This window comes from Pseudomonas sp. SHLD1, assembly GCF_028640935.1.
GTDB classification, from domain to species: Bacteria; Pseudomonadota; Gammaproteobacteria; order Pseudomonadales; family Pseudomonadaceae; genus Chryseomonas; species Chryseomonas aestiva.
The window spans coordinates 685,173-793,947 of the sequence record NZ_JAQZAD010000013.1 but is presented as its reverse complement, the minus strand read 5'-3'; the positions used below and the strand labels follow the sequence as shown (position 1 = coordinate 793,947).

General features: G+C 65.5%; 116 protein-coding genes, 1 pseudogene and 2 riboswitches (2 of these 119 only partly in view). Of the genes and pseudogenes, 66 read left to right on the top strand and 51 right to left on the bottom strand.

The genetic code is table 11. The features are described 5' to 3' along the window. Together PVZ77_RS09120 and PVZ77_RS09115 are read right to left on the bottom strand one after the other, a co-directional pair. Positions 1-308, bottom strand: partial view of a hypothetical protein gene (locus tag PVZ77_RS09120; RefSeq protein ID WP_273807263.1) — the 5' portion only. Its footprint begins 19 nt before the window's first position; 308 of the gene's 327 nt are visible here — the first part of the coding sequence; the start codon lies at positions 306-308; its stop codon lies beyond the left edge, outside the window. Further along, a complete protein-coding gene (locus PVZ77_RS09115; RefSeq protein WP_077172953.1) occupies positions 280-660 on the bottom strand; it encodes a hypothetical protein in 381 nt (126 codons plus the stop codon). Before PVZ77_RS09115 ends, PVZ77_RS09120 begins: the two co-directional genes overlap by 29 nt. Positions 661-818: 158 nt before the next feature. On the opposite strand from PVZ77_RS09115, the gene PVZ77_RS09110 reads away from it, so the two are divergent. Beyond that, positions 819-1,016 (top strand): hypothetical protein, encoded by a 198-nt coding sequence (locus PVZ77_RS09110; RefSeq protein WP_443218040.1) that lies wholly within the window; start codon positions 819-821, stop codon positions 1,014-1,016. A 44-nt stretch (positions 1,017-1,060) separates the two neighbouring features. Next, positions 1,061-1,348 (top strand): XRE family transcriptional regulator, encoded by a 288-nt coding sequence (locus tag PVZ77_RS09105; RefSeq protein ID WP_273807262.1) that lies wholly within the window; start codon positions 1,061-1,063, stop codon positions 1,346-1,348. A 34-nt stretch (positions 1,349-1,382) separates the two neighbouring features. Here PVZ77_RS09105 and PVZ77_RS09100 read toward each other — a convergent pair whose 3' ends face one another. The 10 genes from PVZ77_RS09100 to PVZ77_RS09055 form a co-directional block, all read right to left on the bottom strand. After that, a complete protein-coding gene (locus tag PVZ77_RS09100; protein WP_273807261.1) occupies positions 1,383-1,613 on the bottom strand; it encodes a hypothetical protein in 231 nt (76 codons plus the stop codon). A 332-nt stretch (positions 1,614-1,945) separates the two neighbouring features. Then, a complete protein-coding gene (locus PVZ77_RS09095) occupies positions 1,946-2,653 on the bottom strand; it encodes a hypothetical protein (protein ID WP_273807260.1) in 708 nt (235 codons plus the stop codon). Next, the gene (locus tag PVZ77_RS09090; protein WP_273807259.1) at positions 2,616-2,774 is read right to left on the bottom strand and encodes a hypothetical protein; all 159 of its coding nucleotides are present in this window, start codon (positions 2,772-2,774) and stop codon (positions 2,616-2,618) included. The genes PVZ77_RS09095 and PVZ77_RS09090 overlap by 38 nt, the downstream gene beginning before the upstream one ends. Then, positions 2,771-3,217, bottom strand: coding sequence for a recombination protein NinB (locus tag PVZ77_RS09085; protein ID WP_273807258.1), 447 nt, complete (start codon positions 3,215-3,217; stop codon positions 2,771-2,773). The genes PVZ77_RS09090 and PVZ77_RS09085 overlap by 4 nt, the downstream gene beginning before the upstream one ends. After that, positions 3,210-3,338 (bottom strand): hypothetical protein, encoded by a 129-nt coding sequence (locus PVZ77_RS09080; RefSeq protein WP_273807257.1) that lies wholly within the window; start codon positions 3,336-3,338, stop codon positions 3,210-3,212. The genes PVZ77_RS09085 and PVZ77_RS09080 overlap by 8 nt, the downstream gene beginning before the upstream one ends. Next, on the bottom strand, positions 3,335-3,781 hold the full coding sequence (locus PVZ77_RS09075; RefSeq protein ID WP_273807256.1) for a RusA family crossover junction endodeoxyribonuclease: 447 nt from the start codon (positions 3,779-3,781) through the stop codon (positions 3,335-3,337). Before PVZ77_RS09075 ends, PVZ77_RS09080 begins: the two co-directional genes overlap by 4 nt. Beyond that, positions 3,774-4,301: a hypothetical protein gene (locus tag PVZ77_RS09070; protein ID WP_273807255.1), complete on the bottom strand. Its 528-nt coding sequence runs from the start codon at positions 4,299-4,301 to the stop codon at positions 3,774-3,776. Before PVZ77_RS09070 ends, PVZ77_RS09075 begins: the two co-directional genes overlap by 8 nt. Further along, the gene (locus tag PVZ77_RS09065; protein ID WP_273807254.1) at positions 4,285-5,271 is read right to left on the bottom strand and encodes a DnaT-like ssDNA-binding domain-containing protein; all 987 of its coding nucleotides are present in this window, start codon (positions 5,269-5,271) and stop codon (positions 4,285-4,287) included. Before PVZ77_RS09065 ends, PVZ77_RS09070 begins: the two co-directional genes overlap by 17 nt. A 3-nt stretch (positions 5,272-5,274) precedes the next feature. Continuing rightward, a complete protein-coding gene (locus tag PVZ77_RS09060; protein ID WP_273807253.1) occupies positions 5,275-5,586 on the bottom strand; it encodes a CII family transcriptional regulator in 312 nt (103 codons plus the stop codon). Between the two features lie 2 nt (positions 5,587-5,588). Then, positions 5,589-5,822 (bottom strand): hypothetical protein, encoded by a 234-nt coding sequence (locus PVZ77_RS09055; protein ID WP_273807252.1) that lies wholly within the window; start codon positions 5,820-5,822, stop codon positions 5,589-5,591. A 104-nt stretch (positions 5,823-5,926) separates the two neighbouring features. Between PVZ77_RS09055 and PVZ77_RS09050 the strand changes: the two genes are divergently transcribed. Next, the gene (locus PVZ77_RS09050) at positions 5,927-6,598 is read left to right on the top strand and encodes a S24 family peptidase (RefSeq protein WP_273807251.1); all 672 of its coding nucleotides are present in this window, start codon (positions 5,927-5,929) and stop codon (positions 6,596-6,598) included. Positions 6,599-6,631: 33 nt separating this feature from the next. On the opposite strand, the gene PVZ77_RS09045 is transcribed toward PVZ77_RS09050, so the two are convergent. Both PVZ77_RS09045 and PVZ77_RS09040 read right to left on the bottom strand, forming a co-directional pair. After that, complete coding sequence (locus tag PVZ77_RS09045; protein WP_273807250.1) at positions 6,632-7,495, bottom strand: Kiwa anti-phage protein KwaB-like domain-containing protein; 864 nt, start codon at positions 7,493-7,495, stop codon at positions 6,632-6,634. A 2-nt stretch (positions 7,496-7,497) separates the two neighbouring features. Beyond that, entirely contained in the window at positions 7,498-8,022 is a 525-nt protein-coding gene (locus PVZ77_RS09040) for a hypothetical protein (protein ID WP_273807249.1), read from the bottom strand. Between the two features lie 215 nt (positions 8,023-8,237). On the opposite strand from PVZ77_RS09040, the gene PVZ77_RS09035 reads away from it, so the two are divergent. The 12 genes from PVZ77_RS09035 (at position 8,238) to PVZ77_RS08980 (ending at position 18,172) form a co-directional block, all read left to right on the top strand. Next, complete coding sequence (locus PVZ77_RS09035; protein ID WP_273807248.1) at positions 8,238-8,498, top strand: DUF1654 domain-containing protein; 261 nt, start codon at positions 8,238-8,240, stop codon at positions 8,496-8,498. Positions 8,499-9,079: 581 nt separating this feature from the next. After that, positions 9,080-9,409 carry a hypothetical protein gene (locus PVZ77_RS09030; protein ID WP_273807247.1) on the top strand — a complete coding sequence of 110 codons (330 nt, stop codon included), beginning with the start codon at positions 9,080-9,082 and terminating at the stop codon, positions 9,407-9,409. After that, positions 9,406-9,612, top strand: a complete 207-nt coding sequence (locus PVZ77_RS09025) for a hypothetical protein (protein ID WP_273807246.1) — start codon at positions 9,406-9,408, stop codon at positions 9,610-9,612. Before PVZ77_RS09030 ends, PVZ77_RS09025 begins: the two co-directional genes overlap by 4 nt. Then, positions 9,609-9,809: a hypothetical protein gene (locus PVZ77_RS09020; protein WP_273807245.1), complete on the top strand. Its 201-nt coding sequence runs from the start codon at positions 9,609-9,611 to the stop codon at positions 9,807-9,809. The genes PVZ77_RS09025 and PVZ77_RS09020 overlap by 4 nt, the downstream gene beginning before the upstream one ends. Continuing rightward, a complete protein-coding gene (locus PVZ77_RS09015; protein ID WP_273807244.1) occupies positions 9,806-10,591 on the top strand; it encodes a RecB family exonuclease in 786 nt (261 codons plus the stop codon). Before PVZ77_RS09020 ends, PVZ77_RS09015 begins: the two co-directional genes overlap by 4 nt. Positions 10,592-10,595: 4 nt before the next feature. Then, a complete protein-coding gene (locus PVZ77_RS09010) occupies positions 10,596-11,450 on the top strand; it encodes a hypothetical protein (protein WP_273807243.1) in 855 nt (284 codons plus the stop codon). 5 nt (positions 11,451-11,455) lie between these two features. After that, complete coding sequence (locus PVZ77_RS09005) at positions 11,456-11,656, top strand: hypothetical protein (RefSeq protein ID WP_273807242.1); 201 nt, start codon at positions 11,456-11,458, stop codon at positions 11,654-11,656. Between the two features lie 17 nt (positions 11,657-11,673). Beyond that, positions 11,674-12,699 (top strand): DNA translocase FtsK, encoded by a 1,026-nt coding sequence (locus PVZ77_RS09000; RefSeq protein ID WP_273807241.1) that lies wholly within the window; start codon positions 11,674-11,676, stop codon positions 12,697-12,699. Positions 12,700-12,704: 5 nt separating this feature from the next. After that, complete coding sequence (locus tag PVZ77_RS08995; protein ID WP_273807240.1) at positions 12,705-14,444, top strand: AAA family ATPase; 1,740 nt, start codon at positions 12,705-12,707, stop codon at positions 14,442-14,444. A 28-nt stretch (positions 14,445-14,472) separates the two neighbouring features. After that, a complete protein-coding gene (locus PVZ77_RS08990) occupies positions 14,473-15,189 on the top strand; it encodes a putative quorum-sensing-regulated virulence factor (protein WP_273807239.1) in 717 nt (238 codons plus the stop codon). A 20-nt stretch (positions 15,190-15,209) separates the two neighbouring features. After that, complete coding sequence (locus tag PVZ77_RS08985; RefSeq protein ID WP_273807238.1) at positions 15,210-15,974, top strand: hypothetical protein; 765 nt, start codon at positions 15,210-15,212, stop codon at positions 15,972-15,974. Between the two features lie 26 nt (positions 15,975-16,000). Next, positions 16,001-18,172 (top strand): DNA cytosine methyltransferase, encoded by a 2,172-nt coding sequence (locus tag PVZ77_RS08980; RefSeq protein ID WP_273807237.1) that lies wholly within the window; start codon positions 16,001-16,003, stop codon positions 18,170-18,172. Positions 18,173-18,176: 4 nt separating this feature from the next. On the opposite strand, the gene PVZ77_RS08975 is transcribed toward PVZ77_RS08980, so the two are convergent. Further along, positions 18,177-18,995 (bottom strand): hypothetical protein, encoded by an 819-nt coding sequence (locus tag PVZ77_RS08975; RefSeq protein ID WP_273807236.1) that lies wholly within the window; start codon positions 18,993-18,995, stop codon positions 18,177-18,179. Between the two features lie 106 nt (positions 18,996-19,101). On the opposite strand from PVZ77_RS08975, the gene PVZ77_RS08970 reads away from it, so the two are divergent. The 4 genes from PVZ77_RS08970 (at position 19,102) to mqo (ending at position 24,421) form a co-directional block, all read left to right on the top strand. Further along, on the top strand, positions 19,102-19,380 hold the full coding sequence (locus tag PVZ77_RS08970) for a hypothetical protein (RefSeq protein WP_273807235.1): 279 nt from the start codon (positions 19,102-19,104) through the stop codon (positions 19,378-19,380). Positions 19,381-19,664: 284 nt separating this feature from the next. Next, positions 19,665-20,858, top strand: coding sequence for a tyrosine-type recombinase/integrase (locus PVZ77_RS08965; protein WP_273807234.1), 1,194 nt, complete (start codon positions 19,665-19,667; stop codon positions 20,856-20,858). 21 nt (positions 20,859-20,879) lie between these two features. Then, the gene (locus PVZ77_RS08960) at positions 20,880-22,469 is read left to right on the top strand and encodes an ABC-F family ATPase (RefSeq protein WP_187979340.1); all 1,590 of its coding nucleotides are present in this window, start codon (positions 20,880-20,882) and stop codon (positions 22,467-22,469) included. Positions 22,470-22,924: 455 nt separating this feature from the next. Beyond that, on the top strand, positions 22,925-24,421 hold the full coding sequence (mqo, locus tag PVZ77_RS08955; protein ID WP_273807233.1) for a malate dehydrogenase (quinone): 1,497 nt from the start codon (positions 22,925-22,927) through the stop codon (positions 24,419-24,421). Between the two features lie 142 nt (positions 24,422-24,563). On the opposite strand, the gene PVZ77_RS08950 is transcribed toward mqo, so the two are convergent. From PVZ77_RS08950 to PVZ77_RS08940, 3 genes are all read right to left on the bottom strand, one after another. After that, positions 24,564-26,357 (bottom strand): gamma-glutamyltransferase family protein, encoded by a 1,794-nt coding sequence (locus PVZ77_RS08950; RefSeq protein WP_443218039.1) that lies wholly within the window; start codon positions 26,355-26,357, stop codon positions 24,564-24,566. A 77-nt stretch (positions 26,358-26,434) separates the two neighbouring features. Then, entirely contained in the window at positions 26,435-26,935 is a 501-nt protein-coding gene (locus tag PVZ77_RS08945; protein ID WP_273807232.1) for a DUF1294 domain-containing protein, read from the bottom strand. Continuing rightward, complete coding sequence (locus PVZ77_RS08940; protein ID WP_158896727.1) at positions 26,932-27,768, bottom strand: undecaprenyl-diphosphate phosphatase; 837 nt, start codon at positions 27,766-27,768, stop codon at positions 26,932-26,934. Before PVZ77_RS08940 ends, PVZ77_RS08945 begins: the two co-directional genes overlap by 4 nt. A gap of 266 nt (positions 27,769-28,034) precedes the next feature. Here PVZ77_RS08940 and pnuC point away from each other — a divergent pair, with 266 nt between their 5' ends. The 5 genes from pnuC (at position 28,035) to PVZ77_RS08915 (ending at position 30,696) form a co-directional block, all read left to right on the top strand. Further along, positions 28,035-28,598 (top strand): nicotinamide riboside transporter PnuC, encoded by a 564-nt coding sequence (gene pnuC, locus PVZ77_RS08935; RefSeq protein WP_273807515.1) that lies wholly within the window; start codon positions 28,035-28,037, stop codon positions 28,596-28,598. After that, positions 28,595-29,122, top strand: coding sequence for an AAA family ATPase (locus PVZ77_RS08930; protein ID WP_273807231.1), 528 nt, complete (start codon positions 28,595-28,597; stop codon positions 29,120-29,122). Before pnuC ends, PVZ77_RS08930 begins: the two co-directional genes overlap by 4 nt. Positions 29,123-29,159: 37 nt before the next feature. Further along, positions 29,160-29,714, top strand: coding sequence for a Smr/MutS family protein (locus tag PVZ77_RS08925; protein WP_273807230.1), 555 nt, complete (start codon positions 29,160-29,162; stop codon positions 29,712-29,714). Positions 29,715-29,777: 63 nt separating this feature from the next. Then, the gene (folE, locus tag PVZ77_RS08920; RefSeq protein WP_133863117.1) at positions 29,778-30,326 is read left to right on the top strand and encodes a GTP cyclohydrolase I FolE; all 549 of its coding nucleotides are present in this window, start codon (positions 29,778-29,780) and stop codon (positions 30,324-30,326) included. Positions 30,327-30,390: 64 nt separating this feature from the next. Next, the gene (locus tag PVZ77_RS08915) at positions 30,391-30,696 is read left to right on the top strand and encodes a putative quinol monooxygenase (RefSeq protein WP_273807229.1); all 306 of its coding nucleotides are present in this window, start codon (positions 30,391-30,393) and stop codon (positions 30,694-30,696) included. A gap of 403 nt (positions 30,697-31,099) precedes the next feature. On the opposite strand, the gene PVZ77_RS08910 is transcribed toward PVZ77_RS08915, so the two are convergent. Then, on the bottom strand, positions 31,100-31,648 hold the full coding sequence (locus PVZ77_RS08910; RefSeq protein ID WP_273807228.1) for an adenine phosphoribosyltransferase: 549 nt from the start codon (positions 31,646-31,648) through the stop codon (positions 31,100-31,102). A 208-nt stretch (positions 31,649-31,856) separates the two neighbouring features. On the opposite strand from PVZ77_RS08910, the gene PVZ77_RS08905 reads away from it, so the two are divergent. Genes PVZ77_RS08905 through rbsD form a run of 6 tightly spaced genes read left to right on the top strand, consistent with a single transcriptional unit; the run spans position 31,857 to position 37,677 of the window. Beyond that, entirely contained in the window at positions 31,857-32,813 is a 957-nt protein-coding gene (locus PVZ77_RS08905; protein WP_273807227.1) for a sugar ABC transporter substrate-binding protein, read from the top strand. A 15-nt stretch (positions 32,814-32,828) separates the two neighbouring features. Then, positions 32,829-34,385: a sugar ABC transporter ATP-binding protein gene (locus tag PVZ77_RS08900; protein WP_273807226.1), complete on the top strand. Its 1,557-nt coding sequence runs from the start codon at positions 32,829-32,831 to the stop codon at positions 34,383-34,385. Continuing rightward, positions 34,382-35,359: an ABC transporter permease gene (locus PVZ77_RS08895; protein WP_208691311.1), complete on the top strand. Its 978-nt coding sequence runs from the start codon at positions 34,382-34,384 to the stop codon at positions 35,357-35,359. The genes PVZ77_RS08900 and PVZ77_RS08895 overlap by 4 nt, the downstream gene beginning before the upstream one ends. After that, positions 35,359-36,378, top strand: a complete 1,020-nt coding sequence (locus tag PVZ77_RS08890) for a LacI family DNA-binding transcriptional regulator (protein WP_273807225.1) — start codon at positions 35,359-35,361, stop codon at positions 36,376-36,378. The genes PVZ77_RS08895 and PVZ77_RS08890 overlap by 1 nt, the downstream gene beginning before the upstream one ends. Next, a complete protein-coding gene (gene rbsK / locus PVZ77_RS08885; RefSeq protein ID WP_273807224.1) occupies positions 36,368-37,276 on the top strand; it encodes a ribokinase in 909 nt (302 codons plus the stop codon). The genes PVZ77_RS08890 and rbsK overlap by 11 nt, the downstream gene beginning before the upstream one ends. Then, positions 37,273-37,677: a D-ribose pyranase gene (rbsD, locus tag PVZ77_RS08880; protein WP_273807223.1), complete on the top strand. Its 405-nt coding sequence runs from the start codon at positions 37,273-37,275 to the stop codon at positions 37,675-37,677. Before rbsK ends, rbsD begins: the two co-directional genes overlap by 4 nt. Here the strand turns inward: rbsD and PVZ77_RS08875 are convergent. Next, positions 37,674-40,454 carry a bifunctional diguanylate cyclase/phosphodiesterase gene (locus tag PVZ77_RS08875; protein WP_405046289.1) on the bottom strand — a complete coding sequence of 927 codons (2,781 nt, stop codon included), beginning with the start codon at positions 40,452-40,454 and terminating at the stop codon, positions 37,674-37,676. The genes rbsD and PVZ77_RS08875 overlap by 4 nt on opposite strands. A gap of 436 nt (positions 40,455-40,890) precedes the next feature. Here PVZ77_RS08875 and PVZ77_RS08870 point away from each other — a divergent pair, with 436 nt between their 5' ends. The 3 genes from PVZ77_RS08870 to PVZ77_RS08860 all read left to right on the top strand — a co-directional run bounded on the left by PVZ77_RS08870 (position 40,891) and on the right by PVZ77_RS08860 (position 43,105). After that, positions 40,891-41,403, top strand: coding sequence for a ferritin-like domain-containing protein (locus tag PVZ77_RS08870; RefSeq protein ID WP_273807221.1), 513 nt, complete (start codon positions 40,891-40,893; stop codon positions 41,401-41,403). 39 nt (positions 41,404-41,442) lie between these two features. Continuing rightward, positions 41,443-42,342 carry a manganese catalase family protein gene (locus tag PVZ77_RS08865; protein ID WP_133860620.1) on the top strand — a complete coding sequence of 300 codons (900 nt, stop codon included), beginning with the start codon at positions 41,443-41,445 and terminating at the stop codon, positions 42,340-42,342. Between the two features lie 340 nt (positions 42,343-42,682). Next, on the top strand, positions 42,683-43,105 hold the full coding sequence (locus tag PVZ77_RS08860; protein WP_273807220.1) for a hypothetical protein: 423 nt from the start codon (positions 42,683-42,685) through the stop codon (positions 43,103-43,105). 46 nt (positions 43,106-43,151) lie between these two features. Here PVZ77_RS08860 and PVZ77_RS08855 read toward each other — a convergent pair whose 3' ends face one another. Together PVZ77_RS08855 and PVZ77_RS08850 are read right to left on the bottom strand one after the other, a co-directional pair. Next, positions 43,152-43,751, bottom strand: coding sequence for a glutathione S-transferase family protein (locus tag PVZ77_RS08855; RefSeq protein ID WP_273807219.1), 600 nt, complete (start codon positions 43,749-43,751; stop codon positions 43,152-43,154). A gap of 1 nt (position 43,752) precedes the next feature. Then, positions 43,753-44,922: an aminotransferase-like domain-containing protein gene (locus PVZ77_RS08850; protein WP_273807218.1), complete on the bottom strand. Its 1,170-nt coding sequence runs from the start codon at positions 44,920-44,922 to the stop codon at positions 43,753-43,755. Between the two features lie 80 nt (positions 44,923-45,002). On the opposite strand from PVZ77_RS08850, the gene PVZ77_RS08845 reads away from it, so the two are divergent. The 5 genes from PVZ77_RS08845 (at position 45,003) to PVZ77_RS08825 (ending at position 49,527) form a co-directional block, all read left to right on the top strand. Further along, complete coding sequence (locus PVZ77_RS08845; protein ID WP_273807217.1) at positions 45,003-45,482, top strand: MarR family winged helix-turn-helix transcriptional regulator; 480 nt, start codon at positions 45,003-45,005, stop codon at positions 45,480-45,482. Between the two features lie 88 nt (positions 45,483-45,570). Beyond that, positions 45,571-46,176 (top strand): LysE family translocator, encoded by a 606-nt coding sequence (locus PVZ77_RS08840; protein WP_273807216.1) that lies wholly within the window; start codon positions 45,571-45,573, stop codon positions 46,174-46,176. 9 nt (positions 46,177-46,185) lie between these two features. Beyond that, positions 46,186-47,373, top strand: coding sequence for a benzoate/H(+) symporter BenE family transporter (locus tag PVZ77_RS08835; RefSeq protein WP_273807215.1), 1,188 nt, complete (start codon positions 46,186-46,188; stop codon positions 47,371-47,373). A gap of 55 nt (positions 47,374-47,428) precedes the next feature. Further along, positions 47,429-48,430: an NADP-dependent oxidoreductase gene (locus PVZ77_RS08830; RefSeq protein ID WP_273807214.1), complete on the top strand. Its 1,002-nt coding sequence runs from the start codon at positions 47,429-47,431 to the stop codon at positions 48,428-48,430. A 173-nt stretch (positions 48,431-48,603) separates the two neighbouring features. After that, positions 48,604-49,527: a GGDEF domain-containing protein gene (locus PVZ77_RS08825; RefSeq protein WP_273807213.1), complete on the top strand. Its 924-nt coding sequence runs from the start codon at positions 48,604-48,606 to the stop codon at positions 49,525-49,527. A gap of 30 nt (positions 49,528-49,557) precedes the next feature. Here PVZ77_RS08825 and rluB read toward each other — a convergent pair whose 3' ends face one another. The 4 genes from rluB to zwf all read right to left on the bottom strand — a co-directional run bounded on the left by rluB (position 49,558) and on the right by zwf (position 53,752). Next, the gene (gene rluB / locus PVZ77_RS08820; RefSeq protein WP_273807212.1) at positions 49,558-50,619 is read right to left on the bottom strand and encodes a 23S rRNA pseudouridine(2605) synthase RluB; all 1,062 of its coding nucleotides are present in this window, start codon (positions 50,617-50,619) and stop codon (positions 49,558-49,560) included. Between the two features lie 307 nt (positions 50,620-50,926). Beyond that, entirely contained in the window at positions 50,927-51,565 is a 639-nt protein-coding gene (locus PVZ77_RS08815) for a bifunctional 4-hydroxy-2-oxoglutarate aldolase/2-dehydro-3-deoxy-phosphogluconate aldolase (protein WP_058791468.1), read from the bottom strand. Positions 51,566-51,585: 20 nt separating this feature from the next. Then, positions 51,586-52,296, bottom strand: coding sequence for a 6-phosphogluconolactonase (gene pgl / locus PVZ77_RS08810; RefSeq protein WP_273807211.1), 711 nt, complete (start codon positions 52,294-52,296; stop codon positions 51,586-51,588). After that, complete coding sequence (gene zwf / locus PVZ77_RS08805; RefSeq protein WP_273807210.1) at positions 52,283-53,752, bottom strand: glucose-6-phosphate dehydrogenase; 1,470 nt, start codon at positions 53,750-53,752, stop codon at positions 52,283-52,285. Before zwf ends, pgl begins: the two co-directional genes overlap by 14 nt. A gap of 164 nt (positions 53,753-53,916) precedes the next feature. Here zwf and PVZ77_RS08800 point away from each other — a divergent pair, with 164 nt between their 5' ends. Beyond that, positions 53,917-54,786, top strand: a complete 870-nt coding sequence (locus tag PVZ77_RS08800) for a MurR/RpiR family transcriptional regulator (RefSeq protein WP_133860632.1) — start codon at positions 53,917-53,919, stop codon at positions 54,784-54,786. A gap of 188 nt (positions 54,787-54,974) precedes the next feature. Here PVZ77_RS08800 and PVZ77_RS08795 read toward each other — a convergent pair whose 3' ends face one another. From PVZ77_RS08795 to PVZ77_RS08765, 7 genes are all read right to left on the bottom strand, one after another. Further along, positions 54,975-56,024: an AI-2E family transporter gene (locus PVZ77_RS08795; protein ID WP_273807209.1), complete on the bottom strand. Its 1,050-nt coding sequence runs from the start codon at positions 56,022-56,024 to the stop codon at positions 54,975-54,977. Positions 56,025-56,147: 123 nt separating this feature from the next. Further along, entirely contained in the window at positions 56,148-57,824 is a 1,677-nt protein-coding gene (locus PVZ77_RS08790; protein WP_273807208.1) for a methyl-accepting chemotaxis protein, read from the bottom strand. A 67-nt stretch (positions 57,825-57,891) separates the two neighbouring features. After that, positions 57,892-59,229 (bottom strand): ATP-binding protein, encoded by a 1,338-nt coding sequence (locus PVZ77_RS08785; RefSeq protein WP_273807207.1) that lies wholly within the window; start codon positions 59,227-59,229, stop codon positions 57,892-57,894. Continuing rightward, positions 59,226-59,891, bottom strand: coding sequence for a response regulator transcription factor (locus PVZ77_RS08780; RefSeq protein ID WP_273807206.1), 666 nt, complete (start codon positions 59,889-59,891; stop codon positions 59,226-59,228). Before PVZ77_RS08780 ends, PVZ77_RS08785 begins: the two co-directional genes overlap by 4 nt. Next, a complete protein-coding gene (locus tag PVZ77_RS08775; protein ID WP_273807205.1) occupies positions 59,892-60,167 on the bottom strand; it encodes a PepSY domain-containing protein in 276 nt (91 codons plus the stop codon). A gap of 20 nt (positions 60,168-60,187) precedes the next feature. After that, positions 60,188-60,496 (bottom strand): PepSY domain-containing protein, encoded by a 309-nt coding sequence (locus PVZ77_RS08770; protein WP_273807204.1) that lies wholly within the window; start codon positions 60,494-60,496, stop codon positions 60,188-60,190. A 74-nt stretch (positions 60,497-60,570) separates the two neighbouring features. Further along, positions 60,571-60,828, bottom strand: a complete 258-nt coding sequence (locus PVZ77_RS08765) for a DUF3253 domain-containing protein (RefSeq protein ID WP_273807203.1) — start codon at positions 60,826-60,828, stop codon at positions 60,571-60,573. Between the two features lie 90 nt (positions 60,829-60,918). Between PVZ77_RS08765 and PVZ77_RS08760 the strand changes: the two genes are divergently transcribed. The 4 genes from PVZ77_RS08760 (at position 60,919) to PVZ77_RS08745 (ending at position 64,815) form a co-directional block, all read left to right on the top strand. After that, complete coding sequence (locus tag PVZ77_RS08760; RefSeq protein ID WP_273807202.1) at positions 60,919-62,016, top strand: DNA topoisomerase IB; 1,098 nt, start codon at positions 60,919-60,921, stop codon at positions 62,014-62,016. Between the two features lie 266 nt (positions 62,017-62,282). Further along, entirely contained in the window at positions 62,283-63,017 is a 735-nt protein-coding gene (aztA, locus tag PVZ77_RS08755; protein WP_273807201.1) for a zinc ABC transporter ATP-binding protein AztA, read from the top strand. After that, positions 63,014-63,883, top strand: coding sequence for a metal ABC transporter permease (locus PVZ77_RS08750; RefSeq protein ID WP_273807200.1), 870 nt, complete (start codon positions 63,014-63,016; stop codon positions 63,881-63,883). Before aztA ends, PVZ77_RS08750 begins: the two co-directional genes overlap by 4 nt. Before the next feature lie 11 nt (positions 63,884-63,894). Next, positions 63,895-64,815 carry a metal ABC transporter substrate-binding protein gene (locus PVZ77_RS08745; protein WP_273807199.1) on the top strand — a complete coding sequence of 307 codons (921 nt, stop codon included), beginning with the start codon at positions 63,895-63,897 and terminating at the stop codon, positions 64,813-64,815. Between the two features lie 128 nt (positions 64,816-64,943). Here the strand turns inward: PVZ77_RS08745 and PVZ77_RS08740 are convergent, their stop codons facing one another. The 4 genes from PVZ77_RS08740 to cobW are packed head-to-tail and all read right to left on the bottom strand — an operon-like array spanning position 64,944 to position 71,462. Beyond that, the gene (locus tag PVZ77_RS08740; protein WP_443218049.1) at positions 64,944-65,552 is read right to left on the bottom strand and encodes a vWA domain-containing protein; all 609 of its coding nucleotides are present in this window, start codon (positions 65,550-65,552) and stop codon (positions 64,944-64,946) included. A gap of 56 nt (positions 65,553-65,608) precedes the next feature. After that, positions 65,609-66,652 carry an ATP-binding protein gene (locus PVZ77_RS08735; RefSeq protein WP_273807197.1) on the bottom strand — a complete coding sequence of 348 codons (1,044 nt, stop codon included), beginning with the start codon at positions 66,650-66,652 and terminating at the stop codon, positions 65,609-65,611. 1 nt (position 66,653) lies between these two features. Next, positions 66,654-70,403: a cobaltochelatase subunit CobN gene (gene cobN / locus PVZ77_RS08730; RefSeq protein WP_273807196.1), complete on the bottom strand. Its 3,750-nt coding sequence runs from the start codon at positions 70,401-70,403 to the stop codon at positions 66,654-66,656. 6 nt (positions 70,404-70,409) lie between these two features. After that, positions 70,410-71,462, bottom strand: coding sequence for a cobalamin biosynthesis protein CobW (gene cobW / locus PVZ77_RS08725; RefSeq protein ID WP_273807195.1), 1,053 nt, complete (start codon positions 71,460-71,462; stop codon positions 70,410-70,412). A 103-nt stretch (positions 71,463-71,565) separates the two neighbouring features. Beyond that, positions 71,566-71,885, bottom strand: a riboswitch (cobalamin riboswitch). A gap of 203 nt (positions 71,886-72,088) precedes the next feature. Further along, a riboswitch (cobalamin riboswitch) is annotated at positions 72,089-72,426 on the top strand. 100 nt (positions 72,427-72,526) lie between these two features. Here cobW and PVZ77_RS08720 point away from each other — a divergent pair. The 3 genes from PVZ77_RS08720 to PVZ77_RS08710 are packed head-to-tail and all read left to right on the top strand — an operon-like array spanning position 72,527 to position 73,770. Beyond that, positions 72,527-72,709, top strand: a complete 183-nt coding sequence (locus PVZ77_RS08720) for a CbtB domain-containing protein (RefSeq protein WP_273807194.1) — start codon at positions 72,527-72,529, stop codon at positions 72,707-72,709. Between the two features lie 12 nt (positions 72,710-72,721). Further along, on the top strand, positions 72,722-73,396 hold the full coding sequence (locus PVZ77_RS08715; protein WP_273807193.1) for a CbtA family protein: 675 nt from the start codon (positions 72,722-72,724) through the stop codon (positions 73,394-73,396). Further along, positions 73,396-73,770 (top strand): cobalamin biosynthesis protein, encoded by a 375-nt coding sequence (locus PVZ77_RS08710; protein ID WP_273807192.1) that lies wholly within the window; start codon positions 73,396-73,398, stop codon positions 73,768-73,770. The genes PVZ77_RS08715 and PVZ77_RS08710 overlap by 1 nt, the downstream gene beginning before the upstream one ends. Here the strand turns inward: PVZ77_RS08710 and PVZ77_RS08705 are convergent. The 3 genes from PVZ77_RS08705 to PVZ77_RS08695 all read right to left on the bottom strand — a co-directional run bounded on the left by PVZ77_RS08705 (position 73,761) and on the right by PVZ77_RS08695 (position 76,098). Continuing rightward, positions 73,761-74,489 (bottom strand): segregation and condensation protein A, encoded by a 729-nt coding sequence (locus PVZ77_RS08705; protein WP_273807514.1) that lies wholly within the window; start codon positions 74,487-74,489, stop codon positions 73,761-73,763. The genes PVZ77_RS08710 and PVZ77_RS08705 overlap by 10 nt on opposite strands. Positions 74,490-74,599: 110 nt before the next feature. Further along, entirely contained in the window at positions 74,600-75,229 is a 630-nt protein-coding gene (locus PVZ77_RS08700; protein WP_273807191.1) for an L-threonylcarbamoyladenylate synthase, read from the bottom strand. Next, positions 75,226-76,098, bottom strand: a complete 873-nt coding sequence (locus PVZ77_RS08695; RefSeq protein ID WP_273807190.1) for a PHP domain-containing protein — start codon at positions 76,096-76,098, stop codon at positions 75,226-75,228. The genes PVZ77_RS08700 and PVZ77_RS08695 overlap by 4 nt, the downstream gene beginning before the upstream one ends. A gap of 60 nt (positions 76,099-76,158) precedes the next feature. Here PVZ77_RS08695 and PVZ77_RS08690 point away from each other — a divergent pair, with 60 nt between their 5' ends. The 4 genes from PVZ77_RS08690 (at position 76,159) to PVZ77_RS08675 (ending at position 79,572) form a co-directional block, all read left to right on the top strand. After that, complete coding sequence (locus PVZ77_RS08690; protein WP_273807189.1) at positions 76,159-76,743, top strand: septation protein A; 585 nt, start codon at positions 76,159-76,161, stop codon at positions 76,741-76,743. A 4-nt stretch (positions 76,744-76,747) separates the two neighbouring features. Further along, positions 76,748-77,425 (top strand): response regulator transcription factor, encoded by a 678-nt coding sequence (locus PVZ77_RS08685; protein WP_133860652.1) that lies wholly within the window; start codon positions 76,748-76,750, stop codon positions 77,423-77,425. A gap of 111 nt (positions 77,426-77,536) precedes the next feature. Beyond that, entirely contained in the window at positions 77,537-77,971 is a 435-nt protein-coding gene (locus PVZ77_RS08680) for a Spy/CpxP family protein refolding chaperone (RefSeq protein ID WP_273807188.1), read from the top strand. Between the two features lie 227 nt (positions 77,972-78,198). Beyond that, complete coding sequence (locus PVZ77_RS08675) at positions 78,199-79,572, top strand: sensor histidine kinase (protein WP_273807187.1); 1,374 nt, start codon at positions 78,199-78,201, stop codon at positions 79,570-79,572. Here PVZ77_RS08675 and PVZ77_RS08670 read toward each other — a convergent pair. Further along, positions 79,547-80,113 (bottom strand): nitroreductase family protein, encoded by a 567-nt coding sequence (locus tag PVZ77_RS08670; protein ID WP_273807186.1) that lies wholly within the window; start codon positions 80,111-80,113, stop codon positions 79,547-79,549. The two genes, PVZ77_RS08675 and PVZ77_RS08670, sit on opposite strands and share 26 nt — an antisense overlap. Positions 80,114-80,313: 200 nt before the next feature. Here PVZ77_RS08670 and PVZ77_RS08665 point away from each other — a divergent pair, with 200 nt between their 5' ends. Continuing rightward, positions 80,314-81,696: an adenylate/guanylate cyclase domain-containing protein gene (locus PVZ77_RS08665; protein WP_273807185.1), complete on the top strand. Its 1,383-nt coding sequence runs from the start codon at positions 80,314-80,316 to the stop codon at positions 81,694-81,696. 67 nt (positions 81,697-81,763) lie between these two features. On the opposite strand, the gene PVZ77_RS08660 is transcribed toward PVZ77_RS08665, so the two are convergent. Next, entirely contained in the window at positions 81,764-83,458 is a 1,695-nt protein-coding gene (locus PVZ77_RS08660; RefSeq protein ID WP_273807184.1) for a DEAD/DEAH box helicase, read from the bottom strand. Positions 83,459-83,739: 281 nt separating this feature from the next. Continuing rightward, positions 83,740-84,489, bottom strand: a complete 750-nt coding sequence (locus PVZ77_RS08655; protein ID WP_273807183.1) for a spermidine synthase — start codon at positions 84,487-84,489, stop codon at positions 83,740-83,742. 112 nt (positions 84,490-84,601) lie between these two features. Between PVZ77_RS08655 and PVZ77_RS08650 the strand changes: the two genes are divergently transcribed. Next, positions 84,602-85,948, top strand: a complete 1,347-nt coding sequence (locus PVZ77_RS08650) for a class II 3-deoxy-7-phosphoheptulonate synthase (protein WP_273807182.1) — start codon at positions 84,602-84,604, stop codon at positions 85,946-85,948. Here the strand turns inward: PVZ77_RS08650 and PVZ77_RS08645 are convergent. Both PVZ77_RS08645 and PVZ77_RS08640 read right to left on the bottom strand, forming a co-directional pair. Then, positions 85,945-87,168 (bottom strand): winged helix-turn-helix domain-containing protein, encoded by a 1,224-nt coding sequence (locus tag PVZ77_RS08645; protein WP_273807181.1) that lies wholly within the window; start codon positions 87,166-87,168, stop codon positions 85,945-85,947. The two genes, PVZ77_RS08650 and PVZ77_RS08645, sit on opposite strands and share 4 nt — an antisense overlap. A gap of 34 nt (positions 87,169-87,202) precedes the next feature. Then, a complete protein-coding gene (locus PVZ77_RS08640) occupies positions 87,203-87,454 on the bottom strand; it encodes a DUF1127 domain-containing protein (protein ID WP_443218038.1) in 252 nt (83 codons plus the stop codon). 101 nt (positions 87,455-87,555) lie between these two features. Between PVZ77_RS08640 and PVZ77_RS08635 the strand changes: the two genes are divergently transcribed. Beyond that, positions 87,556-88,407: a LysR substrate-binding domain-containing protein gene (locus PVZ77_RS08635; RefSeq protein ID WP_273807180.1), complete on the top strand. Its 852-nt coding sequence runs from the start codon at positions 87,556-87,558 to the stop codon at positions 88,405-88,407. Here PVZ77_RS08635 and PVZ77_RS08630 read toward each other — a convergent pair whose 3' ends face one another. The 3 genes and pseudogenes from PVZ77_RS08630 to earP all read right to left on the bottom strand — a co-directional run. Then, on the bottom strand, positions 88,408-89,148 hold the full coding sequence (locus PVZ77_RS08630) for a sulfite exporter TauE/SafE family protein (RefSeq protein WP_273807512.1): 741 nt from the start codon (positions 89,146-89,148) through the stop codon (positions 88,408-88,410). Between the two features lie 121 nt (positions 89,149-89,269). Next, positions 89,270-89,836, bottom strand: coding sequence for an elongation factor P (gene efp / locus PVZ77_RS08625; protein WP_166655901.1), 567 nt, complete (start codon positions 89,834-89,836; stop codon positions 89,270-89,272). Positions 89,837-89,884: 48 nt separating this feature from the next. Further along, a pseudogene (gene earP / locus PVZ77_RS08620) lies at positions 89,885-91,012 on the bottom strand (elongation factor P maturation arginine rhamnosyltransferase EarP); the annotation flags it as partial. Between the two features lie 138 nt (positions 91,013-91,150). Here earP and PVZ77_RS08615 point away from each other — a divergent pair. Next, entirely contained in the window at positions 91,151-91,852 is a 702-nt protein-coding gene (locus PVZ77_RS08615) for an endonuclease I family protein (protein ID WP_273807179.1), read from the top strand. Positions 91,853-91,879: 27 nt separating this feature from the next. Here the strand turns inward: PVZ77_RS08615 and PVZ77_RS08610 are convergent, their stop codons facing one another. The 3 genes from PVZ77_RS08610 to PVZ77_RS08600 all read right to left on the bottom strand — a co-directional run bounded on the left by PVZ77_RS08610 (position 91,880) and on the right by PVZ77_RS08600 (position 94,596). Further along, positions 91,880-92,491 carry a tRNA-(ms[2]io[6]A)-hydroxylase gene (locus tag PVZ77_RS08610; RefSeq protein ID WP_273807511.1) on the bottom strand — a complete coding sequence of 204 codons (612 nt, stop codon included), beginning with the start codon at positions 92,489-92,491 and terminating at the stop codon, positions 91,880-91,882. Positions 92,492-92,564: 73 nt separating this feature from the next. Further along, complete coding sequence (locus PVZ77_RS08605) at positions 92,565-93,041, bottom strand: DUF1289 domain-containing protein (RefSeq protein ID WP_273807178.1); 477 nt, start codon at positions 93,039-93,041, stop codon at positions 92,565-92,567. A 109-nt stretch (positions 93,042-93,150) separates the two neighbouring features. After that, positions 93,151-94,596 carry an NCS1 family nucleobase:cation symporter-1 gene (locus PVZ77_RS08600; RefSeq protein ID WP_273807177.1) on the bottom strand — a complete coding sequence of 482 codons (1,446 nt, stop codon included), beginning with the start codon at positions 94,594-94,596 and terminating at the stop codon, positions 93,151-93,153. 298 nt (positions 94,597-94,894) lie between these two features. Between PVZ77_RS08600 and PVZ77_RS08595 the strand changes: the two genes are divergently transcribed. The 12 genes from PVZ77_RS08595 to PVZ77_RS08540 form a co-directional block, all read left to right on the top strand. Beyond that, positions 94,895-95,599, top strand: a complete 705-nt coding sequence (locus tag PVZ77_RS08595) for a GntR family transcriptional regulator (protein ID WP_273807176.1) — start codon at positions 94,895-94,897, stop codon at positions 95,597-95,599. 8 nt (positions 95,600-95,607) lie between these two features. Beyond that, positions 95,608-96,339, top strand: a complete 732-nt coding sequence (locus PVZ77_RS08590; RefSeq protein WP_273807175.1) for an aspartate/glutamate racemase family protein — start codon at positions 95,608-95,610, stop codon at positions 96,337-96,339. 353 nt (positions 96,340-96,692) lie between these two features. After that, a complete protein-coding gene (gene acnB / locus PVZ77_RS08585) occupies positions 96,693-99,293 on the top strand; it encodes a bifunctional aconitate hydratase 2/2-methylisocitrate dehydratase (protein WP_273807174.1) in 2,601 nt (866 codons plus the stop codon). A 334-nt stretch (positions 99,294-99,627) separates the two neighbouring features. After that, the gene (locus PVZ77_RS08580) at positions 99,628-102,333 is read left to right on the top strand and encodes an AAA domain-containing protein (protein WP_273807173.1); all 2,706 of its coding nucleotides are present in this window, start codon (positions 99,628-99,630) and stop codon (positions 102,331-102,333) included. 108 nt (positions 102,334-102,441) lie between these two features. Then, complete coding sequence (locus tag PVZ77_RS08575) at positions 102,442-102,597, top strand: hypothetical protein (RefSeq protein WP_273807172.1); 156 nt, start codon at positions 102,442-102,444, stop codon at positions 102,595-102,597. A gap of 100 nt (positions 102,598-102,697) precedes the next feature. Continuing rightward, complete coding sequence (locus PVZ77_RS08570; protein WP_273807171.1) at positions 102,698-103,774, top strand: endo-1,4-beta-xylanase; 1,077 nt, start codon at positions 102,698-102,700, stop codon at positions 103,772-103,774. 128 nt (positions 103,775-103,902) lie between these two features. Further along, positions 103,903-104,121, top strand: coding sequence for a hypothetical protein (locus PVZ77_RS08565; RefSeq protein ID WP_158897040.1), 219 nt, complete (start codon positions 103,903-103,905; stop codon positions 104,119-104,121). 142 nt (positions 104,122-104,263) lie between these two features. Further along, entirely contained in the window at positions 104,264-104,353 is a 90-nt protein-coding gene (locus PVZ77_RS08560; protein ID WP_017640468.1) for a potassium-transporting ATPase subunit F, read from the top strand. A gap of 9 nt (positions 104,354-104,362) precedes the next feature. Next, positions 104,363-106,060 (top strand): potassium-transporting ATPase subunit KdpA, encoded by a 1,698-nt coding sequence (kdpA, locus tag PVZ77_RS08555; protein ID WP_273807170.1) that lies wholly within the window; start codon positions 104,363-104,365, stop codon positions 106,058-106,060. 1 nt (position 106,061) lies between these two features. Beyond that, on the top strand, positions 106,062-108,092 hold the full coding sequence (kdpB, locus tag PVZ77_RS08550; RefSeq protein ID WP_273807169.1) for a potassium-transporting ATPase subunit KdpB: 2,031 nt from the start codon (positions 106,062-106,064) through the stop codon (positions 108,090-108,092). A 10-nt stretch (positions 108,093-108,102) separates the two neighbouring features. Then, positions 108,103-108,654 (top strand): potassium-transporting ATPase subunit KdpC, encoded by a 552-nt coding sequence (gene kdpC, locus PVZ77_RS08545; RefSeq protein WP_273807168.1) that lies wholly within the window; start codon positions 108,103-108,105, stop codon positions 108,652-108,654. Beyond that, positions 108,651-108,775 carry the 5' end (the start) of a sensor histidine kinase gene (locus tag PVZ77_RS08540; RefSeq protein ID WP_273807167.1) on the top strand. Its footprint extends 2,500 nt past the window's final position, so the window shows 125 of its 2,625 coding nt (coding positions 1-125); it begins with the start codon at positions 108,651-108,653; its stop codon lies off the right edge, out of view. The genes kdpC and PVZ77_RS08540 overlap by 4 nt, the downstream gene beginning before the upstream one ends.

Sequence of the window (108,775 nt, the reverse complement as noted above, 5' to 3'; positions counted from 1 at the left end):
TGCTTACCATGAGCTGCACCCGCCGCTTTAGCTGCCGCCTCACTGGCCTGCTGCGCTGCGCCGGCGGCAACCTCAGCAGCCTTCCCGGTCTGGCTCGCGAGGGTTTCGAGCCGCTGATCCTTCTTGCCCAGCGCCTTATCGTAGGCGTCACGGATCGCAGCGAGCTCTACGAGCATGATCCGGTGAGCGCTGTACATGGCGGCCTGGTACCCGAAGATGCCACCGCTCAGCACCAGCAGTGCCCCCAGCGCCCACAGTTCGTACCGTCGCCACCATGCTTTAGCGCGCTTCAGGGTTTCGCCGTTCATAACCGGTCCTCTGCAAGGCCTGCCGTAGCTGCGAGACCTCGCTCGTCAATTGGCTGATCTGGGCTTCCTGCAGGTCGAGCTGCGACTTCATTGCCTTCATGGTCCCGGTGAGTTCGCCCACCGTTCGGTACATCTCGTTGCGTTCTTTCGTCACCGTCTCCAGTGTCGTCCGAAGGTCTTTGTTCTCTTCGGTCAAGCGCTCCAGCATGTCCTTCTCGGCGCGATCATTCGCGACGGAGGCGTTCGTGCTGGAGTAGAACTTGCGAAGCCAGGTCAGGCCCCAGGCGAGGCCGATACCGCCCGCGGTGAACCACCCGGTCGGGTTGCCGCCGCCCAGATCGGATGGGTCCATTTCGATGCTCCAGAAATGCGAAAGGCCCGCCGAGGCGAGCCTGATAAATAACGATGAAAGGCGAATTTGCCCTGTTGCAAAATAGGCCCAATGGGCCTAATATATTTCACATGGGAAGCGCATACCGCGCGGCCCGACAGCCCCAAAGGGACGAACCAATGAGCCTCGAAATGACCCACGCCGAACTCGAAAAGATCCACTCCGAGATCGCCAAGCTGATGGCCGAAACCAGCAAGCTCAACGCTGAGACCAACAAGCTGCGAGTAGACATCTTCTGGTACCCCGTTGCAGTTGCCACTGGCCTGGTCAGTGCCGTGGCCGGCGTGACGGCGATAGTCATCAAGCTCTTCAACTGAATACCCAGGCCCCGCGAAAGCGGGGTCTCTCTTTGGGGTCCACCATGCAGCGCATCAAGCACTACCAGCCGCCTACCACCGAAGACCTGGCCCAGCTCAAGGCGCTATTGAAAGCAGCTGGCATGAAGGCGACCGGCGATGAGCTTGCCGACTTGGCCGGCCTGTCGGATGGCAGGCAGTGGCGAAAGTACACTGGCGGCGCCCAGCCCCGCGAGCTGAGCGCGCAGATGCTCTTCTTCATCGCTGCGAGGCTGACTCTGCCGGAGGAGCAGCTGGAGACGATCTACAGCAAGATGCGGGAGATTGGCGCCACCCTGGATTTCGAAGGCTGAAGCAAAAACCCCTGCACATCGGCCGGGGCGTTGCTTACTTTCTGAGGCAGCCCGGAAAACGCCGGTCCGCGTCCGACACGTACTGCTTGCCATCCTTCCCCATGCACCAGGTGCTGCCGTACTGACGGAAGCTGGTGAACTGGCTGCCTTCGACATCCATTCTCGCCGCACGCCGGAACTTGCGATGCCATTTGGCCTTGTCGGCCTTCTCGCTTTCGCAGGTCGTCATTCCGAAGATAGGTGTCTTTCTGCGGCTTCGGCTCATACGGGCCATCCTGCGGCATCAGCACGCCGCTCCTGCATGGTCAGCATGTGGAAGTAGCGGCGAGGGTTGCCGCACATGAAGCAAGAGCAGACCTTACCGTGATTGGCGAATATACCTGCCATCCTGGCGTCATTCGTCCACGCCTCATGGGCACTCTGCTTTCGGTAGAACTTGGCCTTCACGCGTTGCGCGTGATGCCTTCTCTCGGATCGATCCATGGTCATCTCCAATGGCCAGATCCAAGAAAGCCCCGGGAGACGAATCTGCCGAGGCTTCTGATGGGGTGCTGCTTCACACGATGAATAAATCATGCCGCCAGCCGCACATTTGTGTCAAGCCGCACACTTCATCGCCCGAAGAAGGTTCGCGACGGGCGCCAGAGCCATCTTGTCCAGGTCGTTGCAGGCGGTGAAACAGGCTTGGACGAACTCCTCCCATTCCCGGTCCCAGTTCCGGGCATCCAGCTCCACGCCGTAGGTGTAATCGAGAAAGGTGCGAAAGGCCTCCGGCGTCGGAAGCGGGTCCGGCGCGGCGCTCTGCCCGCCCTGGTGCTGGCGCCGGTACCGGTATAGCACCGCCATGGCGACGAACTCGGCCTTGGCGTGCTTCTTCGCGTACATCTTAGGCCCGCGCAGGTAGGCCAGCTGGAACACCGACCATTCGGCTACCTCGCGCCACAGGTCGTTGCTGTCCGGGTGATACAGGTGGTTGCCGAAGGCGAACAGGTCCGCCGGCAAGCGCTCCACCACGCTGCGGACGTGGGCGCCGATGGTCTCGTTCACCAACCCGGTCACGCCGCGCACGCGCTCGGTGCTCTGGTAGGGGCCGACCAACGCCAGCGACTCGCAATGGCGGTTGGTGCCGTCCCCTGGGCGGTAGTAGGCGTTGAACCACTCGTCTCGGGCTGAACTCAGGCGCATCTGGGATACCTCGGAAATCTGGATTGCGACTTGCGCGGCCACCTGGCGGCGCAGACAACTGCAGGCGTCCTTGCCGGGTGGATCACAGGCGGCGCTTTGCCTGGCGCTCGATTTGGTCATGGCGGTCACGGAGCAGCCTGCGTAGCTCTCGGGCCTCCCGCTCGCGCTTCAGCTGGAGCAGGCCATGACCGACGATGCCGACTCCTGCCAGCGGGACCAGGTAAGACAGGAAGGTCATCATGCCGTCCGCCTCTGGCCGTAGATGGCCAACATCAGGTCCTCGGGGTGAGGCAGCAGCAGTTCGAGATGCTCGGCGCAGTAGCGGTCGAGCAGGTCGAGGTATTCGGTCATCTGGGCCTGAGTGAAGCCGCTGGTCTTGGCTCGGCCGATCTTGAACTCGCCGCCGGCGGGCCCAGGCATGGCCACCTTCCGGACCTCGCACGGCCACAGGCGCGCCACCAGGATCTCGTGCCACTCCTGGGCGCTGGCGAACTGGCCAAAGCTGTCGGCCAGGTGTCTCTGGATCGCGTTGTTCCACATCCAGAGCAGGCGGTTCTGGGCGTCGCTGCGCTGGCTGCGGATCTCGGTAATGGCGATCTTCCGCGGCTTCGAGAGATCCAGGTCGGCGAGGAAGGACATCAGGCGCTCGCGGTCGGCGGGCGTGCGGATCACGAGATCAGTCATGGCCCTGCCCCTCTACATCGCCCAGCCAGTCACAGGAAAGCCGGGCAGAGCGTTGAGAGCGCAGACCATGCAGGTCGTGCAGGTGCGCCAGCAGGATCAGTAGCCAGTAGATGCCCATCACGCCGCCTCCTCCGTCATCAGCGGCACGATCCGCACGCGCACGCACGGCGTCTCGGCGTAGCGCTTGCGCACGATGGCGTCGACCACCTGGACGTCGTCCCGCCACACCACGCCATTGAGGCCGTCGTAGATCGCCTTGATCACGTTGTCCATGTCGGGCTTCGTGGTCGGGAATACCTGGCCGGCGACAGCCTGGGCCTTCCACTTTTTTGACTTCGACTGAGGGATCGGCAGCAGGATCTGTAGCTCGACCATGACTGGGTGCGGGATCAGGTTCCGCCCGCCCATGGCAATCTGGGCCGCATGGGCGATCAGGCCCTCATAGGCCACCGTCTCCTTTGGTGTGAACATGCGGGCATGGGCGCCCACCTTGCCGATACGGGGCCGGCCCTTGCCGATGGGCTTGCCGGGTACCACGAACTCCACCGCGGCGAATTCACGCATGGTTGTCTCTCCGGATGCGCATCTTGGCCAGCAGCATGGCGCGGGCTTGCGCGGGGTCGCTGGGAATGCCCTGGGCTTGCATGAGGTCCCGCGCCTGCTGGTGGCTATGGGCGAACTGCACCTGCATCGGCGACTTGTGCTCGTGCTCAATGCCGAGGGGGATCGTGTCCTCAAGCGGCTTACCCATGACGGCGCGAGCCCGGACCACGGCGTAGTTGCGCGCAAAGGTCTTGCGCAGAACCTTGTTGTCCGGCCGTGCGGTGCGCAAGTCGTAGGTGCCAGTCAACTTCGCGGCGACGCGCACGGCATCGTGGCCGTACTCACCGCGCAGCGCCTGGTCCCATGCCTCCTCCTCAGTGGGCAGCCCGGGGACGTTGAGGCACATGGCACGGAACTGCGGCGCCGAGGGCGGCCAGCCATCGTTCTCCAGGCTGGACAGCGCAGCCAGGCCGTTGGCTAGCTGGCGACCGGAGATGCCCGTCAGGTGCTTGGCCCAGGCGTGGTCAGGCTTCGGAGTCACGCCAAAATTCGCCGTCCAGCGGTGGCCGTAGGTCTCCACCATCGTGATCCACAGTTGCTCCAGCAGCTCCATGCGCAGCGGGTCCACACGCTTGGGCTCGCTCGAAGCGTCCGCGCTCGATGGCTTCGCGGACCTGTTCTGTAGCTGAGAGGTTGCGACCGCGGCCAGGTTGACCACGCGCGGGGCGGTTCTGAGCGGCTTCTGCTGAGGAAAGGCGTCCGGGGTTGGCTTGTGCATGGCGGTGCTCCCGTTTCAGATGCTGGGCGAGCGCGTGCTCCCAGCGGGCTTGGGTTCGGTGTTCATCAGGGTTGGCGATCCAGAACGACCGGAACTCAAGAAGTTGGTCAGGCTGGATCTGGACGCCGGCCATGGCGTTCATCGTGAGCGTGGCCTTGAAGGTCTGCGGGTTCGGCTCCCAATCCGCCGTCATGGCGAACCTGGTGCGGGAGTCGGTTGCGCACGCACGCGGTGATGGTGGTGGTGTATTACCGGACTCCGGAAGTAGGTTGCTGCTAGCGGGTTGCTCAAAAAATAACCCGGTTGCAGCTCCACCCTCCTCCTGGCTAGAACCCTCGTCGTTGCTGAGTTCTGGCTGGTTGCTGCTCGGTTGCTGCCCTGGTTGTAGCTCGGTTGTAGCTCGGTTGTAGCTCTTTTGGGCGGACTGATGCGTGCGAGCGTGGGGAAACTCGAAAACGAGGGGGCCGACCACCTTGAGAGCACCGATCTTTTCCAGTCTTCGGACGGCCGATCGGTACTGCTCTCGCGTGACGGGCTTAGGCGTAGGACGCCCAGGGATAGGGTCCACGGTGAAGCCTTCGCGTAGCACTATCTCATTGATGAGCGTCTGCTTTCCAGCGATGCCGGTGGCGAAGTCCATACGGCGCTTCAGGGCCACGTAGAGCTTCAGCAGCTCCGCCGGCTCGCCAGCGAACAGGGCCCATTCATCATCGTTGACCAGAACTGCGGTCATGACTCAATCCCAGCCCAGGGGTCCTGGGCGCTTCTTCTCAGCCTTCAGCCCCAGCTCCGCCAGGGTTTCGAGTGAGCGCAGGTATTCGGCGTTGACCACCACCGCAGAAACCGGAACGACTTGCAGTCCCAGGAGCGCAAACAGCTTTGCCCAGCGCTCAATCTCGCCTTCCTTCCAGCGCGACACGGTCGATTCGGACAAGCCGATTGCGTCCGCGACGGTCTTCTGGCCCACCGACACGAGTCGCTGCAAGACCAGGGCTTCGATCTCCCGTGCTCTTGCAGATGGGTCTTGGCTAAATGCGGGTGTGCTCATGATCAGGACGCCAGCGCGAGTTCCGGCCAGATCAGGTTCCAGTCATTGGGGCGCAAGGCTTTGCGCGTAACCGCGCCAGCCGTTGCCCGCTCAATGCCTGCTGCCATCTCTGCGGAAGCTGTCTTGTGGCCGTAGCCGATCATCCGCAGATAGCCGCGGGTGGTCTGGGTGGTCGCCACCGCGTCGTCATCGGCGGTCTTGAGCCACTCCAGCAATGCTGGATGCTTGGTGCGCATGGGATTTCTCCTTGAGGGATAGGCGAAATATAACCTCAAGGTAATACCCATTCAATACCTATAGGAAATTTACCTAGAGATAATGTTTAGGGATCATTGCTCGCATGGACATTTACGAGGCCCGGCGCACCAACCTACGCGCCATCATGAACGCTCGATTCGACGGGAAGATGGTCGCGCTTGCGGCTGCGGTCGATCGTGCCCAGAGCTACCTATCGCGCTGCCTGACGCCCAATGAGACGCACCGCAAGCGGATCGGCGAGGAGCTGGCGCGAGACATTGAAGCGAAGCTCGGCCTCGAGCCGCTCAGCCTGGACCGGCCGAAGACGAGCGACCAGTCAAACGTTGGCCAGCCGATCCCGATCACCTCCCCCTTCCGGCAGATCCCTATAGTCGGCATCGCGCAGCTGGGCGCCGAGGGCTACTGGACGGCTTTGAGCCCGAGCGAGGGCCATATCAACTTCCCCACCCAGGACAAGGATGCCTATGCCTTGCGGCTGCGCGGCGACTCGATGTCCCCTGCCATCCGCTCTGGCTGGGTTGCGATCATCGAGCCCAATGGCGATTTGGTGCCAGGCGAGTACGTCTACATCAAGCTCCATGGTGTCCACGATGAGGGCGAGAGCATGGTCAAGGAGCTGCTGCGGGCCGACGACTATGAGGTAAGCCTGATGTCCGTCAATGACGCCTTCGGCCGCCGATCAATTCCATGGGAGCAGATCCAGCATTGCTACCCGGTCGGCGCCATTGTGCCGCCGAGCAAGATCGTGCAGTAACAAAAAGGCCGACATAGTCGGCCTCACGCTCTATTAGGTTACTTTCCGCTTGGAACTTGAAAGATAGAGCGTTCGCGAAAGTGGAGACTCGTAATAATCTTCATCTAAAAATCTTAGCAGACTACGAAGACCCGCACTGTCATTTGGAACAACTATTCTTCCTTCCTGCGTAACTTGCAAAGGAAATCTTACCGACTCTGCAACTATAGCTATTTGCTCGACCGAATTCTCTTCGAGTACTGCCGATTGACGAATGAAGGAAATTTTCCTTCTAATCAGCGAACCAGCAACCTCCAAAAATCGCTCGGGGTCCTCTACTTTAAGTTTCTCGTGGCTAGTGAAGGAAACCACCTCTTCATTAGTTGCCTCTCTATAATAGTCACTAAGATCGAAGATCCGCTTTGCGAAGTGGAAGCTATGAAACTTTAGAACACCTGCCTCAACTACAGCCACGATCTTACTATCAAGCGAAAGACCTGTATCTGTTATTTTTTGAAATTGATTGTTCGCATAGAACATTGTAAGAGCATTTCTGGCCAGCACCCTGCGTCGTTCAAATACTTGGAAGAGTACTTGAGGGCCATTAGGTCCATCGACCGAGCAGAAAATACTCTTAACGTTATCAAGACTGTGGACCTGGGGATCGTACTGGTCAATTGCTAACGGATTCCCCACCGCATGAAGGACGCCATCAACGTCCACGAAATTCTGGATTACCAGAATCTCATAGTCCAGCGGAGTGTATTGGCCGTCAAAAATGACCTCATCGATGACGCTTTCAAAAAAGAAATCCCTCTGATCAACGAATGTGCTCTCTATATCTCTCTGCAAGTCGGCGGAGAGAGGAAAGCGAATAATTCTAGAGCCAGCAATATCAGTCAAAGCAAATAGATTCATTTCTATCCCTCATTACACTCAATTATTCCATATTCCGTGAGCTGAACCACTTTCTTGATCTTGCTAACGTCGTTTATAGCCCTCTTACTTATCATCAAGTACGTTATTCCCTCTTGGGTTTCGACCTCATAATAATGATAGCCGAGCAGCCCGAGAACTGGATTAACTTGAATCGCGTGAGTCGTCCAAAGCACAAAAAGCAGCATTCCTCCTGCAAGCATCCAAGCCCCCATTTCAGGAGGCTCCTGCCCTTTAAATATAAGGGGCAAGGCATATGCAATAAAGAAACCTAAAACCTCCTTATCAGCACTCTTGGCTTTCTTAATAACGACAGGAAGAACTTCAAAATTTTTAGACGAATATTTAATTATGACCCGACATAGGGCGCCCAGCAGAATGCAGGATGCCAACGCAATTAAGGCCAGCACCCAGTCACGATTGTTTTTGATAAGCACATAACTCAGAGATATTGAGATAGGTGCAACTGCAGTCAATGCAAACACCACTCTCGCTGGCTTTCCCAACATAAAGTCGTCCTCCCTGGTGAACGAAATGGTAGCTCAAAAATCCTGGCATGCCAGAATGCGATCACTGTACATAAAAACAGTATCACTATTCGAGGTATCTGTGGGTGCTCGCCGTCAGGCGGCATGTAGCGCCGCGCCAGAGCATCTGAACCTTGCCGCTTCGTCGCCTGTCGCATACTGTATATTTGAACAGTATCACAGAAAGGAGGTGGCTCATGCCCCGCAGCAATACCCAGGTCGTCAAGAAACAGGTTCAGGTTTCCAGCTACGAGCGGCTATGCCGCCGAATCAATGCCTACATCGCAGAGCCGCATGCCCAGCTCGAGCAGAGATGTCGCGTTGAGCGCCTGGAGACGGACCATGACGATGACTGGGAGCGGGTCGTGGACGAGATGCGCGAGGTCGATGGCCTTTCTGTAGAGCAAAGCGGTACCGGGTATGAGTTCAGCTGGAGGGAAATGCCTCAAGCTGAATGATTGATCGCCATAACGGAAGCCCGCCTCGCGCGGGCTTTTTGCTGTCCGGGTAAAATTATTACCCGGAGGTATTGACCGTGAAAATAACCCACGGGTAATATCACTGCATCGCCAGCAACCACTGGCCGGGCAGCTCCACCGCCCCTGCTCTTTCACAATCCGAAGCAACAAAGAAACCACAGACCGCATTGCCTCTACGGCGACCGGCAATCAGACAGGCCCGAAAGCCTGCCCACGCGAAGGCGACCCCGAGGGGCGACCGGGACGGCTGATTGAGGGCATCTAGCCCGCTCCGCGCGAGAGACCCGCACGCGATGCGCCGTTTTCACTGGCTGGCCCTGGCAACAGGGCCAGACGGGAAGACAACCGAGGAAAGCACCATGCGCACCTACCTGATCGTGCTCGCCATGACCTGCGCCGCTTTCTTCGGCGCCGTCGAGTACACCAAGCCCGTTAAGGACCAGCCGATGGTGATCATCGGCTACCAGGACGAGTAGCCCCGTTCGCCGGGCTGCACACCGCCCCACCGGTTGCAGCCCGGCTTTTTACCGCGCGCCCCGGCGCCCATCGAGACCCACACCATGACCCTCGCTATCCAGCATGAGCGGGCGCTCGAAGGCGCCCACGAACAGGTGCTGCAACTGCAGCACGACATCGATACCCACCAGCCCGACACGATGCTGGCCTTCGCCATCCACTGCGATATGCAGATCGATCCCCAGCGCCAGGTGGTGCTGCTGGAGACGCTAGCCAGCATGCGCGATCGCCAGTTCAACGAGGCCTACATGACCCTCGCCAGTATCAGCCTGCCGCTGGCCAAGGAACTCATGGAGTGGCGCCGGGTGCAGCTCGCCGAGCACGACAACTTCTTCACCGACGAACTGGCCAAGCGCCGCAAGGAGGCTGCATGAGCACCGAACGAGAAGTCGCACAACGGATGGTCGAGATGTGGATCGCTCGCATCCCTGCCTTCGGTGACGGTATCGCCGAGGGCATGAACGAGATGGCCTATGCCCTGGGCGCCATTGACGACCGCGCCCACGATCACAACCGAGTGCGCATCTCCCAGGAAGTGGCCAAGGTTTGGGCCAAAACGCGGGGGGCTGCGGCATGACCGCCTCCCCCGCTCCCAGTACAACCGCCAGCCAGGCGGCTAACGCCGAAGCGCGCCACACCCTGCTGCTGCGCGCCAGGCAGTCGCTACCCGAGGCCCTGGGCCTTCCGCCGGAGACCCGGCTGATCGACACCCCCATCCGCTCCCCGATGATGCGCCGGCCTGGTCGGCGCTGGTCGGTGGAGGTGGCGTCGTGAACATCGTCACCATCCGTGCCAGCTCGCTGGCCGAACTGTTCGACTGCCCGGCACGCTGGGAGGCTAAGCACCTCCTCGGCATGCGCAGCCGCTCCAGCGGCGCCGCGCACCTGGGCACGTCAATCCACGCATCCACCGCCCTGTTCGACCAGGCCACCATGGACGGCGCACCGATCAGCGCGGATGACGCGGCCGGCCTGTTCGTCGACACCCTCTACAACCCCGAGCACGACGTCGACTGGGAGGACAGCGGCCCGAAGCAGGTCGAGCGCATCGGCCTGACGCTGCACAGCCGCTACTGCGCCGACATCGCGCCCACCCAGGACTATGTCGGCATCGAGGTGACGTGCGAGCGGCTGGAGATCAGCGACCTGGGCCTGGCGCTCACCGGTACCACCGACCGCATCCGGCGGGTGGACGGTGAGCTGGGCATCAGCGACCTGAAAAGCGGCGCCCGCGCCGTGGGATCCACCGGTGTCGCGGTCACCGCCGGCCACCGGCCGCAGCTCGGCGTCTACGAGCTGCTCGCCGAGTTCGCCATCGGCCAGCCGCTGACGGCCCCCGCCGAGATCATCGGCCTGAAGACCGGCGCCGGCCCCTGCGTAGGCCGCGGCGAAGTCACCGGCGCCCGCCAGGCCCTGGTCGGCGATGAAGACAACCCCGGCCTGCTCCAGATGGCCTCACGCCTGATCCATGGCGGCCTGTTCTACGGCAACCCCAAATCGGTGCTGTGCTCCGCACGGTACTGCCCGCGCTATCCCACCTGTCCCTACAAGGGGTGACCCCATGAGCAACACCCAGACGCTGCAGTCCCTGCAGCAACGCCCGGCGCGCGAGCAGATGCCGGTGTCCATGAGCTTCTTCAACCTGGAAGGCTTCGAGCTGATGCAGCGCATCGCCAAGGCCTTCGTCCAGTCCGACCTGGTGCCCAAGCAGTACCAGGGCAACCTACCGAACTGCCTGATCGCCCTGGACATGGCCCAGCGCATCGGCGCGAACCCGCTGATGGTGATGCAGAACCTCTACGTGGTCCACGGCACCCCGAGCTGGTCGAGCAAATTCCTGATCGCCACGGTGAATACCTGTGGCCGCTTCAGCGCGCTGCGCTACGAGTGGAAAGGCGAAGCGGGCAAGCCGGACTTCGGCTGCCGCGCCTGGGCCATCGAGAAGGAGACCGGCGAGCGCCTCGACGGCATTTGGGTGACCTGGCAGATGGTCAACGCCGAGGGCTGGGCCAGCAAGAGCGGCAGCAAGTGGAAGACGATGCCCGACCAGATGTTCGTCTACCGCGCCGCGGCGTTCTGGCAGCGCGCCTACGCGCCGGACCTGGGCATGGGCCTGCAGACCGAGGAAGAGGTCCGCGACGTCTTCGACGCCAAGCCGGATGCCGGCGGGAACTACGCGGTGGACATCGACGCCCTGCGCCAGGCTGAGGCCGCGCCGCGGAACGTTGATACCGCGACCGGCGAGATCCTGGACGCCGAGCCGGAGAAGCGTGACGAAAAGGCCGAATCGGGTAATGCCAGTGCCGAAAAACGCGACACACCGGCGGAAAAGCGTGACACCCAAGCGGAAAAGGCTGACACCAGCACCGCCCAGGCCGCCAGCCAGCTCGTCGACGACGAAATCAGCATGGAGTGATGGCCATGGCCAGCCGGACCGTAGCTGAGCTGTTCGACCGCGTCGAGCAGTTCACCGCCCTGCTGGCCGCCGCTGAGGACGGCGCGGATACCGACTGGGAGATCCAGTTCACCAACGACATCCGCGACCAGTTCAAGCGCTACGGCGCCCACACCTACCTCAGCGACGCCCAGCTGCAGTCGCTCAACAAGATCGCCCACCAGTAGGAAACCGCCCCATGAAAATGGAACACCGCGCCATCATCGAAAGCGCAGAGCGTCACGGCTGCCGCCCTTCCGAACTCGCCCACCAGCTGCTGGTGCACGACCTGATCGAGACGTGCCGCTTCGAGCTGCACAACCTCAAGGCGCCCTATCACAAACTGAACGAGGGCCAGCAGCAGGAGGTGATTGACCGCCTCACCGAGAAGGTCGAGCAAGCCGTAGAGCTGGCCGTCCGGATCATCGCCGCGCGCGATGTCGTGTCGGTACCGATGGACATCCGGTCCATCAAGGTGGAAGCGAAAGCCCTGACCGTGACGGCCAAGGTCGATGCCAACGAGCCGTCGAACACCGAGCTGACGAAGTCCGCCGGCAAGCTCTGCCTGCTGGTGCTGGCGCCGAACGATTACAACGATGGCCTAGACGACATCAAGCCCGACCGCGACCAGTCGGACCTGCCGCTGGCGGCTGCCGACCTGCTGGGCAGCCCGGAGGAGCTGGAGAAGCGCCTGGGCGGTGGCGGGGAACGCGACGACCTGGAAGATGACGCCCTGCTGGAGGAGGCCACCCGCTTCGTCATCAGCAGCCGCCGGGCATCAATCTCTGCCATCCAGCGCGCGCTCAAGATTGGCTACAACCGCGCCGCCCGCCTGGTCGAGGCGCTGGAGGCTGCTGGCACTGTCTCGGCCATGGACAGCACCGGCGGCCGCGAGGTGATCGCGCCGGCGCCTTTGGGTGGCCAGGCAGAAGACCAGGCCGGTGATGACGAAGCCGGCGACAACGCGCCGGAGGACGCCGCCGCGCCGCACCCCACGGCCTACGGCGTCGTGCCCTACTCCGACGTCTGCGCTGTCCTGGCCCGGGTGAGCCCGTCGGTCACCATCGACTACCTGCAGAGCCGGTTCGCTATAGGCAGCGATGCCGCCCGCGCCCTGGTGGTCCGCCTGCTCGATGACAAGGTCATCGCCGTGCAGAGCGAAGCGGAGAACCCGCTGCACAACACCTACCGCGTCACCAAGGACCTCGACGACGTCGTCACGATGGAGTAATCAGCATGCGCATCACGAACATCACCGTTACCAACGTCCAGGGGCTGCGCAATGCAGCCCTTGCCGTATCTGAGCCCCTGCTGCTGGTGTCCGGTGACAACGGCGCCGGGAAGTCCAGCCTGCTGGACGCGATCAGCATGGCCTTCAGCGGCCAGCCGCGCCGGGTATCCCTGAAGAAGGAGCTGGATCGCCTGGTCACCGAGGGCGCCAAGAAGGGCGAGGCCCACGTCGCCTACGTCGACGGCACCGGCGAAGAGCAGACCGCATGGATGATGCTACCGGGTGGTAAATCGGTGGTAATTCCTGATGCGCCGTTCCTTCCGTTCGTGCTGGAGGCTGCGAAATTCGCGGCCCTGGATGGTAAGGAGCGCCGGAAAGTCCTGTTCGACCTGACCGGTGCGGGCGCTGGCGCCGCCGAGGTGGCCCGCCGCCTCGAGGCCAAGGGCGCCGACCTGGCGAAGTTCGAGAAGGTGAAGCCGCTGCTGCGCGGTGGCTTCCCAGCCGCCGAGGCCCAGGCCAAGGAATACGCCGCCGAGTCGCGCGGCGCCTGGAAGGCCATCACTGGCGAAAATTATGGCAGCCAGAAGGCCGAGACCTGGGAACCGGAGCTGCCGCCCACCACCGTCACCCAGGAGCAGATCGCCGAGGCCGCCAAGGCTCTTGCCGATCTCGACGGCGACCTGGCAGAGGCGCAGCAGACCCTGGGCGGCCACAAGGCCAACGCTCAGGCCGCGGCGCAGCGCCAGGCCCACATGGCCCAGCTGCGCGACACCGCTGACCTGCTGCAGCGCCGCCAGGAGAAGCTCGGCGCCGACCAGGCCCGGGTGGACGAATGGACCCCGAAGGTAGCCGAGGCCCAGCGCGCCGCCGCCGGCAAGCCAGCACATGACCCGCTGGCCTGCCCGCACTGCCAGGGCCTGGTGCTGATGGAGCGCGGCCAGCTGGTGGCCTATGTGGCGCCGGAGAAGGTCGCCGACCCCGATGCCGCCCGCCGCTTGACCGAGTACCAGGGCTATCTGCAGAGCGCGCAGCGCGCCGTAGCTAACAGCCAGCGCGACGTGGACCAAAGCCGCGCCGCGGCCGAGCAGCTGGCCACCCTGGAACAGCAGGCCGCCGCGGTACCGGACGCCAAGGCCATGGAGAACGCCGAGCAGGCCATCACCGAGATCCGCCAGGAGCGCGACAAGGCCCGGGCCAAGCACCAGGCGCTGGTGGAGGCTCACGGCGCCATCGCCGGTCGCGACGCTGTGATCGCCACCGCCGCCCAGCACCACGCCGATGTCGTGGCCTGGTCACTGATCGCCGAGGCCCTGGCGCCCACCGGCATCCCAGCCGAGATCCTCGCCGGCGCGCTTGACCCGTTCAACGAACTGCTGGCGGCCCAGGCCGCGGTGGCAACCTGGCAGCCGGTGGTCATCACCCCCGAGATCGACATCACCTACGGCGGCCGCCTCTACGGACTGCTCTCGGAATCGGAGAAGTGGCGCGCCGACACCCTGTTGGCCATCGCCATCGCGCGGCTATCCGGCATCCGCCTTGTGCTGCTGGATCGCTTCGACGTGCTGCAGCCCACCGCCCGTCCACAGGCGCTGAAGCTGCTGCTGGCCCTGACCCGCTCCGGCGACCTCGACAGCGCGGTCATGGCCGGGACGATGAAGGAGCCCATGGCAAAGGTGCCGGCGGGGATCCAGCAGGTGTGGATCCAGGGTGGCGTGATCACCGAGACCGAAGCCAAGGCCGCATGAGCGGCCTTTCACCATTGAAGGAGCAGACATGAACCCCATCATTTTCGACACCGAGACCACCGGCACGGACCACCAGAGCGACCAGATCATCGAGGCCGCATGGCTGGTGCTACCCGAGACGCCCGATGCCTTCATCGCCACCCGCTCGCCACGAGAATTCGAGCACTACCACGAGCGCTTCAAGCCCACCGTACCGATCAGTCTCGGTGCCCAGGCCACCCATCACATCATCTGTACCGACCTAGTCGATTGCCGCGAGCACACCCAATTCGCGCTGCCAGCTGGTGACGTCCTGATGATCGGCCACAACGTCGACTTTGACTGGCGCATGGCTGGCGAGCCTAAGCAGGTACGACGCATCTGCACCCTGGCGCTCAGCCGGTTCCTGTTCCCCGACAAGGACAGTCATACCCAGTCCGCGATGCTCTACATGATCGGGCGCCGGCATGGGAAAGAGGACTGGGCCAGGGACCTGCTGAAGAATGCCCACGCGGCGCTGGATGACGTCCGGAACTGCGCAATCCTGCTGCGCTTCCTGCTGATCAACGCCGCGAAAGACGGCCACGAGATCGACACCTGGGATCAGGTCTATGCCCTCGCCGAGGGCGCCCGCATACCCACGGTGATGCCCTACGGCAAGCACAAGGGCACGAAGATCAGCCAGATCCCCAGCGATTACAAGGCGTGGCTACTGCGCCAGGCCGACGTCGACCCCTACCTGGTCCAGGCCCTGCGGGCTGGCTGACCGTCCCCTGGAGCACCCAAATGGCCCGCCCTGCCTTCCCTGGTTCCGAGCGCGAGCTCTGCGCCGCCTTCATCGACGAGTTCAACCAGCAGGCCGGGTGGGTCTGCTACCCAGAGACCGGTGGCTTCGACGTGCTGGTCGTCCATCAGGACGGCTGGCAGATCGGCGTGGAAGCCAAGGTCAAGCTGAACGCCAAGGTGGCGGACCAGATCCTCCCGGACCCTTGGGCCTACCGCTACGGCTCGCCCGGCCCCGATTACCGGATGGTCATCGTCGGATCGATCACCGAGGCAAACCAGGGTATCGGCCGGATGCTGGAGGCCCTGGGGGTTTCGGTGCTGGCGCCCCGGGTCAGCAGCCACTGGCGCCGTGGCCAGGTGGAAGAGACCTGGACCTTCAACCTCGACGAGTGGACCGGCAACTACCTGTACCGGGTGGCGCCCTTCGACTGGAACCCGGCGGAGCGCTGCGAGGTGCCTTGCGTGGTCCCGGATGTTCCCGCCGGGGTGCCCGCGCCGCTGCGCCTGACGCCCTGGAAGGAACGCGCCCTCAAGGTGCTGTTCACCCTGCGGCGCCAGGGCTTCGTCACCGCGAAGCAGATCGCCGAGCACGGCATCAGCACCAGCGTGTGGATCAGCGGCGGCCGGCCCTGGCTGGTTCGCGGCGAGATCCGCGGCCAGTGGCTGCCGGGCCCGTACCTCCCCACCTTCGACCTCCAGCATCCCGAGGCCTACGCCAAGATCGTGGAGATGCTGGAGAAGGCTGCCACCACGCCAGCCGCCTGATCACCTACCCCACAAGGAAACCGAACATGACCGCATTCCCGCGGCGGGCCTCGCTCGACTTTAAAACGCAGTACGGCCTGGGCTTCAGCAGCCAGGACGACGAGATCATCGTGGACTTCTTCTGCGGGGGCGGTGGCGCTGGCACCGGCCTGGAAATGGGCCTTGGCCGCCCGGTGGCCGTGGCCAAGAACCACAGCGCCGCGGCGATCAGCATGCACACCGCCAACCACCCCACCGCCCGACACTTCACCACCGACGTGTTCGATGGCGATCCCGATGCCGAGTGCGCGGGCCGCCCGGTCGGCTGGTTCCACATGAGCCCCGACTGCACCCACCACAGCCAGGCCGCCGGCGGCCAGCCGCGGAAGCGCGAGATCCGGAACCTGTCCTGGATCGGGCTGAAGTGGGCCGGCAAGAAGCGCCCCCGCGTGATCAGCCTTGAGAACGTGAAGCAGATCCTGCAGTGGGGCCCGCTGATCGCCAAGCGCTGCAAGGCGACCGGTCGGGTGATGAAGGTCGACGGCACCGTGGCGGCTCTGGGTGAGCGAGTGCCGGTGCACCAGCAGTTCCTAGTGCCGGACCCGAAGCGCAAGGGCCAGACCTGGCGCCGCTTCGTGCAGCTGCTGCAGGGCATGGGCTACCAGGTGGAATGGCAAGTCGGCCGGGCCTGCGACTATGGCGCGCCCACCAGCCGCGAGCGCCTGTTCATGATCGCCCGCTGCGATGGCCAGCCCATCGTCTGGCCGGCACCGACCCATGCCAAGGCCCCGGCAAAGGGCCAGAAGAAGTGGCGGAGCGCCTCGGAGTGCATCGACTGGTCGATCCCCTGCCCCTCGATCTTCGAGCGGAAGAAGCCACTGGCCGCCGCCACGCTGCGGCGGGTAGCCAAGGGCATGCGCAAGTTCGTGCTCGACGCTGCTGACCCCTTCATAGTGCCAATCGCCAACTGGTCGCGGGAGGCGGCGCTTTCGGCGGCCGACCCGCTGCGCACCGTCACCGCCTGGCCGCGGGGTGGCTCGTTCGCGGTGGCCAGCCCGGTCTTCGCGCCAGCCACCCACCAGGGCGGCGACCGAGTGAACGACCCGCGCCAGCCCCTGCCCACCGTCACCTGCGCCAACCGCGGCGAGCAGATGCTGGTAAGCCCCACCCTGGTCGGCCTCGGCGGCCCAGCCTATGCCGGAAAGCCTGCCGATGCCGGCGCGCCACTGGGCAGCATCCTGACCGAGAACCACCGGGCCATCGTGGCTCCGACCCTGGTGTCGGTCGGCTACGGCGAGCGGGACCGCCAGGAGCCTCGGGTGCCCGGCCTGGACAAGCCGCTGGGCACGGTCATGGCGGGCGGCATCAAGCATGCGGTGGCGGCTGCCCACCTGGTGAAATTCCGCTTCGACTCTGCCGGTACCGCAGCGGACGAGCCGATGCCGACAATCACCAGCGGCGGCAACTGCCAACGCCCGGCCGGCGCGGCCCATGCCATGGGCGTCTGCACTGCATTCCTGGAGCAGGCGAACGGCGGCTTCAATACCACGCCAGCGCACAGCGTAGAGCGGCCGATGACCACCGTGACCAACTCGGGCAGCCAGCAGCGCCTGGCAGTGGCCACCCTCGCCCACCTCCGCGGCAACTGCGACGCCCGGGCGCCACAGGATCCGCTGCACACCATCAGCGCGGCGGGTCAGCACCATGGCGCGGTCACCGCGTTCCTGTCCCGCCAGTTCGGCGCCTCCATCGGGCAAGCCGTCGACGAGCCGGCACCCACCGTCACCGCGGGCGGCGGCGGCAAGACCTCAGTGGTCGAGCTGCAGCTGGCGCCAGAGGTCGAAGCCGGCGCCCTTCGCGTGGCAGCGTTCCTGATGAGCTACTACGGCACCGACAACACCAGCCGGCCGGACGAGCCTGCGCCGACCGTAACCACCAAGGATCGCCTGGCCCTGGTCACCGTCACCATTCAGGGCACCCCCTATGTGGTGGTGGACATCGGCCTGCGCATGCTGCAACCGCGCGAGCTGTACCGCGCCCAGGGCTTCCCGGACGACTACCAGATCGACCGCGGCGCCGACGGCAAGGCCTTCACCAAGAGCCAGCAGGTGCACATGTGCGGGAACAGCGTCAGCCCTCCCCAAATGGCCGCGATTGCCCGGGCTAATGACCCCTGGCGATCCGCATTGATGCGCGGTTGCGCAAACAGGGTGGCGTAACAGGCTAACGAATAGGAACTTGCGCACGTAGGTTGCCGGACCTAGCAAGCTTCCCACGAGGAGTCGCCCCTTTGGCCCAGCCCACCATCCTCGTGAAGTCCGGCTGTTTTTCAAAATCCGCACTGGTAAAGACAATATCTGAACTCATCGCACCACACGCCGCCTGTATCTCGGCAGGAAACTTTCCACCTACGAAAGTATTGAACCGTATTCCAAGAACTTGGAAAGAGTGCAAGTGAGCTCCATTTTTGCGAGAGAAGACGGGGGTAGAAAACATGCTGTTTGTGCCACAACCGTCATTGACGGACACAAAAATGCGAGCACTAACATCAGTGGATTGACCCAGGAGAAACAGCCGGAACTGTTCTTCGTATTTATCCCCAAGCGCATTATGATAGCTATTCTCCGCTATCTTCCAATCTCCCACGCTAGCTCGCCATAAAATACTAATCACGAAATAGCGTATAGCCTCTACCACGCCATCAGGAAGGGCAGCGGCATCAAACACACTCAGGCTTCCATCAGACTCTAGCGCGCCCGCACTTTGCATTTGATCACGCAACGGGAAGGCTGTTGAAGTTGCCCAGAGACGCCCTATAACGTCTTCCCCGTATCGAGAAAATCGATGCTCACAGTCCGAACAGAGCAAGTGCACTTTGATTTGCCTGTTAGTTTGAAATGCGGTGTTCTGTCCAGGAATAAGCATCACAGGCTGGCCATTTGTTCCTGGATTCCCCTGGGTATGTCTGTACGCAGCCTTTGGGATTAAGTGGCTATCTTGCAAATCACGGAACTGGTGACAGAGAGCGCATTTACCTTCCATGGGTATCTCCAACGGGTCATTCGAAACGTCTAAGCGCAGCATTCGCACTGATAACTGAGCCTGCAATTCAGCACCTTACCACCTCACAAACGCGGAGGGCCCTGACATGGCTCGGCAACCCATCAAAACCCTAGTGCGCGGCAAGCGGCTCACGCTGCGCGAGGTGTCCGACCGCTACGGCATCGCCTACGAGGCGGTGCGCGAGCGGTACTACCGAGGCAAGAAGCGCGGCGAGGACCTGATCAAGCCGTCCCAGAAGTCCAGACAGACGAAGCGCATGGTGCTGGCTCTGCTTGAGCAGGAGCTACCGGGGGTTCAGGTCGCCCGGGCACTGGGCTGCACGCCGCAAGTCGTCAGCTATTACAAGACTACCTACATTCCTTGATCCGGAATCGCCTCACCACCTGAGCCGAATGCGTCGGCCATTCGACTCACCCTCCCCCTATCACCCCGCACCGCTGGCCGCCGGCCGGCGAGGAGCCCTATTGCCATGAGCGCAGCCCTGAAAGAGACCCCCTCCCTCGACAAGGTGAGCGAGGAGCAGATGGCCGAGCTGCTCGGAACCACCGTCAAGTCCCTGCAGCACCGTCGATACCGCGGCCAATTGCCCGAAGGCGTCTGGATGAAGCGTGGAAAGACCATCTATTACAGCATCAGGAGGTACGAGGAATGGCTCGAAAGCCAATGGACATGCCCGCCGGCGTCGAGATTCACAGTGGAGCAGTCCGCATCCGCTTCACCTGGAACGGAACGCGGCACCGTGAAAACCTCGCCTTTCCCGCGACGCAAAAAGGGATCTCGGCTGCCTCAAGGCTGCGGGATCAGGTAGTTCAGCTGATCAAGCTTGATCTCCTGGATGATGCCAAGTACGCCGAGCTTTTCCCGGGATCGATCAACGTCGCCGGGGGCGGCCAGACTTTCGAGCAGTACGCCCAGCTTTGGCTGGACAGCCGAGACATCACACCGGGCACCTATCAGAACTACAAGAGCGCTCTGAACCTGTATTGGATGCCCCACCTGATGAGGACTCGGGTCGACCTGATAACCACGACGATGATCAGGCGCATCCTCACCGATACCGAGTGGGCATCGCCAGGCGTGAAGCGCAATGCTCTGGTCCGGCTCTCGACCATCCTCAAGGCTGCGGTGCACGACGGGGTGATCACCAAGAACCCAGCCGCGGTGCTGGAGCTGCCGAAGAGGTCCCGCAAGGAGGTGGACCCCTTCACCCTTGACGAGGCAAACCAGATCATCGCTCAGCTCTACCGGCACGAGCACTGGCCCAGCACGATATACGCCGCCCTGTTCGAGTTTCTGTTCTTCACAGGGCTCCGCATCTCCGAGGCGCTGGCCCTGCGCTGGGACGCCATTGACCTGCCGGCGCGCCAGATGCACGTCTGTCGGACAGTGGCCCAGGGCGAGGTGGTGGAGCGGACCAAGACTGGAGCCGGCCGCTTCGTGCTGCTGAACGACCGGGCGCTCCATGCGCTCCAGTTCGCCAGGCAGTACGCAGAGCGCCGCAAGGCCGGGGTGGGCAAGATCAAGGAGACCCCCTATGTCTTCCCGCCGTCCAAGAACAACGAGCACGTCAAGCAGACATCGGACGTCCACCACCAATGGAAACCGGCGCTGAAGGCCCTGGGTATCCGACGTCGGCCGCCATACAACTGCAGGCACACCTATGCCACAATATGCCTCATGTCGGGCATGAACCCCGCCTTCATTGCAGGCCAGCTAGGCCACAGCGTGCAGATGCTGCTATCGACCTATGCCCGCTGGATCTCCTCCCAATCGGACTGGAACGAAATCGCAAAGCTGCAGATTGGCCCCAAATTGGCCCCGGCAGCAATCGAACCAGCCTGAAACCCTTTACAGGTAAGCCCTTTGATCTCCACCGCTAACATCACCATGCAGTTTGGCGCCAAGCCGCTGTTCGAGAACGTGTCCGTCAAATTCGGCAACGGCCATCGCTATGGCCTGATCGGCGCCAACGGCTGCGGCAAGTCCACCTTCATGAAGATTCTCGGGGGCGATCTCGAGCCCACCGGCGGGCAGGTGATGCTCGAACCCAACGTGCGCCTGGGCAAGCTGCGCCAGGACCAGTTCGCCTATGAGGACTGCACGGTCATCGATACCGTGATCATGGGCCACGCCGAGCTGGCCAAGGTCAAGGCCGAGCGCGACCGCATCTACTCGCTGCCGGAAATGAGCGAAGACGACGGCATGGCCGTGGCCGAGCTTGAGGTGCAGTTCGCCGAATACGACGGCTACACCGCCGAAGCGCGGGCGGGCGAGCTGCTGCTCGGCCTGGGCATCCCCCAGGACCAGCACTTCGGTCCCATGAGCGCCGTCGCCCCCGGCTGGAAGCTGCGGGTGTTGCTGGCCCAGGCACTGTTTTCCGATCCGGAACTGCTGCTGCTCGACGAACCGACCAACCACCTGGACATCAACACCATCCGCTGGCTGGAAGGCATCCTGGTCGCGCGCAACAGCACCATGATCATCATCTCCCACGACCGCCACTTCCTGAACAGCGTCTGCACCCACATGGCCGACCTGGACTACGGTGAGCTACGCCTGTTCCCGGGCAACTACGACGAGTACATGACCGCCGCCACCCAGGCGCGCGAGCGCCTGCTGTCGGACAACGCCAAGAAGAAGGCCCAGATCGCCGAACTGCAGCAATTCGTCAGCCGCTTCTCGGCCAACGCCTCCAAGGCCAAGCAGGCCACCAGCCGGGCGCGCCAGATCGACAAGATCCAGCTGGACGAGGTCAAGCCGTCCAGCCGCGTCAGCCCCTTCATCCGCTTCGAGCAGAACAAGAAGCTGCACCGCCAGGCGGTGACCCTGGAAAACGTCACCCAGGGCTTTGACGGTACCCCGCTGTTCAAGCGGCTGGGTCTGCAGATCGAAGCCGGCGAGCGAGTCGCCATCATCGGCCCCAACGGCATTGGCAAGACCACCCTGCTGCGCACCCTGGTGGGCGAGATGGCCCCCCAGAGCGGTGAAGTGAAGTGGACCGACAGCGCCGACGTGGGCTACTTCGCTCAGGACCATGCCGAAGACTTTGCCGACGATGCCACCCTGTTCGAGTGGATGGGCCAATGGACTCAGGGCGGCGAGCAGATGGTACGCGGTACCCTGGGCCGCATGCTGTTTTCCAGCGACGACATCCAGAAGTCGATCAAGGTCATCTCCGGTGGTGAACAGGGGCGCATGCTGTTCGGCAAGCTGATCCTGAAGAAGCCCAACGTGCTGGTGATGGACGAGCCCACCAACCACCTGGACATGGAATCCATCGAGGCGCTGAACCTGGCGCTGGAAAACTATCCGGGCACCCTGATCTTCGTCAGCCACGACCGCGAATTCGTCTCGTCCCTGGCGACCCGCATCCTCGACATGAGCGAGACCGGTGTGGTCGATTTCAGCGGCAGCTACGACGACTACCTGCGCAGCCAGGGCATCAACGGCTGACCCCGGGGTTCGTGTAGTGGGTCGCGCCACCCACTACACGAGCAAAATAGATGGTGCCCTAAGCAGTTACCCTAGGTATCATTTCGCACCGAAACGGGTACTCGACCAGGATCGCCGCGATCATCACCTATCGTTTGCGCCGGGAGACCAGGAGTCTCCTGCCACGTCTCGTAACACGTAGCGCCCCCTTCCGGCACGCTCGACGGGTTCCCTGTCGCATCCTGATCGCCCCGCCTGGCACCGGCCTCCCCCGGCTCGCCAGGACGCTTGGCCCCCACTCAATAAATCAGAACATTGCCGGACGGCCGCTGTCGCAACTGACTGCCATGCCCTACCGGTTGCCCACCCCTGCCCGTCCGTTCGCGGCCAGCCGGGGGTTGCCCAACTCGAGGTCGGGCTCCGACGCCCGCTCTCCCTCAGGTGTAAAGCGAGACACTGTCTCAGGAGTACGATGAATGCACAGTGGTAACGAAGAGTCGGATTTCGTTTTCGTCGGCGCGGGAATCATGAGCGCGACCCTGGCGGTCATGCTAAAGGAGCTGGAGCCCACGAGTACCGTAGAGGTCCTCGAACTGCTCGACGTAGGCGCGGCGGAGAGTTCCAACCCCTGGAACAACGCTGGAACCGGCCATGCGGCCCTCTGCGAGTTGAACTACACGCCCGAAAAGGCGGACGGCAGCATCGACGTCACCAAGGCCCTCAGCATCAACGGCATGTTCGAGGCCTCCAGGCAGTTCTGGTCCTACCTGGTCGAGGAAGGCCACTTCGGTTCGCCGCGCGCCTTCATCAGCCCGGTGCCACACATGTCCTTCGTGCATGGCGCCAAGGACATCGCCTTCCTGCGCAAGCGCTATGAAGCCCTCAAGGACCACGCCTGCTTCGATGGCATGGAGTATTCCGAGGATCACGCCAAGCTGCGCGAGTGGATGCCGCTGGTGATGGAAGGCCGTCCGGCTACCGAAGCCGTGGCGGCGACCCATGTGGCCGGTGGCACCGACGTCAATTTCGGCGCCCTGACCATGAGCCTGCTGGGTCACCTGCAGACCCGCCCCGGCACCCAGGTCCGCTACAACCAGAAGGTGGTGGACCTGACCCGCGAAGCGGATCAGCGTTGGCGCCTGACCATCGAGGACAGTCGTTCCGGTGCCACCCGCACGCTGATCGCCAAGTTCGTCTTCCTCGGCGCCGGTGGCGCGGCCCTGCCCCTGCTGCAGAAGTCCGGCATCCCCGAAGGCGCCGGCTACGGTGGCTTCCCGGTGAGCGGCCAATGGCTGCGCTGCGACGATCCGCACATCGTCGAGCGCCACCAGGCCAAGGTCTACGGCCTGGCCGGGGTCAACTCGCCGCCGATGTCGGTGCCGCACCTGGACACCCGGGTGGTGGATGGCAAGAAGTCGTTGTTGTTCGGGCCCTTCGCCGGCTTCACCACCAAGTTCCTCAAGCGCGGTTCCTTCCTCGACCTGCCCAAGTCGATCAAGTCGGGCAACATCGGCCCCATGCTCGCCGTGGCGCGAGACAACATGCCGCTGACCCGCTACCTGGTCGGCCAGGTGCTGCAGTCCTTCGACCAGCGCGTCGAGGAATTGCGCGCCTTCTACCCGGCCGTGCGCAAGCAGGACTGGCGCCTGGAGGTGGCGGGCCAGCGGGTGCAGATCATCAAGAAGGATCCGCAGAAAGGCGGTGTCCTGCAGTTCGGTACCGAGATCGTCGCCTCCGGCGACGGCACCATCGCCGCCCTGCTGGGCGCATCCCCTGGCGCTTCCACCTCGGTGTCCATCATGCTGACCCTGGTCGAACGCTGCTTCCCCAGCCGTTATCAGAGCGAAGAGTGGCAGGCCAAGCTGCGCACCATGTTCCCGGCCTTCGGCCACAAGCTGGCGGAAGAACCGGAGCTGCTACGCGAAGTGCGCGAGCGCACCACCCGCGTGCTGCAACTCGACCAGCCGGCGTGATGGCGCAGACGCCGGCCCGTTCATCCGGTCCGGCGTCTTCTTCCCTGCAAACCTCCTCCGAAACGCCCAACCCCGTCCAATCGCCTCCTCCCCGCCTGGGAGCAGGCTGGGGTGAGAACGTCTTTACCGTCTAGGCCTCCGCCTAGTCCCCCAGCGCCGCGCCCTCCCGCCGCGGATCGGCACCTCCCTGCCAGCCAGATCCGACCCGGCGAATGACCTGGATGCCACTGGTCATCTCGTCCTCGCGCACCTGATGTCCGCGCTGCTCCAGCGCCTGGCGCAAGGCCGGGGTGGTCTCGCCACGTTCCAGCTCGGTAGGGCCATTGCGGCTACCGAAATTCGGCAGACCCGCCGCCGCCTGAGGATCCAGCTGCCAGTCCAGCAAGCCGACCAGGGTCTTGACCACATAGCCGGCGATCTGGGAGCCACCCGGCGACCCCAGAGCCGCTAACAGGTCGCCGCTCTGGCGATCGAATACCAGGGTGGGCGACATGGTCGAGCGCGGACGCTTGCCCGGTTCGACCCGATTGGCCACCGGCAAGCCCTTCTCGCGGGGCACGAAGGAAAAGTCCGTCAGCTGGTTGTTGAGCATGAAGCCCTTCACCATCAGGTGGGAGCCGAAGTAGCTCTCCACCGTGGTGGTCATGGACAGGGCGCCGCCCCACGCGTCCGCGGCCACGACCTGCGAGGTAGAGACGCGCAGGGGCGAGCGATCCGGCGCCCAGGCCAGGGTGGGTCCGGGCGGAACACCCGGCGCGGCCTTGCCCAGGCTGCGCTCACCGACCTGCTGGGCGCGACTGGCCAGATAGCCCGGATCGAGCAGGCCCTTGACGTTGACCGGCACCAGCTCCGGATCTGCCACGTACTGGGCGAGATCGGCGTAGGCCAGGCGCTCGGCCTCGGCGATCAGATGCACGGCTTCGGGACGCGGCTCCTGGCCCGCCGGCAGAGCGGTCGGCACCGGCCGCAGCGGCGCCAGGGCCCAGGCCGGATCTCGGGCTTCCAGGGCCTGGAGAATGCCCAGGGTCTGGGCCACGGTGATGCCGCCGGCGGGCGGTGGCATGCCGCAGACACGCCAGCGCTGGTAGTCGGTGCACAGTGGCGTACGGGTCCTGGCGCGATAGCCGGCCAGGTCCTGGACACCCAGGCTGCCAGGATTGGGGCTTTGCTGCACGGCCTGGGCGATGGCCTGGGCCAGGTCGCCGCGATAGAGCGCGCCGGCGCCTTCCCGGGCGATCAGCGCCAGGGTAGCGGCCAACTCGGGATTGCGCAGCCGGGTGCCCACTGGCTTCACCTGCCCTCCGGCATCCAGGTACAGCGCGGCCATGCCGGGCGACTGCTTGAGGAAGGGATCGTGCACAAGCTGGTTGTGCAGCCGCGGCGACAACGGGAAACCCTCGCGGGCCAGGCGGATGGCCGGCTCGAACAGCACCTGCCAGGCCAGCTTGCCGTGGTCGCGATGCGCCAGCTCCAAGGCGCGCAGCACCCCGGGCACCCCGACCGAACGACCGCCGATACGCGCCTCCTCGAAGGCCATGGGGCTGCCGTCCGCATGCAGGAAGAGCCTTTCCGTGGCGCCCGCCGGGGCGGTCTCGCGACCATCGTAGGCCTGGACCTTGCGACCGTCCCAGTAGAGCAGGAAGGCGCCGCCGCCAATCCCCGAGGATTGCGGCTCGACCAGGGTCAGGACCGCCTGCATGGCGATGGCGGCATCGATGGCCGAGCCACCCTGGCGCAGGATCTCCCGCCCTGCCTCGGCGGCCAGAGGGTTGGCCGCCGCCGCCATCTGCCGGGTGGCTTCGCTGGCCGCCAGCCCAGGGCGGTAACCGGAACCGGCCTCGGGGGCCGTGGGCAAGGAGGTCTCGCGACTCTGGCTGCAGGCGGCCAGAGTCAGGGACAGGAAGAGAGGCGTAAGGATCGACAGGGGGGTTCGCAACGTGGGGCTCCTGGGCAACGGGGGCTTTCGCCCGCCAAGCCTAGCCCATCACTCGCACCCATGCCGCCTGGCTGATCTCAGAGCGGCAGGTGACGATGCAGAAAGCCGCCGCAGAGCACATCCAGCCAGAGCAGCTGGTGCAGGGCGACGATGGCGAAGAACACCAGCCGAAAGCTCAGCTTGACGGTCTTGTGGCGGAATCGCTGCTGGGCGATCAGGGCGCCCGGCCAGCCGCCGAGCAATTCGCCCAGGTGCAGCATGCGCTCTGGCACGCGCCAGCCCTTGTCGCGGGCGCGCTGCTTGTCGTGCTTGTAGAGCAGGTAGGTGACGATGCTCGCGATCAGATAGAGCGGCAACGGCCAGAGCACGCCACGGCCGAAGGCCAGGGACAGCATGCCTACCAGGGGCAGGATGAAGACCGCGATCTGCAGCAGCGCCAGCATGTCCTGGCGGGCGATGGCCGCGCGCTGCTGGTAGGGCGTCAGCGGCCCTGCCCGCTTGGCAGCCTTGGGGGAAGCGTTCTGCGTAGACGCACGAGCCGGCTTGCGCCGGCTCTGCTGTTCCTTCTCGGGTTTCACCCGGCGGCCTTGGCCGCGTGCCAGTCGATCCAGCCGAATTGCCAGGTGGCCAGGATCAGCAGTCCGAAGACGATGCGGTACCAGCCGAAGACCACGTAGCTGTGGTTGCCGATGAACTTCAACAGCGCCTTCACCGCCAGCATGGCGAAGATGAAGGAAGTGACGAAGCCGACCGCGAAGATCATCGCATCGCTGGGAACGAACATGTGGCGGTATTTGTAGACCGAGTAGACGGTCGCACCCACCATGGTCGGCATGGCCAGGAAGAAGGAGAACTCCGTGGCCGCCTTGCGCGACAGGCCGAAGAGCAGGCCGCCGATGATGGTGGAACCGGAGCGCGAGGTACCCGGAATCATCGCCAGGCACTGGGCGCAGCCGACCTTGAGGGCGTCATGCCAGCGCATGTCGTCCACCTCTTCCACGCGGATGCGATGCTTGCGCTTTTCCGCCCAGATCATGATCACACCGCCGATCACCAGGGCGAAGGCCACGGTGATGGGGTTGAACAGGTATTCGTGGATCAGGTCGCCGAGGATCACGCCCAGCACCGCGGCGGGCAGGAAGGCGACGATCAGATTGCCGGTGAACCGCTGCGCATAGGACTTGCGTGGCAGGTCGGTGACGATCTCGAAGACCTTGAAGCGGTACTCCCAGACCACGGCCAGGATGGCCGCCAGCTGAATCACGATGTTGAAGGCGATGACGGTATCGCCGCGAAAGCCGATCAGGTCGGCCACCACGATCTGGTGGCCGGTACTGGAAACCGGCAGAAACTCGGTGATGCCCTCGACTATCCCCAGAATCAGCGCCTGCAAGGCACTCCATAGGTCCATGGTATTACTCCATCCAAGTGAAACATTTGCAGGTAGCCGGAGCTGCAGGCTCCGGCGGCAACGGGGCTAGAACCGTGACGCTCCGCAGGGCTCAGCCCTTCGCGGTACCCAAGACAGCACGTGCTGAAGTCAGCGCCCGGCACCTTACCAGAGCGAGACCGGTTGAAGAGACCGATAGACGGCCATTAGGTGCCGTACAATGACCAATTCAATCTTTCCGGATGTGAAGCATGTCGTTTCTGGAGTCCCTCACCACCCTGCTGGGCATGTCGCCCGTGGAGCTGCTGGCTGCCGTTCTGGGGGTGATCGCCGTCTGGCTGACGGTCCGCCAGAACATCTGGGCCTGGCCCATCGGCCTGGTGATGGTGGTGCTCTACGCCTGGATCTTCCTGGACGTGAAGCTGTATTCCGACATGCTGCTGCAGTGCATATATGCCGTGCTGCAGCTCTATGGCTGGTGGCAATGGCTGAGAGGCGGCCAGCGGCACCAGGGCCGGGTGGTCAGCTCGCTCGCGGCGAGGCCCCTGCTGGCGGGTCTGGCTGTAGGTGCGCTGGGTAGCCTTGCCCTCGGCTATCTAATGGGCACCTATACCGACGCCGCCCTGCCCTGGCTGGATGCGGCGCTCACCGGCTTCAGTCTGGTCGCCCAGTTCTGGATGGCGCAGAAGCGGCTGCAATGCTGGGCGCTGTGGTTCGTGTTGGACGTCATCTATGTGGGCCTCTTCTATTACAAGGGCCTCTACCCCACCGCGATTCTCTATGCGGTCTTCGTCGGCCTCGCCGCCTATGGCTGGCTGGACTGGCGCCGCGCCCTGGCGACCGCACGATGAAGGTGGTGGTCCTGACCGGCCCCGAATCGAGTGGCAAATCCTGGCTGGCGACGATACTGAGCGAGAGATTCGGCGGTGTCCGGGTCGACGAGTACGTTCGCGAATACTGCGAGGAGCATGGCACCGACACCCGCCTGGCGGATGTGGAGCTCATCGCCCGCGAGCAATTGCGCCGCGAAGACCAGGCACGGCGCGCTGCGCCGGCCCTGCTGCTGCTGGACACCCATCTGCTGAGCAACCTGCTGTGGAGTCGCCTGCTGTTTGATGCGGCGCCCACCTGGCTGGAGCCGGCGCTGCTGGCCCGTCGCTACGACCTGCACCTGCTGCTCGATCCGCGCGACGTCGCCTGGCAGGACGACGGTCAGCGCTGCCAGCCGGAGCTCACCGAGCGCCTGGCATTCTTCGTCCAGTGCCGCGACTGGCTGCGGACCCACGGCCAGCCGGTGCTGGAAATCGCCGGCGACTGGCCCGAGCGGCAAAGGGCCGCGCTGGCCGCGGTGAGCCGATTGCTGCACGAGTCCTGACCCGCCGGTAGAATGACGTCCTATACCGGAGAACGCCATGCACGACGACGATGCCTCTTTCGCTGACTTCACCCGCGGGATCCGTCCGCTCAGGCAGGATCGCGCCGACACCGGCAAGTCGCGCGCCGACCTGGGCCAGATCGCCCAGCGCCGGGCCGATGCGACCAGGACCTCGACCACGACCCGGGTGGATGGCCTGAGCGATGCCTTCGTCATCGATGTAGGCGCCGAGGACGAACTCTACTGGGGCCGCGATGGCGTCCAGGACACCCAGCTGAAGCGCCTCAAGAGCGGCCAGATCCCTTTCGAGGGCAGCCTGGATCTGCACGGCATGACCGTGGAAAGAGCCCGGGAGACCCTCTGGGACTTTCTCGCCGAGGCCACCCGCCTGGAGATCCGCTGCGTACGCATCACCCATGGCAAGGCCGCGCGCCTGGATGGGCGTCGGCCGCTGATCAAGAGTCACGTCAACACCTGGTTGCGCCAGCACGCCCAGGTGCTGGGCTTCACCTCCTGCCTACCCCGCCACGGCGGCACCGGCTCGCTTTATGTCTTGCTCAAGCGCACCATGCTCGAAGGTCGCGACGAGTGACTCCGCGACTCGGGTGACGTCTCATCCGAGCGCCAACCTCCTTATCGACAAACAGGAACCCAAATGTCTCTCGAACAGCACTACTCCTCGATCCTGACCGGACTCGGCGAAGACATCGGCCGGGAGGGGCTGGTGGACACGCCCAAGCGCGCGGCCAAGGCCATGCAGTACCTCTGCCGCGGCTACACGCAGACGCTGGAAGAGGTGGTGGGCGAGGCACTCTTCACCTCCGACAACAGCGAGATGGTGCTGGTCAAGAACATCGAGCTGTACTCGCTGTGCGAGCATCACATGCTGCCCTTCATCGGCAAGGCCCACGTCGCCTACATGCCCAAGGGCAAGGTGCTGGGGCTGTCCAAGGTGGCGCGCATCGTCGACATGTTCGCCCGCCGACTGCAGATCCAGGAAAACATGACCCGGCAGATCGCCGAGGCCATCGAGAAGGTCACCGGTGCGGCCGGTGTTGCGGTGGTCATCGAGGCGCAGCACATGTGCATGATGATGCGTGGCGTGGAGAAGCAGAATTCCTCCATGGTCACCTCGGTAATGCTTGGCCAGTTCCGCGCCAGCGATGCCACCCGCGCCGAATTCCTCAGCCTGATCAATCGCTGAGTCGGTCGCGACGTCCGCCCGCCTGCAGGGTCGAAGCCTGGAACCTCCAGGAGACCTGCACGCCATGGCGGACGTCTACAGCCTCACCCTGTTCAGAGCCCAACCCGAACGTTCCCAGGCGCTGGGCGCCCACCTGCTGGACCTCGCCGCTGTGGCGGTGCAGGACGAGGGATGCCTGGACTATCGGGTATTCCAGGGTAGCGAGGACAATGACCTCTGGGTGGTCCAGGCCCGCTGGATCTCGCTCGCCGCCCAGGACGACCACTTCAACCAGCCACACACCCTCGCCTTCCTCGACGAGCTGCCCAAGCTGGCGGACGAGGTGGATCTGTACCCGCTGGCGCCCAAAAAGCCTACGGCTGGGCTTTGACGAGAGGCTGCCAGGGTTGCGAGAAAGCGTAGTAGGTTGGGCTGAGACGGCTCCATCGTCGAAGCCCAACGGGACCGGCACTGAGCAAGAGCTGTTGGGCTTCGCTGCGCTCAACCGAACCTACGATTTGAGTAACCGTAACAGTCATGGTGGTCCGCCGATGCGGTCAGGCCTGCAAAGGCATCACCATAGGACGGACAACGGCGTAGCCTTGGCCACGAACGGGCACCACACCAGGTGGAAAGCGCTGCGCGGCTTTCCACGCTACGGAGTTGGGTACCCGCAGGACGTTGCGGTCAGGTACGGCGCCGTTATCGCGGCCATGGGCCGCTCCTACAGGTGTTCGGTACGCCTGTAGGAGCGGCCGCGGCAGCGGACCGCCAGGGCCGCGATCAACGCAAACTCAATATTCGGACAGCGCGAAGCTCGTCAGGGCGAAGGTGGGGATGCCGGCGGCCTCCAGGCGCCTGGAGCCGCCCAGTTCGGGCAGGTCGACGATGGCGGCGGCTTCGTGGACTTCGGCGCCCAGGCGGCGGATCAGATTGCCGGCGGCGACCAGGGTACCGCCGGTGGCGATGAGGTCGTCGACAAGCAGCACTGAATCACCGGCACTGACGCTGTCCTTGTGTACCTCGATCACCGAATCGCCGTATTCGGTGCTGTAGACCTCGGTCAGCAGCTCGGCCGGCAGCTTGCCCTGCTTGCGGAACAGCACCAGTGGCTTGCCCAGTTCGTAGGCCAGGATCGGGCCGATGAGGAATCCGCGCGCATCCAGCGCCCCGACGTGGGTGAAGGTTGCCGAACGATAGCGCTCCAGCAGCTCCGCCATGACAGCGCGCAGCCCCTCTGGCGACTGGAACAGTGGCGTGATGTCCCGAAAGATCACCCCCGGCTTGGGAAAATCGGGCACGGCGCGGATGAGGGACTTCAGGGCGGATTCGGAAAAGGACATGGCAGAGACTCTCGGGCGCCGGGCGCCTGGTTGAATACGATTGCCCAGTATACCGGTGCCTGCGTGGCCGGGGCCAACCCGCCATCCCTGCGAGCTGAATCGATTCATGTAGTGGCTCGCGTTGACAGCTACCAACGAAGCGGACATCCTCGATCACGCGCAAACGTTTGCGCGACCACAAGAACCATAAGAATTCGGAGATTCCCCTATGCTGGCCTTTCGCCCTGCCCGCCTGCTGGCGGCTATCGCTTTCGCCTCCGCTTCGCTGATCCTGCCGCTCACCGCCAGTCATGCCACGGCCGCCGAAAAGCCCAAGGTCGCGCTGGTCATGAAGTCCCTGGCCAACGAATTCTTCCTGACCATGGAAGATGGCGCCAAGACCTATCAGAAAGAGCATTCTGCTGACTTCGACCTGATCTCGAACGGGATCAAGGACGAGACCGACACCTCCAGCCAGATCCGTATCGTCGAGCAGATGATCGTGTCCAAGGTCGATGCCCTGGTCATCGCCCCGGCCGACTCCAAGGCGCTGGTACCGGTGCTGAAGAAGGCCAGCGACGCCGGTATCAAGGTGGTCAACATCGACAACCGCCTGGATCCCGAGGTGCTCAAGTCCAAGTCCCTGGACATCCCCTTCGTCGGCCCCGACAACCGCAAGGGCGCACGGCTGGTGGGCGAGTACCTCGCCAAGCAGCTCAAGCAGGGTGACCAGGTTGGCATCATCGAAGGCGTCTCCACCACCACCAACGCCCAGCAGCGCACCGCGGGCTTCAAGGACGCCATGGAAGCGGCCGGCATGAAGATCGTCGGCGTGCAGTCCGGCAACTGGGAAATCGACAAGGGCAATGCCGTCGCCGCGGCGATGCTCAACGAGTATCCCGACCTGAAGGCCCTGCTGGCCGGCAACGACAGCATGGCGCTGGGCGCCGTCTCCGCCGTGCGGGCCGCCGGCAAGAAAGGTCAGGTGCAGATCGTCGGCTACGACAACATCAAGGCCATCCACCCGATGCTGAAAGACGGCCGCGTCCTCGCCACCGCCGACCAGTTCGCCGCCAAGCAGGCCGTGTTCGGTATCGACGCCGCGCTCAAGCTGGTCAAGGGCGAGCCCACCGGCGCCAAGGACGGCGTGATCGAGACGCCGGTCGAACTCGTCACCCAGCCCTGAGCCAAGGAGAGCCCCATGTCGTCCGAGGTCATCCTCAGCGCTCGTTGCATCGGCAAGACCTATGCCCAGCCGGTACTCGGCGGCGTGGACCTGGAGTTGCGCGCCGGCCAGGTGCTGGCGCTCACCGGGGAAAACGGCGCCGGCAAGAGCACCCTGTCCAAGATCCTCTGTGGCCTGGTGCAACCCACCACCGGCGAGCTGAGTTTCCTCGGCCGACCCTATGCCCCGGGCAGCCGCCGTGAGGCGGAAGCCCAGGGGGTGCGGATGGTCATGCAGGAACTCAACCTGCTGCCCACCCTCACCGTGGCGGAAAATCTCTTTCTCAATCGCCTGCCCCGGCGACTGGGCTGGATCGACCGACGCCAGTTGCGCGAGCAGGCGCGGCTGGCCATGGCCCAGGTCGGCCTGGAGGCCATAGATCCGGATACCCCCATCGCCGACCTGGGCGTGGGTCACCAGCAGATGGTGGAAATCGCCCGCAACCTCATCGGCGATTGCCGGGTGCTGATTCTCGACGAGCCGACCGCGATGCTCACCTCGCGCGAGGTGGATTTGCTGTTCGAGCAGATCGAGCGCCTGCGCGCCCGGGGCGTGGCCCTGGTCTACATCTCCCATCGCCTGGAAGAACTCAAGCGCATCGCCCAGCAGCTGGTGGTACTGCGTGATGGTCGGCTGGTGGCCGACGCGCCCATGGCGGAGTACGGCACCGAGCAGATCGTCAGCCTCATGGTCGGCCGCGATCTCGGCGAGCACCTCGACATGGGCGAACGCCGCTTCGGCCCGCCCCTGCTGGAGGTCAAGGGTCTCACGCGCGCCGACAAGGTCCAGGACGTTTCCTTCAGCGTCCGCGCTGGCGAGATCTATGGTATTTCCGGCCTGATCGGCGCCGGAAGGACCGAACTCCTGCGACTGATCTTCGGCGCCGATCAGGCCGATTCCGGCGCGGTGCACCTGGCCGGCAAGCCGGTCGACCTGGGTTCGCCGGCCAAGGTGGTGCGCCAGGGCATCGCACTCATCACCGAGGACCGCAAGGGCGAAGGCCTGCTGCTCAGCCAGCCGATCAGCGCCAACATCGCCCTGGGCAACATGGCCAAGGTCGCCCGGCAGGGCCTGGTCAGTGGCACGCGGGAAGCGGCCCTGGCCGAGCGCCATATCAAGGGCATGCGCATCCGCTGCAGCGATGGCACCCAGCCGGTGGGCGAACTCTCCGGTGGCAACCAGCAGAAGGTGGTCATCGGGCGCTGGCTGGAACGCGATTGCCAGGTGATGCTGTTCGACGAACCCACGCGCGGCATCGACGTCGGCGCCAAGTTCGAGATCTATGGCCTGCTGGCCGAACTCACCCGCCAGGGCAAGGCCCTGGTCGTGGTCTCCAGTGACCTGCGCGAGCTGATGCTGATCTGCGATCGCATCGGCGTGATCTCCGCGGGCCGCCTGGAAGCCACCTTCGAACGCCATGACTGGGATCAGGAGCGGCTGCTGGCCGCCGCCTTCGCCGGCTATCGCTCCCGCGAAGCCCTGCTGGAAGAACCTGTCCCGCCGCAAACCCTTTCTCAGGAAGCCATTCGATGAGCAGTCTTCCCGTCACCTCTTCCCGGCGTGCCTTCGGCCTCGGCCTGGGCACCTACATCGGTCTGGCCGCTGCGCTGCTGGCAATGATCGTGCTGTTCTCCCTGATGAGCAGCCACTTTCTCTCCTATGCCACCTTCACCACTCTGGCCAACCAGATCCCCGATCTGATGGTGCTGGCGACCGGGATGACCTTCATCCTGATCATCGGCGGCATCGATCTCTCGGTGGGTTCGGTGGTCGCCCTGGCCGCCGCCGTGGTCAGCGTCGCCACCCTGGAATGGGGCTGGGGCATCCTGCCGGCGGCCGCCCTGGGCATGCTCTGCGCGGCCCTGACCGGGACCCTCACCGGCAGCGTGACCGTGGCCTGGCGCATCCCCTCCTTCATCGTCTCCCTGGGCGTGCTGGAAATGGCCCGTGGCGCCGCCTACCAGCTGACCAATTCGCGCACCGCCTATATCGGCGATGCCTACGCCTGGCTGTCGACGCCCTTCGCCTTCGGCATCTCGCCCTCCTTCGTCATCGCCCTGCTGGTGATCGTGGTCGCGCAGCTGCTGCTGACCCGCTCGGTGCTCGGGCGCTACCTGATCGCCATCGGCACCAACGAGGAAGCGGTGCGCCTGGCCGGGATCAATCCCAAGCCCTACAAGGTCATCGTCTTCGCCCTCATGGGCCTGCTGGCGGGCCTGGCGGCGCTGTTCCAGATCTCCCGCCTGGAAGCCGCCGATCCCAATGCCGGCGTGGGCCTGGAACTGCAGGTGATCGCCGCCGTGGTGATCGGCGGGACCAGCCTGATGGGCGGCCGCGGCTCGGTGATCAGCACCTTCTTCGGCGTGCTGATCATTTCGGTACTGGCCGCCGGCCTGGCCCAGATCGGCGCCAGCGAGCCGACCAAGCGCATCATCACCGGCGCGGTCATCGTGGTTGCCGTGATCCTCGACACCTATCGCAGCCAGCGCGCCAAGAGCAAGGGCTGATGGCGACCATCAAGGATGTCGCCGCCCGCGCCGGCATCTCCTACACCACGGTCTCCCACGTGGTGAACAACAGTCGCCCGGTCAGTCCGGGCGTACGGAAAAAGGTCGAGGCGGCCATCGCCGAGCTGGGCTACGTGCCCAGCGGCGTGGCCCGCTCCCTGCGCAGTCGCGCCACCGGCACCTTCGGCGTGCTGGTGCCCAATGTGGTCAACCCCTACTTCGCCGAACTCGCGCGGGGGATCGAGGATCACTGCGAGCGCCAGGGTTACAGCGTCATCCTCTGCAATTCCGATGACGATGCCGACAAGCAGCTGCGCTATCTGCGGGTGCTCAAGGAGCGCCGCATCGACGGCCTGGTGGTCGCCACCGTGGACGGCGATCCGCGCTTCGCCCGCGCCCTCGCCGGCCTGCGCATCCCGCTGGTGCTGGCCGACCGGCCGCTGGACGGGGTCCAGGCCGCGCATATCCGCATCGATCACCACCAGGGCGGCCTGCTCGCCACGCGTCATCTGCTGGAGCTCGGCCATCGGCGGATCGCCTGCATCGGCGGCCCGGCCGACTCCCCCGTCGCCAGCGAGCGGATCACCGGCTACCAGGAGGCCCTGGCGGACGCCGGCCTCGCGCCTGGCGCCATCCAGCGCTGCCCCTTCACCGCCGCGGCCGGTCATGGCGCGGCCCGCGAATTGCTGGCCCGGGCGGAGCGCCCGACCGCGATCTTCGCCGGCAACGACACCATCGCCCTGGGCGTGTTGCGCGCCGCCGCGGAGCTGGGCCTGAGCGTCCCCGGCCAGCTCTCGGTGGTGGGCTTCGACGACATCGAACTCAGCCGCTATCTCTACCCGGCCCTGACCACCATCGGCCAATCGATCCGTGACCTCGGCGAGCGCGCCGCCCAGCTCCTGCTGGCGCGCCGCGAGACGGTCGGCAGCCCCTCCACCCACGACATCGCCGTACCCCGGCTGGTGCTGCGCGAATCCACCGCGGCGCCCTCTGCTCTGGAGACCTCCCATGCACCCTGACGTCGTCGTCATCGGCAGCCTGAACATGGACCTGGTGGTGCGCGCCCCGCGCCTGCCCAAGGGCGGCGAGACCCTCGCCGGCCATACCTTCACCACCGCACCCGGCGGCAAGGGCGCGAATCAGGCCGTCGCCGCGGCACGCCTGGGCGCCCGGGTCGCCATGATCGGTTGCGTCGGCGCCGATCCCTATGGCGATTTTCTCACTCGCAGCCTGGTGCAGGAAGGCATCGACTGCCGGGGCGTCTCGGTGGCTGCCGAGGTTCCCACCGGCATCGCTTCCATCCTGGTGGATGACCAGGGCCAGAACGCCATCGTCATCGTCGCCGGTGGCAACGGCGAGCTGTCCGCCGCGCACCTGCAGGCCCAGGAGCAGGTGCTCGACCAGGCCAAGCTGGTGATCGCCCAGCTGGAGGTGCCGCGGGCCACCGTGGGCGACGCCCTCGCCCGCGCCCATGCGCTGGGCAAGACGGTGATCCTCAATCCGGCGCCGGCCACCGGTCCGTTGCCGGCCGAGTGGTACGCCCATATCGACTACCTGGTGCCCAATGAAAGCGAAGCCAGCCTGCTGACCGGGTTGCCGGTGGACACCCTGGAGCGGGCCGAAGCGGCCGCGCGTCAGCTGGTCGCCGCCGGCGCCCGCCAGGTGCTGCTGACCCTGGGTGGCCAGGGCCTGCTGCAGGTCACCGCCGACAGCTGCCGCCACCACCCGGCCACGCCGGTCAAGGTGGTGGACACCACCGCCGCCGGCGACACCTTCCTCGGTGGCTTCGCCGCCGGGCTGGCAGAAGGTCTGAGCGTGGATGCCGCCATCGCCCTCGGCCAGCAGGCCGCCGCCATCGCCGTCACCCGCCCGGGCGCCCAGCCGTCCATCCCCACCCGCCAGGAGCTCGCCCGGTGAAAAAGACCTCCCTGCTCAACATCGCCCTGTCCCAGGCCGTCGCCAGTCTCGGTCACGGCGACCTGGTGGTCATCGGTGACGCCGGCATGCCGGTACCGCCGGGCACCCCGCTGGTCGATCTGGCCGTCACCCCGGGCGTGCCGGACTTTCTCAGTGTGCTGCAGGCGCTGCTCAGCGAGATGCAGGTGGAAAGTCATCTGCTCGCCGAGGAAACCCTCACCGCCCAGCCCCCGGCCCTGGGCGAACTGGAACGCCTGACCGCGAGCGGTGCCCTGGGCAGCCGCCGCCTGGTTTCCCATGACGAAATGAAGGCCCTGTGTCGCCAGGCGCGGGTGCAGATCCGCACCGGCGAGTGCCAGCCCTACACCAACCTGATCCTGGTCGCCGGCGTCGCCTTCTAGTCGACGACCCTGGCCAGCAGCCGCCGGGTCGCGAGCAGATCCAGCGGGCGGGCGAAGAAATAACCCTGGGCGTGGCGGGCACCCATGTCCCTGAGCAGTTGCAACGCCTGGGCGTCCTCGACGCCCTCGGCGACCACATCCAGCCCCAGTGACTCGGCCATGCGCACGATGGCGCGAACGATGGCGACGCTGCGCGCGCTCTCGGCCAGACGCAGGACAAAGGACTTGTCGATCTTGAGGCCACGAAAGCGATACTCGTGGACGTAGCCTAGCGAGGAGAAGCCCGCGCCGAAATCGTCCAGCACCACCGAGACTCCGTGGCGATCCAGGGCCTCCATGGCCGCCTTGGCGCGTTCCGGCTCGGCGACCAGGGCCCCTTCGGTCAACTCCAGGCAGATCCGCGACGGCGCCACGCCATACGCGGCCAGGATGCTCAGCACCTCGTCGGCGAAGTCCGGCCGTACGATGCTGTAGCTGGAGCAATTGACGTGCACCACCGGCCAGTGCGCCTGGGTCGGCTCGGCCAGGGTGGCGGCGATGCGCGTCAGCATGTAGGTATCCAGGCGTCCGATCAGGCGCATGCCTTCCAGCTCGGGTAGGAAAGCGCCCGGCGCCAGGACGCTGCCGTCCGGCTGACGCCAGCGGATCAGTGCCTCCAGCGCCGCCACACGGCCGCTGGTGACGTCGATGATCGGCTGGAAGAAGGGCTCCAGTTCGTTGCCATTCTTCAGCGCCTTGCGCAGCGCGCCTTCACGCACCACCTGATCGGAGACCACCTGGCGCAGTTCCTGGTTGAAGACCGCGAAGTTGTCGCGCCCACCCTGCTTGACCCGATACATGGCCGTATCGGCGTCGCGCAGCAGGTCATCCGGCTGGCGATGCAGGCTGGGATCGGCCAGCACGATGCCGATGCTGCAGGAGGCGAACAGGCTGTGGTCGTCGATCACCAGCGGACGATCGAAGGCCTCGATGATGCGCTGGGCGATGGCCACCGGCGAATCCAGGCCGCCACCGGGCACCAGGATGGCGAATTCATCGCCACCCAGTCGTGCCAGCAGGTCGGTCTCGCGCAGGCAGCTCGACAATCGCTCACCGGCGGCCACCAGCAGCAGGTCGCCGAAGGGATGGCCGAACTGGTCGTTGATCCGCTTGAATCTGTCCAGGTCGAGAAACATCACCGCCAGACCGGTCCCGTCGCGCTCCAGCGCTGCCCAGAGCTCGCCCAGGCGTTGCTGGAAGAAGCTGCGATTGGGCAGCCGGGTCAGGGCATCGTGGTTGTTCTCGTACAGCAGTCGGGCATTGGCCGCGTCCAGCGCCCGGGTGCGCTCCTGCACCCTGAACTCCAGGGCCTGGCGCGACTGCTGGATGGCTTCCGCGGCGCTGCGCCGGGACAGCGCGGTATCGATATGGCGCGAGACGAAGGTAAGCAACTCCTGGTCGCGCCGGCTGTAGTAGACGTCTTCGCGATAGCTCTGTACCGCCAGCACGCCGCGGACGTGCTTGCCGTCGTAGAGCGGGATGCCCAGCCAGGAGTAGGCCTCCGGGGTACCCTCGACCGGGGTGATCTCGCCCTGCTCGATCAGCAGCCGGGCCTTCTGCCGATCGATGATGCAGGGTCGCCGCTGGCGGATGGTGTACTCGGTATAGCCACGGGTGCCGCGCCGGGTGACGGGCGCCGTGGTACGGCGCTCGTCGGCGAAATAGGGGAAGCTCACCTCGCCCGAGGCGTCGTCGTAGAGCGCGATATAGAAGTTGTGGGCATAGAGCAACTCACCCACCACCCGGTGCAAGCCGCCCAGGAGTTCCGGCATGTCGGTACTGGCGCTGGACAGCTCGGCGATACGAAACAGCGCCGCCTGCAACTGCTCGGCGCGTTCGCGCTCGGCGATCTGCTCACGCAGCCGGGCATTGACCTCCGACAGCTCCTGGGTGCGCTGGCCCACGGTGGCTTCCAGGGATTCGCGCCGGAGGATGCGATCCAGGGCCATGGCCACGTCGCGGGCGATCACCTGGAACAGCGCCTGGTCCTCTGGGCCGTAGCGGCGCTCGCGGTCGTAGACCTGCAGGCTGAGCACCCCGAAGGTGCGATCGGCGCCGTCCTTGAGCGGGATGCCCATCCAGAACTCGGGAACCGAGCCCTGACAATAGTAGGGCCCCGACACTTGCGCCGCTTCGATCGCTTCCTTGGCCAGCAGCAGCGGTACCCCGTGCATGAGCACATAGGCGGTCAGGCAGGGCCGCTCGCGATCCATCAGCTCGAAGGAGCCGGGCTCCGGCGGACTCTCGTCGCGCTGATCGAAATAATAGGGATAGTGGATCTGGTCCGAGTCGGCATCCTGCAGCGCCAGGAAGAAGTTCTCGGCGTCGATCAGCGAGACCAGCAGCTCGTGAGTCCGCTGCATGAACAGTTGGCGATCCAGGGTCGAACTGGCCAGGTAGGTAATGTCGTAGAGCACCTGCTGGATGGCCTGGGCCCGCTGCAGCTGCAGGCGCTGCAGGACGAAGCCGAATCTCAGGGCCAGCGCGGGGAAATCGGTGTGGCCATCGGGACGGGCGAGCAACCAGCCCAGAGGCGTCGGGCCACTGCCGGTGGGATGGCAGTGCAGCCCGGCCTCGGCGGACAGCTGCGCCAGGGCCTCGTCATCGAGCAATTCCGGCCAGGCACTGGCGCCATTGCCGATGGCCATGCAGGACCAGTTGCCGCGGCGCTGGTACCAGGCCCAGTCGGCATCGGCGGCGGCCGCGCGCAGTTGCGCGATGATCTGCTCCGCCGCCATCCCCGGCGCGTTCGGATCCGGCCAGCGTGCCTCCAGCGGCCTGGCCGGGCGTGCGCCTGGCGACTGTTCCTCAGGCCCTCTCATGCTGACTCCTTCCCGTGCATTCCCCGAATCCTGACACAGATGCCCCTGGCTTCGGCAACTACCGAATGAACGGTTTCCTTGGCGGCGCGAACGGCAAAGATATGACTAAAGGCCAGAATGGGCTAGGACAAGAGTTATACAGCCGCAGGGCTCCTGTCCAATAACTCACCCTGCCAGACGATCCCCGGCCGCTGGGCTTGTAGAACAAAAAGGGCGAGCTTTCCCCATCGATCAGAAAGGCTGTCGCGCCTCGAATCTCTCGCTAGGCCAGGGCCACTAATAAGCAGACAGAACGCAATCTGGCGGGGCCCTCCAGCCCGTTGTCGCCCTTCTCCACGAGCAGGAATTTTCCATGACCTCTTCCAAGCAAGACAACCTCATCGACTGGCTGCGCGATGCCCACGCCATGGAGGAACAGGCCGAGAAGATGCTCTCCGCCCAGTCCGCCCGGCTGGAGCACTACCCGCAGTTGCGCCAGCGCATCGAGCAGCACATCAGGGAAACCCAGGAGCAGCGCCAGATCATCGAAGGCTGCCTGAGCCGTCACGGCAGCAGCGCCTCGACCCTCAAGGACATGGGCGGCAAGTTGATGGCGCTCGGCCAGACCCTGGGCGGCGCGCCCATGAGCGATGAGGTCATCAAGGGTGCCATCGCCGGTTACGTCTTCGAAAACATCGAGATTGCCACCTACACCACGCTGATCGCGGCGGCTGCCGAGATCGGCGACACCGAAACGCAGCAGGCCTGCGAACGCATCCTCGAACAGGAGAAGGCCATGGCGGCCTGGTTGCTGGAAGACCTGCCCGCCACCACCCGTGCCTTCCTCGAACGCTCCGCCGATCCCGATCTCACCGCGAAGCGCTGAACCGCCCGAGTTATACCGTGACTAGCCCCTGGAGGTTACATGTTCGTCCATAACAAGCGACTGCAATACACCGTGCGCGTGTCCGAGCCCAATCCCGGCCTGGCCAACCTGATGCTGGAGCAATTCGGCGGCCCCCAAGGCGAACTCGCCGCCGCCATGCGCTACTTCACCCAGGCGATAGCCGAGCTCGACCCGGGCCGCAAGGACATGCTGTTCGACATCGCCACCGAAGAACTCAGCCACCTGGAAATCATCGGTTCAATGATCGCCATGCTGAACAAGGGCGCCAAGGGCGACCTGGCGGAAAAGACCCAGGACGAAGCGGACCTGTACCGCTCTCTGACCGGCGCGGGCAACGACTCCCACCTCACCCAGATTCTCTATGGTGGCGGTCCGGCCCTGACCAACTCGGCTGGCGTACCCTGGACCGCGGCCTACATCGACACCATCGGTGAACCGACCATCGACCTCAGGTCCAACATCGCCGCCGAAGCCCGGGCCAAGATCGTCTACGAGCGCCTGATCAACGTCACCGACGATGCCGGCATCAAGGACACCCTGAGCTTTCTGATGACCCGCGAGATCGCGCACCAGAAGTCCTTCGAGAACGCGCTGCATTCCATTCAGCCCAACTTCCCCCAGGGCAAGGTGCCGCCCCGCCCCGAATTCGCCAGCGTCTACTACAATATGTCGCAAGGCGAAGGCGACATGCGTGGACCCTGGAATCAGGGTCAGGACTGGGAGTTCGTCGAACAGCCCGGACCGGCCGTGGATGGTGGCGACGGCCTGGCCAGCGTCAAGCTGCCACCGATGCAGGCCAAGGCGATCGAGCAGCTCGCCACCCGCACGATGTCAGATCCGAATGCCGCGCCGGTGACCGGTGCCGACCTGGGTGCCGGCCTGGCCAAGCAACTCGACAAGAATCGTCTGGAAGAGTGATGTCAAGGCGACGACGTCCACCGGGCGTCGTCGCCCTCCCTCCGGCCTGACGACCTTTCGTCGGCCAGCTCCTCTCGCTCCCGACTTCGCCAGAACCTGGCCATTTGCCATCGGTCCTACTGCCGTCATCGTAGTAGGGAAATCCCTGATGGAAGATTATCTCCTGGCGTTCGCCATGGTCGCTCTGACCGCCCTGTTCATAGGTCTCACTACCGTCGGTCTGGTGGAATTCACCTGATGGCGCTTTGCCGCCTTTCGCGCTGAACATTCGTCTGGCGGCGCAGTCTGCCGCTGTGCATTGATGCCACCACGTTGTACCGACGTAGTCAGGGACGCCACCATGAACCGCCACCTTTACGCCTTAGCCCTCGTTGCCGCCGCCGTCTGCAGCGCACCCGCGTTCGCCATGGATCAGAATGCCCTGCAATTCGAGCAGGCCAGCATGATTGCCTTCAAGAGCTGCGCGAACAAGGCGGTGATCGCCGGCACCCGCATTGGCGACACCGCCCGCTTTTCCGATACCGACACCTGCGTCGTCCAGGCGCTGTCGCAGATCGAGCCGGCCTATCAGCGAGCCCTCACCTCGCTGCAGAACAACGGCACCGCCCGGCGCTGCCTGCAGACCTACTACAGCAACTGGCTGACGCTGATGAAATCTCTGCCTGAGCTGCAGTCCAAGCCGCCATCCTCGGTGCTGCTGACCGCCAATGGTGGCGAGCGCCGCCTCAACCAGTACTGGCAATTCGTGGTCAGCGCCCGCTGAGCACGCACTGGCATCCCGTGGGGAGCCCGGCTCCCCTGTTCGCATTTCAGCTGATGGCGACATGCCCCGGCTGCGCTGCCACGCGCGCCAGCCAGGCCTGGATCGCCGGATAGCCGTCCAGTCCGAAGCCGCCTTCATGGGCAACATGGGTATAGGCATAGAGCGCGATGTCGGCGATCGAGTACTGCTCCCCGACCAGGAAGGGCGTGCGTTGCAGCTGCTGCTCCATCACCCGCAACGCCTTGTAGCCCCGTACCTGGCAGACCTCGTACTCCTCCAGGCGCTCCGCCGGCATCCCCTGGTAGAGCCGGATGAAACGCGCGACGGCCACATAGGGCTCGTGACTGTATTGCTCGAAGAATTGCCACTGCAGCACCTGGGTCCGCAGGCGCGGCTCGCTGGGCAGGAAGCGCGTGCCGTCGGCGAGGAAGTTGAGGATGGCGTTGGACTCCCACAGGCAGGTGCCGTCTTCCAGCTCCAGCACCGGAATCTTGCCGTTGGGATTCTTCGCCAGGAAGGCTTGGCTCCGGGTCTCACCAGCGAGGATATCGACCTCGTGCCAGCGATACTCCACGCCGAGCAGGTGCAGCATCAGCACCACCTTGTAGCAGTTGCCGGAACGACGATCGCCATAGACCTGATACATCTCACAGCTCCTTGCAATGGGGGGTGGCCGACCGGATCACGCCGGCCAGGCGCGCGAGGCCGGTGTCCAGCCGCTCGGGCAGCACGTGGCTGAAATTGAGCCGCAGCAGACCGCGATGACGATCCGGCTCGGCGAAGAACGGCTCGCCCGGCATGAAGGCGACATCCTGCGCCAGGGCGGCGTCCAGCAGCGTACGGGTATCCAGGGGCGTTTTCAGCCGTAACCAGAAGAACAGACCGCCCTGCGGAATCTGCCAATCGGCGATATCGCCGAAATGTCGTGGCAGCGCCAGGGCGAAGCCATCGCGGCGTTCACGGTAGAAGGCCCGCACCTCCTCCAGGTGGTGGGCATAGCGCTCGCTGCCCAGCCATTGCAGCACCTGCCACTGGCTCATGCGGCAGGTATGCAGATCGGCGGCCTGCTTGAGCGCCCGCAGCGGCTTGAGCAACTCGGGCGAGGCGATCAGGTAGCCCACGCGCAGGCCGGGCAGCAGCGTCTTGGACAGGCTGCCGGTGTGGATCCAGGCGCTGCGTCGGAGCTGGGCGCACAGCGGTCGCGCCGGCGCGCCGTCATAGCTGAGCTCGCGATAGGGCTCGTCCTCGACCAGGGTCACACCGTACTCGTCCAGCAGGGCCGCCACCGCCGCTCGGTTGGCCGCGGAATAGCGCACACCGGAAGGATTCTGGAAGGTCGGGATCAGATAGGCGAAGGCCGGGCGCCGCCGTTCCAGCTGCAGACGCAAGGCAGCCAGATCCAGTCCCTCCGGGGCCAGACTGACTTCGAGGCAATCCGCGCCAAAGAACTGGAAGCTCTGCAGCGCCGCGAGATAGGTGGGGCCTTCCACCAGCACCGGAGTGCCGACGTCGAGATAGAGTTTGGCGATCAGGTCCAGGGCCTGCTGCGAACCCGTGGTCACCAGCACCTGGTCCGCCGTGCAGTCCAGGCCATAGCCGCGTGCCTGAGCGGCGATGGCTTCGCGCAGTGCCGGCTCGCCCTCGCTCATGCCGTACTGACCCAGGCCGGCCGGCATCCGGCTCCAGTCCATCGCCGGCAGACAGCGCTCGGCGGGCAGGCCGCCGGCGAAGGACATCACTTCCGGGCGCTGCGCCGCCGCCAGGATGTCGCGGATCAGGCTGCTCTTGAGTCGGCTTACCCGTTCGGAAAATACCATCTGCCCTCCTGTGGCCCGTGGCCGGCTAATGAGTCAAACTACTTGACCGACCCTAATGCACTCCGGAAAGACAAGTCAATATGCTTGACCTAAATCAGACCACCCAGCAGCGCCTGGTCATGGAGACCTTCTTCTTCGGCTATCAGGCGTTCACCGCCAAGGCCGACGACATGCTGGCGCGCCGCGGCCTGAGCCGGGTCCACCAGCGCATCCTGTTCTTCATCGCCCGCGAACCGGGACTGAGCAACAAGGCCCTGCTGGACGTGCTCAACGTCAGCAAGCAGGCGCTGAACATTCCGCTGCGGCAGTTGCTGGAGATGCAACTGGTGGCCATGGCGACCGACGCGACGGACAAGCGCAAGCGACGGCTGTCGCTCACCCGCGGCGGCGCCGCGCTGGAGCAGACCCTGAGACGCGAGCAGATGCGGCTGGTGCAGGCCGCGCTGGTCACGGCCGGAGCGGACGCCGCCGAAGGCTGGCTGGCCTTCAACCAGGCGCTGGCCGGTCGCCATGAAGCCGAAGGCAGCCAGGACAGTTCGCAACCCTCGGTCGACTCCTGAAAACTGTACCGCTGGTTCGCGGCCTCGGTGTACGGATACCCGCTAGCGACGCCTGGCTAAGCTGGCGCAAAGCCCAGGGATGCCCGTCATGACCGTCGAACTGCTCTCCGCCTTCATGCTCTTCGCCTTCGTCTCCTCCGCCACGCCCGGCCCCAACAACATGATGCTGCTGGCGTCAGGGGTCAATTTCGGCTTTCGGCGGACCCTGCCGCACATGTTCGGCATCAGCCTGGGCCACATGCTGCTGGTCATCTGCACCGGTCTCGGCCTGGGCCAGCTGTTCGTGCTCTATCCGCCGCTGCAGATCGCCTTGCGGGTCATTGGCGGCGGCTATCTGCTGTACCTGGCCTGGAAGCTGGCCACCGCCGCGGCCCCGACGCCGCGGGAGTCGGGCAGCGGCAAGCCCTTCGGCTTCTTCCAGGCGGCGGCCTTCCAGTGGGTGAACCCCAAGGCCTGGGTGATGGCCATCGGCGCGGTCACCGCCTATATTCCGGCCGAGAACTTCACCGCCAATCTGCTGCTGGTCGCCCTGCTCTTCGCCCTGATCAACCTGCCCAGCGTCAGCCTCTGGACGCTGTTCGGCATGGGCCTGCGCCGGCTGCTCAGCAGCCCGGCACGCTTGCGGCTGTTCAACTGGAGCATGGCGCTGCTGCTGGTGCTGTCCCTCTACCCCATCCTGTTCGGCCATCACTGAGGTTTTTCGATGCACGCGGCTCCGCAACGCCTTTCCCCGCTGGCCGATACCTCCCCCGCCGCCGTGGTCGCCGGCTTCGTCGCCATGCTGGTGGGCTACACCAGCTCCCTGGTGCTGATGTTCCAGGCTGGCCAGAATGCCGGCCTGAGTACCGGGCAGATCTCCTCCTGGATCTGGGCGCTGTCCATCGGCATGGCCCTGACCACCATCGGCCTGTCGCTTAGATACCGCACGCCCATCGTCATCGCCTGGTCGACCCCCGGCGCGGCGCTGCTGGTCACCAGCCTGCCGTCGGTACCCTACAGCGACGCCATCGGCGCCTTTGTCATCTGCGCCGTACTGCTCGCGCTCTGCGGTCTTACCGGCAGCGTCGACCGCCTGCTGCGCCGGGTGCCGCCGGCACTCGCCGCCGCCCTGCTGGCCGGCATCCTCTTCCGCATCGGTATCGAGATCTGCGCCGCGGCCCAGCACCAGACCGCCCTGGTCCTGGGCATGGCCCTGGCCTATCTGGTGGCCAAGCGACTGTGGCCGCGCTACTGCGTGCTGGTCGCCCTGGTGGTCGGCCTGTTGCTGGCGGCCGGGCTGGGGTTGCTGGACTTCCACAGCCTGCGGCTGGAACTGGCGGTGCCGGTGTGGACCACACCGACCTTTTCCCTGGCGGCCACCATCGGCATCGCCATCCCGCTCTTCGTGGTGGCCATGGCCTCGCAGAACATGCCGGGTATCGCCGTGCTGCGTACCGATGGCTACGCGGTTCCGGCTTCGCCGCTGATCGCCACCACCGGCCTCGCCTCGCTGCTGCTGGCGCCCTTCGGCTCCCATGGCATCAACCTGGCGGCCATCAGCGCGGCGATCTGCACCGGCCCCCAGGCCCATGAAGATGCCAGCAAGCGCTATACGGCGGCGGTCTGGTGCGGACTCTTCTACGGCCTCGCCGGGCTGTTCGGCGCCACCCTGGCGGCGCTGTTCGCCTCCCTGCCAGGCGAGCTGGTGATCTCGGTGGCTGCCCTGGCGCTGCTCGGTTCCATCATGAACGGCCTGCACGGCGCCCTGGCCGACCCTGGCCAGCGCGAGCCAGCGCTGATCACCTTTCTGGTCACGGCCTCGGGCCTGACCCTGGCCGGGATCGGCTCGGCCTTCTGGGGCCTGGTCGCCGGCCTTTTGGCCAGTTTGCTACTCACCGCACGCCGCGGTTAGAACCCGCGCCCCTCCGGACGGGTCGGAACTGGATCCTTCACGTCAGGAGAACACCATGTCCCGTACCAATCGCCAGTTCCTGCTCGCCAAGCGCCCGTCCGGCGAACCCACCGCCGACACCTTCGAGCGTGTCGAGCAGCCGATCGGCGAGCCCGGCGCCGGTCAGGTGCTGATCAAGAATCTCTTCCTCTCCCTCGATCCGGCCATGCGCGGCTGGATGAACGAGGGCAAGTCCTACATCAAGCCCATTGGCCTCGGCGAAGTCATTCGTGCCCTGGGCGTCGGTGAGGTGGTGGCGTCCAACCACCCGGACTTCAAGGTGGGCGACACGATCAACGGCATGCTCGGCATCCAGGATTACTACCTGGGCGAGCCCCAGGGTTTCTACAAGGTGGATCCCAGCAAGGCCAGCCTGCCCCAGTATCTCTCGGTACTCGGCATGACCGGTCTGACCGCCTACTTCGGCCTGCTGGAAGTCGGCGAGCCCAAGGCCGGCCAGACCATCGTGGTTTCCGGCGCTGCCGGCGCGGTCGGCGGCATGGTCGGCCAGATCGGCAAGCTCAAGGCATGCCATGTGGTGGGTATCGCCGGTGGCGCGGAAAAATGCCGCTATCTGATCGAGGAACTGGGTTTCGACGCCGCCATCGATTACAAGGCCGAAGCGGACCTTGCGGCCGCCCTGCACCGTGAATGCCCCAACGGTATCGACGTCTATTTCGACAACGTCGGCGGCCCGACCTTGGACGCGGTGCTGGCGCAGATCAATTTCCGCGCACGGGTAGTGCTCTGTGGCGCCATCAGCCAGTACAACAGTGACAAGGTGCAGGGCCCGCAGAACTACCTGGCGCTGCTCAGCAATCGCGCGCGCATGGAAGGCTTCATCGTGCTGGACCACGCCGCGCGCTATGCCGAGGCCCAGAAGCAGCTGGCGATCTGGCTGGCCGACGGCCAGCTCAAATCCCGCGAGCACGTGGTGGAAGGCCTGGACACCTTTCCCGAGACCTTGATGAAGCTGTTCTCCGGCGAGAACTTCGGCAAGCTGGTACTCAAGGTCTAAACCTCGCGTCGGAAAGTCGTCACCAGCGGGCCGCAATGGCGGCCCGCCTGGGCTTCAGGCGTCAACTTACAGACGGCCAATCGCCACCATTCTCCTAAGTCATTGATTTAATTGCCACTGCAAGACTGGCACACTTCTCGCTGTAGGGGGACTATCCGCCAAGGAGAACAGGCATGGTCCCGCCCTCGTCCAACACCATCAACCTCGATCGCGCTCGCCAGCAGCGCAACGCCAACCTCGCTGCCCCCGCCCGCGAAAGCGATCCGGCGGTGCTGGGCGCCCTGCGCCAGCGCCTGCTCGGCGTCCTGCAGACATCGCTGGATCTCGAACGGGTCCTGCAACTCTTCCGGCAGGAGGTGGATACGCTGGTGGACCTGCCCGGCCTCACCTACCGCAATGCCGCGGAGGACGTGGCCATCGGCCTGGGCGAAGACCAGGGTCATCAGGTGCACTATCACCTGAGCCAGGGGGATCTGCGCCTGGGGGATCTGACCTTCTACCGTCAGGAGCGCTTCCAGGACAGCGAACTCGGGGCGCTGGAATACCTGCTCGGCAGCCTGCTGTTTCCCCTGCGCAACGCCCTGCTCTACCGCGAGGCCCAGAACAATGCCCTGCGCGACGCCCTGACCGGTGTCGGCAATCGCAGTGCCCTGGATCGTGCCCTGGTGCGTGAGCTGGAACTGGCCCGGCGGACCCAGCAGCCGTTGTCGCTGCTGATGGTGGATCTGGACCATTTCAAGCGTATCAACGACCGCTTCGGCCACAGCGTCGGCGACGACGTGCTGCGCCAGACCGCCCGCACCCTCGGCAACAGCCTGAGAAGCATGGACATGGTCTTTCGCTTTGGCGGCGAGGAATTCTGCGTACTGCTGTCGGCCACCGGCCATGAAGCGGCGCATATCGTGGCGGAACGCCTGAGAGCCGCGGTGGAGGCCCAATCGGAGACGGCTGGCGCCATCCCGTTGCCAGTCACCCTGAGCCTGGGTCTGGCGACCCTGCGTGACGTCGAGTCACCGCGCTGTCTGCTGCTGCGCGCGGATCGAGCCCTCTATCAGGCCAAGGCCGAAGGCCGCAATCGATTCTGCAGCCTGGCCTGAGGGTCGCCTGGGGCCAGGCGACCTCTCTGCTTAGCGGCGACCGCCCTTGCCGGTACCGCCACCGCTCGGACCACGACGCGGCGCGATGCCCGGCGAGGTACGGCCCTTGCTGACCGGCTTGCGGCCCATTTCGCTGGGACGCTCGGCCACGGCCGACCCCTGGGGCTTGCTGGCCTTGCCCGTCTTGTTGAGCTTGTTGCGCGAACCCCGACCGGCATCGATCGGCCGCGCGGTCTTGCGCTGCTGACGCTCGAGCTTTTCCTTGGTCTTGCCGCCCATGGACGGCAGCGCTACCGGCGGCAGGCCGACTTCTCCGGCGAGGATGTCGATCTCCCCCTGGGTCATCTCGCGCCAGCGCCCGACCGGCAGATCGCTGGTCATGAACACCGGACCGAAACGTACGCGCTTCAGTCGGCTCACCACCAGGCCCTGGGATTCCCACAGCCGCCGTACTTCGCGGTTGCGGCCTTCCATCACCACGCAATGGAACCAGTGGTTGAAGCCGTCGCCTTCCGGCGCCTGCTGGACGTCGGTGAAGCGCGCCGGGCCGTCTTCGAGGATCACCCCGTTCTTCAGGCGCAGCAGCATCTCTTCGGTCACCTCGCCCCGTACCCGTACCGCGTACTCGCGGTCCATCTGGTAGGACGGGTGCATCAGCCGGTTGGCCAGTTCGCCATCGGTGGTGAACAGCAGCAGGCCGGTGGTGTTGATGTCCAGGCGACCGACATTGATCCAGCGGCCCTGCTTGGGCTTGGGCAGGCGGTCGAAGACAGTGGGCCGACCTTCGGGATCGTCACGGGTGCAGATCTCGCCCTCGGGCTTGTTGTAGATCAGCACGCGCCGCACCACTTCCTCGGCCTGGTCACGCTTGAGCAGACGTCCGTCCACTGCGATGGCGTCCTTGGGCATGACCCTCAGACCCAGGGGCGCGACCACGCCGTTGACCTTGATGCGGCCTTCGCCGATCCAGGCTTCGACGTCGCGCCGCGAGCCGACGCCCAGGCGCGACAGCACCTTCTGCAGCTTTTCGCCAGCCGGCGCGGGGACGGTTTCATCGAGGGATTCGTTTGGGGGATTCTTGTCGAGGGTCATCAGGCACCTCCCGGTGTAGTGGACGACAAAGGCGCCGCGGAACGGGCGCCAGGAAAAAGACAGGGGCGCATGATAGCGCCCCTGCTCGCGCCAGCCTAGCGAGTGTGGTGTCTCAGAAATTGACTGCACAATCTTGGCGGCACTTTTTCGGCTTTGGCGGCGTTGCCCTCCTCGCCATAGCCCTGCTATGACTGGTCCCGGCGCCTGGCCACACCGGGGCGCCGAACTGCCAAAAAATCACCCGCCCATTCTTGCGCGAACTTCAGAGACAACACACTAGCCCGGCAGGTGACGGATGGCCGCAGGCTCAGTCCAGGGTGGCCAGGGCTTCGCGGCAGAGCTGCTCGACGCGCGTCCAGTCCTTGGCTTTCACCACGTCGCCGGGCAGCATCCAGCTGCCGCCGACGCACAGCAGGTTGGGCTGCTGAAAGTAGTTCTTCACGTTGCCCGGGTTGACGCCACCGGTGGGGCAGAACTTGAGTTCGGCGAAGGGACCGGCGAAAGCCTTGAGTGCGTCGACGCCACCATAGACGTTGGCGGGAAACAGCTTGAAGCGACGATAACCCAGGCGGTAGGCCTGCATGATCTCCGAGGGCGTGGCGATGCCCGGCAGCAGCGGGATGGGCGCCGATACCCCGGCCTGGAGAATTTCCTCGGTGGTGCCCGGAGTGACGATGAACTGGGCGCCAGCCTCGACCGCAGCGTCGAACATCCGCACGTCCAGCACGGTGCCCACGCCAACATCCAGCTCAGGACGTTCCTGGCGCAGCAGGCGCACCGCGTCCAGTCCGTGGGCCGATCTCAGGGTGATTTCCAGGGCGGTGAGCCCCCCCGCGGCCATGGCGTCGGCGAAGGGCAGCACGTCGGCGGGATCGTTGATCACGATCACCGGCAGGATCCGCGCGCGGGCGCACAGGGCATCTAGGGTCGCGATCTTGTTCTGCATGTCCAAAACTCAACTCCTCGTCAGGGGCACCAATAGACGACCAGGGGTTCGCGCAGGAACGCCCTGATCGGAGTGGCCAGCTCGTCGCCCGCGGCCAGAGCGGTTTCCAGCACCTGTCGCTTGCCCGCACCCTGGATGGCGAGGATCTGCTGCCGCGCGCGACTCAGGTAGGCCCGGCTCAGGGTGATGCGGGTCTGAGGCGCGGACGGTGCCACGCCGGGAAAACTCAGGCGCTCGCTGGCCGGATCCAGGGCCGCTTCCAGGCCGGGACTGCCGGGGAACAGCGAGGCGGTATGGGCGTCGTCGCCCATGCCCAGCACCAGCACATCGGGGGCCGCCAGGCTGTCGCGCAGCCGGGCCTCGGTCTGGGCCATGCCCTCTTCCGTGGAAGCGGCCGGGCTATAGAGATCGACGAAACCGGCGGCGGCAGCGGGTCCCTGGAACAGGTGCTGGCGCAACAGACCGGCATTGCTGTCCGGATGGTCACCGGGTACCCAGCGCTCGTCCGCCAGGGTGACCAGCACCTTGGACCAGTCCAGCTCGGCCTGCGCCAGGCGCTCCAGGAAGGGCACCGGACTGCGGCCACCGGAAACGATCAGCAACGCCTCGCCGCGCGCCGCCAGGGCCTCGCGCAGCGCCGTGGTGACCGTCTCGGCCAGCGCCGTGGCGTGGGCCTCGCGGTCGGGCAATTCACGCAGGGTCACACCCTGCCCCAGATCAGACGTCGCCATACCAGGATCTCCCGTCTCGTGCGATCAGTGCGATGGAGGTCAGCGGACCCCAGCTGCCGGCGGCATAGGACTTGGGCGAGTCGCCCATTTTCGACCAGCCATCCATCAGCTGATCGCACCACTTCCAGGCCGCTTCGATCTCGTCCTTGCGGACGAACAGCGACTGATTGCCCTGCATGACTTCCAGCAGCAGTCGCTCGTAGGCATCCGGCGTGCGCAGGTGCTTGAAGGTCTCGGAGAAATTGAGCTGCAGCGGACCGCTGCGCAGCTGCATGCCCTTGCGCAGGCCCTGGTCCTTGCTCATCACCTGCAGCGAAATGCCTTCGTCCGGCTGGATGCGGATGATCAGGCGGTTGCTGATCAGGCTGCGCTGCTCGGGGGCGAAGATGTAGTGCGGGGGTTCCTTGAAGTGGATGACGATCTGCGACAGCTTCTGTGGCATGCGCTTGCCGGTACGCAGATAGAAAGGCACGCCCGACCAGCGCCAGTTGCGGATGTCCGCGCGGATGGCGACAAAGGTCTCGGTGCGGCTTTCGGTGTTGGAATTGGGTTCTTCCAGATAACCCGGCACCGGCTTGCCGTCGCTGTAGCCGGAGGTGTACTGACCCAGGACCACGCGGCTGGCGAGCTGGTCGGCGGTAATGGGCTCCAGCGCCTTGAGGACCTTGACCTTCTCGTCACGGATGCTGTCGGCCGACAGATCCGCCGGCGGGTCCATGGCGGTCAGGCAGAGCAGCTGCAGCAGGTGGTTCTGCACCATGTCGCGCAACTGGCCGGCCTGGTCGAAATAGCCCCAGCGACCCTCGATCCCGACCTTCTCGGCCACGGTGATTTCCACGTGGGAAATGTAGTTCTGGTTCCACTGGGTCTCGAACAGGCTGTTGGCGAATCTCAGGGCGATGAGGTTCTGCACGGTCTCCTTGCCCAGGTAATGGTCGATGCGGTAGACGCGGTCTTCGGGGAAGAAGCGCGCCACCGCGTCGTTGACCACCTTGGAGGATTCCAGGTCGTAGCCGATGGGCTTTTCCATCACCACCCGGGTGCGCTCGCACAGGCCGACGGCGGCGAGGTTCTCGCAGATGGCACTGTAGACCAGCGCCGGGGTGGCGAAATAGGCGATCAGTGGCGAGGTCTCGCCCACATCCTCGGCAAGTCCCGTATAGTCTTCGCGATTGCGAAAATCGACGGCGCGATAGCCCAGGCGACCGCGCATCCGGGTCCATACCGCTTCGTCCCAATCGGCCTTGGGCACATAGTGGCGCAGGCGCTCCTCGATGTGCTCCAGCTGCTTGACCCCATCGCCCTGGTCACGCGCCAGCGCCATGATGCGGGTATCCTCGTGCAGCAGACCTTCGCGATCCAGCTGGTAAAGGGCAGGGAAAAGTTTGCGCAGGGCCAGGTCGCCCAACGCGCCGAAGATTGCCAGGGTACAGGGTAGAACTCGGACGCCAGCCATAAATATTCGTTCTTTTACTTAAAGTTTGAGATATTCCAGCACCATCATAGGGGAGCTGGGGCGATTCGCGTAGTCTTTATATTAAAAAATACGGTGCAGGGGTAAGCCCGGCCCATACCTTTTATAGCCTTAGGATAGAGGCACAACAACCACTAGGAGTTCTCATGGATCGTGCCAGCACCCTGCTGCAAACCATCCAGAACCGCATCGGCGAACTTAACCGCGCGGAACGCAAGGTCGCCGAGGTCATCCTGCAAAATCCCCGGCAGGCCACGCGCTACACCATCGCGGCCCTGGCCCAGGCGGCGCAGGTCAGCGAGCCCACCGTCAATCGCTTCTGCCGCTCCCTGGGCGTGAGCGGCTACCCGGAGATGAAGATCCAGCTGGCGCAGAGCATCGCCAGCGGCGCGGTCTATGTCAGCCAGGCGGTGGAAGCCAACGACGAATCCGAAGCCTACGCGGAAAAGATCTTCAGCAGCACCATCGCCTCGCTGGACAGCGCCCGCCAGCGACTGGACGCCCGCACCGTGGATCGCGCGGTGGACCTGATGATCCAGGCGCGGCAGATCCACTTCTTCGGCCTGGGCGCCTCGGCCCCCGTGGCCCTGGACGCCCAGCACAAGTTCTTTCGCTTCAACATGGCGGTGTCGGCGCATTCGGACGTGCTGATGCAGCGGATGCTCGCCTCCATCGCCAGGACCGGTGATCTCTTCGTGATCATCTCCTACACCGGTCGCACACGCGAACTGGTGGACGTGGCCAAGCTGGCGCGGGACAACGGCGCCTCGGTGCTGGGCCTCACCGCCAGCAACACCCCGCTGGCCAAGGTCTGCACCCACAGCCTGGACATCCCGCTGCCGGAAGACACCGACATCTACATGCCCATGACCTCCCGGATCATCCAGCTCACCGTGCTGGACATCCTGGCTACCGGGGTCACGCTCAAGCGCGGCGTGGATTTCCAGCCGCACCTGCGCAAGGTCAAGGAAAGCCTGGTCGCGACCCGCTATCCCTCGGAGCCCGACCAGGGCTAAGCGCCCTGTTCACTGTGCAAAACCTGCTTACGATCTCGCGAGCCAGAGCCAAACAAGGCCTAGGCGGCCCCACGCAGGCGCCTGAGGAAGCGGAGTTTACCTGGAGTAAACGAGCATTCCGACAGGCTGGCCTTCCAGGGCGATTTCGACGCGTTTCGGCCGACGCGCAGCAGATCGTAAGCAGGTTTTTAGATGTCGTCGCGGTGGCTGAACAGGTCCCAGGTCGACATGAACAGCGCGGCGATCAGCGGGCCGATCACGAAGCCGTTCAGGCCGAACAGCGACATGCCGCCAATGGTTGAGATCAGCACCACGTAGTCGGGCATCTTGGTGTCCTTGCCGACCAGGATGGGGCGCAGCAGGTTGTCCACCAGGCCGATCACCACCACGGCGAAGACGATCAGGATGACCCCTTTGATCACTGAACCGGTCGCCAGGAAGTAGATGGCCACCGGCACCCAGATCAGCGCCGAGCCGACCGCCGGCAGCAGCGACAGGAAGGCCATCAGGGTGCCCCAGAGCACCGCCCCCTGGACACCCAGCACGCCGAGGATGAAGCCGCCCAAGGCGCCCTGTACCACGGCGACGATGATGTTGCCCTTGACCGTGGCGCGCACCACGGCGGTGAACTTGGCCATCAGGCTGCGCTTGTGCATGTCACTCAGCGGAATGGCCTTGCGGATCAGCGCTACCAGCTGCGAACCATCGCGCAGCAGAAAGAACAGCAGATAGAGCATCACGCCGAAGCCGATCAGGAACTGGAAGGTCCCCTGGCCGAAGCTGAAGGCCTGGGTAGCGACGAACTGGCTGCCCTGCATGGCGCCTTCGGAGAGCTTCTGGCGAATGCCATCCAGGTCGCCGGCACCGAAGCGCTCCAGCACGCCACGCACCGAACCCGGCAAGGCGCCCCAGATCTGCTGATAGTACTGGCCGAAGTTGAGCTGACCGCTGCTGACCTGCTGGTACAGCAGCGAGCCTTCCTGCACCAGGGAGATGGCGATGAACACCACCGGCAGGATGACGATGAGCAGGATCACGAACAGGGTGCAGAGCGCCCCCAGGTTGCGTCTGTTGTTGAAGCGCCGGACGAACCAGCGCTGCAGCGGGGCGAACAGGATGGCGAGGATGGCGCCCCAGAACACCGCCCCCAGGAAGGGCGTGAGGATCCAGATGAAGGCCAGCGAGACCACCACCAGCAGGATCAGGAACGTCTTGTTTTCCAGCCGAGCACTTTTCATTGGCTTTCGCGATTCCAAACAAGGATGACAGGCCTTGCTTAGAGCCTCGGAAGCCGTGGGGTTCCCATAAGCACCCCCAACTCGGCCCGAAGAGGCGCGCCGGCATGGCCGGCGCGCCCGGGATCATACCCGAAACTGACGGACCAGGCCGTCCAGGCGCTCGCCCAGGCCGACCATGCCGGCGGTGTTGCGCGCGCCTTGCTGGGCTCCCTGGGCCATGCTGTCGACGGCATTGGCGATGGTGTGGACGCTGCGATTGACCTCTTCGGCCACCGCCGTCTGCTCCTCGGCGGCACTGGCGATCTGGGTGTTCATGGCGTTGATGGTGGCGATCAGCTCGCTGATCGCGGCCAGGGCGGTACCGGCCTGCTCGGCCTGGGCCGTGGTGGCCTCGCCCATGCCCCCCGAGCGCTCCATGGCCCCGACCGCACGGCCGGTGGCCTGTTGCAGGCGATCGATCATGCCCTGGATTTCCTGGGTGCTCTGCTGGGTCCGGCTGGCCAGGGCCCGTACCTCGTCGGCGACCACGGCAAAACCGCGACCGGCCTCGCCCGCCCGGGCCGCTTCGATGGCGGCGTTGAGCGCCAGCAGGTTGGTCTGCTCGGCAATGGCGCGAATCACGTCGAGCACGCCGACGATGGCCCCCACATCCTGCTTGAGACCATCCAGGGACACGCTGCTCTGGCGTACCTCCTCGACCAGTTCGTGGATGCGCGCCACGCTGGCGGCGACCGTCTCGCTGGCCAGCCGGCCCTTTTCCTCGGTCTGCCGGGTGGCTTCGGAGGCCTGCAGGGCACTGCTCGCCACTTCCTGGGCCGCCGCGGACATCTGGTTGATGGCGGTGGCCACCTGGTCGGTCTCGCTGCGCTGGCGCTGCATGTCGCGATCGGTGCGCTGGGCCTGCTGGGCGACGTCGTCGAGCAGGCTGGTGAACTGGTGGGTGATGTCGACGACCTGGGCGATGGTGCTCTGGATGCGATCGACGAAGCGATTGAAGGCGGCGGCGAGTTCACCGATCTCGTCGCGCCCGTTGACCGGAAGGCGGCGGGTCAGATCGCCCTCCCCGGCCGCGATATCGTCGAGATTCTCCCTGATCTGCGCCAGCGGCCTGAGGGTGCGGGCGGCAAACAGCTGCGCGGCGATGCCGATCGCTACCAGCAGCACGCCGGCCACGCCGAAGATCAGCCAGAGCTGGTCCTGGGTGCGCTTGGCGACCTGCTGGGCCACGGCAGCGACCTCGGCCTCCACGCCATCCAGATTCACCGCCGAGCCGATCACCAGATCCCATTTGGGCAGGTAATCGGTGTAGGCGAGCTTGGGCACTAGCACGTCCTTGTTGCCGGGCAACGAAGAGCTGTAGCGACTGAAATGCGAGCCATCCTTGCCGACCCGGACCAGTTCCTGGTTGAGGTAGAGGCCACTGGGATCGCGATTGTCCTTGAAGCTCTTGCCGATACCGGCCGGATCGTTGCCCTTGAACAGGCGGACCACGTTGGAATCGTAGCCGAAGAGGTAGCCGTCCTTGCCGTAACTGATGGCCGACAGCAGGCCGATAGCCTCCTTGCGCGCTTCGGTATCGCCCGCGGCGGCCTTGTCGTACAGCGGCTTGACCACGGTCATGGCCGCTTCCACGATGTTCTGCAGGGCGCTGCGACTCTGGACCATCAGCCGCTCGCGAGCGTCGGCGACGTCCCTGGCAGCCTGCTCGTGCAAGACCCAATAGGACAGTCCACCCAGCACCAGCGTGAAGAGGCAGACGGGCAGGACTGCCAGTAAGGTGACTTTGAATTTGAGGCTCACGAAGTTCTCCTTGGTCGCAAGAGCTTGGACCGTTATCGGCGCCCTGCCCGATAACTTGACCAGGGAGTCACTTGAGTGACGGGGTGCGCGCTGGCGCCGGCAGCCGGATGACCACTGCCAGCCCACCCAGCCCGGAGGTCTCGAGAACGAGGGTTCCGCCGCAGCTGTCGACGATATCCTTGGCGATTCCCAGCCCCAGGCCGTGACCACTGACCGCTTCATCCAGCCGGGCACCCCGATCGAGGATGGTCTCGCGCTGGGCTTCCGGCACACCGGGTCCGTCGTCCTCGATCTGGATCAGATAGCCTTCGGCATCCTGCGCCACCTCCAGCCGAACCTGCTGATCCGCCCATTTGCCGGCGTTGTCCAGCAGGGTGCCGAACAGTTCCAGCAGGTCTTCCCGGTCCCAGGGCAGCCGCAGCCCCGCGGGCAGCCGGCACTCGTATTGCAGGTGCTCGCCATGCAGCCGATTGAGCAGCGTGCAGAGCTCGCGAAGCTCGGCGCCGTCCAGGTGCGCGCCCGGCAGGGCCTCGCCGGCCAGCCGCGCACGGCGCAATTCCCGCTCCAGGCGCTGGCGGATACGGCCCAGTTGTTCGCGCAACACCTCGCGCTGTTCGGGCATCGCCTGCAAGTCGGGACGCTCGGCCAGGCTGGTCAGCACCGCCAGCGGGGTCTTGAGCGCATGACCCAGATTGCCGATGCCATGCCGCGCGCGCTTGAGGCCGTCTTCGGTGTGGCGCAGCAGGGCATTCATTTCTCCCACCAGCGGTTCGAGTTCGGCCGGCACGCTGGCGTCCAGCGTCGAACGGCGTCCCTGATGCAGCTGGGCGATCTGCTCGCGCACCTGCTCCAGCGGGCGCAGCGCCCGGCGCACGATCAGCCGTTGCAGCAGCAGGACCAGCAGCAAGGTCGCCAGCCCCAACGAGCCACCGAACGCGAGGATGCGCGCCAGGTTGCTCAGCAGGGGATTGTAGTCGTCGGCGACCGTTACCTGCACCGCCTGGCCATAGCGCTGGTAATCGGCGCGGTAGGCGAGCAATCGCTGGCCACTGGGGCCATCCGCGAGGGTCTCGCTCAGGCCGTTGCCCGGCGGCGCTTCCAGTTGCGCGTCCCACAGCGAGCGCGAGCGCCAGCGGATGCCCAACGCCGGGATCTCGATGAGGAAGTAGCGGCCGGACAGCGGCCGGGTATAGAGACTGCCCAGCCGCCCCTCATCCAGTTGCAGACCATGGGGCCCGCGCACCAGGGCGGCAAGCAGGTTTTCCGTCTCGCCGCGCAGTCCGGTTTCCAGATAACGGCGCAGGGCATGGTCCACCAGCCAGGCTCCGCCCAGCACCAGCACCAGACCGGCGACCAGCAGGATGGCCACCAGCCCGACCCTGAGCCTGGCCTGGATGGATTTCAATCGACACCGCCCAGGCGATAGCCCTGGCCGCGCCGCGTCTCGATGACCGCACGCCCCAGCTTGCGCCGCAGATGATTGACGTGGACCTCGATGACATTGGAGTCGCGCTCGCTCTCGCCGTCGTAGAGATGGTCGTTGAGCCGCGTCTTCGACAGGATCTGTCCGGGATGCAGCAGGAAGCAGCGCAGCAGGCGAAATTCCGCCGCGCTCAGGGCGATGGTTTCACTGCCACGTACCACGCATTGGCGCGCCTCGTCGAGCGCGAATCCGGCGGCCTGCAGCAGCGGCTGGTTGGCCACACCGCGCACCCGCCGCAGCAAGGCGGCGATGCGCAAGCCCAGTTCTTCGGGGTGGAAGGGTTTGGTGAGGTAGTCATCGGCCCCTGCCTTGAGGCCGTCGATGCGCTCCGCCCAGCTGTCGCGGGCGGTCAGGATCAGCACCGGAGTCGCCAGCGCCTTTGCACGCCACTCCCCGAGCACCTCCAGCCCGGGCCGGCCGGGCAAACCCAGGTCGAGAACGATGAGGTCATAGGGTTCCTGGGCGCCCTGCCAGGCGGCGTCGCGGCCATCGGCCAGCCAGTCGATGGCGTAGCCCTGCCGCGTGAGGAACGCCGTGATCTCGTCGGCCAGGGCCACATCGTCTTCAACCAGCAACAGGCGCATCTAGTCGTCCACCTCATCCTTCATGATGGCGCCATCCATCGCACCGATTTCCAGTTCGCGGACGACATCGCCGACGAGGATCTCGATCTCGTAGCGATACTGGCCGTCCTCCTCTTCCAGTTCGGCTTCCAGCAGCCGCGCCTGGGGATAGCGTTCGTTGACCCGCTGCAGCAGGCTTTCCAGGGGCCGGATCACACCTTCCTTGCGCAGCCTGAGGGCCTCGTCCTGATCCAGGTCACGGGCCTGGATCAGGGGCGAGAGGCTGCCGAGCAGCACTAGCCCGGCGAGGCCGACGGTCAGTCGTCGCGCTGATTTTTCAGGACTTCGCCAGTGGTGGCGTCGAGTTCCAGATCCCATTTCACACCTTTGGGGTCACGCAGTTCCAGTTGGTAGATGTAGCGCCCGTACTCTTCTTCCAGTTCGGTCTCGTGGGTCGTCGAGCCCGGATGCTTGGCGATGGCGGCCTGGTTGAGCACCTCGAAGCTCTTGATCTTGCCGCTGTCACGCAGCTTGAGGGCTTCATCGGGGCCGAGATCCCGGGCCTGGGCGACGCCCATACCGGTGAGCAGGAGGGCGGCAGTCGCGAGGGCGGTAAGCTTTTTCATGATGATTCTCTCTGGTTGCTGTTTGATCTGGGTCCAGAGTAGCGATCCGCCATTAATCGAAACTTAAACGCCGATTAAGCCAGGCTTAAGCGGATCGGGCCACGCCAGGGCGCTTCGGCCTCCAGGGCTTCGCCCTTCTGCGTCACCTGCAGCCGGCCCTCGCGCGCCAGCTCACGCGCCATGGCGCGCAGGGGCTCCATCAGTGGCCGCCAGTCCGCAGCCAGGTCACGCGCCACCTCCGACGGACAGAAGGTCGTCCCCGGACGGCGCGCCTGCGCCTTGGCCAGCAAGGCTTCGCGCAATTGTGCGTCGGTCGGCTTGAGCGCGGTCATGAGAACCGGGTCCCTTCTCCTGGAGTCCACCGTTTCGACCAGGAAATTGTCGGTGCAGTCATGACCTCTCGCTCGAAAGTCTCGAAAGTAATGCAACGCCTCGCCCAGACCGACCTGCCCATCCCCGCCGATGAGCGTGACGACACCGGTACCGCCCTCTGCACGCCCTTGCCGCCCGACCTCAATTACGTCGATGACAGCCAGGCGGGCCTGAGTCGACGCAAGCTGCGTGGCAAGTGGGCCTATTTCACCCCAGACGGCGAACGAATCCGCGATCAGGCGGAAGTCGAGCGCATCAACAAGCTGGCCATTCCGCCGGCCTATACCGAGGTCTGGATCTGCCCTGACGCCAATGGCCATCTGCAGGCCACCGGACGCGACGCCCGCGGGCGCAAGCAGTATCGCTACCACCCGCGCTGGCGCGAGATCCGCGATACCGACAAGTATGAACGGATGCTGGCGTTCGGTCAGGCACTGCCCAAGCTGCGGCAGCGCGTTGAAGAGGACCTCGCCCGGCGCGGCCTGTGCCGGGAGAAGGTCATGGCCACCGTCATCAGCTTGCTCGACGCGACCTTGATTCGGGTTGGCAATGCCCAGTACGCCAAAAGCAACAAGTCCTATGGCCTCACCACCCTGCGCAACCGACATGCCGAGGTGCATGGCAATACCATCGCCTTCCACTTCCGTGGCAAGAGCGGGGTGGAGCACGACATCAAGGTCAGCGATCCGCGGCTGGCACGTACCGTAAAGAAGTGCCTCGAGCTGCCCGGTCAGCACCTCTTTCAGTATGTGGATGGGGACGGTGACCGCCATACCGTCACCTCGTCCGACGTCAACGCCTACCTGCATGAACTCACGGGCGCAGACTTCACCGCCAAGGACTACCGCACCTGGGCCGGCAGTGCCCTCGCGCTGGAAGCCCTGCGCGAGTTGCGTTGTGAAACCCAGACCGACGCCAAGAAGGAGCTAGTGGACATGGTCAAGGCGGTGTCTCGCACCCTGGGCAATACCCCGGCGGTCTGTCGTAAGTGCTATATCCACCCGGGCGTGCTGGATGCCTTCCTCGCGGGCGACCTCTGCACCCTGCCCAAGCCGCGCAAGCGCAAGGGGCTCAAGGAGGAAGAGGTGCTGCTGCTCAACTTCCTGCAACGGCTGGAGCAGCGGATGGCGGAGACCCAGGCCGCCTGACGAGGCGCTGCCACCCTACCCCTCGCCGGGGGGTGGGGTGCGTTTTGCGATAGACGCCAGCCCTGCTCGCCGAGCGTGATTCGTCCAAGCCCGCCTGATGACGCCGCCGCACTTGTTATGTTATAACTTTTGCAGGTTATTCAAGGCTCAGTCATGGCATCCCCTCGCGCTTCCCTTCTCCTCCTTTCCGTGCCCATTCGGCTGTCGCTCGCCGCCCTCCCGCTGGTCGCGCTTTGGCTGGCCGTGCTCTGGGCGGTCGCCCTGCCATGAGCGCCGCCATCGAACTGCAGGACCTGACCCTGGCCTATCAGCGGCATCCGGCCATCCATCACCTCAGTGGTCGCTTCCGCACCGGCAGCCTGACCGCCATCGTCGGCCCCAACGGGGCGGGCAAGTCCACCCTGCTCAAGGCCATTGCCGGCACCCTGAGACCAGTCAGTGGTCGCGTGGACCGGGCCGTGCCCCAGCGCCGCCTGGGCTATCTGCCGCAGGCCGCGGAGATCGACCGCAGCTTTCCCCTGAGCGTGCTGGAAACCGTGATACTGGGCGCCTGGCGCAACCTGGGCATCTGGCGAGGGGTCACCGCCGCCCATCGCGAGGAAGCCTCCCGGGCGTTGCAGGCGGTTGGCCTCGAAGGCCTCGAGGATCGCCTGGTCGGCGCCCTGTCCTCCGGGCAATTCCAGCGGGTGCTGTTCGCCCGGCTGTTGTTGCAGGATGCGCCGGTGCTGCTGCTGGACGAGCCCTTCACCGCCATCGATGCCCGCACCACCGCGGACCTGCTGACCATCGTCCGTCGCTGGCATGGCCAGGGCCGCACGGTGATCGCCGTGCTGCACGACCTGGAGCAGGTTCGCCAGCACTTCCCCGAGACCCTGCTGCTGGCCCGGGAAGCCATCGCCTGGGGCGCCACCGATCAGGTGCTGGTCAGCGACCATCTGGCCCGCGCGCGCAATCTCGCCGAGCACTGGGACGCCAATGCGGCGGTCTGTGAGCGCGCATGACCCTCTATCAACTCCTGTTCGAACCCTTCGTCGAATTCGGTTTCATGCGCCGCGCGCTGGTGGCCTGCCTGGCCCTGGCGCTGGGCGCCGGGCCGGTCGGCGTCCTGCTGATGCTCAGGCGCATGAGTCTGGTGGGCGATGCCATGAGCCACGCCGTGCTGCCAGGCGCGGCCCTGGGCTTCATGGTCGCCGGGCTTTCGCTACCGGCCATGGGCATCGGCGGGATGCTTGCCGGACTGCTGGTGGCCGGACTCGCCGGCCTGGTCAGCCGCTTCACCAGCCAGCGTGAGGATGCCAGTTTCGCCAGCTTCTACCTGATCTCCCTGGCCGCCGGGGTGCTCATCGTGTCGCTGCACGGCTCCAGTGTGGACCTGCTGCATGTGCTGTTCGGCACCATCCTGGCGATCGACGCCACGGCGCTCTACCTGGTCGCCGGCATCGCCACCCTGTCGCTGGTGGTACTGGCGGTGATCTACCGGCCACTCGCGCTGGAGTGCTTCGATCCGGGCTTCCTGCGCGCCGTGGGCGGGCGCGGCTCGCTCTATCACCTGCTATTCCTGCTGCTGGTGGTGCTCAACCTGGTCGCCGGCTTCCAGGCGCTGGGTACCCTGATGGCGGTGGGCCTGATGATGCTGCCGGCCACCGCGGCGCGCTTCTGGGCCAACAGCCTGCCCGGACTGATGGCGGTGGCCAGCCTGATCGCCAGTCTCAGCGGCCTGATCGGCCTGGTGCTGTCCTATCACCTCGGCTGCGCCTCGGGTCCGGCCATCGTCCTGACCGCGGGCGGCTGCTACCTCTTCTCCCTGCTGTTCGGTCGCCTGGGACTGTACCGGCGGCTGCGCCCTCGCCCTCACCTCACCCACTGAAAGGAGTCACCATGAAATCCCTGTTTTCCCTAGGCGCTGCCCTGCTGCTCGCCGCCATCGGCCAGGCCCAGGCCGCACCGGTCAAGGCCGTCGCCACCTTTACCGTGATCGCCGACGTGGTCAGACAGGTTGGTGGCGACCAGGTGCAGGTTTCCTCCCTGGTCGGTCCCAATGGCGATCCCCATGCCTACGAACCGACGCCCACGGATGCCCAGGCGCTGAAACAGGCCGATGTGGTGTTCATGAGCGGGCTGCACCTGGAAGGCTGGATGGATCGCCTGATCAAGGCCTCCGGCCAGGCGCGCCCGCCGGTGGTGCTCAGCGAGGGGATCAAGACCCGCGAGATGGCGGAAGACGAGGACGAGCACGGCCATGACGACCATGGTCACGACCACGGGGGTATCGATCCCCATGTCTGGAACAACCCGCTCAACGTGGTCGTCTACACCCGCAACGTGGTGAAGGCGCTGTCCGCGGTCGATCCCGCGGATGCCGCCACCTTCGAGGCCAACGGCGATCGCTACATCGCCGAACTGGAAGCCTTGGATCGCTATGCCCGCGAACAGATCGGTCAGGTACCCAGGGCGAAACGCAAGGTACTCACCTCCCACGACGCCTTCGGCTATTTCGCCGATGCCTATGGCGTGACCTTCATCTCGCCGCTCGGGCTGTCGACCGAGGCCGAGGCGTCTGCCCAGGATGTCGCCAAGCTGATCCGCCAGATCAAGCAGGAACACGTCGCCACCTACTTCTTCGAGAACTCCAACGATCCGCGCCTGGTACAGCAGATCGCCAAGGCCAGCGGAGCCCAGCCGGGTGGCGAGCTGTACGTCGAGGCCCTGTCGCCGGCAGACGGCCCGGCTGCCACCTATGCGGCCATGTTCCGCTACAACGTGGATACCCTGGTCAAGGCCATGAAAGGCGGGCATTGAGATTCGAGGTCCTCTGGTAGGTCGGCGCCGAGCGCAGCGAAGCCCAACGGCGTGAGGGTCGAGTCGCTCAATGTTGGGCTTCGACGATGGAGCCGTCTCAACCCAACCTACGCAGAAAGGCTGGCTGGCTAGACCACCGGCATCTCTTCCAGGTGCCGGTACTCCGCGCCCAGGCGCCGGGCGAGTTCCCCGGCTCGTCGCAGGCGCAGCGGCCCCAGTTCGATATCCAGCACCTGGACAGGGCAGTCCGGCACTGCCAGCCCTTCCAGGTCGCGCAGGCGTCCGTCCGTGACCAACAGCAGCTGGCACTCCTCGCCAGGATACTGCCGGCGGCGACTTTTCAGCCATTGCTGAGCTTCGGCCAGGCCCGCCAGCAAGGGCGTTCCGCCTCCTGCTCCCAGCTGCTCCAGCCAGGCCTGCAAGGCCCGGCCGCTGCGCTGGCCCTGGAAAGACCATTCCGGTCGCTCCCCCGCCGTCTGCAGGACCGCGACCCTGACCCGCTGGCGGTAGGCCTGCTCGAACCAGTCGGCCAGCAGCCCCTTGGCCTGGGCCAGGGCGCCGTGGCGGCGGGTGGACGCGGAGTGATCGACGATCACCAGCCAGAGCTGAGCCGGGCGCTGCTGGCGCGGTTGCCGCAAGAGATCGTCAACGCGACGCGGACGACCCCGGAGCAGCGTCGGCACCCAGGCGATGGGACCTGCCGTGCCCGGCGAACGGGCGCCCTGACGCCCGCCCAGGGCCTTGCCCGTCCCGCTTCGGGCATCGCGATCCGGGGCATGAGGTGATCGGACGCCTAGGGCTTTTTTGCCGGGCCCAACCGGCGCCTGGGCCCAGTCGCGGTGGGCTCCGGTGCCAGGGCACCCCAACCATCGCCCTCACCCTGCGCAGGATTGGCATTACCCTGCTTTTGTTGATGGCCAGGATCCTGCTCCGGAGTGTCAGAAGCTGAATCATCCTGAAGGGGTGGTATTACTGTTGGAGTATCAGGTAACTCGCGGCGCCGGTGGCGCAGGGCGAATTCGGCCACGGCGGCGATATCGATTTCTTCGATCGCCCGAGCGCCGCGCCAGGCGGCATGGGCGCGAGCCGCGCGCAACCAGACCAGATCGGCACGCAGGCCGTCGACCCCGGCCTGGTGGCAGCCTGCGGTGATGGCTTCCAGGGCGGCATCGTCCAGCGGGATGTCCGCCAGCCGCGCACGGGCCGCGGCGCAGCGCTGACGCAGTTCCGCCTGCGCCGGCTCCCACTGGGCATTGAAGGCTGGCGGATCGCTATCGAAGGCCAGGCGGCGGCGCAGGATCTCGGCCCGCTCCCTTGGAGCCGGCCGGTTGTCCAGCGCCAGGGCGAAGCCAAAGCGATCCAGCAATTGCGGACGCAGCTCGCCCTCCTCCGGATTCATGGTGCCTACCAGCAGGAAGCGGGCGGCGTGCTCGTGGGAAATGCCGTCGCGCTCCACCCGGTTGACCCCACTGGCCGCCACGTCCAGCAGCAGATCCACCAGGTGATCCGGCAGCAGATTGACCTCGTCGACATAAAGCACGCCGCCATCGGCCGCCGCCAGCACGCCTGGCGCGAAGCGGGCCCGCCCCTCGCCGAGGGCCGCCTCCAGATCCAGGGTGCCGACGATGCGTTCCTCGCTGGCACCCAGCGGCAAGGTCACGAAGGGACCGCCCCCGAGCAGATCGGCGAGGCCCCGGGCCAGGGTCGACTTGGCCATGCCCCGGGGGCCTTCGATCAATACGCCGCCGATACGGGGATCGATGGCGTTGAGACACAGGGCCAGCTTCAGGGATTCGGCGCCGACCACGGCGGCCAGGGGAAAGACGGGAGCGGTCATCTCAGGCTTCATCCATATCCATCAGGAGCTGTTCGAGGGCCTCACGGTAGTCGCCTGGCTCCTGCCAGAGCCCGCGCTGCTGGGCTTCCAGCAGGCGTTCGGTCATGTCGCGCAGGGCCTCGGGGTTGTGACGTTCGACGAAGTCGCGGGTATCGGCATCGAGCAGATAGGCATCGGCCAGTTGCCGGTACTGGTGATCCTCGACCAGTTCGGTGGTAGCGCCGAAACCGAACAGATAGTCCACGGTGGCAGCCATCTCGAAGGCGCCCTTGTAGCCATGGCGCTTCATGCCGGCGATCCACTTGGGATTAGCCGCCCGGGAGCGCACCACGCGGCCCAGCTCCTCCTTGAGGGTACGGATCCTGGGCAGGTCGGCCTGGGCGTGATCGCCGAAGTAGCTGGCACGCCGCTGGCCGCTCAGGGTCTCGGCAGCGGCCAGCATGCCGCCCTGGAACTGGTAGTAGTCGTTGGAATCGAGCAGGTCGTGCTCGCGGTTGTCCTGGTTCTGCAGTACGGCCTGCAGGCGACCCAGGCGGCGCGAGAAGTCGTCACGGGCGGCGGTGCCCTCATCCTCGGCGCCATAGGCATAGCTGCCCCAGTTGAGATAGGCAGTGGCCAGTTCGCTGCGATCCTGCCACTGGCGCTCTTCCACCGCGCCCTGGACACCGGCGCCATAGGCACCGGGCTGGGCGCCGAAGATGCGCCAGCCGGCCTGACGCCGAGCGAGGTCAGCATCGGTACCGGCCGCTTCCAGGGCAGCGCGCTCGCGGCGTACCTGGGCCGCCAGCGGATTGAGGTCGTCCGGCTCGTCCAGCGCGGCGATCGCCTGGACGGCGGCGTCGAACAGCCGTACCAGTCCACCGAAGGCATCGCGGAAGAAACCGGAGATGCGCAGGGTGACATCCACCCGCGGGCGATCCAGCAGCGACAGCGGCAGGATCTCGAAGTCCTCGACCCGGGCACTACCGGTCTGCCATACCGGGCGCACACCCAGCAGGGCCATGGCCTGGGCGATGTCGTCGCCGCCGGTTCTCATGGTCGCGGTGCCCCAGACCGAGAGACCCAGCTGGCGAAGGTGGTCGCCCTCCTCCTGCAGATGACGCTCCAGCAGCAGGTTGGCCGACTGCCAACCGAGGCGCCAGGCAGTCATGCTCGGCAGGTTGCGCACGTCCACGGAAAAGAAGTTGCGCCCGGTGGGTAGTACGTCCAGCCGTCCGCGGCTGGGCGCGCCGCTGGGTCCGGCGGGAACGAAACGTCCCTCCAGCGCCCTCAGCAGGCCGCCGATTTCGGCGGGACCGCAGCCGTCCAGGGCCGGCGCGACCTGGCCGGCCAGGTGCTCCAGCACCGGGCGGGTGGCAGGCAGCTCGTCCAGCGCCAACGGCAGCGGCTCGGCATCGACCGTCGCGGCCACCAGGGCCAATGCCAGGAGCTCCAACCGCTCCCGGGTATCGCCCAGGGTGCGCCAGGGTTCGCTCGACAACCCCTCCAGGCACGCCGGACGTGGCCCCTGCCAGGACTCGCCGAGGTCGGCGGCCAGGGGATCGAACCCCAGCTGCAGGTCCTTGGCCAGCACTCGCAGCAGGCTGGCATTGGCGCCCTGGGCATCGCCCCGGGGAATGCGCAGCAGGGCCACCAGGGTATCGCGACGCAGCTGGCCAGTCGGGGATTCACCGAACACATGCAGGCCGTCGCGGATCTGGGACTCCTTGAGGTCGCACAGGTAGGCGTCCAGCTGCGGCAGCCAGCTGTCCGGATCATCGGTGATCACCAGCCCCAGTTCGCGATCCAGGGCGGTTTCGCGTACCAGTTGCAGGATCTCGCCGCGCAACTCGGTGGCGCGTCGGAGGTCCAGCAGGCTGGCGTCATAGTATTCGTCGGCCAGGCGCTCCAGGTCGCGCAGCGGCCCGTAGCTCTCGGCGCGGGTCAGCGGCGGCATCAGATGGTCGATGATCACCGCCTGGGTGCGCCGCTTGGCCTGGGCACCCTCGCCCGGATCGTTGACGATGAAGGGATAGACGTTGGGCAGCGGTCCGAGGATGGCGTCCGGCCAACACTCCGCCGACAGCCCGACGCCCTTGCCCGGTAACCACTCCAGATTGCCGTGCTTGCCCAGATGCACCACGGCCTGGGCGCCATAGGCTTCGCGCAGCCAGAAATAGAAGGCCAGGTAGCCATGGGGCGGCACCAGCGCAGGATCGTGGTAGACCGCCGCCGGATCGACGTCGTAGCCACGCGCCGGCTGGATGCCGACGAAGGTCAGGCCGAAGCGCACCCCGGCCACCATGAGCCGACCCCGACGGTGCATGGGATCGGCCTCGGGCGCGCCCCATCTTTCGGTCACCGCCTGCTGCAGGCTGAGGGGCAACTGGGCGAACAGCGACTGGTAGTCCTGCAGCGCTAGACTCTGCAGGGCCGGGCGCAGGTCGCGCAGGGCGCTGTCGTTGGTCACGCCACCGAGCAGCCGCTCGATCAGGGCGGTACCGCTTGCGGGCAGATTGGCCACCGGATAGCCCACCGTCTGCAGCGCCTGCAGCACCTTGAGTGCCGCCGCCGGGGTATCCAGGCCGACGCCGTTGCCGATCCGACCATCGCGGGTGGGATAGTTGGCCAGGATCAGGGCAATGCGCTTGTCCGCTGCGGGACGCCGCGCCAGTTCGATCCAGCTGCGCGCCAGCCGCGCGACAAAGGCCATGCGCTCGCCATCGGCCTGGTAGTTGACCACGTCGCTCTGGCCGCGCTCGCAGCGCCAGGCCAGGCCCTTGAAACTGATCGGCCGGGTGATGATGCGCCCGTCCAGTTCCGGCAGGGCGATGTGCATGGCCAGGTCGCGGGCGCCCAGCCCCTGGGGATTTTCCTGCCAGCGTTCGCGATTGTCCTGGGCGCAGATGGCCTGGAGGACCGGTACCGGCCGGCGGAACGGCGTCAGCGTCGGCCGCTCCGGACTGGACTGGGCGAAGCCGGTGGTATTGAGGATCAGTGCAGTATCGGTCTCGTCCAGCAGCCGTTCCACCTCATGCAGGCAGGCCGACTCCTTGAGACTGGCCACGGCGATGGGCAGCGGATTCAGGCCCTGGCCTTCAAGCTGCTGGCAGAAGACATCGACGAAGGCGGTGTTGGCCGACTGCAGGTGGGTGCGATAGAACAGCAGCGCCGCGGTGGGCCAGTCCGGTCGCCAGCGCTGACGCCAGCCATCCAGGCCCAGGGCGTCTGGGTGATAGACGGCCACCCGGGGCAATTCCCGTGGGGGCTCGTAGGTGTAGCGGGCATCCAGGCACTCGCTGGCCAGGCAATGCAGGAAATCCCGGGCATTGCCCAGGCCGCCCTGGCGCAGATAGCGCCACAGCCGTTCGGCCAGCTCGGGCGCTACCGTACCCAGGGCCATCAGTTCCGGATCGGGTCGATCGCAACCGGGCACCGCGATCAGGGTCAGTCCCCGCGCGGCCAGCTCGGCTAGCCGCTCCATGCCATAGCGCCAGTAACCCTGGCCGCCATGCAGGGAGATGAACACCACCCGCGCCTGGTTCAGCACCTCCTCGACATAGAGATCCACCGAGGCGTGGTTCTGCAGCTGCATGGGATTGGCCAGGCGCAGACTCGGATAGCCGTCGTCCAGGCTGCGGGTCGCCTCGGCCAGCAGCGCCAGGTGCGAATCGCCACTGCAGAGCACGACGATCTCGCCCGGCGTCTGCGCCAGGTGGGCGATGCCGTCGTCCGGGACGAAACCGCCCGGCTGGGTACGCAGCAGATGCATCCGGGGTCAGGCGACCGCGGCGCGCAACTGGGCGGTGATGGCCGCCTGGTCCAGCTGCTGACCGATCAGCACCAGCTGGGTGCTTCGGGTCTCGCCGGTCTTCCAGGCACGGTCGAAATGCTTGTCGAAGCGGGTGCCCACGCCCTGCACCAGCAGCCGCAATGGCTTGCCGGCGATGGCGGCGAAACCCTTCACCCGCAGGACACCATGACGCTCGACCACCTCGGTCAGGGCCGCCAGGAGGGTCGCTTCCGCCACCTCGGGCAACTCGACGCCAAAGGAGTCGAATTCGTCGTGGTCATGGTCCTCATGACCTTCGAGGTCATGGTGGGTCGGACGGCTGTCGATATGGGCCTCGGACTCGGCCTGCAGGCCCAGCAGCACCGACAACGGCAGCACGCCGCGACTGGCTTCCACCACCTTGACCGCCGGCGGCAGCTCTTCGCTCACCTCGGCACGTACCCGGGCCAGGGCCTCGGCGTCCAGGCCGTCGGCCTTGTTGAGGATCACCAGATCGGCACTGGCGAGCTGGTCTTCGAACAACTCGTGCAGCGGCGATTCATGGTCGAGGTTGGGGTCCTGCCGACGCTGGGCATCCACCTGCTCCGGATAGGCGGCGAAGGTACCGGCCGCCACCGCTGGGCTGTCGACCACGGTGATCACCGCATCCACGGTGCAGGCGGTGCGGATCTCCGGCCACTGGAAGGCCTGTACCAGGGGCTTGGGCAGGGCCAGGCCGCTGGTTTCGATGAGGATGTGGTCAATGTCGCCCCGCCGCGCCACCAGCTCCTTCATCACCGGGAAGAATTCTTCCTGCACGGTGCAGCACAGGCAGCCATTGGCCAATTCGAAGACGCGGCCCTGGGCCTCCTCCTCGCTACAGCCGATGCTGCACTGGCGGAGGATCTCACCGTCGATGCCCAACTCGCCGAATTCGTTGACGATCACCGCGATGCGCCGGCCCTCGGCGTGATCGAGCATGTGCCGCAGCAGGGTGGTCTTGCCGGAACCGAGGAAGCCGGTAACGATGGTGACGGGAGTCTTGGCCAGGGTTTTCATGGGCTGCCCTTAGAGAAAAAGCGAAAAAAGACGGGCAGGCATGCCGGACGCCCGCATGACGGCGAGGCCCTGGTGGCAGCCCGGATCACCCCGCCCGGTTGCGTGTTCGAAACGTGACGAGGCAGGTCTCCTGGCTCGCGGCGCCTGACTCCGGCCTTCCCGCGTGAGCAGTGGCCTTAGAGCTTGTTCATAATTTCGCGAGCGAGAGGCAAACAAGGCGAAGATGCTTGAGGAAGCGGAGTTTACGAATGGTAAATGAGCATTCCGAAAGCATCTTCAACGCAGTTTGGCCAACGCGCAGCACATTAAGAACAGGCTCTGTGGAGTGGCTGAAGATGCCGCTTACAGTTGCGGGGGCAGCCGCGGTATCACACCGCGTTCCCTTTCAAGCTCTTGCATAGAGCCTGTTCATAATCTCGCGAGCGAGAGACCAACAAGGCGAAAAGGCCTGAGGAAGCGGAGTTTACGAGTGGTAAACGAGCATTCCGAAGGCGTTTTCAACGCGATTGGGCCGACGCGCAGCAGATTATGGGCAGGCTCCTAGAGCACCTCGAAGGCCGACAGGCTACGAGTGCCCCGCCGGGGTGTCAATCGGCCAGGCTTGACCAGCGGACGAGGCGCGTGGTCTGCTCGCCGTTGCTTCAGGTGTCGCGACTCCGCCATGGGTCGCGGTGAAACGGGAAGCCGGTCCGAGTCCGGCACTGCCCCCGCAACGGTAGACGAGCGCAGGATCACGATGCCACCCGGCCGGCAAGTCTGGGGAAGGCGATCCTGGTAGTTGCACAGGCATGCGGTAATGAGCGAGCTAGCGCCTGGCAAGGCGAAACCTTCCAAGGAAGCGCAGTTTACCGAGCGTAAATGAGCATTCCGCAGAAGGGTTCAACGCAGCCAGGCCGACGCGCAGCCAAGACCGCGCCCTGCAACCCTCGTGAGTCCGGAGACCGGCCTGCTGCTTTCAAGCAACCCGCGGTGGGCGGTCGTGCTGGACGGCGGCCGCCTGCGGCCCGCTGCCTGCGGCCCGCTGCCTCGGCGCGTCCCTGCCGCTTCGACTCCGAGGCCCTGCCATGACCGCTACCCGCTCGACCGCCCTGCCCCAGACCAGTACCCGTGCCCAGCGCCTGACCGCTACCCTGCTCGCCTGCCTGCTCGGCTTGAGCCTGGTGTTCCTGGCGGGCTTCTCCCATGTCGAGGCCCTGCACAACGGTGCCCACGATACCCGCCACAGCGAAGGCTTCCCCTGCCACTAGAAGGAGTTCGCCATGTTCCAGCGTATCGCCTTCAGTGCCGGCGTGGCCGGTCTGCTCGCCGCCCTGCTACTGAGTTGCTTGCAAAGCCTCTGGCTGACGCCGCTCATCCTCCAGGCGGAAACCTACGAGGTCCAGACCGCGGCCCCGGTCACGATCGAGCACCATGAGCACAGCGAAGCGGCCTGGGCTCCCGCAGACGGCTGGCCGCGCACCCTCTCGACCTTCGGCGGCAATCTGGTGGTGGCCGTAGGCTTTGGCTTGGTGCTCGCCGGCCTGTTCAACCTGCGGGCACCGAATAGGACGTACCAGGGCCTGCTCTGGGGCCTGGCCGGCTACGCCATCTTCTGCCTCGCTCCCAGCCTCGGTCTGCCGCCGGAGCTACCGGGCACGGCCGCGGCCGACCTCACCCTGCGGCAGGCCTGGTGGCTGGGCACTGCCGGTGCCACTGCCGCCGCGCTCGCGCTCCTGGTGTTCGCCCGCCATCTCGGCTTCAAGATCGCCGCCCTCGGGCTGCTGGTCATTCCCCACCTATTAGGTGCGCCTCAACCCGTCGCTCATGCGAGCCTGGCACCGGAGGAATTGCAGCGGCATTTCCAGGTCGCCGTGCTGGCCAGCAATCTGCCCTTCTGGCTGCTCCTGGGACTTGCCTGCAGCTGGCTGTTCCGTCGCCAAGCGCTGCAAGACTGATGGCACTGGTCCTGGGCCTGGGTTGCCGCCGGGGCTGTTCGGTGGAGGAGCTTGCCGACCTGGCGCAGCGGGTGCTGCAGGAGGCCGGCTGCACCTCCAGCGCCCTGACCGCCCTGGCGACAGTGGACCGGCGACTGCAGGAAAGCGGACTGCAAAGCCTGGCCCAGCGCTGGCGACTGCCGTTGCACGGATTCCCCGCTGAACTGCTGGCACAGCAGGAGGGTGTCGCCTCGCCGAGCCCTGTCGCCTTGCAGCACACTGGCAGCCCCAGCGTGGCTGAAGCCGCGGCCCTGGCTGCGGCGGGTGAAGGCGCCCAGCTGCTGGTGAGCAAGCGCAAGAGCGCCGCCGCGACGGCTGCCCTGGCTTACGCCTGAGCGATCCCTTCCCCGTCGGCGTCTCTGACCCGAGCGCGGACATGGATGGGGCTGAAGGGCTCGTTCTGCACCAGTTCCACCAGGGATTCCTTGACCAGCTCGAGGATGGCCATGAAGGTCACCACCACGCCGAGCCGCCCTTCATCCAGGGTGAACAGCGCCACGAAGGGCACGAAGGCACCCTCCTTGAGGCGCTCCAGCACCTGGCTCATGCGCTCACGGGTAGACAGCACTTCGCGGGTCACCTGATGGCTCTCGAACAGGTCGGCGCGGCGCAGGACCTCGCCCATCGCCAGCAGCAACTCCCCCAGGTCCACCTCGGGCAACAGCTTGCGCGCCCGCGCCTCGGGTGCCGGCAGGGTGGGCACCACGAAGTCGCGGCCTTCGCGCGGCAGGTCATCGAGATCCTCGGCGGCCTTCTTGAAGCGCTCGTATTCCTGCAGGCGCCGGATCAGTTCGGCACGGGGGTCCTCTTCCTCGGCGTCCAGGCCCTCGGCGCGCGGCAGCAGCATGCGCGACTTGATCTCCGCCAGCATGGCGGCCATCAGCAGGTACTCGGCGGCCAGTTCCAGTTGCACCGCCTTCATCAGCTCGACATAGCTCATGTACTGCCGGGTGATCTCGGCGACCGGGATGTCGAGGATATTGATGTTCTGCTTGCGGATCAGATAGAGCAGCAGGTCGAGAGGGCCTTCGAAGGCTTCGAGAAAGACCTCCAGGGCATCCGGCGGAATATAGAGGTCCTGGGGCAGTTCGGTGAAGGCCTCGCCATAGACCAGCGCCAGGCGCAGCTGCTCGGGTTCGAGCAGCTGGGGGTCCAGGGCTTCGCTCATGCTTCGATCATGAAGGGCGCCGGATCCCCGGCACCGACCCGGATCACTTCCGGTTCGTCGTCGGCCAGGCTGACCACGGTGGACGGCTGCAAGCCACCCGGGCCGCCCTCGATCACCAGGTCGACGAAATGCTCGAGACGCTCGCGGATCTCCCAGGCATCGCCCAGGGCTTCGTCATCCCCCGGCAGGATCAGGCTCACGCTCATCAAGGGCTCGCCCAGCGCCTCCAGCAGCGCCAGGGTGATGGGATGCTGGGGCACCCGTACGCCGATGGTGCGCCGCTTGGGATGCAGCAGCATGCGCGGCACTTCGCGGGTGGCATTGAGGATGAAGGTGTAGGGCCCGGGGGTGTAGGCCTTGAGCAGGCGGAAGGCGCTGGTATCCACCTTGGCATAGATGCCCAGCTCGGAGAGATCGCAGCACACCAGGGTAAAGTTGTGCTTGTCGTCGAGCTGGCGGATGCGGCGGATACGCTCCACCGCGCTCTTCTCGCCGATACGGCAGCCCAGCGCATAGGACGAATCGGTGGGATAGGCGATGACACCGCCGGACTGGATGATTTCCACGGCCTGACGAATCAGCCGCGGCTGGGGATTCTGCGGATGAATTTCGATGAACTGGCTCATTGGGGTTCCCGAATCTGAGGGTATAGCGGTTGACTGAAGCGCGCCCAGAGGGGCGGCAGATCTTCGGGCAACGGACGGTACATACCCAGGTCCGACCAATCGGCCGGCGCATGGAAATCGCTGCCCGCACTGACCATCAGACCGAATTCCCGCGCCAGAATTGCCAGGGTCCCGACCTGCTCGGCCGGCTGCACGCCATTGACCACCTCGATGGCATGGCCGCCGCCGCTGACGAATTCGCCGATCAGCTTGCGCAGCTTGGTGCGGGTGAAGCCATAGGCCAGCGGATGCGCCAGGCTGATCCAGGCCTTGGCGCCCTTGAGCGTCGCCAGGGTTTCGGCCAGGGTCGGCCAATGCTGCTTGACATCGCCGAGCTTGCCGCCGCCGAGCCATTTGCGAAAGGCATCGCCGCGGTCCGCGACATGGCCGGCCTGCACCAGGTATTCGGCGAAATGCGGCCGGGCCGGCGCATTGCGACTGTCGCCCAGGGCCAGCTGCACCGCGCGAGCCCCTTCCAGGGTGCCGGGCATGCCCTTGGCCGCCAGCCGCCGGTCAATTTCCCGGGCGCGCTCCCAGCGACCCTCGTGCAGGGCTTCCAGGGCGGCATTCAGCTCCGGCGCGTCAGGGGCGAAGTTGTAGCCCAGCACATGCAGCGTGGAGCCGCCCCAGGTACAGGACATCTCGATGCCGGGGAGCAGGCGCAAGCCCAGGCCGTCCGCGGCTTCCAGGGCTTCAGCGTAGCCGTCCAGGGTGTCGTGATCGGTGATGGCCAGCAGCTGCACCCCGCGCTCATGGGCCCGTCTGACCACCTCGGCGGGCGCGAAGGCGCCGTCCGACGCGGTGGTATGACAGTGCAGGTCGATACGCATGGCTTTCTCCTCCGGCTTCATCAGGTATTATGCCGCGATGCACTGCTATCGGCTGCGTTAATGAAACAATTCATCGATTTCATCCCCCTGCTCCTGTTCTTCCTGGTCTACAAGCTCGATCCGCGTCCGCTGGAATTCGCCGGGCATGCCTTTACCCTGGGCGGCATCTTCAGTGCCACCGCGGTCCTGATCATCGCGTCCCTGGTGGTCTATGGCGTGATCTTCGCGACCCAGCGCCGGCTGGAAAAGAGCCAGTGGCTGACGCTGATCGCCTGCCTGGTGTTTGGCGGCATGACCCTGGCCTTCCATAGCGAGACCTTCCTGAAGTGGAAGGCACCGGTGGTGAACTGGCTCTTCGCCGTGGCCTTTCTAGGCAGCCAGTTCATCGGCGACAAGCCGCTGATTCAGCGCATGCTGGGCCACGCGGTGCGCCTGCCAGCGCCGATCTGGACGCGACTGAACATCGCCTGGATCATCTTCTTCATCGTCTGCGGTTGCGCGAATCTCTATGTGGCCTTCACCTACGAAAGCTTCTGGGTCGACTTCAAGGTCTTCGGCAGTCTGGCGATGACCCTGGTGTTCATGCTTGGCCAGGGCCTCTATCTGGCGCGCCATCTGCAACCCATGGATGAACCGCGAGACTGATCCCATGAGCCAGATACTGCTGATCGACGACGACCAGGAGCTGTGCGAGCTGCTCGGCGCCTGGCTGAAACAGGAAGGCTTCGAGGTCACCGCCTGCCATGCCGGCAGCGATGCCCGCACCCAGTTGCGCGAAGCCACGCCGGACGTGGTGGTATTGGACGTGATGCTGCCCGATGGCAGTGGCCTGGAACTGCTCAAGCAGCTGCGCAGCGATCATCCGCAACTGCCCGTGCTGATGCTGTCGGGGCGTGGCGAGCCGCTCGACCGCATCCTCGGCCTGGAACTGGGCGCCGACGACTACCTGGCCAAACCCTGTGATCCGCGCGAACTCACCGCACGACTGAGAGCCATCCTCAGGCGCAGCCATCCGGCCCAACCCGCGGCCCGCCTGCAGCTGGGCGATCTGTCGCTGAGTCTGGCGCGGGGCGTCGCCAACATCGGCGAAACCGAGATCACCCTGACCCTCACCGAGAGTCGCATCCTCGAAGCCCTGCTGCGCCAGCCGGGCGAACCCCTGGAAAAGCAGGCGCTGGCCCAGGCAGCCCTCGGACGCAAGTTGACGCTCTACGATCGCAGTCTGGACATGCACGTCAGCAATCTGCGCCGCAAGCTCGGCAGCCATGCCGACGGTCGTCCGCGCATCCTCGCCCTGCGCGGCCGCGGCTACTACTACAGCGTCTAGCCCTCCGCGCCGCCTTTACCCCCTCTTTACGCCCGCTGACCGCCACTGACTCCCCCGCTCCTAGACTGGGCTCATCCGGTGTTGCACCGGTCATCCCAAGGAGATTTCCCGATGCGCAAACTCATGCCCGCCGTGCTGTTCGCCGCCCTGCTGCCGACTCTGACCCTGGCCGCCACCCAGGACGGCACCGCTGTTACGCCGCCGCCTACTGGCAAGATGATGGACGGCGGCCACCGGAGCGACGGTCCGCTGCGCGGCCTCAAGCTCACCCCCGACCAGCGCGAGCAGGTGGGCAGGCTGATGGGCGACGAGCGCCGGCAAGAACGCGAGATCGTCAAAAGCTATCTCGACAAGCTGCCCGAGGATCAGCGCAAGGCCCTCCACGATCAGCTGGATGGCAATCGCGACAAGACCCGTCAGTCCATTCGCGCCCTGCTCAAGCCCGATCAGCAGAAGCGCTTCGACGAAATGGAGAAGAAGCGCGAGGATCGCGCCAAGGAGTGGGCGGAATTCCAGCAGTGGAAGCAAGACCACAAGTCCTCCTGATCCCCGATCGCTGCGCCGACGGTCCTCGGCGCAGCGCCTGACTGAGAACCTGCCCAAAGTCTCGCGAGCTGGCGACAAACAAGGCCTAGGCGGCCCCACGAAAATGCCTGAGGAAGCGGATCGGACCCGTGCTCGGGTTTACGAGTGGTAGATGAGCATTCCGAAGGCATTTTCAACGCCGTTTGGCCGACGTGTAGCAGACTTTGAGCAGCTTCTAAGGCGACCGCATGGTTTTTCGCTCCCTCTTCTGGCGCATCTTCGCCACCTTCTGGCTGGCCATCCTCTCCGCGGTCGGCCTGACCATGCTGCTCGGCCACCTGGCCGACCAGGATTCCTGGATCCTCGCGCAGCATCCCGGCTTGCGCGACCTTCCCGAACAGTGGGTGCAACGCTATGAAAACGACGGTCCCGCCGCCGCCCAGGGCTTGCTCGAACAGCGCAAGGGCCGCTACGGCATCGATGTGCTGGTGCTGGGCGAAAACGGCTCGCCCCTGGTGCGCGGCACCCTGCCACCGCGCATCTTCGACCAGGATCTCGACCAGCCGCAGCATCAGCAGCGTCCCGGCCCTGGCGCCCGCGATCCCAGCCGACCGCTGCCCTGGCGACGCCTGACCGACGAATACACCAGTCCGAGCGGACAGAACTACCTGTTCATCTACCACCTGCCCACACCCGAGTTGGGTGCCTGGCGCCGGCAGAGCCTGTTCTGGCCGGTTGGCATGCTGGCCATCGCCACCGTGGTACTGACCCTGTTCAGCCTGCTGCTGACCCTGAGCCTGACCCGCCCGCTCAATCATCTGCGCCGCGCCGTCCACGACCTCGGCCAGACCGCCTATCAGCAGGACACCCTGGCCCGCCTGGCCCGGCGCAAGGACGAACTGGGCGTGCTGGCCGAGGACTTCAATCGCATGGGCGCCCACCTGCAGCGCCTGATCGACAGCCAGCGGCAACTGCTGCGCGACGTGTCCCATGAATTGCGTTCACCACTGGCGCGGCTGCGCATCGCCCTGGCGCTGGCCGAACGCTCCGACCCCCGTGACCTGGGCAACATGTGGCCGCGCCTGACCCTGGAATGCGATCGCCTGGAAACCCTGATCGGCGAGATCCTCGCCCTCGCCCGCCAGGAAGCGGACCCGGGCCCACCCGAGCAACTGGAATTGCATCCGCTGCTGGAAGGCCTGGTGGAGGATGCCCAGCTCAGCGCGCCTCAGCAGCGGGTGGAACTGGACGTGCCCGCCGCCCTGCGGCTGGACGGCTGGCCGGACGTGCTGGAACGCGCGCTGGACAATCTGTTGCGCAATGCGCTGCGCTTCAATCCACCCGCGCAGCCCATCGTCATCTCGGCGACGGCGGCGAAGGGCGAGGTCCGCATCCAGGTGCGCGACCACGGCCCCGGGGTCAAGACCGCCGATCTGCCGCGCCTGGGTGAGCCCTTCTTCCGCTCGGATCAGCAGCACGCCACTGGCTACGGCCTCGGCCTGGCCATCGCCCGCCGCGCCGTCGAGCGCCACGGGGGCGAGCTGCACCTGAGCAATCACCCGGACGGCGGCTTTCTCGCCACCGTCATCCTGCCGCTCAGGCCGGTCCTGGCCAATGGCTGACCTGAGCGCTCAGATCACGCGGCGCCGGGACGCGCGGCGCCACCTCCGGCGTGCCCAGGTAGATGTAGCCCACCAGCTGTTCGTTTTCGGCCAACCCGAGCCCCTGCAGCACCCAGGGGTCGTAGCTGAAGTCACCGGAGCGCCAGACCGCCCCCAGTCCCAGGGCGAAGGCCGCGTTGACCAGGCCGTGGGCAACGCAGCCAGCGGTGATGATCTGCTCCTGGACGGGCACCTTGGCGTGCTCCTGCAGGGTGGCAACGACGGCGATCACCAGGGGCGCTCGCAGGGGCATGCGCCGAGCCTTGTCCAGAGCCGCCGCATCCGCATCGGGCTCGCGACGGTGCAGGGCGTCGGCATAGAGCTCGCCGAGCGCGGTGCGGCCCTCGCCGGCCACCAGGATCAGTCGCCAGGGGCGCAGCAGCTTGTGGTCCGGCGCCCGGTCGGCGGCGCGCAACAGGGTCTCGAGTTGCTCGGGGGTCGGACCTGGCTCGGTCAGGCGACCGACCGAGGCGCGATTGCAAAGGGCTGCGAGGGCATCCATAGCGTCTCTCCTGTAAAGATGCCGCAGTGTAACCCAGGGATGACTGCCGAATTTGGCTGTCACAGCAGCGGAATGGCCGACAATCTTGGCCCCTGCCGGGGCGGTCGGCTAAGATCGCCAATGCAAGAAAACCCGGCCGCTTTCATCGTCGCGAACGGAGTTATCCCGACCTCTCGCCTTTTTCGAAACGGACCCGACAGATGAAGTTTGCGCTCAACCGGTTCCTCGCTGCGTCCGGTGACAGCCTGGGCGTCTACTACGCCCGGGTATTCGCCTATCTGATCGCCGCCGCCAGCGTCACTGCGGGTTACTACGTCCAGGCCGATGCCGTGGGCCTCTGGCTGATCCCCTATGCCCTGCTCTATCCGCACGTGGCCCAGACCCTGAGCCTCAAGCTGCGGCGCGACCGCGGCGCCCAGACCGATGTCCTGCTCGCCGCCCTAGACGCCATCCACGTCGGCATGGCCGCGGTGGTGTTGCGCTTCCCGCTGATGCCTACCCTGATGCTGCTGTTCATGCTCGGCTACACCAGCATGCTGCGCGGCGGCCCCCGCCTGCTCGGCCTCTGCCTGCTGTTCGCCACCAGTGCCGCGGCGCTGGGCAGTGCCACCTTCTTCCATGGCGTCGACCTCACCAGCCCGCTGCTGGTGGCGGTCACCAGCGTGGTGGGCACCATGCTGCACCTCTGGGGCACCGGCTACTTCCTGCACCGGCAGCGCAAACGCCTCATCCAGATCAACGACGACCTCAAGCGCGAGCAGGAGAAGTCGGCGATCCTGGCGCACAACCTGGCGAAGTACCTTTCGCCCCAGGTCTGGGAATCCATCTTCACCGGCAAGCAGCACATCGCCCTGGGCACCCAGCGCAAGAAGATCACGGTGTTCTTCTCCGACATCAAGGGCTTCACCGAACTGTCCGAAGAACTCGAGGCCGAAGCCCTCACCGACATGCTCAACAACTACCTCAACGAGATGTCGAAGATCGCCGTGAAGTACGGCGGCACCATCGACAAGTTCGTCGGTGACTGCGTGATGGTGTTCTTTGGCGACGCCAACAGCCAGGGTGCCAAGAAGGATGCCGTGGCCGCGGTCTCCATGGCCATCGCCATGCGCAAGCACATGAAGGTCCTGCGCCAGCAGTGGCGGAGCCAGGGCATCAACAAGCCCCTGGAGATCCGCATGGGCCTGAACACCGGTTACTGCACGGTCGGCAACTTCGGTTCCAGCACCCGCATGGACTACACCATCATCGGTCGCGAAGTGAACCTGGCCAGCCGCCTGGAAAACGCTGCCGACGCCGGCGAGATCCTGATCAGCCACGAGACCTACTCGCTGGTCAAGGAAACCATCATGTGCCGCGACAAGAGCTGGATCACCGTCAAGGGCTTCAGCAAGCCGGTGCAGATCTACCAGGTGGTGGACTTCCGCCGCGACCTGGGCGCCTCCCCCAGCTACGTCGAGCACGAATTGCCGGGCTTCTCCATGTACCTGGATACCAACAACATCCAGAACTACGACAAGGACCGGGTCATTCAGGCGCTGCAGCTGGCAGCGGAAAAGCTGAAGGACAAGGTGATTCTCTAGTCGCCGCCTTTCCTGCAGGCAGAAAAAAGCCCCGGATATCCGGGGCTTTTTCATGTGGCCGCGGGGATCAATCCTCGCGATAGCGACGCAGGCGCAGGGCCTTGCCGGCTACGCGGGTGTCCTTGAGCTTGGTCAGCAGGCGCTCCAGGCCGTCCTCGGGCAGCTCCACCAGGCTGAAGGAGTCACGGATCTGGATGCGGCCGATGGCCTCGCGATCCATGCCGCCTTCATTGATGATGGCACCCAGCAGGTTCTTGGCGGCAACGCCGTCACGGGCGCCCAGGGCGGTGCGGCAACGCACGCGGCCTTCCGGCAGCGGCTGCATCGGGCGACGCTCGCCGCGATCCGGACGCTCGCCGCGCTCAGGGCGGTCGCCCCGCTCAGGACGCTCGCCACGGGGACGCTCGCCACGACCGGCGCCGGGGGTCAGCGGTTGCTCGCGACGTACCGACTCGATGTCCAGGGCGCGGCCGCTGGTCAGCTTGGCCAGCAGGGCCGCCGCCAGGGTCGCGGGATCGCACTGCAGACGCTCGCACAGCTCCTGACGCAGGGCGCCATGGGTGGCATCGGCATCGGCCAGCAGCGAACCCACGCCATCGGCCAGACGGGAGATACGGGCCTCCAGCACGGCTTCGGCGTCGGGCAGACGGATCTCGCCGACCCGCTGACCGGTGACGCGCTCGATCACCTGCAGCATGCGCCGCTCGCGCGGGGTGACCAGCAGCAGCGCACGGCCTTCACGACCGGCACGGCCGGTACGGCCGATCCGGTGCACGTAGGATTCGGGATCGTAGGGCATGTCCACGTTCAGCACGTGCGTGATGCGCGCCACGTCCAGACCGCGGGCGGCCACGTCGGTGGCGACCACGATGTCCAGCGAACCGTCCTTGAGGGACTCGATGGTCTTCTCGCGCTGGGCCTGGGGCATGTCGCCGTTCAGGGCGCTGACGCGATAGCCCTGGCGTTCGAGCAGCTCGGCCAGGTCCAGGGTTGCCTGCTTGGTCCGCACGAAGGCGATCAGGGCATCGAAGTTCTCCACTTCCAGCAGGCGCAGCACCGAGGCCGGCTTCTGGTCGGCATGGACCATCAGATGCGCCTGCTCGATGCGGGCGACGGTCTGGGTCTTGGCCGCGATGCGGACGTGTTGCGGCTCTTTCAGGTGACGTTCGGCGATGGCGCGGATCGACGGCGGCAGGGTCGCCGAGAACAGCACGGTCTGGCGCGACTCGGGCATGGCCTCGAAGATGAATTCGAGGTCGTCCATGAAGCCCAGCTTGAGCATCTCGTCGGCTTCGTCGAGCACCAGGCGCTGGACGGTGGCAAGCAGGTTGTCGTCACGGCGCAGGTGGTCGCACAGGCGGCCGGGGGTAGCGACTAGGACCTGGGCACCCATGCGCAGGGACTTCAGCTGCGGCCCCATGGGCGCGCCGCCGTAGAGAGCCACGACTTTGACGCCGGGCATCTCGGTGGAATAGGTTTCGCAGGCGGTAGCGACCTGCAGGGCCAGTTCGCGGGTAGGAACCAGCACCAGAATCTGGGGTTCACGACGGGACGGGTCGAGCTGCGAGAGCAGCGGCAGAGCAAAGGCTGCGGTCTTGCCCGTACCGGTCTGCGCCTGGCCGATCATGTCGTGGCCGGCGAGGATCACCGGAATGGACTGCGACTGGATGGGCGACGGCTCTTCGTAGCCGACGGCCTTGATGGCGGCGAGGATGGCGGGATTGAGATTGAGCGCAGCGAAATTGCTGATGTCCTGGGTCATTGTCTTGCCTCGTGTGCTTCGCAAAGACCCCAAAGCCAAGAGCTGCGCTTATCCGAATGACCGAAGTCGCCCAGGCAGCCAAGGTGTGAGCTTTTTGCGAAATAGCGGATGAAAGGGGGTGAAGCGTCTAGGATTGTTCGCCGTCGGGCGAACGCACGACCGGGGTGGCCATGGTGGCGGACCGGGAGAATGCAGTTCCTGAACGGAAGGTCAAAAAGACCGGGGCGAATAATACCCGAACCCTGGACATTTCTCCAGAGAACCTTGGTCTACTTTTGAGGTCAGGTTGCCGCACGCAGGTTGTCCAGGTAGGACTCCAGATCGAAGCCGATGCGCAGGCTCAGTTCGCGGACGCGCTGCCGCGTACCCGCCTCGTCCAGCTCCTGTTCCAGACTCGCCGGTACCAGCAGGATCACGTTGCCCTCCACCACCGGGCACTCCCAGTAATGATGGCGGAACAGTCCGCGCAGCAGCGCGGCGCCCAGCGGCTTGCCGTCGGTGGCGCTCCACTGGTTGATCATCAGCCAGCCGCCCGGATTGAGCTTGGCCTGGCAGCTTTCCAGAAAGCGCCAGGCCAGATGGGCGCTGGAGGGGCCGACGTCGGTATAGAGATCGACAAAGATCAGATCGGCCGGCGCCGCGCCGGCCAGCAGGTCCAGGGCATCGCCGATGCGGATCGCCAGGCGCGGATCCTCGCCAAGACCCAGATGCTGCCGCGCCAGGCGCGGCACCGCGGGACGCAGCTCCAGCGCCTCCGCCGCCTCCAGGGGCAGCCACTTGAGGCAGGCCTGGGTCAGGGTGCCGGCGCCCAGTCCGAGGAAGAGCGCCCGCCGCGGCTGCGGATGGCAGAGTGCGCCCAGCAGCATGGCGCGGTTGTAGTCGTATTCCAGCCAGGCCGGGTCCTGGGTGAAGACGCAGCTCTGCTCCACCTCCTCGCCGAACTCCAGGAAGCGATAGGGCCCCACTTCGACCACCCGGATCCGGCCATGGTCATCGACGACCTCTTCCAGCAACACTTCCGTCTCGACCATCACCACCCTCCTCTATAGCCGTCCATGGTAGCCGCGATGGGCACTGTCTATCGAGCGTCGCGCCCGTCATCGGTTAGTATGGAAGGCTTCGTCGCACCACTCAGAGAGAATCATGTCCGCGCCCTGGAGCCCTACCAGCTGGAGAAGCCTGCCCATCCAGCAGCAGCCCGAATATCCCGATCACGCCCGCCTCGCCGATGTCGAGCGCACCCTGGCCGGCTATCCGCCGCTGGTGTTCGCCGGCGAAGCCCGCGAATTGCGCCGGCAGTTCGCCGAGGTGACCCAGGGTCGGGCCTTCCTGTTGCAGGGCGGTGATTGCGCGGAGAGCTTCTTCGAATTCTCCGCCGGCAAGATCCGCGACACCTTCAAGGTGCTGCTGCAGATGGCGGTGGTCATGACCTTCGCCGCGGGTTGCCCGGTGGTCAAGGTCGGCCGCATGGCCGGCCAGTTCGCCAAGCCGCGCTCGTCCGGCGATGAAGTCCAGGACGGCGTCTCCCTGCCGGCCTACCGCGGCGACATCGTCAACGGCATCGACTTCACCGAAGGCAGCCGCATCCCGGATCCGCAGCGACTGATCCAGGCCTACAACCAGTCCACCGCCACACTCAACCTGCTACGCGCCTTCGCCCAGGGCGGTTTCGCCGACCTGCACCAGGTGCATCGCTGGAACCTGGACTTCATCGCCAACTCGGCCCTGGCCGACCGCTACCACCAGTTGGCGGATCGCATCGACGAGACCCTGGCCTTCATGCGCGCCTGCGGCCTGGACACCGCGCCCCAGGTCAAGGAGACCAACTTCTTCACCGCCCACGAGGCGCTGCTGCTCAACTACGAGGAAGCCTTCGTCCGCCGCGACAGCCTGACCGGTGACTGGTACGACTGCTCCGCGCACATGTTGTGGATCGGCGATCGCACCCGCCAACCCGACGGTGCCCACGTCGAATTCCTGCGCGGCGTGAACAACCCCATCGGCGTCAAGGTCGGTCCTTCCACCACCAGCGAAGACCTGATCCGCCTGATCGATACCCTCAACCCCGAGAACGATCCGGGGCGCCTCAATCTCATCGTGCGCATGGGCGTGGGCAAGGTCGGTGATCACCTGCCGCGCCTGATCCAGACCGTGGAGCGCGAAGGCCGCCAGGTGCTGTGGAGTTCCGACCCCATGCACGGCAACACCATCAAGGCCTCCACCGGCTACAAGACCCGGGATTTCGCCAGCGTGCTGGGCGAGGTCAAGGAATTCTTCGGCGTGCACCAGGCCGAGGGCACCTACGCGGGCGGCATCCATATCGAGATGACCGGCCAGAACGTCACCGAGTGCATCGGCGGCGCCCGCCCGGTCACCGAAGACGCCCTGTCCGACCGCTATCACACCCATTGCGACCCGCGCCTGAACGCCGACCAGTCCCTGGAGCTGGCCTTCATGATCGCCGAGACGCTCAAGGGCATCCGCCGCTAGACCGAGGGCGCGGCGGCGAACCCGTGCCGCGCCATCGCTTCCCGCAAGACGTCCGCCGGCCCGTGCAACTGCAGGTCGGCGAGACCCAGCCAGGTGGCCAGGGCGCGCAACTGTCCCGCCAGGGCATCCAGCCCTTTGTCATCCAGGCCTGCTGCCTCCAGATGCACCGCATGCACCGCCAGGCGCGACTGCGCCCGCTCGGCGCGCAGATCCACCCGTGCCGCCAGGCGCTCCCGATAGAGAAAGGGCAGCACGTAGTAGCCATAGACCCGTTTGGGCGCCGGGGTATAGATCTCCAGCCGATAGCGGAAACCGAACAGCTGCTCGGTGCGCTCGCGCTCCCAGACCAGGGAATCGAAGGGCGACAGCAGCGCCGCCGCCTGCACCGGACGCCCCGGATTGGGCGCCCCGGCCACATAGGCGAGCTTCGACCAGCCCTGCACCTGAAGCGGCTGCAGACTGCCCTCCTCCCGCAATTCGGCGATGCCCTGGCGCGCCTCGGCGGGACTCAGGCGAAAGTAATCGCGCAGCTGGACTTCGCTCGCCACGCCCAGGGCACGGGCACTGCGCAGCAGCAGTGCCCGCCGCGCGGCTTCTGGCGTGGGTGCCGGCGCCGCAAGCACTGCCGCCGGGAGCACCCGCTCGGGCAGGTCATAGAGACGCTCGAAGCCGCGCCGTCCGGCCACCGTCACCTCACCCGCGGCAAACAGCCACTCCAGCGCCAGCTTGCCCGGACTCCAGTCCCACCAGGGACCGGCCTGCTCGACCCGCTTCGCCAGGCTGCCCGCGCCCAGCGCACCCCGCTGCACCACCGCCTCCAGGGTCTGGGCGACGACCTGCGGCTGCTCGACGGCGAAGCGCGCCAGCTGGCGATAGATGCCGATGCCCTGGCGCGCCTGATCGCGTCGCCAGCGCAGTTCCGCCCAGACCTCGGCCGGCACCAGCGAGGCCTCGTGAGCCCAGCATTCATAGAGCTGCCGCTTGCGTCCCCGCCCCCAGGCCAGGGCGTCGAAGTCGGCGAAGGCATAGCGGCCGAGACGACTGAACAGCGGCAGATAGTGCGAGCGCACCAGGGCATTGACCGAGTCGATCTGCAGCACATTCAGGCGGGCGGCCTGGCGGTACAGGGCGGCCGGACCCGCGCCGCCCTTGGGTTGACTACCGAAACCCTGGGCACGCAAGGCCAGGCGCCGGGCTTCGCGCAGGGAAAGGCTATCCATCCGAGCTCCTGACAGAGAGAAATGATCTTCCACCCTAGCAGGATCGGCGGCGGCCCTCCTCTGCGGGTTGCTGCCAGAACGGCTTGTCGGCTTCCTGCCAGGCATCGGCGCGACTCAGACCGAGGTCGTGCAGCGCGCCCTCATCCAGTCGATAGAGGGCCCGGCGCTGGCGGGAAAGCTCCAGCGCCCGGCGCAACCAGACCCAGACCCGCCACAGACGGAAGATGACGCCCGGAACACCCGGGGTACGCGCGGACGAATCTCGGTGAGCCATGAGCTGAGCCATGGTGAATCTCCTTCTCCAGGGGGTATGGCTCAAGTCTGGAAGCTGACATAACATCAATCCAACGAATCTTTCTGATGCGATCCATTCGCCTGGTTGATACCATGACGTACCCGAGCATAGAGACCGATCTGTTGCGCACCTTCGTCGCCATCGCCGATCAGGGTGGCTTCACCCGTGCGGCCGAGGTGGTCAATCGCACCCAGTCGGCGGTGAGCATGCAGATGCGCAAACTCGAAGAGGACGTGCTGCAGCGGCGGCTGTTCGAACGGGAGGGCCGCCAGGTGCGCCTGACGGCAGAGGGTCAGATCCTGCTGGGCTTCGCCCGGCGGATCCTCAAGCTGCATGGCGAGGTGATGACCACCCTGCGCGAACCGCACATGGTGGGTACGGTGCGTATCGGCACCCCCGACGACTACGTCATGAGGTTCATTCCCGGCATCCTGGCCGGCTTCGCCAAGGCCTATCCGCTGGTGCAGGTGGACGTCCATTGCGAAACCACCGCCGGCCTGCTGCAACGCCAGGACCTGGACCTGACCATCGTCACCCGTGAACCGGGCAACGAGATCGGCCTGCCGCTGCGTCGCGAGCGCTTCATCTGGGCCGAGGCGCCGGGTTTCGATATCCACCAGCGCGATCCGCTGCCGCTGGCGATGTTCAACACCTCGTGCTTTCTCAGCGAATGGGCGCGCCGGGCACTGGACAATCGCGGACGCGGCTACCGCCTGGCCTACAGCAGCCCGAGCCTTGCCGCCCTGCTCGGCATCGTCAAGGCCGGCCTGGCGGTCACTGCGCAACTGGAAAGCCTGCTGCCGAGCGAGCTGCGCCGACTGGGAGAAGCCGATGGCATGCCGGACCTGCCGGCCTGCTCCATCGAACTGCTGCGCAATCCGCGCAGCGCCTCGCCGATCATCGACACCCTCGCCGAGCATATCGCCGAAGGCTTTCGGCAGTAGTCAGCGCAACGCCAGCAGCACCGCACACAGCAGCAGGAAGCTGCAGAACAGCAGACGCAGCAGCCGCTCGGGCAACTGGTGCGCCAACTTCACGCCCCAGCTCACGCTGAGTAGTCCACCCAGGGCGAGCGGAATACCCACGCTCCAGTCGACTTCCCCGTGCCAGGCATAGCTGGCCAGGGTGACGCCAGTGGTCGGCAGCGCCATGGCCAGGGACATGCCCTGGGCGGCCACCTGGGTCATGCCCATCACCCCGGCGAGAATGGGGGTGGCGATCACCGCACCACCGACGCCAAACAGCCCGCCGACCAGCCCAGCCACCAGCCCCAGCACCCCGAGCCCCAGACGACTCGGCGTCGTCAGCGGCGGCTGGCCACGGCGATAGAGTTGCCAGAGGTTGTAGAGCACCAGCACGAGCAGGAAGCCGACGAAGCCGTGGCGCATGGAGCGGGCGTCCAGGGACACCGCCAGCGCCGTACCCGCCAGGGCCGAGAGCATGCCGGCGGCGGCCAGCAGTCCGGCGCGCTGCCAGTCGATGCGATTGCGCTGGTTGTACTTGTAGACCGACAGCAGCACGTTGGGCACCACCATCACCAGAGCGGTGCCCTGGGCCAGTTGCTGGTCGAGGCCGAACAACAGGGCCAGCACCGGAATGGCGATCAAGCCACCGCCGATGCCGAACAACCCACCTACCACACCCAGCACCGCCCCGAGGGCGATATCGATCAAGAGCTGAGACAGCAATTCCACGGCGCACTACCCAGAAGCGAACGGATTCGGAAACCGCTGTCCGGCGTACCGCCAGCGGAGCGCCAGACAGCAAAAAGCCCGGCAAGCCGGGCTTTCTATCGAGACGCCAGGTTTAGACCTTGGCGCGCGACTTGTACTCGTTGGTACGGGTGTCGATCTCGATGTGGTCACCGATGTCGCAGAACTCGGAGACCTTCAGCTCGTAGCCGTTGTTCAGGCGAGCGGTCTTCATGACCTTGCCCGAGGTGTCGCCGCGAACGGCCGGCTCGGTGTAGGAGATCTGGCGCACGATGGTGGTGGGCAGTTCGATGGAGATGACGCGGTCGTTGTAGAACACCGCTTCGCAGACGTCGGTCATGCCGTCTTCGATGAAGGCGATGGCATCACCCAGGTCGTCCTTCTCGACTTCGTACTGGTTGTAGTCGTTGTCGACGAACACGTACAGGGGATCGGCGAAGTAGGAATAGGTCACTTCCTTGCGATCCAGAATCACCGGCTCGAGCTTGTCGTCGGCGCGGAAGACGGTCTCGGTCGCGCTGCCGGAGAGCAGGCTCTTCAGCTTCATCTTGACCACTGCAGCGTTACGGCCGGACTTGTTGTATTCAGCTTTCTGGATGACCCAGGGAGCGTTGTCGATCATGGCCACTTGGCCGGCACGGAACTCTTGTGCGGTTTTCATGCGGTTATCCGTATGGATGGAAGAACGGGATTTCGAGGCGCCATATGATAGCCAATCTGTGTGGAAATGCACCAGGCTGGCGGCAAGATCGCCATGAGAAGCCATCCGATCGCTCCAATCACGCGCCAGCAGACTCCAGTCTTCCACCTGCGCCTCCAGCGCCGACCAGGCGGCCGCCAGGTCCCCGCGACCGTTCCAGGCCAGCCAGAGGGCGCTGACCGCGGCAGCCAGCGCCGGCGGGCCGGACGCGACATAGCGCGCCAGGAAGGCCTCGAGCTTGACGAAATGGGCGTCCTCTTCCTGCGGATAGATGTGCCAGACGAAGGGATGCGCCGCCCATTGCGCACGGACGAAGGAGTCCTCGCCACGGATGGCGTTGAAGTCGCAGCACCACAGCAGCCGGTCGTACTCCTGCTGGGAGACGAAGGGCAGCACCTGCACCCGCAGGGCGCCGCGGCTATGACTGTCGCCGGCCTTGAGCCAGTCGACGCCGAGCCAGGCGGCGACGTTGGCCAGCACCCTGCCCTCCGGCACCAGCAGGCAGGTGGGCTGGGTACCCGCACCGAGGGCATCGAGCCAGTCGATCAGCGCCGGGTTCTCGTAGGCGAACAGCGAGAACAGCCGCTCCCCGGGCTGGCGCCGAACGCCCAGCCCAGCGAGAAAGTCGTCCTGGGCCGCGGCAGCCCGGAGGAAGCCGTCACGCTGCGCGAGCAGGTCGTGCTCGCGCAGCAACCCGCCCACCTTGGCGGTAAAGCCGGGAAAGAAGAAGTACTTGTTCAGCCCGGTGGGCTGCAGCGACGGCAGGGCGTGACAGCCTTCGATCCACTCCTCGGCGCTCAGGTATTCCAGGTTGAGCCAGAGCGGGCGCTCGGCGCGACGCGCCATGGCGGTGACGAAGCCTTCCGGCAACTGACAGGCGAAGGCTTCCACCACCACGTCGCCGGGCTCGGCCGCCGTCCAGTCGGCGTGCCAAAGACGCACCTCGACGCCGCGGTGCCATTGCTGCTCGGCCTTGCCATCGACGCCTGGCTGGATCCGCGCCAGGGGATAGAGGTCGTCGATCCAGAGACGGACCTGCTGCCCATGCTCGGCGGCCAGCTGATGGGCCAGACGCCAGGTGATACCCGCGTCGCCATAGTTGTCCACCACCGTGCAGAAGATGTCCCAGGCTGCCATGCCATACCTCTAAGTCATTGATATCGAATCGTGTTCCGCCTGATTGGCGGGTGGACGCGGGACGGCTTCCAGTGAACCCAGTCACACCGCGACCAAGAGCGGGTCGGTAGTATCCGCGCTTTTTCGGACGGATTCTCCATGTCGTTGCACCCTGCCCTGCTGTTCTGCCTGAGCCTGGCTTCCCTGAGCGCCCTGGCGACGCCCCAGCCGTCCCAGCCGCCGCGTACCTTCGGCGAAGCCAAGGTGGTGGCGGCCAAGGTCTACGCCAAGCAAGGCGTGGACTTCTATTGCGGCTGCCACTACAGCGGCAAGACCGTGGACCTCAAGAGTTGTGGCTACGTCCCGCGCAAGAGCGCCCAGCGCGCCAGCCGCATCGAATGGGAACACATCGTCCCCGCCTGGGTGATCGGCCACCAGCGCCAGTGCTGGCAGAAAGGCGGTCGCAAGAACTGCACGGCCAACGATCCGGTGTACCAGAAGGCCGAGGCCGACCTCTTCAACCTGGTACCGGTGGTCGGCGAGGTCAATGGCGACCGCAGCAACTTCGCCTTCGGCTGGCTGCCGCAGAAGCCCAGCCAGTATGGCGCCTGCCAGATGGTGGTGGACTTCAAGGCCAAGACCGCCATGCCCCGCCCGGAAATCCGCGGCATGGTCGCCCGTACCTACTTCTACATGAGCGATCGCTACGACCTGCGCCTGTCCAAGCAGGATCGCCAGCTCTACACCGCCTGGACCAAGCAGTATCCGCCGGAGGCCTGGGAGCGTCAGCGCAACCAGCGCCTGGCCTGCATCATGGGTCGCGGCAATCCCTATGTCGGCGAGACCAAGGCCTGCAAGTAAGGCGGTGCAGAGCCAGGTCAAAAACCCTCAGGCGGCGAAGGGGATGCCGCTGTGGAATCTCAGCTCGCGATCACCGGAGGTGATCAACTCCACTTCCAGGGCGCGGACCTCGGCGATCTTGGCGTCGACGTCGTCGCGCTCGCCATAGAGATAGGCGAGCTTGAGATAGTCCTGGAAATGCCGCGCCTCGGAGGCCAGCAGGCCGCTGTAGAACTTGCCCAGCTCCGCGTCCAGGTGGGGCGCCACGGCACCGAAGCGCTCGCAGGAGCGACATTCGATGAAGGCACCGATCACCAGGCTGTCGGTCAGCTTCAGCGGCTCATGGTTGCGGCAGAGCTTGCGCAAGGCGCCGGCATAACGGGCCGAACTGACGTTGCGGTGCTCGATACCCCGGCGCTTCATGATCTGCAGCACCTGCTCGAAATGGCGCAGCTCTTCACGGGCGATGCGCGACATCTTCCAGGACAGCTCGGCGCGATTGGAATAGGTGAACAGATAGTGGAAGGCGGCGCCGGCGGCCTTCTTCTCGTTATTGGCGTGGTCCTGCAGCAGCGTCGGCAGGTCCTGCAGCGCGGCCTCGACCCAGGCATCCGGCGTACGGCAACCGAGGAATTCGTTCATCTCGGGCAAGGACATCAGCGTGCTCCCGTGCAAAAGCCGCGCATTATAGAGAAAGGCAGGCGCCTGGGCAGCGCCGCCTGCCTGCTGGCGCTCAGACGCGGCTGTCGATGCCTTCGAGCAGGAAGCGCGGGGCGATGTAGCGGTCGTAGTGGGCTTCGGAGAGCAGGAAGAATTCCCGGTCGATGGCGTCGCGCAACTCGGCCAGGGGGCGATCGCGAAACTCCGGCAGCAGGCGCAGCCCATAGGCATCCAGTTGCTGGATGTGGCGCGCACCCCGGGCCAGCAACTGATAGGCCCAGCAATACTCCGACTGATCGGGCCGGAAGCGGATGCTGCGTTGCTGCAACTGCTGGCGCAACAGCACCGGATCGAAGACATCGACCTTGGCCGACACCACCTGCACCAGCAGCAGCTCCAGGCGCGCCCAGACGGCGCGCCGCTCCTCTTCGCCGTAGAGATTCCAGTTCACCACCTCGTGGTGGAATCTCTTGCAGCCACGACAGACGTGGTCGCCGAACATCGTCGAGCACAGGCCGACACAGGGCGTCTTGATGACAGGAGCGGGCATGGGCGGCAGGCCTTGGAGCAAAACGCCTAGTCTAGCCGGAAACGTCAACGACCGGCGCGGGTGGCCCGCGCCGGTCGTACGGAATCCCATCCTGATCACAGGACGCGGATCACACCGCGGCGACACCCCGGCTCGCCACCGGGCTGGCGCTGCGACGGCTCAACCCGTAGAAGAACAGTCCACCGAGGAAGCAGCCGGTGAACCAGGCGAAGTTGGCGATCGGCTTGAACCAGGGCACGAAGGTGAAGCACAACCCGATCAGCGCCGCAGCGACCAGCGCCTGCACCGCCACCCAGTTGACGCCGCCGCTGTACCAGTAGGCGCCATTCGGGGTGTCGTCGAACAGCGCATCGACCTCGATCCGGCCCTTGCGCAGCAGGTAGTAGTCCACCAGCAGGATGCCGAACAGCGGGCCGATGCAGGCAGCCAGGACGTCCAGGGTGTAGTGGATCACCTCGGGGTTGTTGAACAGGTTCCAGGGGGTGAGGAAGATCGAGGCCACCGCGGCGATCATGCCGCCCGCACGCCAGCTGATCTTGCTGGGCGCCACGTTGGCGAAGTCGAAGGCCGGCGAAACGAAGTTGGCGACGATGTTGATACCGATGGTGGCGGTGACGAAGGTGAAGGCGCCGAGCAGCACCGCGGTGGTGTTGTCGATGCGGGCCACGGTGGCGATGGGATCGTGGATCATCTCGCCGAACACCGGGAGGGTGCCGGACACGATCACCACGGTGACCAGGGAGAACGCCAGGAAGTTGATCGGCAGGCCCCAGAAATTCCCGCGACGCACATCCTGCATGGAGCGGCAGTAGCGGCTGAAGTCACCGAAGTTGAGCGTGGGCCCGGAGAAATAGGACACCACCAGGGCGATGGCGACGATCACCTGGCCGAAGGCGGCCCAGCCGGTCAGCTGCTTTTCCGCCAGGGTGAAGCTGATGTTGCTCCAGCCGGCGCGCCAGACGATCCAGGCGGCGAGCAGGAACATCACCGCATAGACGGCGGGACCGGCCCAGTCAATGAAGCGGCGGATGGATTCCATACCCGCCCAGAAGACGCAGGCCTGGAGGAACCAGAGGGTGAGGAAGCCGCCCCAGCCGAGATAGGACAGGCCCAGGAAGCTGCTGTCGCCATAGATCGCCAGCGCGGGAAAGAAACGCAGCACCACGATGACCAGGGCGCTGGAGGCCAGATAGGTCTGGATGCCGTACCAGGCCACCGCGATCAGGCCGCGGATCACCGCCGGGATGTTTGCGCCGAAGACGCCGAAGGCCAGGCGACAGATCACCGGATAGGGTACGCCAGCCTGCTGGCTGGGCCGGGCGACCAGATTGGCGATCGCCTGAACGATACAGATCCCTACCAGCAGGGCGATCAGCACCTGCCAGCTGGCCAGGCCCAGGGCGAACAGGCTGGCGGCGAAGACATAGCCGCCGACGCTGTGCACGTCGCTCATCCAGAAGGCGAAGATGTTGTACCAATTCCACTTCTGCTCGACCGGGCCGAGGTCTTCGTTGTACAGACGTGGGCTGTAGCCCGGGGGAATCTGCTGGTTCATGGATCGCCTCCTCCGTGGTGGCCGGCACCTGCATACGGCGCCTGCCTTGTTTTGTATACAATCCCTTCAGGCAGAGTCCGTGCCAGGTGCTCCAAGATGGCCTTAACTTGCTGGTTCCATAGGGAATTTCCAGAAAACGAGGCGCTAACGCAGAGGCCGGGGCGTTACCGGGGATGCACTTCCCTGGGGCGTTAGGTGGCAACGAGGCGCTACCTTGGCGCACAAAGCCTGGAACATTCACGCATCGTCAGCGCTCCTGACTTTGTATACAATTCAGGCAAATCGCCGGAGTCAGCCCATGAGTGCATTACCCGCGTCACTCGCCGTTGCCGCCTCCCCCCGGGACGAGCGGATCTACCAGGACATCCTTGAAGCCATCGTCGAGCATCGCCTGGCGCCAGGCACCCGGCTGCCGGAAGACACCCTGGCGGAGACCTTCGGCATCAGTCGCACGGGCATCCGCAAGGTGCTGCAGCGACTGGCGCTGGAACGCCTGGTGACCCTGCGCGCCAATCGCGGCGCCCAGGTTGCCCAGCCCAGCGCCAAGGAAGCCCAGGACATCCTCGCCGCGCGCCAGCTGATCGAACCGGCGCTGATGCCGCTGGTGGCCGCGCGCATCGACGGCGCCCAGCTGGCATCCCTGCGCCAGCTCTGCCTCGAGGAGCACGAGGCCCAGCATGGCGGGCGCCACAGCCTGGCGATCCAGCTGTCCGCGCGCTTTCACGTCGAACTCGCCGCACTGGCCGACAACCAGGTGCTGACCGAACAGGTCGCCCAATTGGCCAGCCGCTCTTCGCTACTGATCGCCATCTACGGCTCGCGGCACAGCCTGGGCTGCGATTGCGGCCAGCACGAAGACCTGCTGGACCTGCTCGCCCGGGGCGAGGGTGCGGCCGCCGGCGACTGGATGGCGCGCCACCTGCGCCTGATCCGCGAATCCCTCCGCATCGACCGGCCCACGGCCGCCGAGCCCGATTTCCGCAGCATCTTCAAACGCAGTTGAGGCTCCTCATGCAGATCCAGGTCATCAATCCCAATACCAGTGCCGGCATGACCGCCAAGATCGGTCGCGCGGCCCAGGCCATCGCCCGTCCGGGCACCACCATCCTCGCCAGCAATCCCGAAGCCGGCCCCGTGTCCATCGAAAGTCACTACGACGAGGCGGTGGCCGCGGTCGGCGTGATCGAAGAGATGCGCAAGGGCGTCGAGGCGGGCTGCGCGGCCCATGTCATCGCCTGCTTTGGCGATCCGGGCCTGCTCGCGGCGCGGGAAATGGCCAGGGGCCCGGTGCTGGGCATCGCCGAGGCCGGCTTCCATCTGGCCAGCCTGCTGGCCACCCGTTTCGCCGTGGTGACCACCCTCACCCGCACCCGCATCATCGCCGAGCACCTGCTGCAGCGGTACGGCTTCGCCGAACTGTGCACCTCGGTACGCTGCATCGACCTGCCGGTGCTGGCCCTGGAGGCCGCCGACGACAGCCTGATCGAGCTGATCGCCGCCGAGGGTCGCCGCGCCCGCGACGAGGAAGGCGCCGGTGCCATCGTGCTCGGCTGTGGCGGCATGGCCGATCTGCGCGAGGCCCTGAGCGAGGCCATCGGCATCCCGGTGATCGAAGGCGTCAGCGCCGCGGTCAAGCTGGCCGAGTCACTGGTGGACCTGGGACTGGGCACCAGCAAGCACGGCGACCTGGCCTACCCCATCGCCAAGCCCTTCAGTGGACGCTTCGCCCATCTGGGCCGCTAGCCTGCCGCCCGGGGTCCAACGACCCGCAGCAGAGATGCGACAACGCAGCGCTTAACTTCGCCCGAGGCTTGGCGTAGAATTAGGCAGCCTTATAGGCGCAATGTCCGATACGAAGCTGTTTTCAAAGCGTCACGAGCAAAGTATCCGGTGATCCGGCAGCGGCGGCCTCATCAACCGCCCTGCTGCCGATCAGCTCCTCAGCAGCCGGCGTAAAACTTTGAAAACAGCTTCCGGCGGAATGCGTCCGGCGCGACGGCGGTCCTGCCCGCAGCCTCCCCCGTCATACCCTGCCGGATACATTCCGGGGCGCCAGCCCCCGGACGCAATATTGGACCACTGATGAGGGTCAACCTGTGCTTGAAGCCTATCGTAACCACGTAGAAGAGCGTGCCGCCCAGGGCATCGTGCCCCAGCCGCTGAACGCCGAGCAAACGGCCGGTCTGGTCGAACTGCTGAAGAATCCCCCGGCCGGCGAAGAAGAATTTCTCGTCGACCTCATTACCAACCGCGTACCGCCGGGCGTCGACGAAGCCGCCTACGTGAAGGCCGGTTTCCTCTCCGCGGTCGCCAAGGGCGAAACCCAGTCCCCGCTGATCTCCCGCCAGCGCGCCACCGAACTGCTGGGCACCATGCAGGGCGGCTACAACATCGCCACCCTGGTCGAGCTGCTGGATGACGCCGCACTGGGCGCCGTGGCCGCCGAACAACTCAAGCACACCCTGCTGATGTTCGACGCCTTCCACGACGTGGCCGAAAAGGCCAAGGGCGGCAATGCCCACGCCAAGGCCGTCATGCAGTCCTGGGCCGAAGGCGAGTGGTACCGGAAGCGTCCGGAAATCGCCGAGAAGTACACCCTGACCGTGTTCAAGGTGCCGGGCGAAACCAACACCGACGACCTCTCCCCCGCCCCCGACGCCTGGTCGCGCCCGGACATCCCGCTGCACGCCCTGGCCATGCTGAAGATGGCTCGCGACGGCATCGTGCCCGAGCAGCAAGGCAGCATCGGTCCGCTGAAGCAGATCGAGGAAGTGCGCGCCAAGGGCTTCCCGGTCGCCTACGTCGGTGACGTGGTCGGCACCGGTTCTTCCCGCAAGTCCGCCACCAACTCGGTGCTGTGGTTCTTCGGCGACGACATCCCCTACGTGCCGAACAAGCGCGCCGGTGGTTTCTGCTTCGGCTCCAAGATCGCCCCGATCTTCTACAACACCATGGAAGACGCCGGCGCCCTGCCGATCGAGTTCGACGTGTCGGAGCTGGAAATGGGCGACGTCATCGACGTCTATCCCAAGGCCGGCAAGGTCACCCGCCATGGCAGCGACGAGGTGCTCGCCACCTTCGAACTCAAGACCCCCGTGCTGCTGGACGAAGTCCGCGCCGGCGGCCGTATCCCGCTGATCGTCGGCCGTGGCCTGACCGAGAAGGCGCGCGCCGAACTGGGCATGGGTCCGACCGACCTGTTCAACAAGCCGGACCAGCCGGCCGAGAGCAGCAAGGGCTACACCCTGGCGCAGAAGATGGTCGGCAAGGCCTGCGGCGTCGAGGGCGTACGTCCCGGCACCTACTGCGAGCCGAAGATGACCACCGTCGGCTCCCAGGACACCACCGGTCCGATGACCCGTGACGAACTGAAGGACCTGGCCTGCCTGGGCTTCTCCGCCGACCTCGTGATGCAGTCCTTCTGCCACACCGCGGCCTATCCCAAGCCCATCGACGTCAAGACCCACCACACCCTGCCGGATTTCATCCGCACCCGTGGCGGTGTCTCCCTGCGTCCGGGCGACGGCATCATCCACAGCTGGCTGAACCGCATGCTGCTGCCCGACACCGTCGGCACCGGTGGCGATTCCCACACCCGCTTCCCGATCGGCATCTCCTTCCCGGCCGGTTCCGGTCTGGTGGCCTTCGCCGCTGCCACCGGCGTCATGCCGCTGGACATGCCGGAGTCGGTGTTGGTGCGCTTCAAGGGCAAGATGCAGCCCGGGATCACCCTGCGTGACCTGGTGCATGCCATCCCCTACTACGCCATCCAGAAGGGTCTGCTGACCGTCGAGAAGAAGGGCAAGAAGAACATCTTCTCCGGCCGTATCCTCGAGATCGAAGGCCTGGAGGACCTGACCGTGGAGCAGGCGTTCGAGCTGTCCGATGCCTCCGCCGAGCGTTCCGCAGCCGGTTGCACCATCAAGCTGTCGCCCGAGTCCATCACCGAGTACCTGCAGTCCAACATCACCCTGCTGCGCTGGATGATCGAGGAAGGCTACGGTGACCCGCGCACCCTGGAGCGCCGTGCGCGCGCCATGGAAGCCTGGATCGCCAACCCGGAACTGCTCGCCGCCGATGCCGACGCCGAATACAGCGAAGTCATCGAGATCGACCTGGCCGAGGTCAACGAGCCGGTGCTGTGCGCCCCGAACGATCCGGACGACGCCCGCCTGCTGTCCCAGGTGGCCGGCGACAAGATCGACGAGGTGTTCATCGGTTCCTGCATGACCAACATCGGTCACTTCCGCGCCGCCGGTAAGCTGCTGGACAAGGTCAAGGGTTCGATCCCGACCCGTCTGTGGCTGTCGCCGCCGACCAAGATGGACCAGCACCAGCTGACCGAGGAAGGCTACTACGGTATCTACGGCAAGGCCGGCGCGCGCATGGAAATGCCGGGCTGCTCGCTGTGCATGGGCAACCAGGCCCGCGTGGCCGCCAACGCCACCGTGGTCTCCACCTCCACCCGCAACTTCCCCAACCGCCTGGGCGACGGCGCCAACGTCTACCTGGCGTCGGCGGAGCTGGCAGCGGTGGCCTCGATCCTGGGCAAGCTGCCCACCGTCGAGGAGTACATGGAATACGCGAAGAGCATCGACAGCATGGCCGCGGACGTCTACCGCTACCTGAGCTTCGATCAGATCGCCGAATTCCGTGAAAGCGCGGAAAAAGCCCGTATCGCCGCCGTCGAAGTCTGACGCCAGCGTTCGGTACAGAAAAACCGCCCCTCGGGGCGGTTTTTTTATTTCAGGACTAAGAGGACAACTCCGGTACTCACATCGCTGAACTAGCGCCGCTCTGTACGAAAAGTCCGAGCGCGTGGAGGCGAGGCAAAGGGCTATGAACGCTCTGATGAAGCGAAGAGGTTAATTGTTTTGTCTCCGCGCAAGCCGGGCAAAAACATCGGATTCACGAACGTCTATCAACCAGGGAAAAGACACAGGCAATATAAGGCTCTCATTGGAGCAATGACGGGCTTCGACCGTTCGGGTGACGACGCGGCGAAGATCGTGCGCGCAGAGAAAGAGACGCATGGTATCGATCCAGGTGGATGGCGAAGACAAGACCGCACAGATCAGCGACTGGGCGATCTACTGGTGCGACAAGTCCGCAGCCCTGCAACTTAGGTGTCATTTCCCATCAAAGAAAAGCTATACGCGTCCGCTAAGTTGTTGCCGTGTTTCTCCCACCCGCGAAGTGGGCGGGAGCCTGCTGACCAAGCCCGGCAGCAAAATCGTCACGCCCATCGCCAAGGCGACGATCTACGGCGAGCGGTATGCCGTCGTGCACTATCCGGAGGCCGCCAAACCTTATGTCTTTAAAATGGATGGCATCGGCTTTGCGACACCGACAGCGCTGAAGAACACGCCGGTCTTCCGCTATTTCACTACCGTGGCCAATGCCCGACAGGAGAGTGCGCGCTCGGACGACGACCGTGTTATCTACGCCAATGTCGTGCGTCAACTAGGAAAACTACCCGCCAGTGCCGACACGGCCTTGCAGGCCTACTGCACAGGGCGCAATGGCGTGCTGGTGTCAGGCCAGGGGCTGATCTTTCCGTTCGGACTGAACGAGAGCCAGCTCGCGGCGGTGGAGCAGGCATTCCGCGCGCAGGTCAGCGTAATCGAGGGTCCGCCAGGAACGGGCAAGACCCAAACCATTCTCAACATCCTCGCCAATATCCTGCTGCGTGGACAGACGGTGGCGGTGCTGTCCAACAACAATGCGGCGGTGGAAAACGTCTACGAGAAACTGGAGAAATGTGGCCTGGGTCATTTGATCGCCAAGCTCGGCAATCAGGACAACCGCGAGGCTTTTTTCGCCAATCTGCCGCCGTGGCCAACCGGCGAACTTGAGCCCGCGCCGACGCTGGAGGAGATCCAGGCCCTACTGGCCCGCTTGAAGCAGTATCTGCACGATCACAACCGGGCAGCGCAATTGCAGGTCGAACTTGACGAGCTGGCCATCGAGCGGCGCTATCTGCAGCAGTGGCAGGTAGACAACAGTGTGCAATCCGCCGCCCCGCCGGCGTGGCACGGGCTGAGTCCACGCATGACTACAGATCTGATGGCCTATCTGGCTCATCTCGGCGAGCAGCGTCTACGCCTCAAAGACCGCGTCGAGCTGCTGTTCAACTTTCGAATCCTACGCACAAAGCCGATCGCCGAGGACAATGCAAGACTAGCCGTGTTTCATGGCTTGCAGATGCACTATTACGAGAAGGCGCTGCAGAATAAAGCTACAGAGTTGCAGGCATGCCGCGAATCTCTGGCACGAGGCAATTTCACCGCCTTGCTGGATGAACTAAAAACCTCGTCGATGCGCCATCTGAAGCAACATCTGCAAAGTCTGCCTCGGCCATCGAATAGCTTCGATGCCAAGACCTACCGAAAACAGTTCGATGCCTTCTTGAAGCGCTTCCCGATCCTGGGCAGCGGTACGCACTCTATTGTCAATTCGATCGCGACAGGGGCCATCCTAGACTACGTGATCATCGACGAGGCCTCGCTGCAAGACATCGTGCCAGGCATCTTGCCGCTGGGCTGCGCGAAGAACTTGATCGTCGTCGGCGACAACCGCCAGTTGGCGCACATTCCGGTGAAACTGGGCCTGCCAGCACCGAACGAAGCCTACGATTGCGAGCGCTACAGCCTGCTCGATTCGTGCATCAAGGTGTTCAAGGAGACTCTGCCCAGGACCCTGCTGAAAGAGCACTACCGCTGCCACCCTAGGATCATCCAATTCTGCAACCAGCAGTTCTACGACAACGCGCTGGTGCCGATGACCGAGGACAAAGGAGAGGCACCGCTGCGCCTTGTAGTGACCGCCAAGGGCAATCATGCCCGCCAGAACACCAATCTGCGGGAACTGGACTCCTTGCTCAAGGTGCTCGACGACGAGGGCAAGCCCATTGATATAGACGACGGACGTGGTTTCATTGCGCCGTTCCGGGCCCAGGTCAAACTTTCTGGCACGCGCCTGCCGGCGGATTTCGTCAAGGACACCGTGCACAAGTTCCAGGGCCGCGAGTGCGACGAGATTGTCTTCTCCACCGTCCTGGACCAGAAGCGCTACAACCAAGAGCGAAAACGGCTGGAGTTCGTCGATGACCCGCGCATGATCAACGTAGCGGTGTCGCGTGCTAAGCATCGCTTCACCCTGGTCACGGGCGACGCGGTATTTGCCGGCCACAACGGGCATATCGCGGCCTTGATGCGCTACCTCGCCTATTACGCACAGGACGCACAGATCGTGCGGGCGCCAGTGGTGTCGGCCTTCGACCTGCTGTACCGCGAATACGACCAATCTCTGGCGCGCTTGAACGCACGCTTGCGACCCGAGGATTCGCGTTACAAGTCCGAGCAGATCGCGGCACAGTTGCTGCGCGAAGCCCTAGCTACTCCGGCGTACCACGCCTTGATGGTCCACGACCAAGTCAAACTCGATCAGGTCGCCGTACCGAGCAACCCGGACCTGACAGAGCACGAGCGAGCTTTCATGGCGCGTGCCAGTTGCGATTTCGTCATCTATTTCCGCGTGGGTAAGATCCCGGTAGGGGTGATCGAGGTCGACGGCGGCTCCCATGACCGGCCCGATCAAGCAGCGCGAGATGCGCTAAAGAACGGCATCCTGGCCAAGAGCGGCATCTCTATCCTGCGCCTGCGCACCGTCGAGAGTCGCATCGAAGAGCGGATCGCCGAGTTCATCGCTCAATGGGCAGCCTTAAGCACCAGTTAACCCAAGCGCCCTTACCCTCGGCTCTCCATCACACCCGAGGTACCTACGATGAAACGTCTTGCTGCCCTATCCCTTACCGCTCTGCTGCTCGCTGTCAGCCAAACAAGCATGGCGGCTGGTTGTATCAAGGGCGCCGTGGTCGGCGGGGTGGCCGGGCATGTGGCCGGGCACCATGCCATCGCGGGTGCGGTAGCCGGTTGCGTGATTGGCCATCACCTGGCGGAAAAGGCCAAGCAGGAAGATCACCCGCACCATTTCCTCTGAAGTCAGTAGCCTGCACGCCTGACAGGATGCGGAACGCGGCGCCAGTCACGCTGCGAGGCCATGCTAGAGTCTCGCGCACACCCTCCAGGGAATGTCGAAGATGCCGCGCCCACTCATTGCGATGCTGCTGTCTGTCGGACTCTGGAGCGCTGGTGCTGAGCTGCTGGCTGCAGACCAGGCCCCGGCCACTCGCTCCCTGGCCGCCGCCTATGCCGGGCGCCTGAAGATAGGCGCCGCCATCGAACCCGATCAGCTCGCTGGGCCCGATGGCGTGCTGTTGGCGCAGCAATTCAGCAGCCTGGTGGCCGAGAACACTATGAAGCCGATGCGTATACATCCGCAGGAAGACCACTACGACTTCGGACCGGCCGATGCCATCGTCGCCTTCGCCGAGCAACACGGCCTGGCGGTGCGCGGCCATACCCTGCTCTGGGGCAGCCACACCCCGGACTGGTTCTGGCAGGGTGCCAAGGGTCAGCCAGCCACCCGGGAGCAGGTGCTGCAGCGCCTGAAGCAGCATATCGCCACGGTGGTCGGCCACTACCGCGGACGGGTCTATGCCTGGGATGTGGTCAACGAGGCCATAGACCCCGACCAGCCTAGTTGCCTGCGTGACGATCGCTGGCTGCAGGTGGTCGGTCCGGACTATCTGGCCGTGGCCTTTCGCGCCGCCCATGCCGCCGATCCCCAGGCGCGGCTGTTCATCAACGACTTCAACACCCAGGAACCGGCCAAGCGCGACTGCCTGGCGCGGGTGGTGAAGGCCCTGCTGGCAGAGGGCGTGCCGGTGCAGGGCATCGGCCACCAGACCCATATCAGCATCTACTGGCCATCCCTGGCGGCCATCGATCAGTCGCTCGGCACCTTCGCCCGCCTCGGACTGGAAAACCAGCTCACCGAGCTGGACAGGAGCCTCTATCAGCATCACGACTACCAGCCGCAGCAGCCACTGGCGCAGCGCCTGAACCTGCAGGCCGAGCGCTATCGCGACCTCATGGCCCTGGTGCTGGCCCATCCCGAGGTCACCGCGGTGACCTGGTGGGGCGTGGCCGATGATCACAGCTGGCTGAACCACGAGCCCGGGGCGCCCGGGGACGACCAGCCGCTGCTGTTCGATCGCCAGCAGCGGCCGAAACCGGCTTTCTGGGCCGTGCTGCACCAGGCGCCGCACCAGTAGCCTGTCGTCCGGGCTGGCTCTGGCCTGCGGCCTGTCCAGGGAAGATTTGCACAAGGCGGCGAACCCCCGGAGCCTTGCCGGGTCAATTGTTACAGGACATTACTTCGCACCCACGAGAGGTCGCCACCATGAAGCTCCTGCCTACCCTTGCCCTGTCTGTTCTGCTGCTCGGCGCCAGCCAAGCCACCTTCGCCGCCGGTTGCGTCAAGGGCGCCGTGGTCGGCGGCGCCGCGGGCCATGTCGCCGGCGGTCACGGCGTTGCCGGTGCCGCCGCGGGCTGCGCCATCGGTCACCACGAGGCCAACAAGAAGGCCAAGGAAGAACAGCAGGCCGCGCCCAAGCAATAATCCCCAGGCCTCGTCCGCACTGGCGGGCGAGGCCGATTTAACGCTTTCTTTACGCCCCGCCACCGCTCCCCGCCTCGCTTCTTTACGCCCCTCCTCCCGACAATTTCTCCACGCGGCAACGGCCGTCTATGGAGAACTCGTGATGACCCCCTGGAATCTTCTGGCCCTGCTCCTGGCACTGGGTCTGTTCGTCTATCTGCTGGCGGCGCTGCTACGCGCCGGCCGGTCCTAGGGAGGCGGCATGGACAGCCAAGCCGCGTTCCTGATCCTGGCCTTCCTGGCCATGACCTTTCTTCCCGCGCCCTTCCTGGGGCGCTACTTCTACCGTGCGCTGGAAGGCGAACGGACCTGGCTGACCTTTGTCGGCGGGCCCCTGGAGCGCCTGACCCTCAAGGCGGTGGGCACCGATGGCCGCGGCCAGGACTGGCGCACCTATGCCATCGCCCTGGTACTGTTCAATGGGCTGGGCATCGGGCTGCTGTTCGCCATCCTCGTGCTGCAGGGCAGTCTGCCGCTCAATCCGCAGCAGCTGCCCGGCCTGGAATGGACCCTGGCGCTGAACACCGCCATCAGTTTCGTCACCAACACCAACTGGCAGGCCTACGGCGGCGAAGCCTCGCTGAGCTATTTCAGCCAGATGGTCGGCCTGGGCGTGCAGAATTTCGTCAGCGCCGCGGTGGGCGTGGCCGTGCTTGCCGCCCTGGCCCGCGGCATCACCCGCCGCAGCGCCCGGGAAATCGGCAACTTCTGGGCCGACCTGTTCCGCGCGACCTTCTATGTGCTGCTGCCGCTGTGCGTGCCCCTGGCACTGCTGCTGATCTGGCAGGGCGTGCCCCAGACCTTCGCGAGCTATGTCGATGCCACCACCCTGCAGGGCGCGACCCAGACCCTGCCGCTGGGTCCGGCTGCCAGCCAGATCGCCATCAAGCAGCTGGGCACCAACGGAGGCGGCTTCTTTGGCGTCAACTCGGCGCACCCCTTCGAGAACCCCACGGCGCTGAGCGATCTGCTGGAGCTGTCGGCCATCCTCATGATTCCGGCGGCCCTGGTGTTCAGCTTCGGCCACTACGTCAAGGATCGACGGCAGAGCTGGGCGATCTTCGCCGCCATGTTCGGCCTGCTGGTGATCGGAGGCGCTGTCGCCATCGGTGCCCAGAACCACGCCAACCCCGCGCTGGCCGGCCTGGCGATCACCCAGGGGGCTTCCCTGGAAGGTCTGGAGACCCGCTTCGGCGGTACCGCGTCGGCCCTCTGGGCGACGGTCACCACGGCCGCGTCCAACGGTTCGGTGAACGCCATGCATGACAGCCTGGCGCCGCTGACCGGCCTGGTCGCGCTGTTCAACATGATGCTCGGCGAGGTGATCTTCGGCGGCGTCGGCGCCGGCCTCTACGGCATGCTGCTCAATGTGCTGATCGCCGTCTTCATCGCCGGCCTGATGGTGGGCCGCACCCCGGAATACCTGGGCAAGAAGCTGGAGGCCCCCGAGGTGCGGCTGCTGGTGGCGACCCTGCTGGTCATGCCGCTGGGCGTGCTGGTGCTGGGCGCCATCGCCGCCAGCGTCCCGGCTGGCGTCGCCGGGATCGCCGCCACGGGTCCCCATGGCTTCAGCCAGCTGCTCTATGCCTATACCTCGGCCACGGCCAACAACGGCTCGGCCTTCGGCGGCTTCAGCGCCAATACGCCCTTCCACAACCTGATGCTCAGCCTGGCTCTGCTGATCGGTCGCTTCGGCTACATCCTGCCGGTCCTGGCCATCGCCGGGAGCCTGGCCGCCAAGCGCCCCGTGCCGCTCGGCCCCAACAGCTTCCCCACCCACGGCCCGCTGTTCGTCACCCTGCTGGTGATCACCCTGCTGCTGGTGGGTGGCCTGACCTTCCTGCCGACGCTCGCCCTGGGGCCGATCGCCGACCATCTGCAACTGTTCGGAGTCCGCTGAAATGGATGCCCAGACCCACACCCTGCCCACTCCTACCCCTGGCACCCTGTGGCGCCAGGCGCTGCGGCAGGCCTTCGTCAAGCTCGACCCGCGCCAGCAGGTCCGCTCGCCTGTGATGTTCGTGGTGGAGATCACCGCGCTGTTCTCCACCCTGCTGTGCCTGGCGCCCAGCAATGGCGTGAGCACCGGGGTGGCGGTGCAGATCACCCTCTGGCTGTGGTTCACCCTACTGTTCGCCAACTTCGCCGAAGCCCTCGCCGAGGGGCGAGGCAAGGCACGCGCCGACAGTCTCAAGGGCATCGGCCAGAACCTTGCCGCGCGCCTGGAGGAAAACGGCGAGCACCGCATGGTGCCGGCCAGCTCGCTGCGCAAGGGCCAGATCGTGCGGGTGGAAGCCGGCGAGCTGATCCCCGGTGACGGCGAGATCATCGAGGGCGTGGCCGCGGTCAACGAGGCGGCCATCACCGGTGAGTCGGCGCCGGTGATCCGCGAATCCGGCGGCGATCGCTCGGCCGTCACCGGCAACACCCGGGTGGTGTCGGACTGGATCCGGGTGCGCATCACCGCCAACCCCGGCGAATCGACCCTGGACCGCATGATCGCCCTGGTGGAAGGCGCCAAGCGCCAGAAGACCCCCAACGAGGTCGCCCTGGACATCCTGCTGATCGGCCTGACGCTGATCTTCCTGCTGGTGGTGGTGACCCTGCAGCCCTTCGCCGCCCTGGCCGGTGGCGAGCTGCCGCTGCTGTTCCTGGTGGCGCTGCTGGTGACCCTGATCCCCACCACCATCGGCGGCCTGCTCTCGGCCATCGGCATCGCCGGCATGGATCGCCTGGTGCGGCTGAACGTGATCGCCACCTCGGGGCGCGCCGTGGAAGCCGCCGGTGACGTCCATACCCTGCTGCTGGACAAAACCGGCACCATCACCTTCGGCAACCGCCGCTGCAGCGCCCTGTACGCGGCCCAGGGCATTACCCCCAAGGCCCTGGCCGAGGGCGCCCTCTATGCCTCCCTGGCCGACGAAACCCCGGAAGGCCGCTCGGTGGTGGAATACCTGCGCAACCTGCACCCGCTGCAGGAGCCGCCGCGCGCCCAGGTCACGCCCATTCCCTTCAGCGCCGAGACGCGCCTGTCGGGCATCGACTGGCAGGGCCGCGCGTATCGCAAGGGTGCGGTGGATGCCGTGCTGATGTTTCTCGGCCAGACCCGCGCCGATCTGCCGGAGGTGCTGGCCCGGGAGATCGAAACCATCGCCAAGAGTGGCGGCACCCCGCTGCTGGTCTGCGGCGAAGGCCGGCTGCTGGGCGCCATCCACCTCAAGGACGTGGTCAAGCCGGGAATTCGCGAGCGCTTCGCCGAGCTGCGCACCCTGGGCATCCGCACCGTGATGGTGACCGGCGACAACCCCCTGACCGCCACCGCCATCGCCGCCGAGGCCGGGGTGGACGACGTCATCGCCGAAGCCACCCCGGAAAAGAAGCTGGAGCGCATCCGCAGCGAACAGGCCGAGGGCAAGCTGGTGGCCATGTGCGGCGACGGCGCCAACGACGCCCCGGCGCTGGCCCAGGCCGATGTGGGCATGGCGATGAACGACGGCACCCAGGCCGCCCGCGAGGCCGCCAATCTGGTCGACCTGGATTCGGACCCCACCAAGCTGCTCGACGTGGTGCAGGTGGGCAAGGAACTGCTGGTGACCCGTGGCGCCCTGACCACCTTTTCGGTGGCCAACGACGTGGCCAAGTACTTCGCCATCCTGCCCGCGCTGTTCGCCGGCATCTATCCGCAGCTCAACGTACTCAACGTGATGCACCTGGCCAGTCCGCAGAGCGCCATCCTCTCGGCCATCGTGTTCAACGCCCTGATCATCGTCGCGCTGATTCCCCTGGCGCTGCGCGGGGTCCGGGTCAAGGCCGCCAGCGCCGCCGCCCTGCTACGCCGCAACCTGCTGATCTATGGTCTGGGCGGTATCGTCGTGCCCTTCGTCGGCATCAAAGCTATCGACCTGGCGCTCGGCGCCCTGGGTCTGGTCTGAGGAGACCGCCATGCTCATGCAATTGCGTTCCGCCGTGTTGATGCTCCTGCTGCTCAGCGCCCTGACCGGGGGCGCCTACCCGCTGCTGGTGACGGTGCTCGGCCAGGTGCTGTTCGCCGACCAGGCCGGTGGCAGCCTGATCCAGCGCGCCGACGGCAGCGTCCTCGGCTCGCGCCTGATCGCCCAGAAATTCACCGGCCCCGAGTGGTTCCAGCCGCGCCCTTCGGCCGGCGACTACGCCACCGTCTCCAGCAGCGCCAGCAACCTGGCCCAATCGGCGCCGGGGCTGCGCGAACGGATCGAGAAGACGCTGCCCGACGTTCAGATGGCCGGCCAGGGCCCGGTGCCGCAGGAATTGGTGACCACCTCCGCCAGCGGCCTCGATCCGGACCTTACCCCGGCCGGCGCCCGCTATCAGATCGCCCGCGTCGCCGCCGCGCGCGGCCTGGCCGCGGAGCGTCTGGACGCCCTGGTGAGCGAGCAGACGCGCACCTCGCGCTTCGGCCCGGCAACGGTTAATGTCCTGCTTCTCAATCTGGCCCTCGCGGAACTGGCTCCATGACCGACAGCACCGGGCGCGCCGAGGCGCTGCTCGCCGAACACCGCGAAGGCCGCGGGCGCCTCAAGGTCTTCCTGGGGGCGGCGCCTGGCGTAGGCAAGACCTACGCCATGCTGCAGGCAGC

Excerpts from the sequence above, each read along its gene's own strand:
- PVZ77_RS09115 (WP_077172953.1), bottom strand. The coding sequence starts at position 660 with ATGGACCCATCCGATCTGGGCGGCGGCAACCCGACCGGGTGGTTCACC.
- PVZ77_RS09110 (WP_443218040.1), top strand. The coding sequence starts at position 819 with ATGAGCCTCGAAATGACCCACGCCGAACTCGAAAAGATCCACTCCGAG.
- PVZ77_RS09105 (WP_273807262.1), top strand. The coding sequence starts at position 1,061 with ATGCAGCGCATCAAGCACTACCAGCCGCCTACCACCGAAGACCTGGCC.
- PVZ77_RS09100 (WP_273807261.1), bottom strand. The coding sequence starts at position 1,613 with ATGAGCCGAAGCCGCAGAAAGACACCTATCTTCGGAATGACGACCTGC.
- PVZ77_RS09095 (WP_273807260.1), bottom strand. The coding sequence starts at position 2,653 with ATGACCAAATCGAGCGCCAGGCAAAGCGCCGCCTGTGATCCACCCGGC.
- PVZ77_RS09090 (WP_273807259.1), bottom strand. The coding sequence starts at position 2,774 with ATGATGACCTTCCTGTCTTACCTGGTCCCGCTGGCAGGAGTCGGCATC.
- PVZ77_RS09085 (WP_273807258.1), bottom strand. The coding sequence starts at position 3,217 with ATGACTGATCTCGTGATCCGCACGCCCGCCGACCGCGAGCGCCTGATG.
- PVZ77_RS09075 (WP_273807256.1), bottom strand. The coding sequence starts at position 3,781 with ATGCGTGAATTCGCCGCGGTGGAGTTCGTGGTACCCGGCAAGCCCATC.
- PVZ77_RS09065 (WP_273807254.1), bottom strand. The coding sequence starts at position 5,271 with ATGACCGCAGTTCTGGTCAACGATGATGAATGGGCCCTGTTCGCTGGC.
- PVZ77_RS09060 (WP_273807253.1), bottom strand. The coding sequence starts at position 5,586 with ATGAGCACACCCGCATTTAGCCAAGACCCATCTGCAAGAGCACGGGAG.
- PVZ77_RS09055 (WP_273807252.1), bottom strand. The coding sequence starts at position 5,822 with ATGCGCACCAAGCATCCAGCATTGCTGGAGTGGCTCAAGACCGCCGAT.
- PVZ77_RS09050 (WP_273807251.1), top strand. The coding sequence starts at position 5,927 with ATGGACATTTACGAGGCCCGGCGCACCAACCTACGCGCCATCATGAAC.
- PVZ77_RS09045 (WP_273807250.1), bottom strand. The coding sequence starts at position 7,495 with ATGAATCTATTTGCTTTGACTGATATTGCTGGCTCTAGAATTATTCGC.
- PVZ77_RS09040 (WP_273807249.1), bottom strand. The coding sequence starts at position 8,022 with ATGTTGGGAAAGCCAGCGAGAGTGGTGTTTGCATTGACTGCAGTTGCA.
- PVZ77_RS09035 (WP_273807248.1), top strand. The coding sequence starts at position 8,238 with ATGCCCCGCAGCAATACCCAGGTCGTCAAGAAACAGGTTCAGGTTTCC.
- PVZ77_RS09030 (WP_273807247.1), top strand. The coding sequence starts at position 9,080 with ATGACCCTCGCTATCCAGCATGAGCGGGCGCTCGAAGGCGCCCACGAA.
- PVZ77_RS09025 (WP_273807246.1), top strand. The coding sequence starts at position 9,406 with ATGAGCACCGAACGAGAAGTCGCACAACGGATGGTCGAGATGTGGATC.
- PVZ77_RS09020 (WP_273807245.1), top strand. The coding sequence starts at position 9,609 with ATGACCGCCTCCCCCGCTCCCAGTACAACCGCCAGCCAGGCGGCTAAC.
- PVZ77_RS09010 (WP_273807243.1), top strand. The coding sequence starts at position 10,596 with ATGAGCAACACCCAGACGCTGCAGTCCCTGCAGCAACGCCCGGCGCGC.
- PVZ77_RS09005 (WP_273807242.1), top strand. The coding sequence starts at position 11,456 with ATGGCCAGCCGGACCGTAGCTGAGCTGTTCGACCGCGTCGAGCAGTTC.
- PVZ77_RS09000 (WP_273807241.1), top strand. The coding sequence starts at position 11,674 with ATGGAACACCGCGCCATCATCGAAAGCGCAGAGCGTCACGGCTGCCGC.
- PVZ77_RS08995 (WP_273807240.1), top strand. The coding sequence starts at position 12,705 with ATGCGCATCACGAACATCACCGTTACCAACGTCCAGGGGCTGCGCAAT.
- PVZ77_RS08990 (WP_273807239.1), top strand. The coding sequence starts at position 14,473 with ATGAACCCCATCATTTTCGACACCGAGACCACCGGCACGGACCACCAG.
- PVZ77_RS08985 (WP_273807238.1), top strand. The coding sequence starts at position 15,210 with ATGGCCCGCCCTGCCTTCCCTGGTTCCGAGCGCGAGCTCTGCGCCGCC.
- PVZ77_RS08980 (WP_273807237.1), top strand. The coding sequence starts at position 16,001 with ATGACCGCATTCCCGCGGCGGGCCTCGCTCGACTTTAAAACGCAGTAC.
- PVZ77_RS08975 (WP_273807236.1), bottom strand. The coding sequence starts at position 18,995 with ATGGAAGGTAAATGCGCTCTCTGTCACCAGTTCCGTGATTTGCAAGAT.
- PVZ77_RS08970 (WP_273807235.1), top strand. The coding sequence starts at position 19,102 with ATGGCTCGGCAACCCATCAAAACCCTAGTGCGCGGCAAGCGGCTCACG.
- PVZ77_RS08965 (WP_273807234.1), top strand. The coding sequence starts at position 19,665 with ATGGCTCGAAAGCCAATGGACATGCCCGCCGGCGTCGAGATTCACAGT.
- mqo (WP_273807233.1), top strand. The coding sequence starts at position 22,925 with ATGCACAGTGGTAACGAAGAGTCGGATTTCGTTTTCGTCGGCGCGGGA.
- PVZ77_RS08940 (WP_158896727.1), bottom strand. The coding sequence starts at position 27,768 with ATGGACCTATGGAGTGCCTTGCAGGCGCTGATTCTGGGGATAGTCGAG.
- pnuC (WP_273807515.1), top strand. The coding sequence starts at position 28,035 with ATGTCGCCCGTGGAGCTGCTGGCTGCCGTTCTGGGGGTGATCGCCGTC.
- PVZ77_RS08930 (WP_273807231.1), top strand. The coding sequence starts at position 28,595 with ATGAAGGTGGTGGTCCTGACCGGCCCCGAATCGAGTGGCAAATCCTGG.
- PVZ77_RS08925 (WP_273807230.1), top strand. The coding sequence starts at position 29,160 with ATGCACGACGACGATGCCTCTTTCGCTGACTTCACCCGCGGGATCCGT.
- folE (WP_133863117.1), top strand. The coding sequence starts at position 29,778 with ATGTCTCTCGAACAGCACTACTCCTCGATCCTGACCGGACTCGGCGAA.
- PVZ77_RS08915 (WP_273807229.1), top strand. The coding sequence starts at position 30,391 with ATGGCGGACGTCTACAGCCTCACCCTGTTCAGAGCCCAACCCGAACGT.
- PVZ77_RS08910 (WP_273807228.1), bottom strand. The coding sequence starts at position 31,648 with ATGTCCTTTTCCGAATCCGCCCTGAAGTCCCTCATCCGCGCCGTGCCC.
- PVZ77_RS08905 (WP_273807227.1), top strand. The coding sequence starts at position 31,857 with ATGCTGGCCTTTCGCCCTGCCCGCCTGCTGGCGGCTATCGCTTTCGCC.
- PVZ77_RS08900 (WP_273807226.1), top strand. The coding sequence starts at position 32,829 with ATGTCGTCCGAGGTCATCCTCAGCGCTCGTTGCATCGGCAAGACCTAT.
- PVZ77_RS08895 (WP_208691311.1), top strand. The coding sequence starts at position 34,382 with ATGAGCAGTCTTCCCGTCACCTCTTCCCGGCGTGCCTTCGGCCTCGGC.
- PVZ77_RS08890 (WP_273807225.1), top strand. The coding sequence starts at position 35,359 with ATGGCGACCATCAAGGATGTCGCCGCCCGCGCCGGCATCTCCTACACC.
- rbsK (WP_273807224.1), top strand. The coding sequence starts at position 36,368 with ATGCACCCTGACGTCGTCGTCATCGGCAGCCTGAACATGGACCTGGTG.
- PVZ77_RS08875 (WP_405046289.1), bottom strand. The coding sequence starts at position 40,454 with ATGGCGGCGGAGCAGATCATCGCGCAACTGCGCGCGGCCGCCGCCGAT.
- PVZ77_RS08870 (WP_273807221.1), top strand. The coding sequence starts at position 40,891 with ATGACCTCTTCCAAGCAAGACAACCTCATCGACTGGCTGCGCGATGCC.
- PVZ77_RS08865 (WP_133860620.1), top strand. The coding sequence starts at position 41,443 with ATGTTCGTCCATAACAAGCGACTGCAATACACCGTGCGCGTGTCCGAG.
- PVZ77_RS08860 (WP_273807220.1), top strand. The coding sequence starts at position 42,683 with ATGAACCGCCACCTTTACGCCTTAGCCCTCGTTGCCGCCGCCGTCTGC.
- PVZ77_RS08855 (WP_273807219.1), bottom strand. The coding sequence starts at position 43,751 with ATGTATCAGGTCTATGGCGATCGTCGTTCCGGCAACTGCTACAAGGTG.
- PVZ77_RS08850 (WP_273807218.1), bottom strand. The coding sequence starts at position 44,922 with ATGGTATTTTCCGAACGGGTAAGCCGACTCAAGAGCAGCCTGATCCGC.
- PVZ77_RS08845 (WP_273807217.1), top strand. The coding sequence starts at position 45,003 with ATGCTTGACCTAAATCAGACCACCCAGCAGCGCCTGGTCATGGAGACC.
- PVZ77_RS08840 (WP_273807216.1), top strand. The coding sequence starts at position 45,571 with ATGACCGTCGAACTGCTCTCCGCCTTCATGCTCTTCGCCTTCGTCTCC.
- PVZ77_RS08835 (WP_273807215.1), top strand. The coding sequence starts at position 46,186 with ATGCACGCGGCTCCGCAACGCCTTTCCCCGCTGGCCGATACCTCCCCC.
- PVZ77_RS08830 (WP_273807214.1), top strand. The coding sequence starts at position 47,429 with ATGTCCCGTACCAATCGCCAGTTCCTGCTCGCCAAGCGCCCGTCCGGC.
- PVZ77_RS08825 (WP_273807213.1), top strand. The coding sequence starts at position 48,604 with ATGGTCCCGCCCTCGTCCAACACCATCAACCTCGATCGCGCTCGCCAG.
- rluB (WP_273807212.1), bottom strand. The coding sequence starts at position 50,619 with ATGACCCTCGACAAGAATCCCCCAAACGAATCCCTCGATGAAACCGTC.
- PVZ77_RS08815 (WP_058791468.1), bottom strand. The coding sequence starts at position 51,565 with ATGCAGAACAAGATCGCGACCCTAGATGCCCTGTGCGCCCGCGCGCGG.
- pgl (WP_273807211.1), bottom strand. The coding sequence starts at position 52,296 with ATGGCGACGTCTGATCTGGGGCAGGGTGTGACCCTGCGTGAATTGCCC.
- zwf (WP_273807210.1), bottom strand. The coding sequence starts at position 53,752 with ATGGCTGGCGTCCGAGTTCTACCCTGTACCCTGGCAATCTTCGGCGCG.
- PVZ77_RS08800 (WP_133860632.1), top strand. The coding sequence starts at position 53,917 with ATGGATCGTGCCAGCACCCTGCTGCAAACCATCCAGAACCGCATCGGC.
- PVZ77_RS08795 (WP_273807209.1), bottom strand. The coding sequence starts at position 56,024 with ATGAAAAGTGCTCGGCTGGAAAACAAGACGTTCCTGATCCTGCTGGTG.
- PVZ77_RS08780 (WP_273807206.1), bottom strand. The coding sequence starts at position 59,891 with ATGCGCCTGTTGCTGGTTGAAGACGATGTGGCCCTGGCCGACGAGATC.
- PVZ77_RS08770 (WP_273807204.1), bottom strand. The coding sequence starts at position 60,496 with ATGAAAAAGCTTACCGCCCTCGCGACTGCCGCCCTCCTGCTCACCGGT.
- PVZ77_RS08765 (WP_273807203.1), bottom strand. The coding sequence starts at position 60,828 with ATGACCGCGCTCAAGCCGACCGACGCACAATTGCGCGAAGCCTTGCTG.
- PVZ77_RS08760 (WP_273807202.1), top strand. The coding sequence starts at position 60,919 with ATGCAACGCCTCGCCCAGACCGACCTGCCCATCCCCGCCGATGAGCGT.
- aztA (WP_273807201.1), top strand. The coding sequence starts at position 62,283 with ATGAGCGCCGCCATCGAACTGCAGGACCTGACCCTGGCCTATCAGCGG.
- PVZ77_RS08750 (WP_273807200.1), top strand. The coding sequence starts at position 63,014 with ATGACCCTCTATCAACTCCTGTTCGAACCCTTCGTCGAATTCGGTTTC.
- PVZ77_RS08745 (WP_273807199.1), top strand. The coding sequence starts at position 63,895 with ATGAAATCCCTGTTTTCCCTAGGCGCTGCCCTGCTGCTCGCCGCCATC.
- PVZ77_RS08735 (WP_273807197.1), bottom strand. The coding sequence starts at position 66,652 with ATGACCGCTCCCGTCTTTCCCCTGGCCGCCGTGGTCGGCGCCGAATCC.
- cobN (WP_273807196.1), bottom strand. The coding sequence starts at position 70,403 with ATGCATCTGCTGCGTACCCAGCCGGGCGGTTTCGTCCCGGACGACGGC.
- cobW (WP_273807195.1), bottom strand. The coding sequence starts at position 71,462 with ATGAAAACCCTGGCCAAGACTCCCGTCACCATCGTTACCGGCTTCCTC.
- PVZ77_RS08720 (WP_273807194.1), top strand. The coding sequence starts at position 72,527 with ATGACCGCTACCCGCTCGACCGCCCTGCCCCAGACCAGTACCCGTGCC.
- PVZ77_RS08715 (WP_273807193.1), top strand. The coding sequence starts at position 72,722 with ATGTTCCAGCGTATCGCCTTCAGTGCCGGCGTGGCCGGTCTGCTCGCC.
- PVZ77_RS08710 (WP_273807192.1), top strand. The coding sequence starts at position 73,396 with ATGGCACTGGTCCTGGGCCTGGGTTGCCGCCGGGGCTGTTCGGTGGAG.
- PVZ77_RS08700 (WP_273807191.1), bottom strand. The coding sequence starts at position 75,229 with ATGAGCCAGTTCATCGAAATTCATCCGCAGAATCCCCAGCCGCGGCTG.
- PVZ77_RS08695 (WP_273807190.1), bottom strand. The coding sequence starts at position 76,098 with ATGCGTATCGACCTGCACTGTCATACCACCGCGTCGGACGGCGCCTTC.
- PVZ77_RS08690 (WP_273807189.1), top strand. The coding sequence starts at position 76,159 with ATGAAACAATTCATCGATTTCATCCCCCTGCTCCTGTTCTTCCTGGTC.
- PVZ77_RS08685 (WP_133860652.1), top strand. The coding sequence starts at position 76,748 with ATGAGCCAGATACTGCTGATCGACGACGACCAGGAGCTGTGCGAGCTG.
- PVZ77_RS08680 (WP_273807188.1), top strand. The coding sequence starts at position 77,537 with ATGCGCAAACTCATGCCCGCCGTGCTGTTCGCCGCCCTGCTGCCGACT.
- PVZ77_RS08675 (WP_273807187.1), top strand. The coding sequence starts at position 78,199 with ATGGTTTTTCGCTCCCTCTTCTGGCGCATCTTCGCCACCTTCTGGCTG.
- PVZ77_RS08670 (WP_273807186.1), bottom strand. The coding sequence starts at position 80,113 with ATGGATGCCCTCGCAGCCCTTTGCAATCGCGCCTCGGTCGGTCGCCTG.
- PVZ77_RS08665 (WP_273807185.1), top strand. The coding sequence starts at position 80,314 with ATGAAGTTTGCGCTCAACCGGTTCCTCGCTGCGTCCGGTGACAGCCTG.
- PVZ77_RS08660 (WP_273807184.1), bottom strand. The coding sequence starts at position 83,458 with ATGACCCAGGACATCAGCAATTTCGCTGCGCTCAATCTCAATCCCGCC.
- PVZ77_RS08655 (WP_273807183.1), bottom strand. The coding sequence starts at position 84,489 with ATGGTCGAGACGGAAGTGTTGCTGGAAGAGGTCGTCGATGACCATGGC.
- PVZ77_RS08650 (WP_273807182.1), top strand. The coding sequence starts at position 84,602 with ATGTCCGCGCCCTGGAGCCCTACCAGCTGGAGAAGCCTGCCCATCCAG.
- PVZ77_RS08645 (WP_273807181.1), bottom strand. The coding sequence starts at position 87,168 with ATGGATAGCCTTTCCCTGCGCGAAGCCCGGCGCCTGGCCTTGCGTGCC.
- PVZ77_RS08640 (WP_443218038.1), bottom strand. The coding sequence starts at position 87,454 with ATGGCTCAGCTCATGGCTCACCGAGATTCGTCCGCGCGTACCCCGGGT.
- PVZ77_RS08635 (WP_273807180.1), top strand. The coding sequence starts at position 87,556 with ATGACGTACCCGAGCATAGAGACCGATCTGTTGCGCACCTTCGTCGCC.
- efp (WP_166655901.1), bottom strand. The coding sequence starts at position 89,836 with ATGAAAACCGCACAAGAGTTCCGTGCCGGCCAAGTGGCCATGATCGAC.
- PVZ77_RS08615 (WP_273807179.1), top strand. The coding sequence starts at position 91,151 with ATGTCGTTGCACCCTGCCCTGCTGTTCTGCCTGAGCCTGGCTTCCCTG.
- PVZ77_RS08605 (WP_273807178.1), bottom strand. The coding sequence starts at position 93,041 with ATGCCCGCTCCTGTCATCAAGACGCCCTGTGTCGGCCTGTGCTCGACG.
- PVZ77_RS08600 (WP_273807177.1), bottom strand. The coding sequence starts at position 94,596 with ATGAACCAGCAGATTCCCCCGGGCTACAGCCCACGTCTGTACAACGAA.
- PVZ77_RS08595 (WP_273807176.1), top strand. The coding sequence starts at position 94,895 with ATGAGTGCATTACCCGCGTCACTCGCCGTTGCCGCCTCCCCCCGGGAC.
- PVZ77_RS08590 (WP_273807175.1), top strand. The coding sequence starts at position 95,608 with ATGCAGATCCAGGTCATCAATCCCAATACCAGTGCCGGCATGACCGCC.
- PVZ77_RS08580 (WP_273807173.1), top strand. The coding sequence starts at position 99,628 with ATGGTATCGATCCAGGTGGATGGCGAAGACAAGACCGCACAGATCAGC.
- PVZ77_RS08575 (WP_273807172.1), top strand. The coding sequence starts at position 102,442 with ATGGCGGCTGGTTGTATCAAGGGCGCCGTGGTCGGCGGGGTGGCCGGG.
- PVZ77_RS08570 (WP_273807171.1), top strand. The coding sequence starts at position 102,698 with ATGCCGCGCCCACTCATTGCGATGCTGCTGTCTGTCGGACTCTGGAGC.
- PVZ77_RS08565 (WP_158897040.1), top strand. The coding sequence starts at position 103,903 with ATGAAGCTCCTGCCTACCCTTGCCCTGTCTGTTCTGCTGCTCGGCGCC.
- PVZ77_RS08560 (WP_017640468.1), top strand. The coding sequence starts at position 104,264 with ATGACCCCCTGGAATCTTCTGGCCCTGCTCCTGGCACTGGGTCTGTTC.
- kdpA (WP_273807170.1), top strand. The coding sequence starts at position 104,363 with ATGGACAGCCAAGCCGCGTTCCTGATCCTGGCCTTCCTGGCCATGACC.
- kdpB (WP_273807169.1), top strand. The coding sequence starts at position 106,062 with ATGGATGCCCAGACCCACACCCTGCCCACTCCTACCCCTGGCACCCTG.
- kdpC (WP_273807168.1), top strand. The coding sequence starts at position 108,103 with ATGCTCATGCAATTGCGTTCCGCCGTGTTGATGCTCCTGCTGCTCAGC.